Raw genomic sequence first — 95,476 nt, forward strand, 5'->3', positions numbered from 1 at the left:
TCGAACTGTTCCTGAAGGACGACGCCAAGGGCGACCCGTTCATCAACGAATCCCACGTCGTGGCGTTCGGTTGGGGCACCGCCGAGCAACTGGTTCGCATGAAAGAACTGTCGCTCAAGGTCAACGAAGTCCTGAGCAAACTGTTCGACGACGCCGGCCTGCTGCTGGTCGACTTCAAACTTGAATTCGGCGTGTTCTCCGACGGCTCCATCGTCCTGGGCGACGAGTTCAGCCCGGACGGCTGCCGTCTGTGGGACAAGGCCACCGGCAAGAAAATGGACAAGGACCGCTTCCGTCAGGGCCTCGGTGACGTCATCGAAGCCTACGAAGAAGTCGCCAATCGTCTGGGCGTACCGCTTTAATCGACGCAAGCATCTGATAGCACGGAAAAAATTTCGCTTTGGGGGTTCGCTTCCGGCAAAAGTGTTGTTATGATGCGCGCCGTTGGAGAGATGCCAGAGTGGCCGAATGGGACGGATTCGAAATCCGTTGTACCTTCACCGGTACCTAGGGTTCGAATCCCTATCTCTCCGCCATTACATAGAAAAAGCCCCGTAGCTGAATAAGCTACGGGGCTTTTTCGTTTCTGTAGATTTTTTAGTGCGTTTTTGGGGGGGGCGTCTAGAAGTAAGTACTAGGCGTCGGTATTCAGCGGTGGCCACCTCGTCAACACCTTGTGTACATCATCCACAACTGCCTTGCTCATGGCAGTCAAGTAATGCGTTACCCAGGCATGAGAGGCCGTCACGGATTATCTGGAGACGTGCGTCAAGCTCGTATTAGCCCGCCAATCTTACGGCTGTGAGTAACCCAGTTTCCTCTTGATCAGCTCGTAGACATCCCTGTGTGTGGAGTTGTGCAAGGTTTTGTCCTTGCAGGCGGATGCCAGTAATGTTTTGACCTCTTCCTTCGCATGAGGGTAAAGGCCTGCGACGTAGTCGGCTTCATGGGCTTGGGTACAGTTGAAGTGTTTGTCGTCTTTTGCTTTATCTCTAGCCATTGCAGAGGCTCCTTTTGAGTTCGCATGATTGTCGATGGTCAGGGCCTTTTCGCCCCGCACGTCGCAGAGCTTAGGGGCCAAGCCTGATGTCGCCAGGGGCTTGGACAAATCAGGAAGGGGCTGTCAGACGATGCCGGAGTCTGCCTTTGCGTTAAACAAAAAAGCCCTGCAGGCGTAAACCTGCAGGACTTCTTGGTCCGACTGGCCATCTCATTCAGCCCCGTAGCTTATTCAGCTACGGGGCTTTTTCGTTTTCGGGGAAGTGAAAGGCTCAAAGTCTAGCCCCGAACCCGATGCTCCGTGAACTCGTAGTCCTCTTGGCAGTCGGCAGTAGGATCTTTGACGGTGTTCTCGTAGTGAACAGTGTTTCCGTCCAGCATTTTGTAGTTATAGATTTCCGGAGTACGAACGCCGTCTGTTTTAAGCTCATTCTTGCCATTGGCCGCAGACCATGACCCGCGCTCGGTTTGAATGGGTCTGGTTTGTTGCGCATCTTTGAAGAACGTAATCGAGAAGCGACCATTGGGTTCGAAATGGGTATTCCACGACAGGAACTGACATTTCCCGCTTTCTTCGCGCATTCCTTGCCATGAGCCGACGAGGGATTGGTCAGTGGCTGGACTCTTCGACGTACATGCACTTAGCGCTGTGGTCAGAAGGATTAGAGAAAAAATGATGCCCCGTTGCATGTACAACTCCATTTGATGTGTTTGTGTAGGATCCAGCAGCCAATCGGCGTAAGAAAGATAAACCCCTTCTTGAGAAAAGTGACTCCCCCGAGTCAGTCTATTTAACCTGCGCCCTATCCATTGGTTGCCCCGTGAACCAAGGCTTCTTCCCCGAAATATCCCCTGACATTGCAAAACCTCACCGCCCAAAATCCTCATCTACTCTGGTTTCGCAGGTCACTGACCTGCCGTTATCAGCAATCGCAAGGAGCGATCAATGTACTTTGAGATTTACAGGCAAACCCGTGTCACCCCGCACACCGGCAAAGGTCAATGGCGGTGGCGTTTACGGGCGGGGAATAATGAAACGATTGCCAGCGGGGAGGCTTACGTCAACAAGGCGGATTGCGTGCACGCCATCAGCCTGATCAAGGGCACTCAGGATCAGACTCCGGTGAAGGAAATCTAGGCTTCAAGTGGTGAAGCTGCTCAATCAGGGCAGCTTCGTTTCAAGCAGCCTTGCAGCCCGATCAAATGCAAACTGCTTGAGTCGCATAGACGCCCGTTGCGACAGCTACCTAAACTGTCAGCAGATTTGGGGATTGGGGGCAGTGGATGAATCGCAACGAACTACGCAAGGCGGATATCAACCTGATGGTGGTATTCGAAACCTTGATGCTCGAACGCAACGTTACCCGTGTGGCGGAGAAGTTGTTTCTCGGGCAGCCAACCATCAGTTCGGCGCTCAACCGCCTGCGCACGATGTTCAACGACCCGCTGTTCATTCGGGTTGGCCATCGAATGGAACCGACCGCCCGGGCCGAGGAGCTGATTCAGTATTTGTCGCCGGCGCTGGACTCGTTGTCGGTGGCGCTAAGCCTGACCCATGATTTCGACCCGACCGTCAGCACCATGACCTTTCGTATCGGGCTGTCGGACGATGTCGAGTTCGGCCTGTTGCCGCCGTTGCTGCGTGCCTTGCGTCAGGAAGCACCGAAGGTGGTGTTTGTGGTGCAGCATGTCGATTACTGGCGAATTCCCGATTTGCTGGCATCCGGCGACATCACGGTGGGTATCAGCCAGACCCGGGGGCTGCCGGCCAATGCCAAGCGCAAATTGTTGCGGCACATCCAGCCCAGGATCCTGCGCGCCGATGCGTCCGACACGCCGCTGACCCTCGATGAATATTGCTCGCGCCCGCACGTGCTGGTGTCTCACACCGCCAACATCAGTGGTTACGCTGACGAGTGGCTGGCGGAGATCGGGCGTACACGCCACGTAGTGTTATCCGTGCCGCAATACAGTTCGTTGCCAGCCTTGCTCGCCGGAACCGATCTGATCGCCAGCCTGCCGGATTACACTGCCGAGGCGATGGCGGCATCCGGACAGTTGTTCATGGAGCCTTTTCCGTTCAAGACACCGACGCTTGACCTGTCGATGGTCTGGCTCAGCCATGTCGATACCGACCCCGCCGAGCGCTGGTTGCGCTCGCGACTGGAGGCGTTCATGAGTGAGCGCTTAGCTTCGCCGCCGTCCCGGTGAGCAGGACCACTCTGTGTTATATGTACGACCTTTCCGCCTACTTTCAGGAGCCACGTCATGCCCCACCTGCACATGGAATACACCGCCAACCTGCCTGAATTGAACGCCGACGTGGCGTTGATCCGGCTCAACAATACGCTGGTGGCTTCCGGTCAGTTTGCTGCCGAATACGACATTAAAAGCCGAGCCGTGAAGGTCGAAACCTTCAAGGTCGGTACTGCATTGGCTGAGCGGGCATTTGTGCACGTGAAACTGGCGTTGTTGAGTGGCCGCTCGCCGCAGATCAAAAAGCAGTTATCCGAAAGCCTGCTGGCGGTGGTGCACGACTTGTGTGAATGGCCGGCGGGGGTTGAAGTGCAGTTGGCTGTTGAAATCCTCGACATCGATCGGGAGTCCTACAGCAAAGTCGCCATCAACAACTGAGTCTCAGGCAGTGGCCTGTTCAGTGCAGGCCTTGACCACTTGTTCACGCAGCCAGGTATTGGCGCTGTCCTGATCGGCGCCTTGACTCCATTGCATGTCGAGGGTGAAACCCGGCAAGCCGTTGGGCGCTTCGCAGTGATTGAAAATCGCCTCGCTGGCCAGTAAGTGCTGGATGCGTCTGGGCAGGGTAACGATGAAGTCGGTGCCTGTGATCAATTTCAGCGCTGCGCTGTAGCTGTTGGAGCGTGCGACGATTTGCCGTTTTTGCGCTTGCTGCGCCAGCCAGCCGTCGACCATGTTGGTGGTCGACGTCCAGGGTGTAGGAAACACGTGCCGGCGTTCGGTGAAGGCTTGCAGACTTAAACGCGGTTCCAGCGGCGTGGCGCGTTTATCGAAGACGCAGACCAGATCGTCCTCAAGCAGCATGCGGGATTTGAAGTCGGTGTAACTGCGATGAAAATTCGGGCCGAAGCAAATCACCAGGTCGAGACTGCCGCCGCGAAGTTCTTCGGCCGGGATGTCGGTTTCGAATTTGTGCATGTTGACCATCACCGGTAAGTCGGCGAGATCAAAGCTTTTCAGTAGACGTGGCAGGATTAACTGCTCGAAGTATTCCGGTGCGCAGATGTTGAAGGTGACCGGTTGCAGAGTAGGGTCGAACGCCTGTGCCCCAGCGTGACAGAGGTTGATGCTTTCGAAGATTTTCAGCACGTGGGTGTACATGATGCTGGCTTTGTAAGTAGGGCGCATCCCCGCGCGGGTGTTGATGAACAATTCGTCTTCGAATCCGCTGCGTAGCTTTTTCAGGCAGTAACTGACGGTTGACTGACTGACGCAGAGTGTTTCGGACACTCCGGTGACGCTGCTTTGTTCATACACGGCGATAAACACCATGAGGTCCTGCATGTCGAGTTTTCTAAGCAAGTTACTGTTCAGCATCCATTCCATCTCGCTGTGATCCTTGCGCTGACTGAGCGCAAACTCGTGCGAATGATCCTAGCGGAACGATGGTCCCAGGAGAATGCCTTGTGGGAAGTTTCCCTTTTAGTTGTGAGGCAGTGCCAAATGCGCAGTGCGACGACTGGACATCAATAACGCCAGCATGCCGACGCCTACGAGTACCGCACCGACGATTTCCAGCGGCAGCGGAGATTGACGCCACCAGAACCAATGGAACAGCGTAATGAACAACGTGCTCAGGTAAATGTACGAAATGACCGAGGAGGGGGCGATGACACCGATGGCCCGGTGCAGCAACCAGAAGGTCGCCAGGGTGGCGAACAGCGCCAGGTAAATCAGCCAGTAAAAATCGTTCAGGGTCAGCAACGATGCCGATCGCCAGCCTCCACTGACCCCACAGAACACCAGCAGGAACAACGCACCGAACAGCATGTTCCAGAAGGTCATGCCCACCGGGCCACGACCCTTGAGGCTGCTGGTTTTCAGCCGCTGACTCAGGGGCGAATAGAGCGCCATCGCCAGGCAACCGAACCCGTACACCGACACCGCATAGAACGACGGCAACTCCCCCGGCCCCGCGCCTTTCAGCACCAGCATCACGGCCCCGGCGGCCGCAATCAACATCGGCAATACCCGTTGTTTCAGGCTGCTGTCCGGCATCAATACGGCTTCGAAAAGCAGGGTCAGCAATGGCACCAGCGTGAACATCGTGCCGGTGTTGACTGGGCTGGTGTAACGCAACGCTTCGAACAGCGAGCCAAAATAAACCGCCAGCAGCAGGCCGAGGACGGCATGGCCGAATAGCCCGCGTCGGTTCATGGCGGTGTCGCCCTTGATCAGCAACAGCGGCAAAAACACCAGGGCGCAAAACAGCAGGCGCAAGCCGGTCAGCAGGACCGGATCAATGGCCTGACTGACCTGCGCCGCTGCGGAAAATGAAGCAGCGATCAACAGTGCCCAGAGCAGCATGCCGACGTGGGCGGCGGCGAAACCGGTGTATTTCATGAGGGCGCTTCCGGGTCAGTGAATGTGGCGGGCGTAGTGCCGCGGGTTGAAGCGCAGGACCATCAACATCATCAGCGCCATGACGCCGGTGAGCGACCACCAGGCCCATTCGAAACTGCCGAGTTGATCGCGGATGATCCCGGCAATCAGCGGCGAGAGGCCGGCGATCAGGTAGCCGATGCCTTGGACGAAAGCCGTCAGCCCGCCCGCACGTTGCGGGTTGTCCAGATGATCCAGCGACACGATCAGGCTCATCGGGAACAGTCCGCCGATGCCCAGCCCCAGCAGGCACGGCCACAACAGACTCAGGTGTTGCGGGCTCACTATCAGCCCACAGAAACCGGCCATGATCAGCGCCAGCAACACCACCAGCACCAGGCGACGGTCACGGCTGCGGTTGGCGATCGCAGGCGTCACCAGGCCGGACAGTACTTCCATGGCCGTGAGGAAACCTAACAACAAACCGGCGTTTTGTTCGCTCCAGCCTTTTTCCACGTAGTACGGCGCCAGCCAGGCAAGCACACAGGTGTAGGACGCTGTGCCCAGACCAAAGAAGATGGCGAGTAACCAGGCACGGGAATTGGCGAAGAACGACCTGTTTCGTTGTGCTTGAGCGGGCATCACCGCACGTTGGCCGAGCCAGAAGAGTAGCGCCACCAATGCCAGGATCGACCAGATCGCCAGGCCTCCCCGCCAACTGCCGGTGCGCATCATCACCAGCGGCGCGAAGGACGCGGCGAGGGCGGCGCCACCCATGATCGATGTGACGTAGAGGCCCATGCACACGGAAACGTTGTCGCTGAAACGCGACTTGATCAGCGCCGGCATCAACGCCTGAATCAGCGCGATACCGACACCTGCCAGAACGGCGCTGAGGATCAGTTCGGCCGCGGAGTCGAGGAACAGGCGCGACACCGTCGCCAGGCCGATGATCAGCAACGACACCACCACCGTGCGCTGTTCGCCAAGCCATTGGCTGACGCTGAGGCCGAAGAACATCGCCAATCCCATGGCCATCACCGGCAGCATGGTCAGCAGCGACGCCAGGCTGAAACTCAGCGGGATGTCGCCGCGAATCGCCGAGAGCAAAGGGCCGACCGCGGCCATGGACGGGCGCAGGTTCAGGGCGACGAGCATGATGCTGACCATCAACCAGAAGGCAGGGCGAGAAGTGGCGCGGACGTTTTCCATCGATTGGACCTTGAATGACAGGGCCCGATTAGGCGCGAGAGGCCTGGAAGCCGCAAATCAGAAAGTCCGTCGCATTATTTAAAAATCAAATACCACTGCTGCAACACAGACTCCTGTGGGAGCGGGCTTATGGATTGTTTAGCCAACCCACAACCAAAGTTCTTCAAATCCCGATTTAACGACTTAACCAGCCATGTGACGCTGCTGCTCATCTGTCTACTGCGGTCTTCTTTATGGACGATTGTCCAGTCGCACTTCCTTCCGAACTCGCCTTCTGGGCGTTGTGGCATTGCCGTCACGCGCGCCCACCGGATTCCTGCCTTTCCCGTTGATTTTTCCTACAGGTCCTGCGCTGTGCGCCGGGATCAAACCGGCAGCGCCTGCGCGTTTGCCTGACGCGGAAACAAGAGAATTCCTATGAGTTGTGCCACGACCTCCTTCGCCACGAAACAAGAAGCCCTGACTTTTCTGGAACAGAATCCGGATATCGAGATGTTCGAGTTGTTCATCCTCGACAACAACGGTGTGCCACGGGGCAAGTTGTTGCATCGCGATGAACTGTTGGCGGTCTACGAAAGCGGTCGCCCCCTGCCAAGCACTATCCTGGGCCTGACCATCAACGGCGATGACGTGGAAAACTCCGGTCTGGTCTGGGACGTGGGGGATATCGATTGCCGGGCCTACCCGATCAGCGGCAGCCTGACGCGCATGCCATGGCGATTGATTCCGACGGCGGCGGTGCAAGTCAGCATGCACCCGAAGGAGGGCATGCCGGCAACTATCGCCGACCCGCGGCACCTGTTGGCGAAGGTGATCGAAGGCTTGCAGGCGGACGGCTATTACCCGGTGATGGCCGCGGAGCTGGAGTTTTATCTGCTGGATCAGCAGCGCGACAGCAATGGTCGGCCGCAACCGGCGCGGGATGTCGATGGCGGGCGCCCGCGCGCAACTCAAGTCTACGGCTTGCGTGAACTGGAGCAGATCGAGCCGTTTCTGGCGGATCTCTACAACGCCTGCAAACTCCAGGGCATTCCGGCGCGCACGGCGATTTCCGAATACGCGCCGGGGCAGGTGGAAATCACTCTTGAGCATCGCACCGACGCCTTGCAGGCGATGGACGAAGCCGTGCGCTACAAGCGGCTGGTCAAGGGTGTGGCGCACAAGCACGGGATGGCTGCGTGCTTCATGGCCAAACCGTTCGATGACCTGGCCGGCACGGGCATGCATATGCACGTCAGCCTCGCGGACAAGGACGGCAACAACCTGTTCGCCAGCGAAGCCGCAGACGGTACACCGCTGCTCAAACAGGCGGTTGGCGGGATGCTCAGCACTTTGCTCGATTCGTTGTTACTGTTCTGCCCGAACGCCAACTCCTACCGTCGCTTCCAGACCAACAGCTACGCGCCGCTGGCGGCCACCTGGGGCGTGGACAATCGCACCGTGAGCCTACGCGTGCCAGGCGGGCCGGCATTCTCGCGGCACATCGAACATCGCATTTGCGGCGCCGACGCCAACCCGTACCTGGCGGCTGCGGCGATTCTGGCGGGTATCCATCGCGGCATTCGCGAACAACTGGACCCGGGGGCGCCCGTGGAGGGCAATGGTTACGCCCAGGCCACGGAACTGCTGCCCACCGACTGGCTGACCACCTTGCGCGCACTGGAAGGTTCGGGCTGGGCGCGAGAGGCCTTTGGCAGAGAATTTCTGGGTGTTTACCTCGCGGTGAAGCGTGCCGAGTATCGTCAATTCATGGGCGAGGTCGGTGAGCAGGATTGGCGTTGGTACCTGAACCAGGCCTGAACCATTCTCAAATACATCTCAAGATGTAGTTAAACGCCTTAAGCCAACTAATCGTTGGCTTCTTTTTCACAAAAAATTGATGGTTGGCTACTTAAAATTAGTGCTGTCGCGGTCAATGAAATTTTCACATTGACCGACGGCACTTCTTTTCAGGAACAGCCGATTATCATGTGGAAACTCAAAGCCGTTCGCCCCGAGTGGGTGACGTTGATTGCCAGTGCCTTTTTATTGACAGGCTTTAATTTGGTGCTCTGGCAACATTTGTTTGAAATCACCGCGTTCGACGGTCAAGGCATCGTCATGCGTGTGGCTTTTGGCTTGATGATTCTGGCTGCTTTCAACATCGTATTGACCCTGCTGGCGTTCCGCCCGCTGCTGAAACCGGTCCTGACTCTACTTTTCATGATCAGCGCCGGAGTGGCGTATTTCATGGGGCAATACGGTGCACTTATCGACACCGGCATGTTGCGTAACTTTGCGCAAACCAATGCCACGGAAGTGCGCGACTTACTCTCGATAAAGTTACTTGTTTATATTGTTCTGCTCGGGGTTTTACCCTCGTGGCTGTTGTGGAAGACGCCAATTAATTACCGTCGCTGGCACCGTGAGTTGCTCAGTAAAGTATTGGTGAGTGTTGCGTCGGTGGCGGTGGTCGGTGGCGTCGCACTGGTCAACTATCAGGGCCTGTCCTCACTGTTTCGCAATCACCATGAATTGCGTTTGATGGTGGTCCCGAGCAACTACATCGGCGCCTCGTTCAGCTACCTGCGTGAGCAAGTCGCTTCGGCCCATCAGCCTTTCGTTAAAATCGGTGAGGACGCCGAGAGAAATCCGACCTGGCAAGCGCACAGCCGCAAATCCCTGACCGTGCTGGTGGTCGGTGAAAGTGCCCGGGCCGAGAACTTCGGTGTGCTGGGTTATAACCGTGACACCACGCCGAAACTGGATAAAGAAGCCGGCCTGATTGCGTTCACCGATGTGCATTCCTGCGGTACTGAAACGGCCGTGTCGGTGCCCTGCATGTTTTCCAACATGGGCCGCAAGGACTACAACGCGAGCAAGGCCAAGAATGAAGAAGGCCTGCTGGATGTGCTCAAGCGTGCAGGCCTGGAGGTGATATGGCGCGATAACCAGTCAGGCTGCAAAGGCACGTGCGACCGCGTCACCCTCGACGATGTCAGCAACCTGAAAGATCCGGTGCTCTGCGCCAATAGTGAATGTCGCGATGAAATTCTCCTGCAAGGTTTGCAGCACTTCATCGACACCCTGGATAAAGACACGGTATTGGTGTTGCACCAGATGGGCAGTCATGGCCCGGAGTACTTCAAGCGCTACCCGAAAGAGTACGAACGCTTTACCCCGGTTTGCGAAAGTAATGCCCTGAATAATTGCAGTCGCGAAAGTATCGTAAATGGTTACGACAACACCCTCGTTTACACCGATCACGTGCTGTCGACCCTGATCGATCTGTTGCGCAGCAACCAGGACAAAGTTGATACCGCGATGCTCTACCTGTCGGACCACGGCGAATCCCTGGGCGAATACAACCTGTTCCTCCACGGCACGCCTTACATGCTGGCACCGGAGCAACAGAAGCATGTTGCGATGCTGGCATGGTTCTCTGACAGCTATCAAAAGTCGTTCTCGGTGGACACCCACTGCCTGCAATTGAGCCGTGAGAAGCCGCTGAGCCAGGACAATCTGTTCCATTCGATGCTCGGTCTGCTGGAGGTCAACAGTAAGGTCTACAACCAGGATCTGGACCTGTTTGCCGGCTGCCGTGGTGCGGTGATCGACGGCGTCTTGGCCAAAGAGTGAGGGTGACAACCTTTTTTTCACGTATCGGCCGCTAACCTGCGGCCGGTAGATTTTCCTACAAGAGCAATCACACATGTCCCCTCAACCACCATCCGCCTTCGAGCTTGAGTTCGCCCGGCGCTATGACCAGGAACACGCCCGCGTCTGCATGCAGCCGCGTCCGCGTGGTCTGGCCGGGCGCCTGGCGTTCTGGCGGGACGAGCAGTTGGTGCGCAACGCGCTCAAAGTGGCCGGCGAGCCGGGGTTGATTCTTGACGTCGCTTGCGGGGCCGGACGTTTCTGGCCGGTGCTGGCCGAACACGCGAATCGGGTGATCCTGGCGTCCGATCCGTCGCAGGACATGCTCGATCACGCCCCGATCCATCATCCGCAAGAGCTGTTGAAACGGGTCAAGACCTTTCAGAGTTCGGCATTCGCCATCGGCTTGTCGGCGAATGCGGTGGACTGCATTTTTTGCATGCAACTGTTTCAGCACATCGCCTGTGCCGAGCATCGCTCGGCCATGCTCGGTGAGTTCCACCGGGTCAGCCGCGACACCGTGATTGTCGCGGTGCGGGTCGAAGCTCATTTCAAACGCCGGCAACCCGATGCACAAGGTACTCATGCCCGGCATCTGGCCAGTAAGGCCGAGGTGGAAGCCGAGTTCAAACAGGCCGGGTTCCGTTTACTCAGCCATCAGGATTTCCTGCCCGGTTGCACGCGGATGCGCGTCTACGTGCTGCGTAAGGCCAGATAACCTCCCTCCGTCAGACAATTCTTGCAAACAAGCAGGTGTTTTCGCTAAAGCTCTTGTTCAGTGGAGGCGCGGAAATCGCCGGGGGCGATATATACTGCGCGCCATTCTTCAAGGGAGAGCCGTGTGGCCATCGATATTCACTGGATTCGCGACAACGATAGCCTCGACCGGTTTTGCGCCGAGTGGCAGCAGCTGCCCTACGTTGCCCTCGACACCGAATTCATGCGGGTCGACACCTTTTATCCGATCGCGGGTTTGCTGCAGATCGGCGATGGCGTACGCGCTTACCTGATTGACCCGTTGACCATCGACAACTGGCAACCCCTGGCCGCGTTGCTGGAAAACCCGGCGGTGGTCAAAGTCGTCCATGCGTGCAGCGAAGACCTCGAAGTGTTGCTGCGCCTGACCGGCAGTCTGCCGGCGCCGCTGTTCGACACGCAATTGGCCGCCGCCTACCTGAACCTCGGTTTCTCCATGGGGTATTCGCGGTTGGTGCAGGAAGTGCTCGGCATCGACCTGCCCAAGGGCGAGACCCGTTCCGATTGGCTGCAACGCCCACTGTCCGACACCCAGATCAGCTACGCCGCCGAAGACGCCTTGCACCTGGCGGAAGTTTTCGTACAGCTTCGTCCGAAGCTGTCTGACGACAAGTACGCCTGGGTCCTGGAAGACGGCGCCGAGCTGGTGGCCAACCTGCGTCGTGAAGTCGACCCGTACGAGGTTTACCGCGAAGCGAAATTGGCCTGGAAGTTGTCTCGCGCTCAGCTCGCCGTTTTGCGTGAACTCTGCGCCTGGCGTGAACACGAGGCCCGTGCCCGTGATCTGCCGCGCAATCGCATCATCCGTGAACATTCCCTGTGGCCGCTGGCGCGCACGCAACCGGACAATCTCGGGGCGTTGGCGAAAATCGAAGACATGCACCCGCGTACCGTGCGTCAGGACGGCGAATTTCTGCTTGATCTGATCAAGCGCTCTGGCAGTGTGTCGCCAGATCAATGGCCGCCTGCCGTGCCGGAACCGTTGCCGGTGGATGCTGCCGCACTGATCAAACAGTTGCGTGCGCTCGGCCAGGCCGAAGCCGAGCGACTGAACGTGGCGCCGGAACTGATGCTGCGCAAGAAAACCCTGGAAGCGCTGCTCAAGAGCGGCTTCCCCAATGGTCCTTACCAATTGCCTGATTCGCTGCGTGGCTGGCGCCGCGAATTGATGGGCCAGGCGCTGCTCGACAGCCTGGCCACCGCCGGAGAACAGCCTTGAAACGTATTTGCTCCATCTACCGCAGCTCGAAAAGAAACGAAATGTACCTCTATGTGCTCAAGAGCGATGCACTGGAGCGCGTGCCTGAAACACTGATGGCGGCCTTCGGCAAAGCCATCCACGCCTTCGATCTGGTGCTGACCCCCGAGCGCAAGCTGTCGCGCGAGGACATCGCCGTGGTCCTGGAAAACCTCGACAAGCAGGGCTATCACCTGCAAATGCCACCGGCCGAAGACGAATACATCGAACACTTGCCGGAAGAGTTGTTGCGACGCAACGACCCGATGTAGTCGGCAGACAGGCTCTGTTCAGAGCCTTTATGAAAAACTGGAATGATTTTGGCGATGGCCGCAACGAGGGAGCGATACTCCCTCGGCGGCCGTCTGCACTGCTTTTGAAAGGTTTGAACCATGCGCGTTCTGATTGCTGAACACGACCACCCTGTGTATGCCCAACTGTTGCGTCAGGCAGCACCTGATCTGGAAGTGCTGACCAGCGGTGACTCCGCCGAACTGGCCAGTCAGGCTGCCGATTGCCCGATCTGGCTGGGTCAGCCGGACCTCCTGGCCACTCTGTTGCGTCAGGGCCACCAGCCACAATGGTTGCAGTCGACGTGGGCCGGGATCACGCCGCTGCTGGCCGACGGTTTGCCGCGCCACTATCGCCTGACTCGCGCTGTCGGGATTTTCGGTCAGGTCATGGCTGAATACGTGTTGACCTACATGCTCGGCCACGAACGCGAAGTGCTGCCGCGCCTGGTCAGTCAGGTCGAGCGCAAATGGGACAGTCGTCAGGGTCAAAGCCTGGCGGGGCGCAAGGTCTTGATCGTCGGCACCGGCGATATCGGCCAGACCGTCGCGCAGTTCCTGCTGCCGTTTGGCGTCGAGTTGTATGGCATCGCCAGCGAAGCCCGCGAGCAGGCACCGTTTGTCGAAGTGGGAGCGTTGGCGGACTTGCCGCGCCTGGTCGGTGAAGTGGATTACGTGATCAACCTGCTGCCGAACACCCCGAGCACCCACGACCTGTACAACGCGGCGCTGTTCAAGCAATTCAAGCCGACCGGGTTGTTCATCAACGTCGGGCGCGGCGTGGCGGTGGTCGATGCGGATCTGGTGGAAGCCTTGAAGGAAGGGCATCTGGCGGGCGCTGTGATCGACGTTTGCCGTCAGGAACCTCTGCCGCAACGTCATCCGTTCTGGACGGCCTGGGGCCTGCTGCTGACCGGCCACAGCTCCGCACCAACGTCGCCGACGATGATGGTGAAGTTGTTTGTCGAGAATTTGCGGGCGTATCAGGCGGGCGAAGCGTTGCGCGGCGAAGTGGATTTCAATCGCGGGTATTGAACCCATCGCTGGACTTGAATGGTGTGCAAATAACTGTGGGAGCGAGACCGGCTTGCCGGCGATAGCGGTGTGACAGTCTCCGTAAATATTGACTGACACACCGCTATCGCCGGCAAGCCGGTCTCGCTCCCACATTTGGTTCTATGTTGTGGCTTAGAGGGTGAAGTCGCCTTCAGCCGCCAACTCGCTCAACGGACGACGCGGGCTTGGCTCTTCACGGGCTTGCAGGTAATCCGCCAGCGTCGCCTTGTCCCCCAGCTTGCCCACCGCCACTGCCGCGTGCAGTGCGTAACCTTCAGGAATGTTCAGCTCCTTGCGGGTCAGTTCCTGATCGAAACCGGCCATGCCGTGGGTGTGCCAGCCGCTGATGCTCGCTTGCAGCGCCAGATGGCCCCAGGCAGAACCGGTGTCGAAGGTGTGCCACAGCGCCGGGGTTTCTTCAGTGGCGCCGGGCGCCGTGAAGGTGGTTTTCGAGATCACGATCACCAGCGCCGAGGCGTGTTGCGCCCAGCTGCGGTTGAACTCGTTCAGCAGGCCCAGGTAACGCTCCCAGTTCGGCGTATCGCGGCACGCGTAGAGAAACCGCCAAGGCTGCGAGTTGTAGGCCGATGGCGCCCAGCGTGCGGCTTCGAAGAAGCTCAGCAGGGTTTCCTCGGAGATGGCCTCGCCGGTGAAGGCGCGGGGCGACCAGCGATCGGTGAATTGAGGGTGGATGGCATAATCGGCAACGCGTGGATTGGCACTCATCAATAGATTCCTTGCTACGTTTGAAAGTGAGGGGCGACGCGAAACCCTACTGGGCAGCGCAAAAACTGACAAGCGCGTTCTACCGGCAGTCGCCAATGCTTGGCCCGCAACGGCCTTGGCACTAGACTGGCGGCCTTTTCACCACCTGATGTTGATGCTTGAGCCATGGCCGCCAAAGTCGAACCGTTCTGGATACGCAAAACCCTCGATCAACTCGATCAAGAGGAATGGGAATCGCTGTGCGACGGTTGTGGCCTGTGCTGCCTGCAAAAGCTTGAGGATGAAGACGACAACAGCGTTTATTACACGCGCATCGCCTGCAAACTGCTGGATCTGAAAACCTGCCAGTGCAGCGATTACCCCAACCGTCGTGAGTTCGTGCCGGACTGCATTCAACTCACACCGGGCAAGGCCGATGAGTTCAAATGGCTGCCGCCGACCTGCGGTTATCGCCTGGTCAGCGAGGGCAAGGATTTGCCACTCTGGCACCACCTGGTGTGCGGTGATCGCGATGCCGTGCATCACGAACGTATTTCCCAGTCCGGGCGCATGCTCGCCGAAGGCAGCGTGCCCGAGGACGATTGGGAAGACCATCTGATTTTCCGCGCAGGTTAGTTTTACAAGGGAGTGTGTATGGCTGTGGGATTGCGGCTGGCGTTGGCCGTTGGGCTGCTGGCCCTGAGTTCGTCGGTGTGGGCGGCGAAGAAAGTCGATCTGGATTACCACGTGCGCCTGTTGCCGCAAAGCGATCAGGCTGAAGTGCGCCTGACGCTGGCCCAGGGTTCGGCGGTACGCAGTCTGGATTTCGACCTCGGCGACGGCAGCCATTACAGCGACTTCAAGGCCGACGGCCAATGGCAACTCACGCCGGGCAAAGAGGCCCGGGGTGTCTGGCGCCCGACGGCCGACAAGGCCAGCCTGACCTACCGCGTGCGCATCAGCCACGGCCGCAAGAGCGGCAGCTTCGACACGCGCATGACCCCGACCTGGGCGCTGATGCGTGGCGACGACCTGGTACCGGCCGCCAGACTCGATCAGCAGGACGGCGTCGAGTTGGTGTCACGCCTTGAATTCGAATTGCCCAGCGGATGGAAAAGCGTCGAAACCGCCTGGCCGCGGATCGGCAAGAACAAATTCCGCATCGACAACGTCTCGCGCCTGTTCGACCGGCCAACCGGCTGGATGCTCGCCGGTCACCTCGGCAGTCGTCGCACCCGGCTTGGGGAAACCGAAGTCACCGTCGCCTCGCCTCAGGGCCAAGGCATGCGCCGCATGGACGTGCTGACGCTGCTGACGTTCGTCTGGCCGCAAGTGCAGGCCGTGTTTCCGCGTCATCCCGCCAAATTGCTGATCGTCGGCGCCAACGACCCAATGTGGCGCGGCAGTCTGGCGGCGCGAGAGTCGATCTATCTGAATTCGCGTCTGCCACTGGTCAGCGAAAGTGGCAGCAGCGCGCTGGTGCGTGAGCTGGCCCAAGTGTTCGGGCGCATCAACGACAAGCAGCGCAGCGACTGGATCAGCGAAGGCTTTGCCGAGTATTACGCCATCGAACTGGTGCGCCGCGCCGGTGGCATAAGTGATGAGCGGTATGAGAGTTTGCACAAGAAGTTGGCCAAGGATAGCCAGAAGGTCACGACGTTGCGGGGCGAGCAGATCAGCCCGGCACAGATTGGCAAAGCGGTTCTATTGCTGAGTGAACTGGATCAGGAAATTCGCATTAAAACCCGCAACAAGCGCTCGCTCGATGATGTGTTGCGTGGGGCGATGCATCTGGAGAGTGTGGATACCAAGGAATTCGTTCAACTGGCCGAGAGCGTGATTGGCGAGTCCTCGAAAGTCCTCGATAATGATTTGATTCAGTGACACCGCTATCGCTAGCAGGCTAGCTCCCACACTGGGGCTTCGTCGTACACGGGACCAATGTGGGAGCTAGCCTGCTAGCGAAGAGGCCACAAGCCTCAACGGATATTTCGGATCAAACCCCGGCTTTCGGCGACTTCAACGAATCATTCCCGGTCACGGTGGCGGTTTTGGTCGCTGCCTCGGCATTCGCCTTCAACCGAGCCAGGTCTTCCCCGGCACGCTCGATCTTCGCCCGCACGTTGTTCATGTCCTGACGGCTCTTCTCCAGCAGGCTCTTGGCCGAGCTGTGGCCAGTAATGCCACGGGCCAGCGCCACGCCACCGATCGCCACCTGGATCAATCCGAAAATACCGCCGCGACGCAGGCCTTTGCCCACCATCACCAGGCCGCCGGCGACGGAGCCGGCGCGTTCCCAACCGTGGACGTTATGCTCGGAAGGACTCTGGAACGGGGTGGATTCGATGCGCTCGACGCGTTTGAGTTCGCTCATGATCTGTCTCCTGCTGGAAGGACTGCTTCAAGAATAGATAATTAAGCTGACTGCCGAGGCGGGCGGCTTGTTCCATCGGATGTGCGTCGGTTCAGCGGAATTTCGGCCCGGAGCGGGTGTTGAGGCCCTTGGCCATGCGGTCGTACAGCACGACGTTGACGGTGGCCGCAAGATTCATGCAACCGGTGGTCGGGATGTAGACCACGTCTTCACACCAGTCGCGAATCTCTTTATCCAGCGAGCCGTCTTCCGGGCCAAAGATGTACAGCGCGCGATCCGGGTGGGTGTATTCCGGCAGCGAACGGGCGCCGTCGACCAGTTCCACGGCCACCGGCACGCAGCCCAGCGGCAGGATTTTTTTCAGGTCGTCGATGCCGATCAGCGGAATGTCGTAGTGAACGCGTTTGGTGTCGGTGACGAAGTCGGCGGCGCGGTCATAGCGCTTGCCGGTGTAGAACACGGACGCCACGTTGTAGCAGCCGGCGGCGCGCATGACCGAGCCGACGTTTTCCGGTGATTTTGGGTTGAACAAACCAATGCAGCTGTACCGTTTGTCTGCCACGAGCGGGGTGCCTTCGGGGAAAAAACGGCGATTATACGGGGATTGGGGGAGGGGGTGTCTGGTTTGAGATTGGTGGTGCCTGAACAATTGCTATCGCTAGCAGGCTAGCTCCCACATTGGATCTCGGGTGTTCACAAACACTTATGTGCACAGAAGATCCCTGTGGGAGCTAGCCTGCTAGCGATGGGGCCGGGTCAGGCAATAAAGATATTCAGTCTTCTTTCTTCATCAACCCGGCCAACGCCGCAAACGGGTTATGCGTCGCCTTGGCAATCTTCGGCGTGCTCAACGAGCCCTCACCGAAATACTGCTGGTCGGTATACCGCGAGTGTTCGTTGTCGTGGCAATACAGGCACAACAATTCCCAGTTCGAACCATCCTGCGGGTTGTTGTCGTGGTTGTGGTCGCGGTGGTGCACGGTCAGTTCGCTCAGGCGCTTGCCGGAAAACTCACGGGCGCAGCGGCCGCACACGTGCGGGTACATCTTCAGGGCTTTGTCGCGGTAACCCATTTCCTTGTCGCGCTGGTTGTCGGCGAGGATGCGGTCCAGCTTCGAGGTGTTGGTCGGTGTTGACGAACTCATGGGTTCACCTTTGTAAAAGACTAATGACGGTTATGACGTAAGTTTAGCCTAGCCCTTGAGCTTCTCGGCAATCCAGATGGTGTGGCGGGTGCCCTTGTTGCCGTGGGCGAAGACCTGGACTTCCTCGGCCTTGAAGCCCGCTTTCTTCAGTTTGTCGGAAAACTGCTTGTCGGCGCTGGCGGACCAGACGGCCAGCACCCCTTTTGGGCGCAGGGCTTTGGCGCAGGCACTCAGGCCGCCCGCGGAATAGAGCCAGCTGTTGGCCCTCTGGGTCAGGCCTTCCGGGCCGTTATCGACGTCGAGCATGATCGCGTCGAAACCTTGCGGTTCGGCCTGCAGCACGTTCGCCACGTCTTCCATGCGAATCACCGTGCGTTTATCCAGCAGCGGGTTGCCGGCTTTCTCGCCCAGCGGCCCGCGATTCCACTCGACCACGCCCGGTACCAGTTCGGCGACCACCACTTCAGCGGTCTTGCCCAGATGCTTGAGGGCCGAGGCGAGGGTAAAGCCCATGCCCAGGCCACCAATCAATACCCGAGAATTCGGCCGTCCGGCGACCTTGCGGCAGGGGATCTCGGCCAGCGCATCTTCGGAACCGTGCATGCGCGTATTCATCAATTGTCCGCCGTCGCCGCCCTGGATCTTGATGACGAAATCCTCACCGTATTCGAACAGGCACAGGGCACCGCCGTTTTCAGGGATAGGCGCGGTGTCGAGCAGAACGAAACGTTTCATGGGGTTCTCTTGAGGAGGAAGGGCATGGGGGAGGCAAACGAACGCAGTTGGGAGTAGCCTGCAAACAGACAACAAGGCTAACGGAGCCATTGATGAAGCGCACCATTCTAACGGTCATTGCCTTGGCCGCGCTCTCGATAACTGCAGTGCAGGCCCAAGAGCTGCAAACCATTCCGACCAGCCCGTCGCCGCTGCCCGGTTCGCCCGGCACGGCAACGCCGACGCCGTACCCGCAGATCACCCCCAACAGTGTGCCCAAAGCCGGGCCTGGCAGTGGCGGGCCGCCGCTGTTGCCGCCGATCGAAGTGCCCAGCCCGCCCAAGGACCAGCCCTTGCCGGGGCTTGAGCAGAACCGCACGAAGATCAAGTCGCCCGGTGGTTAAACCTGCTGTGAAAGCAGTTGGCCATCGGCCATGCGCAGGCGTTTGGACAGGGAGACGGCGAGGGCGCGGATGATCTTGGCGGCGATTTTCGGCGCGTCGTTGAGCATCTTTTCCAGGGAATCCTTGCCCAGGTTCAGCAGCTGGCAATTGCTCGCGGCCACACAACTGGCGGAACGCCGTTCGCCATCGAGCACAGCCATTTCGCCGAACGCCCGACCGCTGCGCAGCGTGGCCATGGTCACCCGTTGTCCGTCGCTGTTGGTTTTTTGTACCGCGACCTGGCCGGTATGGATGATGCACATGAAACTGCCGGCATCGCCTTCGCGGAAGATCTCTTCACCCTCGGCCACCGTGCTGATGCTGAAGTAGCCCGAGGCGGCTGCGAAGTCGGCGGGCAGCAGTTGATCGAACAGGCCACAGTCCATCAGCCAGTCGCGGATTTCGTTGTTCAGTAAGGTCGGTTCTGACATGTCGTCACGGTCTTTTTCTTGTCTGTTGCTGTTCCGGAAATTTGGGTAAGTCACGCATTTCTTGTAGGAGCAAGCTTGCTCGCGATGGGGGCATCACATTCAGCATCAATGTCGAATGTCACACCGCCATCGCGAGCAAGCTTGCTCCTACAGGGGGTATGGGTTGTCCCGGACCCCGGCGTTCTGGTGTTAAGACCGAATCACCGAGCCAAGTTCCTCAGGCAATGCCCAAAACTCCGAAAACAAATGCGTATTCGAGTGCTACGTCACGCAATCCCTGATAACGGCCACTCATTCCGCCATGCCCGGCACCCAATTCGGTCTTGAGCAGCAGTTGATGGGTATCGGTTTTGGTCGCGCGCAATTTCGCTACCCACTTCGCCGCTTCCCAGTACTGCACGCGACTGTCGTTGTAGCCGGCGATCACCAGCGTCGCCGGATACGCCTGCGCGGTGACGTTTTCGTACGGGGCGTAGGCCTTGATCCGATCATAAACGTCCGGCTCTTCTGGATTGCCCCACTCGTCGTATTCCGTGACGGTCAGCGGCAGATCCGGGTCGAGCATCGTGTTCAACACATCGACGAACGGCACTTCGGCAATCGCCGCGCCGAACAGCTCCGGCCGCATGTTAAGCACCGCACCGATCAACAACCCGCCAGCACTGCCACCGCTGATCGCCAATTGTTGTGAGGTGGTGAAGCCGTTGGCGATCAGGTGCTCGGCGCAGGCGATGAAGTCGCTGAAGGTGTTGTGCTTGTGTTCCTGTTTGCCGGCGCGATACCAGGCTTCACCCAACTCGCCGCCGCCGCGCACGTGGGCGATGGCAAACGCCACGCCGCGGTCCAGCAGGCTCAGGCGCGCGTGGGAGAACCACGGGTCGAGGCTTTCGCCGTAGGCGCCGTAGCCGTACAGATAAAGGGGTGTCGGCTTGCCGAGGGCTTCGCGCTTGACCACCAGGCTGATCGGCACTTGCGTACCGTCCGGTGCGGTCGCCCAAAGACGCTGGCTGACATAGGTGTCGGCGTCGAACGGGCCGAGCACCGGGGTTTCCTTGAGCACTTTCTGTTCGCCGCTGACCAGGTCCAGTTGGCGGATTTGTGCCGGACGGTTCAATGCTTCATAGCGCAAGCGGATCCGCTCGCTGACGAACTCCAGGCTGTTTTGCACGTGCAGGCTGTAGGCCGCATCCGGCAATTGCACGCGGTAGCTCGGCAGGTCTTGCGGGTGAACCTCTATGATCGGCAAGCCGCCGACCCGCAGGCTCAGCGTCAGGGCGCCGGCATTGAGGCTCATGCCGTCGATCATCGTGCTGTCGCTGTGGGGAATCAGGTTCTGCCAGTCAGCTTCGGTCGGTGCGACGCCGGTATCGACGGCCGTGTACAGGGCGAAGTTGATGCCGTCGCGGTTGGTGCGAATGAACCAGGTCCACTCGCCGTCGAGGGCGCCGTGGTCGACGTCGTACTCGTGGTCTTCGACCCGTGGCGCCACGCAGGTAAACGCCTGTTGTGGCTGGAACGCGTCGAGCACCCAGACTTCGCTGGTGGTCTTGCTGCCCAGCGCCAGCAGCAATTGCTGCTCCGAGCTTGAACGATAGCAATGCATGAAGAAGCGGCCGTCCGGTTCATGGAACACTTCTTCGGCCGCCGTGCCGTCCAGTCGATAGCGGAACAGTTTGTGCGGGCGATGGGTGTCGTCCAGTTCGCCGAAAAACAGCGTCAGGCTGTCGTTGGCCCAGGTCATGCTGCCGTCGCAGTCGGCAAACTCCAGTTCGCTGACGCGGCCGCTGGATAATTCCTTCACGAACAGCGTGTAAATCTCATCGCCCGTGGTGTCGAGGCTGTAGGCCAGGCGCTGGTGGTCCGGGCTGATGCTGAACGCGCCGAGGGAAAAGAAACCGCCGTTGGCCAGTTCGTTCGGGTCCAGCAGCAGCTGTTCCTGGCTTTCGTCGAGTTGCAGGCTGTCATCCGCCGGGCGCGGGCAGCGGTAGTGACGGGCGTATTCGTCGCCGGCGGTGGTACGCGTGTAATACAGATACGGGCCCCACGGGGAGGGCAGCGACAGGTCGGTTTCGAGAATCCGGCCCTTGATCTCTTCGAAGAGGGTTTCGCGCAGACCGGCCTGATCGGCGGTTTGCGCCTCTAGATAGCGGTTTTCAGCCTTGAGGTAATCGAGCACCACGTCGGTGTCGCGTTCCTGCAGCCAGGCATACGGGTCAGAACCTTCAGCCTTGTGGGCAATCGGGGCGCTGGTGATGTTGGCGGATTGGGGCATGAAGGGCTCTCGGGCGATATTCGGAATAAAGGGCTTCGCAGGCTACAGGCAAATGACGCAAATCCCTGTGGGAGCGAGCCTGCTCGCGAAAGCGGTGTGTCAGTCGCCATCAATGTTGCCTGACAGGACGCTTCGCGAGCAGGCTCGCTCCCACAGTGTTTGTGTATAGCCGGCCGGCATTGGGGCAAGCCTGATGTGCGAAAAGTCGTTACTATAAGCGCCTCTTTGCCTGCCTTGCCATGGACACCATGACCGAGAACGACTATCTGATCGCTTGGGGCCTTTACGCCTTCGCCGCTTTAGGCTGCCTGTTGGTGTGGATGCGCATGACCCGCTGGATGTGGCGCTGGTTGCGCGAGCCCCTGCGGCTGCTGGTCGCTGTGTTGCTGTTCAGCCCGACGATCATCGATCCGGTGAAGGAAAAAGTCGCACCGGCCATCGCCATTACCGCCCTCGATCTCGCGTTCAAGGTTGGCAACAATGCCTGGCGGGCGGTCTCCGACCTGTTCATGTACGGCATGATCGCCTTCGGCATCTACCTGGTGTTCGTGGCGATCCGTTTCCCGATCGAACGCGCTTCCAACGCTCGCAAGGAACGCACGGCGGCCGCCAAGGCTGCGGCCCGGGCCGACGACCCTGACGACGACCATCCTTTCGGCGGTGCCGGTGATGACCGTTACGGTCGTCCGCCGGTCCCGAGCAACCCTCAGCGTATGCGCGTCGAACCGCGTTTGTAACCTTGCCCCTGCCTTACAGAGAGTCCGAGCATGTGTGAGTTATTGGGCATGAGCGCCAATGTGCCGACCGATATCGTGTTCAGCTTTACCGGGCTGATGCAGCGCGGCGGCCGCACGGGCCCGCACCGTGACGGTTGGGGCATCGCCTTTTATGAAGGCCGCGGCCTGCGCCTGTTCCAGGACCCGGCGGCGAGCAGCGAATCGGAAGTCGCCAACCTGGTGCAACGTTATCCGATCAAGAGCGAAGTGGTCATCGGCCATATCCGCCAGGCCAACGTCGGCAAGGTCTGCCTGTCCAATACCCATCCGTTCGTGCGCGAACTGTGGGGGCGCAACTGGTGTTTCGCCCACAATGGCCAACTGGCGGACTTTCAGCCGATCACCAGCTTTTATCGCCCGGTCGGCGATACCGACAGTGAAGCGGCGTTCTGTGATCTGCTCAACCGCGTACGCGCGGCGTTCCCGGAACCGGTAGAGATCGAACAGCTGCTGCCGGATCTGGTAGCCGCCTGCGCCGAATACCGTAGCAAAGGCGTGTTCAACTGCCTGCTCAGCGACGGCGACTGGCTGTTCTGCTATTGCTCGACCAAGCTGGCGCAGATTACCCGTCGCGCACCGTTTGGCCCGGCGCGCTTGAAGGATGTCGACGTGATCGTCGATTTCCAGGCCGAAACCACGCCCAACGACGTGGTCACGGTCATCGCCACCGAACCCCTGACCGAAAACGAAACCTGGACCCGCTACGAACCGGGCCAATGGAGCCTCTGGCGACGCGGTGAATGCGTCAGCCAGGGCAAGACCGAATAAGGATTCTCCCCCATGTTGCTCAGTTATCTACGGCTGGTGTTGTTCGCGGCGGGCCTGTTGATCGGCGTCCAGGTGCCGGGGTTCATCAACGACTACGCCAAGCGGGTCGAAGCGCACCTGATTGAGGCGCAGACCGGCTTGAGCGGTTTCCAGGGCACCGCCATTCAATTTTTCAAGGGTGACATGCAGGCCCTGGTCGCCCACTACCGCGCCAGCGAAGACCCGGTTTTCCGCAGCGATGCCGACAGCCTGAGCAACCTGCTGACCCGTCAACTGGCCCTCGATAAACAATTCCAGGCCATGCAAGGCCCGTGGTACATCCGCTTCCTGCAGGTTGTACTGGCCGCCGACCCGGATATCCGCAAGGAAACCTGGAACGGCTACAGCTACCAGATCCTGCTGACGCCGGAAGCGATGATCTGGGGCATGAGCGGCGCGTTGCTGCTGTCGTTCGGGATTGAATGCCTGTTCCGGCTGATCGACTGGGTGGTGCTGGGCGGCAAGCGCCTGCGCCAGAGCCGGCCGATTGAAGAGCGGGATTTGCGCGGGTTGTAAGTGATCAGCGCGCAAGGACGATGTAGTTTTCGCCGACCTTGCGCGCATACCCCGCCAGCACCTGCTGACACAGCGCGACAATCTCCTCGACCCATTCCGCCCCTGTCCGCCAGGACACCACCACTTGTAGATCCGGTGGCCGTTGATCGATGGCCAGCAAGGTCAATTCGCCGCGCGCCAGCTCCTCGGCCACCAGCACCGGTGGCAACGCGCCAATGCCGAAACCGTCCCGCAGCAGCCGGGTAATCGCCGACACCGAATTCACGCAGTTCAGCCGTGGCGTCATGACGCCATTGGCCTGCATCAGCGCGAGCACCTCTTGATGCGGGTGTGAGTTTTTCGAGTAGGTAATGATCCGCTCCCGCGCCAGATCGGCCACGCTGGAATACTCGCGGTTGTAGATCGAATTGCTGGCAGCGATCCAACCCATCGGGTGACTGGCCAGCTCCAGGCTGCGCACGCTTTCCTGACGCAGCAGGTCGGTTTGCAGGATCAAGTCGAGGAAGCCTTTTTGCAGCTGATCGCAGAGGTTGAGCGAGGTATCGGCCACCAGCTCGATTTCCACCAGCGGATAGTGATCCGTCATCTGTGCCACCAACGGGCTCAGCCAGGTATGAATCACCGTGTCCATCACGCCGATGCGCACCCGTCCGACCTTGCTGGAGCGGGTCTCGATCGACTGCTTGAGCGCCTGCATGGTGTCCATCATCTGCTCGGCATGTTCGAGCACTTTCAAGCCTTCGGGCGTCAGGCTCACGCCGCGTGAATCGCGCAGGAACAGCTTCACCCCGAGTTCGCCTTCGAGCACGGCGATGCGGCTGGAAATCGACGCCTGGGTGGTGAAGAGCTTGTCGGCGGTCAGGCGAAAACTTTTGAGTCGGGCGACCCAGACGAAGGTCTCGAGAAACTTCAGGTTCATGGGGTCAGCTCGTGGATAAAGTTTTCTTATGTCTAAGGCGGGTTTTTATTAGTTGGACGCAACAGGGCCCAGCGCCCAAAAATCAGGCCATCCGGTTCCCACGATAGGCGTCGTCGGGGCTCAGAACAATACCAATAAAATTTGCACGGAGAGTTGCCATGAGTGCGCCCGACACCACCGTCATCCCGAAAGCCACGGCTCGCCCGGGGCCTTTCGACTGGTACCGCAACATCAATCAGCAAGAACGCCGCACATTCTGGAGCTGTAAGATCGGCTACGGCCTGGACGGCATGGACACCCAGATGCTCAGCTTCGTGGTGCCGACCCTCATCGCGATGTGGGGCATCACCACCGGCGAGGCCGGGCTGATTCACACCAGTACGCTGATTGCCTCGGCCATCGGCGGCTGGGTGGCGGGGATTCTCTCCGACCGCATCGGCCGCGTGCGCACCTTGCAACTGACGGTGCTGTGGTTCGCCTTCTTCACCTTCCTCTGCGGCTTCGCGCAAAACTACGAACAACTGCTGATCAGCCGCACCTTGATGGGTTTCGGTTTTGGCGGCGAGTGGACCGCCGGCGCGGTACTGATGGGTGAAGTGATTCGCGCCAAGGACCGTGGCAAAGCGGTGGGCATGGTGCAATCGGGCTGGGCGCTGGGTTGGGGGCTGACGGCGATCCTGTATGCGCTGCTGTTCTCGGTGTTGCCACCGGAAGACGCGTGGCGTGCACTGTTTATCCTTGGCATCGTCCCGGCAATTTTCGTGATCTTCGTCCGTCGCCTGGTCAAGGACCCGGAAATCTACCGCGAAGCCAAAGCCAAACAGGAACCGAGCAACCCGGCGAAGTTCTACGAGATTTTCGCCCCGGGCATCCTCTTCACCACGCTTCGCGCTTCGATACTGACCACCGGCGCACTGGGCGGTTACTACGCAATCACTTCCTGGCTGCCGACGTTCCTGAAAAACGAGCGCGGTTTGAGCGTACTCGGCACAGGCGGTTATCTGGCGATGGTGATCGTCGGTTCCTACGTCGGTTACGTCATCAGCGCGTATTTGACTGACATCCTTGGCCGTAAGAAAAACTTCATTCTGTTCGCGGTGGGCTCGTTCACCATCGTGTTGCTTTACACCCAATTGCCGGTCAGCAACGGCGTGATGCTGTGGCTGGGCTTTCCGTTGGGCTTCTTTGCCTCGGGGATTTTCAGCGGCATGGGTGCCTTCCTGACCGAGTTGTTTCCGACGCGGATTCGCGGTTCGGGCCAGGGCTTTTGCTACAACATAGGCCGGGCGCTGGCGGCGTTGTTTCCGCTGTTGATCGGCTTGCTCAGCCAGAAGGTGCCATTGAGCGTAGGCATCGGGGCGTTCGCGGCGGTTTCCTACGGGGTGGTGATCCTTGCGGCGTTGAGCCTGCCGGAAACCCGTGGCAAACAACTGGATGCGCAGTAATCTGCCCACATCTGAAAAGAACAGAACCTACAGGAGTGTTCACCGTGAGCCGCCTGCTATTGAACTGCGACATCGGCGAGAGCTACGGCAACTGGACCATGGGTCTGGACGCCGAGATCATGCCCTTCATTGATTGCGCCAACATCGCCTGCGGCTTTCACGCCGGCGACCCGAGCATCATGCGCAAGACCGTCAGCCTGGCCCTGAGCAACGGCGTGCAGATCGGCGCCCATCCGGCCTATCAGGATCTGGTCGGGTTCGGCCGTCGCTCCATGGCGTATACCGCCCAGGAACTTCAGGACATTCTGCACTACCAGATCGGCGCCCTCGACGGCCTCTGCCGGGCGCAGGGCGGGCGTGTCAGCTACGTCAAACCCCACGGTGCGATGTACAACGACATGATGGCCAACCCGGCGCAATTGCGCGCCGTCCTGCAGGCCGTGGCGTCTTATGACAAGACGTTGCCGCTGATGCTGATGGCCACCCGCGACAACAGCGCCGCACAGCGATTGGGTGATGAGTACGGCGTGACGCTGTGGTTCGAAGCGTTCGCCGATCGTGCCTACGACAGCGCCGGCATGCTGGTTTCGCGGCAACTGCCGGGTGCAGTGCATCACGACCCGGAAAAAATCATCGAACAGGCACTGACCATCGCCCGTGGCGACAACCTGACCGCCAGCGATGGCAGCGCCTTGCATTTGCAAGCCAACACTCTGTGCGTGCATGGCGACAACGCCAGTTCGGTGGCGGCCGTGCGGCGCATTCGCGAAGCCCTCGATCAGCAGAGTGCGCCATGAAACTTCGGGTGGAAGTGGTGGCGCTGGATTGCCTGATGGTGCGGCTGTTCGATGAGATCGCCGAAGCCAACATGCCGTGGATGCTCGCTGCCAGCGAAAACCTGCGTGCGGCGTTTGGTGCGCATCTGATCGATCTGGTGCCGTCGTATACGACGTTGATGGTGCATTACGATCTGACCGCATTGAGCCCGGCGCAGGCGCGGGAATTGATCGCCGAAGCACTGATCGATTTGTCGCCCAACACCCGCACCGGGGGCAAATGTCATGTGCTGCCGGTCTGGTATGACGTGAGCGTCGGTCCGGAATTGCGTCTGTTGTCTCAGCGCAGCGGGCTGGCCGTGGAGGAGGTGATCCGCCGCCACAGTGACCGTGAGTATCAGGTGTTCGCCTTGGGCTTCGCGCCGGGTTTTGCCTTTATGGGGTTGGTGGAAGAAGTCCTCGCCGCACCGCGCCTGAATACGCCGCGCAAAAAAGTCGCGGCCGGCAGTGTCGGGATCGCCGAACGGCAAACCGCTGCCTACCCGGTGGTGTCCCCCGGCGGCTGGAACCTGATCGGCCGCACCCCGGCCAAACTGTTCGACCGCGAACGCGATGGCTACAGCCTGATGCAACCGGGCGACACCGTGCGTTTTCAAGCGGTCAGCCACGCCGAGTTCATCAATCTGGGCGGTGACGACACGCCACTGGAGGCGCAGGCATGAGCCGGCTATCGATTGAAGCGAGCACACCGTTGTGCCTGTTGCAGGATTCCGGCCGTTTTGGCGTGCGGCATCTGGGCGTGACCCAGGGCGGCGGGCTGGATTGGCGCTCGATGTCCTGGGCCAACTGGCTGCTGGGCAATGCGCTGGATGCATCGGTGATCGAAATCACCCTCGGCGGATTTATCGTGGTGGCCGAGGACGATTGCTTGCTCGCGCTGGCCGGGGCGGACCTTGGCGCACAGTTGGACGGTCAGGCGCTGGCGCCGTGGCGCAGTTTCAAGCTGCGCAAAGGTCAGCGCCTGCAGTTCACTCAACCACTCCTGGGAGCGCGGGCTTATCTCGCGGCGCCGGGCGGCTTTGATGCGCCGAAGGTGTTGGGCAGCAGCGCGACGGTGGTGCGTGAGGAGCTGGGTGGGCTGGACGGCATGGGGCGGGCGTTAGCCAAAGGTGCGTCGCTGAGCTACTCGGCTGAAGCGCCATTGCTGATGCGCGAGTTGCCTCGCGAACAAGTACCGGACTTCAAATCCGATTTGCCACTGGACGTGGTACTCGGCGCGCAGATCGGCGAATTCAGCGGCCAGAGCTTGTTCGATGCGTTCAACAGCGCCTGGACCCTCGACAGTCGCGCCGACCGCATGGGTATTCGCTTGCTGGGAACGGCGTTGCAATGCCAGGGCAAACCGATGATTTCCGAGGGCATTCCGCTGGGCGCGGTGCAGGTGCCGCCGGACGGGCAGCCGATTGTGCTGCTCAATGATCGGCAGACCATTGGCGGTTATCCGCGACTGGGGGCGTTGACGCCGTTGGCCCTGGCGCGGTTGGCGCAGTGTCTGCCGGGGGCGACGGTGCGGTTGCGGCCGGTGGTGCAGGATGTCGCGCATCGTGAACAGGTCGAGTATTTGCGGCGGTTTTCAGGCCGCTAAAAGCATCGCGAGCAGGCTCACTCCCACAGTTGAACTTCTGCGAACACATAATTTGTGTACGCTCAAAATCCAGTGTGGGAGCGAGCCTGCTCGCGATGGGGCCCTGGCGGGCTGCAAAGATTACTTGGAAAGAAACCGCATCCCTTCTTCAAGCCCCCGCAACGTCAGCGGGTACATCTGGTCATCAATCAAATCCCGAACGATATTGGTCGAGGACGTATAGCCCCACGTATCTTTCGGATACGGGTTGATCCAGATGAGCTTCTTGTACTTCTCCTTGAACCGCTGCATCCACACGTAACCGGCTTCTTCGTTCCAGTGCTCGACGCTGCCGCCGGCCTGGGTGATCTCATAAGGCGCCATCGCCGCGTCACCGATGAAGATCACTTTGTAGTCGGCGCCGTACTTGTGCAGCAGGTCCTGGGTCGACGTGCGCTCGGAGGTGCGGCGCATGTTGTTCTTCCACACCGATTCATAAATGAAGTTGTGGAAGTAGAAGTACTCCAGGTGTTTGAACTCGGTCTTGCAGGCCGAGAACAACTCCTCGCAGATCTTCACGTGCGCATCCATCGAACCGCCGATGTCGAACAGCAGCAACAACTTGACGGTGTTACGCCGCTCCGGCCGCATCTGGATACTCAGCAACCCGGCATCTTTGGCGGTGTGGTCGATGGTGCCATCGATGTCCAGCTCTTCGGCCGCTCCCTGACGGGCGAATTTTCGCAGCCGACGCAGGGCGACCTTGATGTTGCGCGTGCCCAGTTCCACCGAATCGTCGAGGTTCTTGTACTCGCGCTGATCCCAGACCTTGACCGCCTTGCCCTGGCGCTTGCCGGCATCGCCGACCCGAATGCCTTCCGGGTTGAAGCCGCCGGAACCGAACGGGCTGGTGCCTCCGGTGCCGATCCACTTGTTGCCACCGGCGTGGCGTTCTTTCTGTTCTTCCAGGCGTTTCTTGAATTCTTCGATCAGCTTGTCCAGGCCGCCAAGAGATTGGATCGCCGCCCGCTCTTCGTCGGTCAGCGAACGCTCGAATTCCTTGCGCAACCAGTCTTCAGGAATCAGGGCCTGAAGGTGATCGTCGAGTTTCTCCAGGCCATTGAAGTACGCACCGAAAGCCCGGTCGAACTTGTCGAAATGCTTTTCGTCCTTCACCAGAATCGCCCGGGACAAGTAGTAGAACTCGTCCATGTCGGCGAAGGTCACGCGCTGTTTCAGCGCGTTGATCAGGTCCAGCAGCTCGCGCACCGAGACGGGCACCTTGGCTGCGCGCATTTCATTGAACAGGTTGAGCAGCATGGCGTTAGCCCCTACTTAATCAGAGCTTAGCGAGTACCGCGACGACTCATGAACGCCAGGCGCTCAAGCAATTGCACGTCCTGTTCGTTCTTCACCAAGGCACCGGCCAGCGGCGGAATGGCCTTGGTCGGATCGCGTTCGCGCAGCACCGCTTCGCCGATGTTGTCGGCCATCAGCAGCTTCAGCCAGTCCACCAGTTCGGAGGTTGATGGCTTCTTCTTCAGGCCCGGCACCTTGCGCACGTCGAAGAACACGTCCAGCGCTTCGCTGACCAGATCCTTCTTGATGTTCGGGTAGTGCACGTCGACGATTTTCTGCAGCGTGACGCGATCCGGGAAGGCGATGTAGTGGAAGAAGCAGCGGCGCAGGAACGCGTCCGGCAGCTCCTTTTCGTTGTTGGAGGTAATGATGATGATCGGGCGCTTCTTGGCCTTGATGGTCTCGTCGATCTCGTAAACGTAGAACTCCATCTTGTCGAGTTCTTGCAGCAGGTCGTTCGGGAACTCGATGTCGGCCTTGTCGATTTCGTCGATCAGCAGAATCACCCGCTCTTCAGACTCGAAAGCCTCCCAGAGCTTGCCCTTTTTCAGGTAGTTGCGAACGTCATGGACCTTTTCCGTGCCCAGCTGCGAATCGCGCAGGCGGCTGACCGCGTCGTACTCGTACAGGCCCTGATGCGCCTTGGTCGTGGATTTGATGTGCCAGGTGATCAGCTTGGCGCCGAAGGACTCCGCCAACTGCTCGGCCAGCATGGTCTTGCCGGTGCCCGGCTCGCCCTTGACCAGCAGCGGACGCTCCAGGGTGATGGCGGCGTTGACCGCCAGCTTCAAGTCATCGGTGGCGACGTAGGCCTGGGTGCCTTCGAACTTCATCTGCTAATCCTCGAACGGTAACGCCGACCTGACAGGGCAGGGCGGGGCGCAATAATTGTAGTACCCGACTATAACGCGCTGCCCGGTCGACTGTGAACGCAGACGGCTTATTCAGTCTCTGAATGGGGCGTCACATCTTGACTCAGCCCGCCTCCGGCTTTGGCCGTTCATACTGGGCATTGAAGGCCTGGACAAAACCGTTACGTAAAATCTGCAAAAACGCGTGGAACGCGCTGATATCTTGCCGGTGAACGCTGCCACTCAATTCAACGCGTGTTGCAAACTGGTTCTTGCCCTGGTTTTTCAGCACGGTTTCGGAGCCACCGACAATGGCCTCCCAAATGGAGCGGAACAGCCCTTTGTCCTTGTTCTCGACGTCCTGTTGCCAGTTGAAGACATCGACGTCTTTCAGCAGTGGCTTGATGTAGCCAGTCAATTGGGCTTTTTTCGCTTGCGCTTCAATCACTACATCACCATGCCCGGCATTGAAATCGAACTTGCCGTAGGCCGAGGCGAAGTCGTTCATGCGTTTGAGTTCGATGCCCGTGGCGCGTAGTCGGAACTGGAAATCCTCGAAATTGCTCAGCGGATCGAAGGTCGCGCTGGTTTCCAGTGGGGCGTGCCCCAGCAGTAGCGCTTTGCCATCGAACCGTGCGTCGCGCTTGCCTTTCTTGTCGACGACGTTGGTCAGGTTGTAAATGCTCGCGTTCACCTGGGTAGCGTTCATGTTCACGGGGGGCCTGGAATTGAAGTTCCGGAAGCTGATCTTGCCGTCGCTGATCCGCACTTCGTTCAGGGTGATCGGCAGCAATTTCTCCAATTGTGCCCGCCAATCGGTGCCTTCACCGGTCTGGGAGTTTTTCTTGTTGGCGCCGCCGTCGACGAAGTTCACTTCGGGTTTGACGAACTGCGCCTCGGCCACCACGGCGTGGTCATACCAGAGCGAGTGCCAACTGACGGAAAGATCGATCAGCGGCGCATTGACGAAAGGCACCGGGACCTTGCCTTCGACCTTGACGACTTTCAGCCCGTTGATTTTGTAGGCGCCGCGCCACAGGGCCAGGTCCACGTCGGTGATCTGTCCGCGATAGTCACCCATATTCGCCAATCGTTCGTTCAGGTAGTCACGTACCAGATAGGGCAGGGCGATGTGCAGGGCAACCATTAACATGAGGAGGCCGGCGAGGGTCCACAGAGGCCAACTGTATCGACGCTTCATGGCGGCAAATCTCTGGCAGTGTAAAGCGATTGACTGCTGCGCTGGCCGGACGTTCGACTGACTGGACGACCACGGGCAACAGGCATACCGTGGAGGGCTAATTCAACGCTGCATAAGGACCCAGCCATGAGCCGTATCTTTGCTGACAACGCCCATTCCATCGGCAATACGCCGCTGGTGCAGATCAACCGCATTGCGCCGCGTGGCGTGACCATCCTGGCCAAGATCGAGGGGCGCAACCCTGGTTACTCGGTGAAGTGCCGGATTGGCGCGAACATGATCTGGGACGCCGAAAGCACCGGCAAACTCAAGCCTGGCATGACCATTGTCGAACCGACCTCCGGCAACACCGGCATTGGCCTGGCGTTTGTCGCCGCCGCACGGGGCTACAAGTTGGTGCTGACCATGCCAGCGTCCATGAGCATCGAACGGCGCAAGGTGCTCAAGGCGTTGGGCGCCGAACTGGTGCTGACCGAGCCGGCCAAAGGCATGAAAGGTGCGATCGAAAAGGCCACTGAAATGGTTGCCAGCGACCCGTCCCTCTACTTCATGCCGGCGCAATTCGAAAACCCGGCCAACCCGGCCATTCACGAGAAAACCACTGGTCCGGAAATCTGGAACGACACCGACGGTGCCGTTGATGTGCTGGTGGCCGGCGTCGGAACGGGCGGAACCATTACCGGGGTTTCGCGGTATATCAAGAATACCCAGGGCAAACCGATTCTGTCGGTGGCGGTGGAGCCCGTGGTGTCTCCGGTGATCACGCAAGCGCTGGCCGGTGAAGAGATCAAGCCTAGCCCTCACAAGATCCAGGGCATCGGTGCCGGCTTCGTGCCGAAGAACCTCGATCTGTCGATGGTGGACCGGGTCGAGTTGGTCACCGATGACGAATCCAAGGCGATGGCTTTGCGCTTGATGCAGGAGGAAGGGATTTTGTGCGGTATCTCTTGCGGTGCGGCCATGGCTGTGGCCGTGCGCCTGGCCGAAACGCCGGAAATGCAGGGCAAGACCATCGTGGTGATTCTGCCGGACTCCGGTGAACGTTACCTGTCGAGCATGCTGTTCAGCGATCTGTTTACCGAGCAGGAGAATCAGCAGTAATCGTGAACAGATCAAAGCAGTGATGTTTCGATTTTGATCCCGACAAGTGGGCTGATCCAGGTCAGCCCCCGTTCAGGAGACATATGTTAAGAAGTGCGTTGTTGCACAATCTTTAACAGTGAATGTTCAGAAAAGCGGGTTTTGCCCGAGGCCGGTAGTGTTTATCATGGCCGACTGCCACGTCGGGTAAATGGCGTAGTGCAGCGTTGCTAATTCTCAAGGAGTTGTAGATGACCTTTACCATTGCCGCGAAGGCATCGCTGTTGCTGCTGTTCCTCGGCAGTACCCTCTATGTGCACTTGCGCGGCAAGGCGCGATTGCCGGTCTTGCGTCAGTTCGTCAACCACTCCGCTTTGTTCGCACCGTACAACGCCTTGATGTACCTGTTCTCCAGCGTGCCGTCCAAACCCTATCTGGATCGCAGCAAGTTCCCGGAACTTGATGTGCTCAAGGACAATTGGGAAGTCATCCGCGACGAAGCGATGCACCTGTTTGATGAGGGTTACATTCGCGCCGCCGAGAAAAACAACGACGCCGGTTTTGGCTCGTTCTTCAAGAAAGGCTGGAAGCGTTTCTACCTCAAGTGGTACGACAAACCCCTGCCATCGGCCGAAACGCTGTGCCCGAAAACCGTGGCCCTGGTCAGCAGCATTCCCAACGTCAAAGGCGCCATGTTCGCCTTGCTGCCGGGTGGAAGCCATCTCAACCCGCACCGCGATCCGTTTGCCGGTTCCCTGCGTTATCACCTGGGGTTGTCGACGCCGAATTCCGATGATTGCCGCATCTTCGTTGACGGCCAGGTTTACGCCTGGCGTGATGGCGAAGACGTGATGTTCGACGAAACCTATGTGCACTGGGTCAAGAACGAAACCGAGAAGACCCGGGTCATTCTGTTCTGCGACATCGAACGTCCGTTGAGCAACCGCGTCATGACCCGCATCAACCGCTGGATCAGCAGCCTCCTCGGTCGCGCCACTGCGCCGCAGAACCTTGATGACGAGCGTGTCGGCGGGATTAACCGGGCCTACGCCTGGAGCAAGAACTCCAGCGACAAAGTCAGCGGCGTGGTCAAGCAGTGGAAGCGGCGCAATCCTAAAGCCTACCGTGTGCTGCGGCCGGTGCTCGCGGTGGTGGTGTTGACGTTGTTGGGGTATTGGTTGTTTGGGTGAAACCGCACTTTGAATAAAGAACCGCTCCTTGTGAGCGGTTTTTTTATGAGGAAAAGGTAAACGAGGCTCCCGCGAGAACGCCCATCGGCTCTTCTGCTACCGGGTTTGCCAGTGTATCTCTGATGCGACGCAAAACACTTTCTGGCAACTCTGTGGGAGGTCGCCTCGGTGTTGTCTTGATGGGTTGTCTATCTGCAATATTTTTTTCAGCGAGAGCTTTCATTGAATCTCCAGCGTTGATCATTAAATGAGCAGTTGGCCCGATATTAGTCGCACTCCATAAGCATCACAAGCCGACCCTCTGTGTCGAATTCAAAACCAAGCTGCTGATAGATGGCGATGGCACCCTTTACAGGTTCCTGTATTTCGATCTGTCTGCAGCCAATGATTTGTGCAAAGTGAGTAACAGCAGTCAGTGCGAGCGAAGCAATCAGACTTTTCAGGGGATGACCTCTTTCTGGATTACCCTCCAATCGCACGATCTTTACTCGTTGACGACTCTGGTTTGGATTCGCAAAACACAGCCCGCATAACTCCAGATCAAACCAGATCGCCAGATCAAAACACATCGGCTCTTTTGCCTTCCATCCAACGACCTCATTCCATGAATAGTGCGGATCATTCCAGTGCTGGAACGCATTCAATGCCTGTGCGTTGATTGGTTCGAAACGAATCCTGGAAAAATCGAAGCCGACTTGCCCTCCATGCTCCAGATCTTGATGAAGTCGGGATAGGGTGGCAATTGCCAGTTTTCGAGCATTTGATCTGTACAGCTGATACCGAAGTTGAGTCCGTTCCCTTGGCATTGAATCTTTGTCATTCCATATTCCCACTATCGGGCGTTTGCTTTCCTCTCCAAGGTAGAACGCGGAGAACAACCTGTATCTACTGGCCCTTTGTCCAAGTCATTGCAATCCATGTCGAGCGCTGGTTATAGTCAGCGCTCGGTGATTTCCATTCACCGTCCATCCCATCAAAAAAGATCAGCCCATGCCTGCTTCCCTCATCAACGCGGTAGTCGATTCAGCGGTCCACGCTGGCGTCGTGCCGTGCGGGGATCAGCAGCCTGCGCAGATCAGTCATTACCCCCCACCTGTCCGTAGCACGCCGGTGTACGCAGTCGTATCACCGCCGGGCGTTGGCGTTTCGGGCTGATCAGCTTTCCCTGCTGTTCCCATGCCCTTCTAAAAGCGTTCGCCTGAAAAACTACTGGATTTCAGCTTCGGCTGAGTTGGCTTTTTATGCCTGACTACAGGTGGTATTCATGTTTGTCCTTTCGAAAAAATCCGCGCTCGCGGCGGCGTCCACGAGCCTGTTCGTTTTGCTGTGGAGCAGCGGGGCGATCTTCTCCAAATGGGGCCTGGCCCACGCGTCGCCCTTCGCTTTTTTGCTGATTCGTTTCGCCATCGCGCTTTGTGGATTGGTGCTGCTGGTGCCATTGCTCAAGCTGAAACTGCCCAAGGGTGGCAAGCCGATGCTGTATGCGATGGCCACTGGTGTGGTGTTGCTGGGCGCTTATCAGATTTTCTATCTGCTGGCCCTGGACCTGAAGGTCACGCCGGGCGTGATGGCCACGATCATGGGCGTGCAGCCCATCCTCACGGTGGTGATCATGGAGCGCCAGCGCTCAGCGAACCGGGTGTTCGGTTTGATGCTGGGTTTGGCCGGATTGATCATGGTGGTGTATCAGGGCATTGGTCTGGCTGGCATGTCGCTGGCCGGGATGTTTTTCGGTTTGCTGGCGTTGGCGAGCATGACGTTCGGTTCGATCATGCAGAAACGCATCACCGATAATCCCCTCGGTACGCTGCCGGTGCAGTATCTGGCGGGGCTGTTGTTGTGCGGGATTTTCGTGCCGTTCCAGCCCTTTTACTTTGAACGCAGCAGCGGTTTCATCGTGCCGGTGTTGTGGATGGGGCTGGTGGTGTCGGTGTTGGCGACGTTGTTGCTGTATCGGCTGATCGCCCGGGGCAATCTGGTGAATGTCACCAGTCTGTTCTATCTGGTGCCGGCGGTGACGGCGGTGATGGATTATCTGTTTTTCGGCAACCAACTTGCGGTGTTGAGCATGGTGGGGATGGTGCTGATTATTGTTGGTCTGGGGGTTGTGTTTCGTCAGGCGGGGTAGAGCGGTTGGGGGCATATCCGTTTTTTTTTGAGGGCTGATATTGGTTCCGCCCTTACGGCGGGTCACTTGGAAAAGCGCCAAGTAACCAAGCGCTCTTGCCCCTTTCGTTCGGTGCCTCGCCTAGGCTCGGCATGCCCTCGCTCCGGTCCTGCTCCGTGGGCCCGCCGCCATCGGCCATCCCTGGCCGGGGGCGGCTAACCCGGCATCCATGCCGGGTTGCCCACTGCGCAGAACCTGCACTCGGCCTCTCGAGGGGGCGCTCAGATCAAAAGCTGAAGGCGAGCTAACGCTCGGCCTGATGAGTGGTGAAAATCAAAAGCAAACGCGATTTCCTGTAGGAGCCGGCTTGCCGGCGAAAAGCGTCTGGGCGACGCGTTCATTCAGACAGCCCGCGTTATTGTTGACGTCCATCGCTGGCAAGCCAGCTCCTACAATTTTGAATCGTGTGAACCCAATCCCGTGTAGGAGCCGGCTTGCTGGCGAAAAGCGTCTGAGCAACGCGTTCATTCAGACAGTACGCGTTATCGTTGACGTCCATCGCCAGCAAGCCGGCTCCTACAGGGGGTGGTGTACAGATTCGGAATGGGTGAGCGCAGCAGAGAAGGACAACGCGTACCCCCAAAGAGCCAGGTCGGCTTTCAGGCCGCCTCGGCGGCTGTGGCGGTAGTCGCCCCCTCGAGAGGCTGAGTGGAGGTTCTGCGCAGTGGGCAACCCGGCATGGATGCCGGGTTAGCCGCCCCCGGCCATGGATGGCCGATGGCGGCGGGCCCACGGAGCAGGACCGGAGCGAGGGCATGCCGAGCATTAGCGAGGCACCGAACGAAAGGGGCAAGAGCCCTTTGGTTACTTTGGGGCTTTTCCAAAGTGACTCGCCGTAAGGGCGAAACCAATAGCCGCCGTTACAAAAACAACGGATATGTACTCCGACCAAAAAAACCAATCAAAGCCCGCCTACTTACTCAAAGCATGCTCAGCCCGCACCGAATTCATAAACGCCTGCATCGCCGAAGACTGAATACGATGACGCCGGGTAATCAACCCATACGGCGGCAACCGCGCTTCAAACTTGATCGGCAACACCGCCAGCAAATCACGCCCCGGATAATCCTCGACCACCGACACCGGCGTGACGCCGAGCATGTCGGTCTGCTGGATCAACGACAGCAAGGTCATGATCGACGTGGTCTCGACGATGCTGCTGGGAATGTCGACCCGCGCATTGTGGAACACCTGATTGATGATCGCGCGCATCGGGCTCGGTTGCTGTTGCAACACCCAGGTCATGTTCTGCAATTCCGCCCAGCTCAGGTTCTTCTCCCGCGCCAATGGATTCTGCGCACCGGCAATCACGCACAGCTCCTCTTCACCCAAGCTGTCGAACAGCAATTCTTCGGCCCGCGCACCCGCCGGAATCCGCCCCAACACAATGTCGAGCTGATCCTGCAACAGTGCCTGCACCAGTACATCACTGGTATCGACCTGAATACTCATCGACAACCGTGGATGGCTTTTCTTCAAGGTGGCGATGGTGCGAGTCAGCAACCCCGAGGCCAATGCCGGAATCGCCCCGACGGCGACCCGCCCGAGGTTGCCGGATTCCAGGGCGACCAGTTCTTCTCGCATGCCGCTGAGTTCGGCAAACACCATGCGCGCGTAGTAGATGACGGTCTCACCGAACGGGGTAGAGCGCATGCCCCGAGGCAGACGCTCGAAGAGTTCGACGCCGAGCAAGTCCTCGGCCTCGTGCAACATCTTGGTCGCCGCCGGTTGGGTCATGCCGATGTGGTCGGCGGCGCGGCGCAGCGAGCCTAATTCCTGCAACGCCAGCATCAGCCGCAATTGGCGCAGACGCAGTCGACTGTGGATCACATTGGCATCAGGAATTCGGGTCATGGGCCGCGCTCGCGAAAAAGACTGCGGCAAGCCTGACAACAAATGTCAGGCGTTGCCAGCATTGCCGTGTCACAGCACCGATTTGGTCTTGGCGACGTGGGGTTTGCGCAGGCCCATCAGGCTGCTCAACCCTTTGGAAATCAGCGGCCAGAACAGCATCAGCAGCGCCGCCGTGGTCAGGCTGCCCACCAGCGGGTTGGACCAGAAAATCCCCAAGTGGCCGTCAGAAAACAGCATCGATTGACGGAACGCATCTTCAGCCTTGTCGCCCAGCACTGCCGCCAACACCAGCGGCGCAATCGGGTAACCGAGTTTCTTGAACAAGTAACCCAGCGCGCCGAAGCCCAGCATCAGCACCACGTCGAAGAACGAGTTGTGCACCGAGTAGGCACCGATGGCGCAGACCATGATGATGATCGGCGCAATGATCGAGAACGGAATGCGCAGGATCGAGGCGAACAGCGGCACGGTAGCCAGCACCACGATCAGGCTCACCACATTGCCCAGGTACATGCTCGCAATCAGGCCCCAGACAAAATCGTGCTGCTCGACGAACAACGTCGGGCCAGGGTGCAAGCCCCAGATCATCAAGCCACCGAGCATCACCGCTGCCGTAGCAGAACCGGGAATGCCCAAGGTCAGCATTGGCAGCAGGGCGCTGGTGCCGGCGGCATGGTCGGCGGTTTCCGGAGCGATCACGCCTTCGAGTTCACCCTTGCCGAAGTTCTCGCGATTCTTCGAAAAACGCCGCGCCAGGCTGTAGCTCATGAACGAGGCCGCCGTCGGCCCGCCCGGCGTGATGCCCATCCAGCAACCGACCAGCGTGCTGCGCACAATCGTCCACCAGTAACGCGGCAACTTGGCCCAGGTACGCAGTATCACCATCGGCGTAATGCGCGCATGCTCGCCGCGAAACACCAGGCCTTCCTCGACCGTGCAAAGGATTTCGCCGATGCCGAACAGGCCGATCACCGCCACTTCGAAGCTGATGCCGGTCATCAGGATCGGCTGGTCGAAGGTCAGGCGCAGGTTGCCGGACACGGTGTCCATGCCGACCGCCGCCATGGCGAAACCGATCATCATCGCCACCACGGTTTTCAGCGGCGGGTTCTTGCTCATGCCGATGAAGGTGCAGAACGCCAACAGGTACACCGCGAAGAACTCTGGTGAACTGAACGACATGGCGAATGCGGCGATCTTGGTCGATAGAAAGGTCAGCAACAACACCCCGGCCAGCGCACCGATCAGTGCCGAACTGAAGGCGGCGGTGAGGGCTTCGGCGGCGCGGCCTTCGCGGGCCATCGGGTAGCCGTCGAAGGTCGTCGCCACCGATGAGGGCTCGCCGGGGATGTTGAACAGGATCGAGGTGATCGAGCCGCCGAACAGCGCACCCCAATACATGCACGACAGCAGAATGATCGCCGACACCGGCGACATGGTGAACGTCAGCGGCAGCAACAACGCCACGCCGTTGGGGGCACCGAGGCCGGGCAGTACGCCGACCAGAATGCCCAGCAGCACGCCGATCACCATCAGGCCGATGTGGCCCGGGGTCAGGATCAGGTTCATGCCTTGCAGCAGGGAATCGAACTCGCTCATTTGAAATGTCTCCCGGCCAGGGCAATCCAGTCGCCCATCGGGCCGGCATCCAGCGGGACCTTGAACCACAGCGCGAAAATCAGGTAGCTGGCCAGCACCGCGCCGAGGGAAACGCTGCCGATCATCAGTTTGCCGTAAGGCTTGGCGCGGACCTTGTCACGCCACATGAACCAGGCGATGAAGCAGGCCGACGCCACGTAGATGCCGGTGAATGGCATGGCGCCCACGAACAGCGCAATCGGGATGAACACCGACAACACTTGCTTGAACGCACTGCGGCTGACGAATGCAATGCTCAGGGCGTGCCAGCGCACCAGGGTCAACACGCCGTTGGCCACGCTTGCGGCGCTGAGCATCAGGCCGATGTAGAAGGGGAAGTAACCCGGCTCGGGGCCGGAATCGCCCCAGCCGATACCTTGTTCGACACTGCCGAACATCACCACCACGCCGATCAGCGCAGTGAAGACAGCCAAGCCGAGTTCGACCCAGCGGGTACCGACCAGCGCCGGTGAATCCGAAGAATGGGACATGAGGACACCTCCAGAGGTGACGGCCGTGCGCAGGCGGACGGCCGTCGGCAACTCAGTTTTTCAGCCAGCCGGCTTCTTTGAACACCGGGGTGACGCGGGCGGTGTCTTTCTCAATGTAGGCGGTCAGCGGCTCGCCTTCGAGGAAGGTGGGCACCAGTGCGTTCTGTTTGACGTAGGCCTTGAACTCCGGGGTTTCGGTGACTTTGCGCATCAGCTCGACATAGAACGCCCGCTGTTCGGCGGTGACTTCGCCGGGCATGAATACGGTACGCGGGAAGCGGTACTGATCGATGCCCAGGCCCTGCTCGTGACAGGTCGGCACGTCGGCCCAGGATTTGTCGCCGGCGACTTTCTCGGTGTAGCTCATGCGCTCTTTACTGAACACGCACAGTGGCTCGACCTGATCACCGCGCCATTGGCTGATGCTTTCGCTGGGGTTGTTGACGTTGGCGGCGATGTGTTTGCCGGCCAGTTGGGTCGCGGCTTCGCTGCCGCTCTTGAACGGGATGTACACCAGTTTGCTGTGAGTGGTCTGGTTCAACAGCAGGGTGAGGGTCTGGTCCACGTCCTTGGACTGGCTGCCGCCCATGCGCAGGTTCGACGGGTCAGCCTTGACCGCTTCGTAGAAGCCCTTGGCGTCCTTCCACGGTGCGTCTTTGTAGCTCCAGAGAATGAAATCGTCCTCGGCCACTGCGGCGATGGGGGTCAGTTCCTGCCATTGGTAGCCGAGCTTGGACACCAGCGGCAACAGGTAGATGTTGTTGGTGCCGATCACCAGTTTTTCCGGATCGCCCTTGTTCATTTTCAGGTCGAGGAACGCTTCGGCGCCATTCCCGCCGCCCTTGTTGAGGACGATGGTATTCACGTCGAGCAGCTTGTGGGTGGTAATGATCGACTGGATCAAACGGCCGAGCTGGTCGGTGCCGCCACCGGGACCGCCAGCGACGACGATTTCGACGTTCTTGTCCGGTTGCCAGGCGGCGTGGGCCAGGGCGGGTAGGGCGCCGGCGGCGATCAGTGTGCAGCCAAGAAACAGACGGGATGTGCGACGGACGAATGCATTTCGCATGGAAGGGCCTCGTTTTTGTAGTTGTTATGAGTGACTTGTCAGAGCGGTAAAGCTGCAAGCCTGGCCCGAGTGTGGGAAGCCGCAGGCGTCGCGTCTAGTCAAAACAATACATACACCGATAGCCTGGGGTTATAGCTCGGCACGGGAAAAATCGTGATGATCGCCGCAGGCCTTGCGCCAGAGCAGTTTGAGTGGAAAGTGTATGCAGGCCTTATCCATTGAAAGCCCCCTGAAAGCAGGGCATGACATAACCCGAGGCTATCGCCTTATTTCAAGTTTTGATTAGACGGTTATCAGTGAGCCTTCGATAGTGCTCACCAATGCCGTGAAAACGCGGCAAAACGCGAACCCTGTAGGAGCCGGCTTGCCGGCGATAGCGGAATGTCAGGCGCCATCAATATCGATTGATGCACCTCCATCACTGTAGGAGCCGGCTTGCTGGCGATAGCGGTGTATCAGTCAACATTGATAGCGCCTGACCCACCGCAATCGCCAGCAAGCCGGCTCCTACAGGTCAGCGTTTGCAACTTCACAAAAATAATAAATTCGAGGTACGCACCATGGCTCGTTCCAGTGCTTCCCTGCAATTACCCGCCGCAGCGGCCACACCGCTGACCGGCACCACCAAGGCCAGCAATGTGCGCTGGCGGATCTTCGCGATCATCTTCGCGTTGACCATGGTCAACCTCATCGACCGGGTGTCGCTGTCCATTGCGATGCCGACCATCGCCCATGAGTTTTCCCTGTCGCCGAGCATGCAAGGCCTGATCCTCAGCAGCTTCTTCTGGGCCTATGCGCTGTTGCAGATTCCCGGCGGCTGGATGATCGACCGCTTCGGCCCGCACCGGGTCATCAGTTGGTCCACCGGGTTGTGGGGGACGTTTCAAGTGTTGGCGGCATTTGCCACGGGCGGCTTGTCATTGTTGTTCGCACGCGTTGCACTCGGTGCTGCCGAGGCTCCCTTGTTCCCGTCGGGTGGCAAGCTGATTTCCTTGTGGCTGGCGCCAAGCGAGCGCAGTCGCGGCGCGGTGCTGATGGACAGCGGCAGCCCGTTGGGCGTGGCGTTGGGCGGGCTAATCATTGCTTATCTGATCGCGTCGCTGGACTCATGGCGCCTGGCGTTCGTGATCGCCGGTATCGCGACGCTGGTACTGGCCTGGCTGGCGCGTCGGTATTTGCGCGATGACCCGGCCAGCCACCCGCAAGTGAATGCCGAAGAACTCGAGAAGATCAACGCCGGGCGCGCCACGCCGGCAGCCGAAGCGGCGCGGGTGCCGGTCAAAGGCCTGGGCATTGCGGCGCGTTCCCTGAGCGGTTTGCTGATCGGCCGCGCCAGTTGGGCGATGGTGTATTTCGGTTTGCTGACCTGGGGGCCGAGTTATCTGGCGCAGGCTCGCGGCTTCGATATCAAGGGCATTGGCGCGGCGACGTTCGTGATTTTCGTCTGCGGCGCGCTTGGCTCGTTGACCGGTGGTTTCCTCTGCGACGGGCTGATCCGCAAAGGTGTCAGCCGTGGTGTGGCGGTCAAGAGCCTGCTGGCGTTTTCCGGCCTGGTGGCACTCGGCGCGTTCCTGTTGTTGCCGACCCTGACTAACCCTTTTGCCGCCGTGGCGTTGTTGGCCATGACTGCGTTTTTCCTGATGTGGGGCAGCCTCTACTGGAGCTTCCCGGCATTGCTGGCGGCGCCGGCGCGGGTCGGCCTGATCGGCGGTGTGATGAACATGGCCGGCAGTACGGGCGGGATTGCGGTGCCGATCCTGGTCGGCGTGATCCTGCAAATGGCCGGTGGATTCGCGCCGGTGCTGGGGTTCTTTGCGGCGTGTTCGGCGGTCTTCGTTTTCGCCACGTTGTTCATCAGCCTCGACGAGGTGCGCCATGACTGAGTTGTATACGGGCCCGATCATCGACGCCCATCACCACTTCTGGGACCCGACGATCAATCACCATCCGTGGCTCGCGCCTGAAGCCAGGATTCCGTTTCGCTACGGCGACTACAGCGCGATCAAGCGGCGCTATTTTCCCGACGATTACTTCGCCGATGCCGGTCCGCATAACGTCGTGCGAACGGTGTACATCGAGACCGAATGGGACCCGCAAGACCCGATTGGCGAAACCCGATTCATTGAAGGTTTGGCGGCGCGTTATGGCGTACCCAATGCAATCGTCGCGCAGGCCTGGCTCGATCATCCGGACGCCATCGCGGTGCTCACCGAGCAGGCGAGTTTCAAGTGTGTACGCAGCGTGCGCCACAAACCCGGTGGCCCGACTTCGACGGCGCAGGTTGGCCATCTTCGCAGCCTGATGAGCGAAGAACACTGGCGCCGCAGTTACGCCGCGCTGCAAGGGCTGGGGCTGCATTTCGATTTGCAGACACCCTGGTGGAACCTCTACGAAGCCGAACGGCTGGCCCGGGACTTTCCCGGCACCACGCTGATTCTCAACCACGCCGGGTTGCCTAATGACCGCAGCGCCGAAGGCCTGGCGGGATGGCGTCTGGCGATGGCACGACTGGCCGAGTGGCCGAACGTGCAGGTGAAGGTTTCCGGCCTGGGCCTGAAAGGGCAGGCGTGGCGCGCCAAAGACAATGCCTGGATCGTGCGCGAAGTGATCGCCATGTTCGGCACCGACCGCGTGATGTTCGCCAGCAATTTTCCGGTGGACAGCCTGTGCGGCTCGTTCGACGACATCTACAGCGGTTTCAAATCCATCGTTGCTGACCTGCCATGGGCGGATCAGGAGCGCCTGTTCTACAGCAACGCGCAGCGGGTTTATCGCTGCGAGCCTAGCGCCATTGACCGTACATGGCCCGAACCCTTGAGGAGTGAAGCATGAGCAAGACAACCATCGCCATGGTCCTGGGCGACCCGGCGGGCATCGGCCCGGAACTGATCGCACGCCTGCTCGCCGAGCCTCAGGTTCGCAGCCAGGCCAACGTGATCCTGATTGCCGACGAGGCGGAAATGCGGCGCGGCATGCGTATCGCCGGGGTGGAGTTTCCGTACCGTCGCGTCGAGTCGCTGGATCAGCTGTCATTTGTCGATGACACGCCGTTGTTCTTTGACTTTCGCGGCGACACCATCGGCGAGTTTCCACGCAGTGAAGCCAGCGTCATCGGCGGCCGCTACAGTCTCGACACCCTGGAAAAAGCCCTGCGTCTCACCGAGGCCGGCACCACTGGCGCCGTGCTATTCGGGCCGCTGAACAAGACCTCGCTGCACATGGCCGGCATGGCCCACAACGACGAGTTGCACTGGTTCGCCGAGCTGCTGGATTTTCACGGGCCGTTCTGCGAATTCAATGTGCTCGACAACCTCTGGACATCGCGGGTGACCTCGCATGTGGCGCTGTCGGAGGTGCCGGGCATGCTGTCGCAAGCGCGGGTGGTGGAAGCGATCCAGCTGATCGACACCGCGCTCAAACGCAACGGTCTGGCGAAACCGCGCATCGGCGTTTGTGGCTTGAACCCGCATAACGGCGACAACGGCTCGTTCGGTCGCGAAGAGCTGGACATCATCGGTCCGGCCGTACGTTCGGTGCAGGCGTTGGGGATTGCGGCGGAAGGGCCGTATCCGGGCGACACGATTTTCCTCAAGGTGCAGGGCGATGCGAGCGCCTTTGACGCGGTGGTGACGATGTACCACGACCAAGGACAGATCGCGATCAAGTTGATGGGCTTCTCCCGTGGGGTGACGGTGCAGGGTGGCTTGCCTATCCCGATCACCACACCCGCCCATGGCACCGCGTTTGATATCGCCGGCCAGGGCAAAGCCAACCCCGGCGCGATCCGCCAGGCGTTCGAAATCGCCTGCCGCATGGGCACCAACCACTACTGACACGCCGCCAAACCCACCGACACACCGCAAAACTAACTGACACACCGCAACTCCCTGTAGGAGCCGGCTTGCTGGCGATAGCGATCCGACAGACACCCATAAGGCGACTGTCAGACCTCAATCGTCGGAACGCCGCCCGCAGCAAGCCGGCTCCTACAGTGGATGGTGGTGTTGCCAGTATTTGTGAACCATGCAAAACCCTGTAGGAGCTGGCTTGCTGGCGATGAGGGCCTGACAGACACACATAAAGTGACTGTCAGACCTCAATCGTCGGAACGCCGCCCGCAGCAAGCCGGCTCCTACAGTAATGCGTGGTGCTGCCAGGTTGTTCAATCAACGCAAAACCCCATGTGGGAGCGAGCCTGCTCGCGATAGCGCTCTATCAGTCACTGCAATGTGCCTGTCAGATCGCCTTCGCGAGCAGGCTCGCTCCCACAGTTGTTTTTTGGGGGGGGCGCCTGATAACTCGATCTAGGCAATAACCGCACTTACCTATCACCCCAGGTTATCGATGGATGTGCATAAGTGATTATCCGCCGCCCTGTGCGCTGGCTAAAGTCGCTCCATCGAATGACCAGAGCCGGCCACCCGAGCCGCCTCGATCGCACGATTCAACAACTACAAAAAGCCCGCCTTGTCACTTCCGCAAGGCACATACCGGCAGCAAAGGAACCTTCAAATGACTCGTCCAGATTTAGCCCTGGCTCTGTCCAGTGCCATCTCCAAAAGCCGGCTGCGTCTGCTGCCGTTTCTGATCCTGATGTACATCCTCGCCTTCATCGATCGCTCCAACGTCGGCTTCGCCAAAGCCGCGTTGCAGGCCGACACCGGTTTGGGCGATGCCGCATTCGCGTTCGGCGCGAGCATCTTCTTCATCGGCTACGCGTTCTTCGAAGTGCCGAGCAACTACATGTTGCACCGCCTGGGCGCGAAGGTCTGGCTGTGCCGGATCATGGTCACCTGGGGCCTGGTGTCGGCGGCAATGATGTTCGCCCACAACGCCGAAACCTTTTACGTCCTGCGCTTCCTGCTGGGTGTCGCCGAAGCCGGCTTCTTCCCGGGGATCATCCTTTACCTCACCTACTGGTTCCCGGCACAAAGCCGTGGTCAGGCGCTCGGCCTGTTCTATTTCGGACTGCCGTTGGCGCTGGTGCTGGGCAGCCCGCTGTCGGGCTGGTTGCTGGACTTCCACGGTGTGTTCGGCCTGACCAACTGGCAGTGGCTGTTCGTCGTCGAAGGCCTGATGGCGTCGGTAGTCGGCATCGCCGCGTACTTCTACCTGGTCAACCGTCCGGCCGATGCCCGCTGGTTGAGCGTCGATGAAAAGCAGGCGCTGCAAACCGCGCTCAGCGAAGAAGACGCGAAGAAAAAAGACAGCAGCCCCCATGGTTTTCTCAGTGCGCTGCGCAACCCTCGGGTGCTGCAATTCTGCCTGGCGTATTTCACCATTCAGATGAGCGTGTACGGCGTGGTGTTTTACCTGCCGACGCGCATCGCCGGGCTGCTCGACGGCCACGTCGGCCTCAACGTCGGCCTGATCACCGCGATTCCGTGGATCTGCGCCCTGGTCGTGACCCGTCTCGTCACTCGCTACGCCGACCGCACCGGGCAACATCGTCGCCTCGCCGTGTGCATGCTGACCATGGCCGCGCTCGGCATCGCCGCCTCGGCGCTGGGCACCAGCATGGTTCCGGTGGTCATCGCCTTCTGTTTCGCCGCTGCCGGTTTCGTCTCGGTGCAGCCACTGTTCTGGACCATTCCCACCAGCTACCTCAGCGGTGCCGCCGCAGCCGGCGGGATCGCCCTGATCAACTCCATCGGCAACCTCGGCGGTTTTGTCGCGCCGAACCTGAAAACCGTGATGGAAACCAGCTTCGCCGACCCCCGCGCCGGCATGTTCGCCCTGGCCCTGGTCGGCATTGTCGGCGCCGTCCTGTTGTCCCGACTTCGCAGCACCCACACCCCTAAATCCCCCTCGCAGCTCACACCGGCTCAGGTTGGCTGATCACTACCCAAGCGTTAGCAAGGAATTGAATTCATGAAAATCAAAGCAATCCGTACCCGCGTTTTCGAGTGGAAAGGCAAAGTCGTCCCACCACAAGCGCACTTCTGCACCAACGCCAGCGACATCCTGTTCGAACGTGGCGACGCCATGGGTTCGTTCCGTTTCCACGGCTGGCTGGTGGTGGAAGTCGAGACCGACACCGGTCTCGTCGGCATCGGTAACTGCGCCCTGGCGCCGCGTGTGGCCAAGGAAATCATCGACACCTACCTTGCACCGATTGCAATTGGCGAAGACCCGTTCGACAACGAATACATCTGGCAGAAGATGTACCGCCAGAGCCACGCCTGGGGCCGTAAAGGCATCGGCATGGCGGCGATCTCGGCAATCGACATCGCGATCTGGGACATCATGGGCAAAGCGGTCAACAAACCGGTGTTCAAGTTGCTCGGTGGCCGCACCAAGGAAAAGATCTGGACCTACGCCTCCAAGCTCTACGCCAACGACAACCTCGACCTGTTCCTCGAAGAAGCCCAGGGCTATCTGAACCAGGGTTTCACCGCGCTGAAAATGCGCTTCGGCTACGGCCCGAAAGATGGCCCGGCGGGCATGCGCAAGAACATCGAACAAGTGCGCGCACTGCGTGAACTGGCCGGCCCGGACATCGACATCATGCTCGAGTGCTACATGGGCTGGACCCTGGAATACGCACGGCGCATGTTGCCGAAACTCGCCGAATTCGAACCGCGCTGGCTCGAAGAACCGGTGATCGCCGACGACATCGAAGGCTACATCGAGCTGAAAAAAATGGGGATCATGCCGATCTCCGGTGGCGAGCACGAATTCACCTCCTACGGCTTCAAAGACCTGCTGGAACGCCGCGCCGTCGACGTGATCCAGTACGACACCAACCGTGTGGGCGGCATCACCGCCGCGCGCAAGATCAACGCGATGGCCGAAGCCTGGTCGGTGCCGGTGATTCCGCACGCGGGGCAGATGCACAACTATCACCTGACCATGTCTACCACCGCCTCACCGATGGCCGAGTTCTTCCCGGTCTTCGATGTCGAGGTCGGCAACGAACTCTTCTACTACGTGTTCAAGGGCGAGCCGCAACCGGTCAACGGCTACATCCAGCTCGACGACAACAAGCCGGGCCTGGGCCTGGAAATCTCCGATGAATACCTGAGCGACTTCAACATCATCGAGTGACCTTGAGGCGCCGCTCGTGAGCGGCGCCATTCACGACTTTCTGGAGGGCCGACATGCGCCTGATTCAATTTGAAAACACTGCCGGCGAGCGCCAGGTCGGCGTCGTCGAGGGCTCGCAGGTCCAGGTGCTCAAAGGCACCCGCAGCACTCGTGAACTGGCTCTCGCGGCGATCCGCGCCCAACGCAGCCTGCAAGAAGAAGTGGCCCAACGCGGCACTGAGCCTGGCCCGGATTACGCGCAACTGTTGCAGCAGGGCAAAGTCCTGCCGCCGCTGGATCACGAAGACCCGGCGCACTGCCTGATCAGCGGCACCGGCCTGACTCACCTCGGCAGTGCCTCGGCGCGGGACAAAATGCACCAGCAGGATGGCGCCGTTGAAGCCGGCATGACCGACACCATGCGCATTTTCAAGTGGGGCCTGGAGGGTGGCAAACCCGCAGCCGGACAGGTTGGTGCGCAGCCGGAATGGTTCTACAAGGGCGACGGCAGCATCGTCGTGCGCCCCGGTGCGGATTTCCCGGTGCCACCGTTTGCCGAAGACGCCGGTGAAGAGCCGGAACTGACCGGTCTCTACGTGATTGGCGATGACGGGCAGCCGTACCGCGTCGGTTATGCCTTGGGCAACGAGTTCTCCGATCATGTCATGGAGCGGCGCAATTACCTGTACCTCGCGCACTCGAAACTGCGTTTCTGTGCCTACGGTCCGGAGCTGCGTGTCGGTGAATTGCCTAAACACCTGGCGGGCACCAGCCGCATCATCCGCAACGGTGAAACCCTCTGGGAAAAAGAGTTTCTCAGCGGCGAAGACAACATGTGCCACAGCCTCGCCAACCTCGAATTCCATCACTTCAAATACGCGCAGTTTTTGCGTCCGGGCGATGTCCACGTGCATTACTTCGGCACCGCGACGCTGTCGTTTGCCGACGGCGTGAAAACCCAGCCGGGGGATCGCTTCCAGATCAGCCTCGACGCGTTTGGCGCACCGTTGGAAAACGGCATCGGCGAAAGCGCCCAGCCGTTGGCCATCGGCCAGATTCGCGCCCTCTAAAAACTGGCGGAACGCTTGATCCCTGTAGGAGCCGGCTTGCTGGCGATAGCGATCCGACAGACACACATAAAGTGACTGTCAGACCGCTATCGCCAGCAAGCCGGCTCCTACAGGTCCGTGCTAATTGATCAGGAATTACCTCATGACCACGTTACTTGGACACAACTACATCGGCGGACAGCGCAGCGCCAACGGCACGTTGCAACTGCAAAGCCTCGACGCCACCACCGGCGAGCCGCTGCCCGGCACTTTCTTCCAGGCGACTGAAGCCGAAGTGGATGCCGCCGCCAAGGCCGCCGCTGCGGCTTACCCGATCTACCGCAACCTGAGCGCGGAAAAACGCGCTGCGTTCCTCGATGCCATCGCCGATGAAATCGATGCGCTGGGCGATGATTTCGTCGCCACGGTCTGCCGGGAAACGGCACTGCCGGCCGGGCGTATCCAGGGCGAGCGCGGGCGCACCAGCGGCCAGATGCGCCTGTTTGCCAAGGTCCTGCGGCGCGGTGATTTCTACGGTGCGCGAATTGATCGGGCGTTGCCGGATCGCCAACCGTTGCCACGTCCGGATCTGCGCCAGTACCGCATCGCCATCGGCCCGGTGGCGGTGTTCGGCGCCAGCAACTTTCCGCTCGCTTTTTCCACGGCGGGTGGCGATACGGCTTCGGCACTGGCCGCCGGTTGCCCGGTGGTATTCAAGGCGCACAGCGGACACATGGCGACCGCCGAACGGGTCGCGGACGCCATCATCCGCGCCGCCGAACGCACGGGCATGCCGGCCGGTGTGTTCAACATGATTTATGGTGGTGGCGTCGGTGAGTGGCTGGTCAAGCACCCGGCCATTCAGGCGGTGGGCTTCACCGGTTCGCTCAAGGGCGGCAATGCCCTGAGCCACATGGCCGCGACCCGGCCGCAACCGATCCCGGTGTTCGCCGAAATGTCGAGCATCAACCCGGTGTTCCTGTTGCCCGAAGCCCTCGCCGTGCGGGGCGAGCAAATCGCGGCGCAACTGGCCGGTTCGGTGACCTTGGGTTGCGGGCAGTTCTGCACCAATCCGGGTTTGGTCATCGGTTTGCGTTCGCCACAGTTCAGCGCCTTCCTCCAACAGTTCTGCGCCAACATGAACGAGCAGCCGGCACAAACCATGCTCAATGCCGGCGCGCTGGTCAGCTACAGCCAAGGCCTTGGGGAATTGCACGAACATCCGGGGCTGACCCACCTGGCGGGCAAACCGCAGCAGGGCAATCAGGCGCAGCCGCAGGTGTTCAAGGCCGATGTCAGCCTGCTGCTCAAGGGCGATGAGTTGCTTCAGGAAGAAGTGTTCGGGCCAACCACCATCGTCATCGAAGTCGAAGATCGGGCGCAGCTCGCGGCGGCGCTGCACGGCCTGCGCGGGCAATTGACGGCGACGTTGATCGGCGAGGCCGAAGAGCTGCTGGAATACCGCTGGCTGGCGCAATTGCTACAGGAAAAAGTCGGGCGGATCTTGCTCAACGGCTATCCGACCGGGGTCGAAGTCTGCGAGGCGATGGTGCATGGCGGGCCGTATCCGGCCACGTCGGATTCTCGCGGGACGTCGGTGGGGACGCTGGCGATTGATCGATTCCTGCGGCCGGTGTGCTTCCAGAATTACCCGGATGCGTTGTTGCCCGAGGTGTTGCAGAACGCCAATCCGCTGGGGATTCGGCGGTTGGTGGATGGGGAGGTGAGTCAGTCAGCTTTGTAGTTGCCTGAACCACCGCTATCGCCGGCAAGCCAGCTCCTACAAGGTCTACGCGAACCCTGTAGGAGCTGGCTTGCCGGCGATGGCGTCATCACCAACACCACATGATTATCGGGCCACCACCTCAACCTTCTTCATCACCGAAGGCTTCAACACCAACCACAACGCCGCCGCAATCAACACCCCGCCATACACATGCGCCATCGACAACGGCTCATCCAGCAGCAACGCCCCCCACAACACCCCGAACGGCGGAATCAGGAACGTCGTTGTCATCGATTTCAAAGGCCCGATCGAGCTGAGCAGACGGAAGTAAATAATGTACGCAAACGCCGTGCACCCCAGGCCCAGGCCCAGCAACGACAGCCACACGCTCCAGCCGCCCCAGCTCGCCGGTGGCTGGCTGATCACGCTGTAGCCGAACAGCGGCAGCAGGAACAAGGTCGCCCCGAGCATGCTGCCCAGTGCCGAAAGACGACTGTCGAGCCCGCCGGCCTGATCGAGCCAGCGGCGGGCGAGGAACCCGGCAAAACCGTAACAGGTGGTGGCGAGCAGGCAGGCGAGGGCGCCCATCAACAGTTGCAGGTCGAAGGCCACCGGGCCGGCACGGGTCAGCACGCCAACACCGAACAAACCGAGAAACACCCCACCGAGTTTGGCCGCAGTGAGCCGCTCACTGAAGAACAGGCCGCCGATCAACACGCCCATCAATGGCGTGGTGGCGTTGAAGATTGCCGAGTAACCGGCGGGCAGCACCTGGGCTGCCACTGAATAGAGGGTCGCTGGTATCCCGGAGTTGATCACCCCGAGCAGCATCACGGTTTTGAGCTTGCCCTTGAAATCCCAGCTGATGCGCATCAACCCGACAATCATCAGCAACCCGACTGCCGCAATAGACACGCGGAAAAACGCCGTGGGGATGCTGCCAATCACTGGGGCGATGATGCGCATGAACAGGAAACTCGCGCCCCAGATGGCCGCCAGCGACAGTAAACGAACAATATCGACAGGGCTCACGGTGCACTCCTTCCTTGATGGGGACGAGAGTGTTGCCGAGAGCCTTGCCTATGGCAACCGAAAAACCGGCATCAAATTATGAAACGTGTCACCAGACCGTTGAGGTCGATTGCCAGTCGCGACAGTTCCTGACTGGCGGCTGAAGTCTGGGTGGCGCCGGCGGCGGTCTGGGTCGAGAGATCGCGAATGGTCACCAAGTTCTGATCGACTTCCCGGGCCACCAGCGCTTGCTGTTCGGCGGCGCTGGCGATGACCAGGTTGCGTTCGTTGATCTGCGAGATCGATGCGGTGATTTTCTCCAGGGCGCTGCCGGCACTGTTGGCCCGACGCAAGGTCTGGCCGGCGTGTTCGGCACTGCTTTGCAACGCGCTGACCGTGGCCCCGGTGCCGTGCTGGATGTTGTTGATCATCAGCTCGATTTCTTCGGTGGAGTTCTGGGTGCGTTGCGCCAGCGAGCGCACTTCATCGGCCACCACGGCAAACCCGCGCCCGGCCTCACCGGCGCGTGCGGCTTCGATGGCCGCATTGAGCGCCAACAGGTTGGTCTGCCCGGCGATGCCGCGAATCACTTCCAGCACTTTGCTGATGTCCTGCGCCTGAACCGCCAGGCCCTCGGCCCGCTCCGAGGCGCCGAGCACTTCGCTGACCAGCCCCTGAATCGCGGTGATGGTTTCAGTGACCTGCACGTGGCCGTGCTTGCTGTCCTCGTTCGACGCCTGGGAGGCCTCGGCGCTGGACACGGCATTCGCGGCGACTTCCTCCACCGCGGTGCTCATTTCTGTGACGGCGGTGGCGGCCATCTCGATCTGGTCGTTCTGCTGCTGCAGGCCGCGAGTGCTTTCCTCCATCACCGAACTCATTTCCTCGGCTGCCGACGCCAGTTGGCGCGCCGAGTCGCTGATGCCACGAATGGTCGTGCGCAGGTTGCCTTGCATGTCGGCTAGGGCGTTGAGCAATTGCGCGGCTTCGTCCTTGCCGTGGCTGGCAATCTGTCCGCTGAGGTCGCCCGCGGCAATCCGGCGTGCGACCTGCAGCGCCTGATTGATCGGCGTGGTGATGCTGCGCGTCAGCAACCAGGCCAACAGCAGCGTGGCAAGCAGCGCAATCACGATGATCGTGCCGACGATCCATTGCGCGCGCTGATACATCAACGCGGCGGCGTCCGCAGCGGTATCGGCGCCTTGCTGATTGAAACTGATCATCGACTCCAGGGATTTATCCAGCACGATGCCCTGCGGGGCCAGTTCGCTGTTGAGGCGGGCGTAGGCCTGCTCATCCTGGCCGGCATCGATCTGCGCGAGGATCTGGTCGAGGATGGCCAGGTACTTCGCGACGGCGGCATTCAGGCTGTCGAGCATGACCCGTTCCTGGTCGCTGGACAGGAGCGTCTTGTGGTCGTTGAGGCGTTTTTGCAATTCCTGGCGTTGCACGTTGAGGATGCCTTTGCTCCTTTCCCGCACAGCGCTCTGGCTGTTGGCGATCAACCGCAACGATTCCAAGCGGATGGTGGCGATGTTGGACGCGCTGTCATGGATGCTCTCGATGCTCGGCATCCACGATTCCTCGATGACCGATGCACTCTCGCGCAGGGTCGCCATCTGACCCAGGCCGAACAGCCCGACCAGCACCAGCAGGCTGGCCAACACAGCAAAACTCAAGCTCGCGCGCAAACCTATGCGCATGTTCCTTATAGGCATCTTATGTGCTCCTTGGGCATTTTGAGAGGTAGTCCTCGTGGGCCGAGGATCTTGTTTTTAGGCGGGTGAACGCGGGGTGTATATCAAAGTGCTATTACCTTGGTAAGACCAGTTCGAGAGCACTTTTCAGGCGGGCAGGCTTTCAGGAAAAAGCAGAAAACCCGGCGGCTGACATTTGCCTGACCAAGGAGTGGATTCGAGCGCCTGATAATCAGAGGGCTGTAGATGAATCGATTAAGTGGATGGAGAGTGACTTTTTAGGTTGTTTACTGACCGAACGGTCGATTAAAAAAAGTCTGAAAAAACTGCGCCCATGAGTGATTCATTCGTTTTCGGACCGAAATTAGGCTTCTCCTGCACCCGGTTCACTGGCTAAGCTCAGGCCTTCCGAATTCCCGTAGAGGTCTCACCATGCCGCAGCAATGGCCAGCCGCCGACATCGCCCGAATGATCCTCGATGGCTTTGACGATTACCGCGAGCATTTCCGGCAGATCACCGACGGTGCCCGGGCGCGTTTCGAGCAAGCCCAATGGCAGGAAACGCAAATCGCCTCGGCGGCGCGGATCAACCTCTACGAAGATAAAGTCAGCGAAACGGTGGACCGGCTGCGCATCGCGTTCGACGCCGACACGCTGGATGTCAGCTGCTGGCCACTGGTCAAAAGCGCCTACATCAGCCTGATCGACCTGCGCTTCGACGATGAGCTGTCCGAGACCTGGTACAACTCGATCTTCTGCGGGCTGTTCAGCCACGACCTGATCAGTGACGGCTGCATGTTCATCCACACCACCCGGCCAAGCCTGCGTCGGGCGCGCGCCGCACAAACCCGCACCTACAAACCTCAAGGCCAGTTGTCGGGCATGTTGGCGAGCATTTTTGCCGACTACCGTTTCAGCGAGGATTACGCCGACCTCGCGGGCGATCTGCGTCGCCTCGAAGCACAACTGCGCGAGAACCTGCCGGACTGGGTGTGCAAGGATCCCGAGCTGAGCGTCGAGCTGTTTTCCTCGGTGTTGTACCGCAACAAGGGCGCTTACCTGGTGGGGCGCATCTACACCACCGATGAGCAATGGCCGCTGGCGATTCCGCTGCTGCACCTTGAGGGCCGCGGCATCCAGATCGATGCGTTGATTACCGACGAAGCCGATGTGTCGATCATCTTCTCGTTCACCCGTTCCTACTTCATGGTCGATGTGCCGGTGCCAGCGGAGTTCATCGGTTTCCTACGGCGGATCCTGCCGGGCAAGCACATCGCCGAGCTGTACACCTCGATCGGTTTCTACAAGCACGGCAAGTCGGAGTTCTACCGGGCGCTGATCAACCACCTGGCCAGCACCGACGACCAGTTCATCATGGCCCCCGGCGTGCGCGGCATGGTGATGAGCGTGTTCACGCTGCCGGGCTTCAACACCGTGTTCAAAATCATCAAGGACCGTTTCTCACCGTCGAAAAACGTCGACCGCGCGACGGTGATCGAGAAGTACCGGCTGGTGAAAAGCGTCGACCGCGTCGGGCGCATGGCCGATACCCAGGAGTTCGCCGATTTCCGTTTTCCGTTGAGCAAGTTCGAGCCGGCGTGTCTGGAAGAATTGCTGGACGTGGCGGCGTCTACCGTATCGGTGGAAGGCGACACGGTATTGATCCGCCACTGCTGGACCGAGCGGCGGATGACGCCGTTGAACCTGTACCTGGAAAACGCCAACGAGGCGCAGGTGCACGACGCGCTGGAAGATTACGGCCTGGCGATCAAGCAACTGGCGGCGGCGAACATTTTTCCCGGCGACATGCTGCTGAAAAACTTCGGCGTCACCCGTCACGGTCGCGTGGTGTTTTATGACTACGACGAGATCTGCTTCCTGACCGAAGCCAACTTCCGCCACATCCCGCAACCGCGTACGCCGGAAGACGAAATGGCGTCCGAACCGTGGTATTCGATCGGGCCGCTGGACGTGTTCCCCGAGGAGTTCCCGCCGTTTCTGTTTGCCGATTCCGCGCAGCGGCGCTTGTTCGATCAGTTGCACGGCGAGCTGTACAACGCCGATTACTGGAAAAGCCTGCAAGAGGCGATTCGTGCCGGCAAGGTGATCGACGTGTTCCCGTATCGGCGCAAGGGCATGGATACCGAATGACACCACAACCCTTGTAGGAGCCGGCTTGCTGGCGATGGCGGCCTGACAGACACCCATGAAGTGACTGATACACCGCTATCGCCAGCAAGCCGGCTCCTACAAGGGATCTCGCTTGTCCTCTAAATCTGCGACAATCCGCCCCCTGCGCCACTAGACGACTTATTGCGTACCTGATGACTGACGAATCGCCTTCACTCGACAAACTGCTGAAAAACCTCGATCACGCCATGCTCGCCGACCGCCACCGGCTGCGTCGGCAGTTGCTTGAGCTGCGCAAGAAACCCGACGAAGCCAAGCTGGCCCAGTGGGTGGCGCGCATGCAGGCGTCCTGTGATCAGGTGTTGGCGCGACGTGCCAGCCTGCCGGTGATTCGTTACGACGACAGCCTGCCCATCGCCGCCAAGCGCGATGAAATCAAGGAAGCGCTGCTCAAGCATCAGGTGCTGATCATCGCCGGTGAAACCGGCTCGGGCAAAACCACCCAGTTGCCGAAGATCTGCCTGGAAATCGGTCGCGGCCAGCACGGTCTGATCGGCCACACCCAGCCGCGTCGAATCGCGGCGCGCAGCGTGGCGAGCCGGGTTGCCGAAGAACTGGCGACGCCATTGGGCGCGCTGGTCGGCTATCAGGTGCGGTTTGAGGATCAGAGCGATTCCAATACGCTGATCAAACTGATGACCGACGGCATCCTGCTGGCGGAAACCCAGAACGACCGCTACCTCGAACGCTACGACACGATCATCGTCGACGAAGCCCACGAACGCAGCCTCAACATCGACTTCCTGCTCGGTTACCTGAAAACCCTGCTGCCCCGTCGCCCGGACCTGAAAGTCATCATCACCTCGGCGACCATCGACCTGGAGCGTTTCTCCAAGCACTTCGACGATGCGCCCATCGTTGAGGTCTCCGGTCGCACCTTCCCGGTGGAAACCTGGTATCGCCCGCTGACCCTGGAACAGGATGAAGAGGGCAACCGCGTCGAGGATGACCTGACGGTGGATCAGGCGATCCTCGCCACCCTCGATGAAATCGCCGCGTTCGAACGCAGCGAGCGCAAGAGCCCCGGCGACGTGCTGGTGTTCCTGCCTGGCGAGCGCGAGATTCGCGACGCCGCCGACATGCTGCGCAAGGCGCAACTCAAGCACACTGAAATCCTGCCGTTGTACGCACGCTTGTCGCCGGCCGAACAGCAGCGGATTTTCCAGTCGCACCCGGGTCGTCGCGTGGTGCTGGCGACCAACGTCGCCGAAACGTCGCTGACCGTGCCGGGCATTCGTTACGTAATCGACAGCGGCACCGCGCGCATCAGCCGCTACAGCTACCGCGCCAAGGTCCAGCGCCTGCCCATCGAAGCAATTTCCCAGGCCAGCGCCAACCAGCGTAAAGGTCGATGCGGTCGGGTTGAGCCAGGCATTTGCGTACGGTTGTTCAGCGAAGAAGACTTCATCGGTCGCCCGGAATTTACCGACCCGGAAATCCTGCGGACCAACCTCGCGGCGGTGATTTTGCAGATGCTGCATCTGCGCCTCGGCGAGATCACCGATTTCCCGTTTATCGAGCCACCCGATGGCAAGGCCATCAGCGACGGTTTCAACCTGCTGCAAGAGCTGTCGGCGGTGGACCGCAACAGCCAGTTGACCCCGCTGGGGCGCCAATTGGCGCGCCTGCCGGTGGACCCGCGCATGGGCCGCATGCTGCTGGAAGCGGCGAAACTCGGCAGCTTGCAGGAAGTGCTGATCGTCGCCAGCGCGATGTCGATTCAAGACCCGCGCGAGCGTCCACCGGAGCGCCAGCAAGCGGCGGATCAGGCGCATGCACAATGGAAAGACGTGGACTCGGACTTCGCCGGGCTGGTCAATCTGTGGCGTGGTTTTGAAGAGCAACGCCAGGCGCTGACGGCCAGTCCGCTGCGTAACTGGTGCCGCAAGAATTTCCTCAACTACCTGCGGCTGCGCGAGTGGCGCGACTCGCACCGTCAGTTGAGTCTGATCTGCCGCGACATGCAGCTGAGCCTGAACAAAGAGCCGGCGGATTACCCCAAGCTCCACAAAGCCGTGCTCTCTGGCCTGCTCAGTCAGATCGGGCAGAAAACCGATGAAGGCGATTACCTCGGTGCCCGGCAGCGGCGCTTCTGGATTCACCCGTCATCGGGCCTTGGTAAAAAGCGCCCGCAATGGCTGATGACCGCCGAACTGGTGGAAACCACCAAGCTCTACGCGCGCATGGTTGCCAAGATCGATGCCGACTGGATCGAGCCGCTCGCCGGGCACCTGATCAAGAAAAACCACTTCGAACCCCATTGGGAGAAGAAGCGCGGGCAAGTCGTGGCGTTCGAGCAGATCACCTTGTTCGGGCTGATCGTTGTAGGCCGCCGGCCGGTGCATTACGGGCCGATCGATCCGGTGGTGTCCCGTGAGTTTTTCATTCGCGAAGGCCTGGTGCGCGGCGAGATTCAATCCAAAGCCAAGTGCCTGACCGCCAACCAGCAACTGCTGGAACAGCTCGACGAGCTGGAAGCCAAGGCTCGCCGTCGCGATATCCTGGCCGACGAAGAAACCCTGTTCGCGTTCTACGATGCGCGACTGCCGGCGGAGATTCACCAGACCGCGACCTTCGACAGCTGGTACCGGATTAACAGCCAGAAAGATCCGCAGTTGCTAATCATGCGCGAAGAAGACGTGTTGGCCCGTGAGGCCAGTGAAGTCACCGCGCTGCATTACCCGGACACCTTGCACATCGGCGATCTGGAACTGGCACTCAGTTACCATTTCGAACCGAACCACCCGCGTGACGGCGTGACCCTGCGCGTGCCGGCACCGCTGTTGCCGATGCTGCCGCCGGAACGACTGGAGTGGCTGGTGCCCGGCGTGATCGAGGCCAAGTGCATTGCCTTGGTGCGCAACTTGCCCAAGGCGTTGCGCAAGAATTTCGTACCGGTGCCGGACTTCGTCAAAGCGGCGTTGCAGCGCATGACCTTTGCCGAGGGTTCGTTACCTCAGGCATTGGGGCGCGAGTTGCTGCGCATGACCGGTGCGCGGGTCAGCGATGAAGCCTGGGCCGAAGCGGCGCAGCAGGTCGAAAATCACCTGCGGATGAACCTGGAAATCGTCGATGGCCAGGGCAAGTTCCTCGGCGAGGGACGAGATCTGGCGGAGCTTACCGCGCGATTCGCAGAAGCCAGCCAGGCGGCATTGGCCGTCCCGCAAACGGCAAAAAGTCAGCAACCGGTGGAGGCGAAAGTCTTCGCCGCCGTGGCGGAAAAGACCCAACAGAAGATCGCCGGGTTGTCGATGACGGTGTATCCGGCGCTGGTCGAAGAGGCCGGCACGGTCAAGGAAGGGCGGTTCTCGACACCGGCCGAAGCCGAGTTCCAGCATCGCCGCGCGTTGCAGCGCCTGCTGATGCAACAACTGGCGGAACCGGCGAAGTTCCTGCGCGGCAAGTTGCCGGGCCTGACCGAGCTGGGCCTGATGTACCGCGACATGGGCCGCGTCGACAGTCTGGTGGAAGACATTCTGCTGGCCAGTCTCGACAGCTGCATCCTCGACGGCGAAGACCCGTTGCCGCGTGATGGCGCCGGATTGGCGGCGCTGGCCGAACGCAAACGCGGCGGCTGGACCGAGCATGCCGAGCGTCTGGCGAAGCTGACCCTGGAAATTCTCAAGCTCTGGCACGGCCTGCAAAAACGCTTCAAGGGCAAGATCGATCTGGCGCAAGCCGTGGCGTTGAATGACATCAAGCAGCAGCTCAGTCATCTGGTGTATCCGGGTTTCGTCCGCGAAACGCCGATGCAGTGGCTCAAGGAGCTGCCGCGTTACCTGAAAGCCATCGAGCAACGCTTCGAGAAGCTGGCTGCGCAGGTGCAGAAGGATCGGGTCTGGAGCGGTGAGCTGTCCGGCCTCTGGACTCAATACCAGACCCGCGCCAGCAAACATGCCCAGGAAGGCAAGCGCGATCCGCAGCTTGAGCTCTATCGCTGGTGGCTGGAGGAGTACCGGGTTTCGCTGTTCGCCCAGCAATTGGGGACGAAGGTGCCGATCTCCGACAAACGCCTGAACAAGCAATGGACCCAGGTCGAACCGTAAACCTGTAGGAGCCAGCTTGCTGGCGATGAACGATAACGCGGTCAATCTGAAACACCGCGTCGATCCCATCGCCAGCAAGCCGGCTCCTACAGGTTTGTCATCTCGCAAATAGGGTCAAACCCCAACGTTTATGGCAAACTTCGCGCCTATAAACGCCGGCCCCGCGGTTTTGAGCCTCCACAGGTTCGGGCGGTTCGGAATAAAGCGATGCCAGGTTTGCTTCCTGTGACGGGAGCAGACCCTTTATGTATTGGTACGTCGGTGCCAATGCTTTCTGCCTGAACAGATTAGAGAAACGACCATGCATAACGTCGTCATCAGCGGCACCGGCCTGTACACCCCGGCCAACAGCATTTCCAACGAAGAGCTGGTGCAGTCTTTCAACGCTTACGTCGCGCAGTTCAACGCCGACAACGCCGACGCCATCGCCCTTGGCGAAGTCGAGGCATTGACCGAATCCAGCGCCGCGTTTATCGAAAAAGCCTCCGGTATCAAAAGCCGATTCGTCATGGACAAGGAAGGCATTCTCGACCCGCAACGCATGACGCCACGCCTGCCGGAGCGCTCGAACGACGAGTGGTCGGTGCTTTGCCAGATGGCCATCGGCGCGGCCGAACAAGCCTTGCAGCGTGCCGGCAAAACCGCGGCGGATATTGACGGCGTGATCGTCGCTTGCTCCAACCTGCAACGCGCCTACCCGGCCATCGCCATCGAAGTCCAGGAAGCGCTGGGCATCCAGGGTTTCGGTTTCGACATGAACGTGGCCTGCTCCTCGGCAACCTTCGGCATTCAAGCGGCGGCCAACAGCGTGCAACTGGGCCAGGCCCGGGCAGTGCTGATGGTCAACCCGGAAGTCTGCACCGGTCACCTGAACTTCCGTGACCGTGACAGCCACTTCATCTTCGGCGACGCGGCCACTGCGGTGATCATCGAGCGAGCGGACCTGGCGACGTCCAAGTACCAGTTCGACGTGGTCAGCACCAAGCTGCTGACCAAGTTCTCCAACAACATCCGCAACAACTTCGGCTTCCTCAACCGCGCGGCGGAAGAGGGCATCGGTGCCAAGGACAAACTGTTCGTGCAGGAAGGCCGCAAGGTGTTCAAGGAAGTCTGCCCGATGGTTGCCGAGCTGATCGGTGCGCATCTGGAAGAGAACCAGCTCAACGTCGGCGACGTGAAGCGCTTCTGGTTGCACCAGGCCAACCTCAGCATGAACCACTTGATCGTGAGGAAACTGCTGGGCCGCGAAGCCACCGAAGCAGAAGCCCCGGTGATTCTCGACACCTACGCCAACACCAGCTCTGCGGGCTCGGTGATTGCGTTTCACAAGAACCAGGATGATCTGGCGGCGGGTTCGCTGGCGGTGCTCAGCTCGTTCGGCGCCGGTTATTCGATTGGTAGCGTGATTCTGCGCAAGCGTTGAGTTGTCGCGGTAAATGAAAAGATCGCAGCCTGCGAAGGCTGCGATCTTTTTTTTGCATAAAAAAACTCGCGCTGCGGTATCGGACGGATGATGGGGACCGATACAGCAGCGCGAGTTTGTAAAAGCAGTTTGGGCGTCCTTGCCCGAACCGTGTAGCAGGGATCAGAACTTGGCTTCGGCATCCAGCTGCAGGGTGTTGATTTTCGAGTCCCGCAGGGTGGCGTTGGTGTAGTCGGAATCAGCCATGAAGTACGTCGCGCCCAGGGCGAAGTTCTTGTCGATCTCGTAGTTCACTTTCAACTTGCTGCCGCGCGAACCGGTGAAACCGTTGGCGAAGTCAGAGTCGGTGAAGGCGCCGACCACGGCGTTACGCTGTACGTCACGATAGTTGTAGTCCACGCCGAAGCCGAAGACCTTGGTCTTGGCACCGACCAGCCAGCCCATGTCCTGATCGTTGCTGGCATCGTCGTTGTTGACCACTTGACCGTACAACGACAGCGGCATTGGCAGGCCGCCGATGTCGAGCTGACCAAAGCCTTCGTACAGTTTGAACTGTTCGTTCGCAGTGTTGCCGTTGACGGCCAGTCGGCAGGTTGCCGCGGCACAGGTGTTGTTGATGTCGTTGTCGTTGTCGTAGGCGTAGATACTGCCGCCCAGGGTCATTTTCAGGTTGTCAGTGATCGCGAAACGCGCGCCCAACTGGCCTGCGTACAGACGCAGGTCATGACGGAACTGCTTGCCTTCGCCGTCGACGTTGTCCTTGAGGGTGTAGTGGCCGGCGTTACCGAACAGCTCGGTGCTGCCGCCCAGCGGGTATTTGTAGGTCAGTGCCAGACCTTCCGGGCTGATGTCGCTATCCCAGATGATGTCGCCCATGCTCACCCATTGTTGCGGCATCTTGCCGCCAACGAGGTGCAGGTTCTTGATGGCGTCGGGGTGGTAGTCGACGTAACCCTGGTCCAGCCAGATGTCTTTCTTGGTGAAGTTGTTGTCCAGGCTCTGGTTGGTAGAGCGAGAGTCGTTGTCGCTGCCGGTGGCGATACGGATACCGGTGTCCACTTGCGGGTTGATTTCAGTGTAGGCACCCAGGCGGACGCGAATACGTTGACGATCCTGGTCACCGGTGTTGGAAACACCGTCGTTCTTGACTGTTTCCTGGCGGAAACGCACGTCACCCTTGAACTGGGTCTTGGCAGCCCACGCCAGTTTCTGGTCGAAGGTGCTCAGTGCTTCGGTTTTCTTCGCGGTGGCCGCGATCTGCTCGTTAGTCTCTTGCTGAGCCTGACGGGCGATTTGCTGATCCTTCTGATCCCTGGCCAGCTCGGCTTGCAACTCGCTGTACTGCGCGTTGGTAATCGAACCGTTAGCCTTCAGCATGTCGAGCAGTTTGGCGTCGACTGCGGCGCTGGCCGGAACACTCATGGCCAGCAGCAGACCGCCACACAGGGCCGCCGCAGTTTTCGTGGAAGCAAGACGCATATCAATCTCCGAAGATGAGAGGGGATGACTTAGCCATCCAGGGCACAACCGACCGATGTCGGACGGAAAACAGTGATCGGGATAGAACCCGACGCTCTAAAAACTGGCGCCAGTATCGCGATGGTTTATGACAAGGCAGTGGCAAAGTGATGGCGGCTCGATGACGATACAAAGTGCGAAGGAACTTTCTATTTCGGGCCCTGTCGGCGGATCACGAGTGTGGATTGCGCCTCGATAGGCGATACTCGCGAGGCTTTACGCCAAGAAGTGGAGAGGGAAGTGATGCCGCTGCAACGCCTGGAACGTCTGTCCGAAATAGCCCCGCACACCTGGGATGCCCTGGTGCCGGATGATCAGCCGTTTCTGCGCCATGCCTTTCTCAGTTCACTGGAGGACAGCGGCAGCGTCGGTCCGCATTCCGGGTGGCAGCCCGAGCATTTGTTGCACATGGACGGGGACCGGTTGATCGCCGCGCTGCCCAGTTACCGCAAATGGCATTCCTATGGCGAGTACGTGTTCGATCACGCCTGGGCCGATGCCTGCGAGCGTGCCGGCATCGACTATTACCCCAAACTGTTGACCGCCGTGCCGTTCAGCCCGGTCAGCGGACCGCGCTTGCTGGCGGCCTCGGTCGAGGACGGTTTCGAACTGCTGAAGAGTTTGCCGGGCTACCTCGAAATCGAAGAACTCTCCAGTGCGCACATCAATTTCACCGATCCGTTCACCGACGCGGCGCTGGCCGAACAACCCGGCTGGCTGCAGCGCATCGGCTGTCAGTACCACTGGCAAAATCGCGGCTATCGGGATTTTCAGGACTTCCTCGACGTCCTCAGTTCGCGCAAGCGCAAGCAGATGCGCAAAGAGCGCGAGCAAGTGGCGGGGCAGGGGTTTGATTTCGAGTGGCTGGAAGGCAAGCAACTGGATCAGGCGCAGTGGGATTTCGTTTACGCCTGTTACGCCAACACTTACGCAGTGCGTCGGCAACGGCCCTATCTGACGCGGGAGTTTTTCAGTCTGTTGGCCGAGCGCATGCCGGAATCGATTCGCGTGGTCCTGGCCAAACAGGGCTCACGGCCGGTGGCCATGGCCTTCAGTCTGGTGGGCGGCGACAGTTTTTATGGGCGTTACTGGGGCTGTCTGGCGGAGTTCGATCGTCTGCATTTCGAGACGTGTTTCTATCAAGGGATGGACTACGCAATTGCCAACGGTTTTCAGCGTTTCGATGCCGGTGCTCAGGGTGAGCACAAACTGATTCGCGGGTTTGAACCGGTGATCACCCATTCCTGGCACTACTTGCGCCATCCCGGCTTGAAAGCCGCCGTCAAAGACTTCCTTCATCAGGAGCGTCTCGGCGTCCTGGCCTATGCCGAGGAAGCGAGGACCGCCTTGCCTTACCGACAGGACTGATCCTCTTCCATGGGGTCAAGTGCCTTCCTTGCCCAGCCACCGATACGTCACACCACCGACCACCGCACCCAGCAGCGGTGCGACCCAGAACATCCACAGTTGCGCGATCGCCCAGCCGCCGACAATCAGGGCCGGGCCGGTACTGCGGGCCGGGTTGACCGAGGTGTTGGTGATGGGAATGGAGATCAGGTGGATCAGCGTCAGGGCCAGGCCGATGGCGATCGGTGCCAGCCCGGCGGGTGCGCGTTTGTCGGTGGCTCCGAGGATGATCAGCACAAACATCGCCGTCATCACCAGCTCACAGACAAAGCCTGCGGTCATCGAGTATTTGCCGGGGGAGTGTTCGCCGTAGCCGTTGGAGGCCAGGCCGGCGGAGAGGTCGAAGCCTTCCTTGCCGCTGGCGATGTAGTAGATCAACGCGGCGGCGATGATTCCGCCGATGATCTGGGCGATGATGTAGGCGGGCAGTTCCTTGGCGGGGAATCGGCCACCGACTGACAAACCGACCGATACGGCGGGGTTGAGATGGCAACCGGAGATGTGGCCGATGGCGAAGGCCATGGTCAGTACGGTGAGACCAAACGCGATGGCCACACCGAGCACTCCGATTCCAAGCGGAGAAGACGCGGCCAGAACCGCACTGCCGCAACCCCCCAATACCAGCCAGAACGTACCTAACAACTCAGTGACTGAACGTTTGAACAGAGACATGAGAGTGCCCTTGATAGGTTTCCTATCGAGACTGTATCGAGTTATGCATCCTGCAGATTTACGACAGGCTCATCTCCTGAACCTTGGCTGAGTACAGCAGGGATTTTTTGGAATTCCAGTGGGCTTAGAGCTGTTGGGGGCTGGGGTTGGTGGGGTTTTTGGGGTTGGGGGCATATCCGTTTCTGCGGTAACGGCGGCTATTGGTTTCGCCCTTACGGCGAGTCACTTTGGAAAAGCCCCAAAGTAACCAAAAGGCTCTTGCCCCTTTCGTTCGGTGCCTCGCTGTGGCTCGGCATGCCCTCGCTCCGGTCCTGCTCCGTGGGCCCGCCGCCATCGGCCATCCCTGGCCGGGGGCGGCTAACCCGGCATCCATGCCGGGTTGCCCACTGCGCAGAACCTCCACTCGGCCTCTCGAGGGGGCGACTACCGCCACAGCCGCCGAGGCGGCCTGAAAGCCGACCTGGCTCTTTGGTCGACCGCGTTGTCTTTCTTGGCTGCGTTCACTCATTCCGGACATGAACACCGATCCCCTGTAGGAGCCGGCTTGCTGGCGATTGCGTCTGTCCAGCCAATACATACGTTGACTGACCCTCCGCTATCGCCAGCAAGCCGGCTCCTACAGTTGATCGAGTTTATCCAAACACATCTGCATTTCCCTTGTAGGAACCAGCTTGCTGGCGATGGCGTCCTTTCAGGCGATAAATGCGTCGACTGACCCACCGCTATCGCCGGCAAGCCGGCTCCTACAGGGAATCCCAAACGCTTTTGATTCCCACCGCTCATCAGGCCGAGCGTTAGCTCGCCTTCCGCTTTTGATCTGGCTTTTGAGGTACACGCCCCCTCGAGAGGCCGAGTGGAGGTTCTGCGCAGTGGGCAACCCGGCATGGATGCCGGGTTAGCCGCCCCCGGCCATGGATGGCCGATGGCGGCGGGCCCACGGAGCAGGGCCGGAGCGAGGGCATGCCGAGCCTAGGCGAGGCACCGAACGAAAGGGGCAAGAGCGCTTGGTTACTTGGCGCTTCTCCAAGTGACTCGCTGTAAGAGCGAAACCGCCAGCAGCCGTGACCGCAGCAACGGATATGCCCCCAATCCCCAATCAGTCGATCCCGACAAACCCCCCAGTCTGATGCTGCCACAACCGCGCATACAACCCGCCATGCGCCAGCAGCTCAGCATGGGTCCCCGTCTCGGCAATCTTGCCTTTCTCAAGCACCACCAGCCGGTCCATCCGGGCGATGGTCGAGAGCCGGTGAGCAATGGCAATCACGGTTTTACCCTGCATCAGGGTTTCCAGGCTTTCCTGAATCGCCGCTTCGACCTCCGAATCCAGCGCCGAAGTCGCTTCGTCCATGATCAGAATCGGCGCGTCCTTGAGCAGCACACGGGCGATGGCGATCCTCTGACGCTGACCACCGGAGAGTTTCACCCCACGCTCACCGACATGCGCATCGAAACCGGTGCGCCCCTCGGCGTCCGAGAGCAACGGGATGAACTCGTCGGCCCGGGCCTTGTGCACCGCTTCCCAGAGTTCGGCATCGGTGGCGTCCGGTTTGCCATAGAGCAAATTGTCGCGGATCGAACGGTGCAGCAGCGACGTGTCCTGGGTAATCATGCCGATGCGCTCGCGCAGGCTTTCCTGGCCGACCTCGGCGATGTTCTGGCCATCGATCACGATCCGCCCGCCCTGCACGTCATAGAGACGCAGCAGCAGGTTGACCAGGGTCGATTTGCCGGCGCCGGACGGGCCGATCAAGCCGATTTTTTCACCCGGTTTGATCGTCAGGTTGAGGCCGCCGATGATCCCGCTCTTCTTGCCGTAGTGGAAATCCACGTGCTCGAAACGCACTTCGCCCCGGGCGACGGTCAGCGGTTTGGCCTCTGCGTGATCAGTGACGCTGACCGGTTGCGAAATGGTCTGCAAACCGTCCTGAACCATGCCGATGTTTTCGAAAATGCCGGTCACCACCCACATGATCCAGCCGGACATGTTGACGATCCGGATCACCAGGCCGGTGGCCAGCGCAATGGCGCCCACCGTGATCAGCGACTGTGTCCACAGCCACAACGCCAAGCCCGTGGTACTGACGATCAGCAAGCCGTTCATGCTGGTGATGACCACGTCCATGCTGGTGACCACGCGGCCAGCCAGTTGGGCTTTGACCGTCTGTTCTTCGATGGCTTCCTTGGCGTATTGCTGCTCGAAGTTGGTGTGGGCGAACAGCTTCAGCGTGGTGATGTTGGTGTAGCCGTCGACGATCCGCCCCATGAGTTTGGAACGCGCATCCGAGGACACCACGGAGCGCTCTTTCACCCGTGGCACGAAGTAGCAGAGGGCGCCGATGTAGGCGGCGATCCAGGTCAGCAGCGGGATCATCAGGCGCCAGTCGGCCTCGGCGAACAGCACCAGCGAACTGATCGCGTAGATCAGCACATGCCACAGCGCGTCCACCGCTTGCACGGCGGAATCGCGCAGCGAGTTGCCGGTCTGCATGATGCGTTGGGCGATGCGTCCGGCAAAGTCGTTCTGGAAGAAATTCAGGCTCTGTTTGAGCACGTAACTGTGGTTCTGCCAGCGGATCATGCTGGTCATGCTGGGGCTCAGGGTCTGGTGCACCAGCAAGTCATGCAGGCCCACGAACACCGGGCGCAGGATCAGCGCCACGACGGCCATCCAGGCCAGTTCGATGCCGTGTTCCTTGAAGAAATTGACGTTCGGCGTGCCCTGGGCAAGGTCGATGATGCGGCTCAGGTAGCTGAACAGCGCCACTTCGATCAATGCACCGAACAGGCCGACGGTCAGCAGGGCGGCGAAACTCGGCCAGACCTGCTTCAGGTAATAGGTATAGAAGGGGAGAACACGGTCGGGCGGAGCCGCCGTCGGGGCGTCACGGAACACGTCAATCAATTGTTCAAAACGGCGATAAAGCATCAGTTCTCCGCCCACGTGCGGGCTCTCCTTTAAACATTATGAGCGGCGCCGAATGCCGGCGGCCGCTCAACATCCCTGTGCCTGTGGATCTCAGTCGATGCGCTTGGCCGACTTGATCAGCACCGGGTCGACAGGCACGTTCTGCATGCCTTGTTTGGTGGTGGTTTGTGAATTGACGATGATGTCCACCACGTCCATGCCCTTGACCACTTTGGCGAATACCGCGTAACCGGCGTCACGGCCCGGATCGAGGAACGCGTTGTCAGCGACGTTGATGAAGAACTGGCTGGTGGCCGAATCCGGGTTCGACGTACGCGCCATCGACAAGGTGCCGCGCACGTTATGCAGGCCGTTGCTGGCTTCGTTCTTGATCGGTGCCTTGGTGTCTTTTTGCGCCATCTGCGCAGTGAAACCGCCGCCCTGGGCCATGAAGCCCGGGATCACACGGTGGAAAATCGTGTTGTTGTAGAAGCCGCTGTCGACGTACTCAAGAAAGTTCTTGGTACTGATCGGCGCCTTGACCGGGTCCAGTTCGATTTCGATCTGGCCGTTGGTGGTTTCCAGCAAAACGTGTGGCGCCTTGGCGGGCGTAGCGGCCATCAGGTTGGCGGCAAACAGAACGGTGCCAGCGACGAGGGCGATTTTTTTCAGCATGGGTCAGTGATCCTGAGTGTGGTGGTGTCGACTGCGGTGAGAAACTCGAGCAGGGTTTGGTTGAAGCGTTCGGGTTGATCCAGCGGGGTGGCGTGACGCGAATCGGCGATCACCACCAGCCGCGCATCGGGCAGCAGTTTTACATAGTTCTCTTTCAGCGCTACCGGTGTGTAGTCCCGGTCGGCGCTGACAATGAGGGTTGGACAGGACACCCTGGAAAGTCGTTCCTGAACCCCCCAACCAACAATCGCGTCGAAGCTGGCGAGATAAGCATGTTTGTCGTTTTTTGCCCAGCGTTCGGCCATCTTTTGACGCAATTCAGCCTGTTCCGGCTTGGGGAACAGTTTGCTACCAAGGGCCTTGCCGATGGTGCCCAGGCTGAGTGCGCGCATCAGGCTCCAGCGCTTGAACCACTGCCAGTAATCGTCGCGGCTGCGCAATTTGACCTCGGGCGCGCTGTTGACGATGCACAAGCTCTTGAGCAATTGGGGCTGATCCACCGCCAGTTGGAAGCCGATCATGCCGCCCATCGACAGTCCCACGTAATGTGCGGGGCCGAGGTTCAGATGTTCGATCAGGGCAACCAGGTCGGCGCTGAACCCGGCGATGCTGTAGCGCTCGCGGGGTTTGTCGGAGCGACCGTGGCCGCGCACATCCGGGACGATCACCCGGTAACGGGCCGCCAATGCCGGGATCTGTTTTTCCCAGTCCAGGGTGCTGGAACCGAGCCCGTGAACCAGTAGCAACGGCGTGCCGTGGCCATATTCCTCATAGTGCAGGTTGCAACCTTCGTGTTCGAAATAGGCCATGCGATCACTCCGTGTCAGGCTTGTTCTGGGGCAGCGAAGGGCGCATCCAGCGGCGCGGTGTCGAAGGTGCGCAGCAGTTCGATGAGGATTTGCGTGGCCGGGCCCAAGGGTTTTTCCTTGTTTGAATACAGGTAGAAACTCGGGTTTCGGCTACCGCCCTGATCCAACGGTAGCAGCTTGAGCGTCCCTTCCTTCAGTTCGCGTTCGATCATGTGTCGCGGCAACCAGGCAAATCCCAGGCCGCTGCTGACAAACGTCGCGGCGGTGGCCAGGCTGCCGACGGTCCAGCGCTGTTCGGCGCCGAGCCAGCCGACGTCGCGTGGCTGTTGACGGCCGGAGTCGCGGATCACCACCTGCATCTGGCTTTCCAGGTCCTGGAAATTCAGTTCACGGTTCAATCGATGCAGGGCGTGCTCGGGGTGGGCGACAGCGACGAATTCAACGTCGCTCAATTCCGCACCCAAATAGCCGGGAATGCTGAAACCGGTGATCGCCAGATCGGCCACGCCTTCGAGCAGGACTTCCTCCACGCCCGACAATACTTCTTCGCGCAGACGCACCCGACAGCCACGGCTTTGCGGCATGAATGCGGTCAAGGCGCGGACGAGGCGGGCGCTGGGGTAGGCGGCGTCGACCACCAAACGCACTTCCGCTTCCCAGCCTTGCTCCATGTGATGCGCCAGGTCTTCCAGTTGGCTGGCCTGTTTCACCAGTTGCCGAGAGCGACGCAGCAAGACGCCGCCGGCCTCGGTCAGCACCGCCTTGCGGCCGTCGATGCGCAGCAATGGCACGCCGAGTTGATCCTGCATGCGCGCCACGGTGTAGCTGACCGACGATTGCGAGCGATGCAGCGCTTCGGCGGCCTGGGCGAAACCGCCGTGGTCGACCACGGCCTGTAACGTTCGCCATTGATCAAGGGTCACGCGGGGCGCTTTCATCTTGAGCTCCTCTTGTCCTAAGCTGGCGGTCCTTATTGGAGACTGCCGAATGAAAAAATTCTGTTGTGTGGTGCTGGCGATGTTGCCGTTGACTGCGTTTGCCTACCCGATCGACGTACAAAAACAGCTGAACGGCATGGACATCGACTACAACGCGTATGACACGGATACCGACATCGCCTCCATTCAGGTCAACAACTTCGGCAGCACCGATGCAGTCTGTAAGGTGGTTTTCAATAACGGTCCGGAAGCGCCGCGCACCCGCAATATCGAAGTGGCTGCCGGCAAGCACAAAAATGCCACTGCCAAGTTCAACCGGACCATCATCAAGATGCGCATCAACCTGACCTGCACCCCCAAATAACACTGCAACCCTGTGGGAGTGAGCCTGCTCGCGATAGCGGTATGTCAGTCAAAGTCAATTTTGAATGCGCCACCGCTATCGCGAGCAGGCTCGCTCCCACATGAAGCATGCTCAGCTTATAAACGAATTTATTGATGGGTTATAGCAGTTATTTGCGCTTTTTTATCGATATGACTCTGTTTAACCTTCACTCCATCGACTTACAGCATTCTCAGATGGAGGCTACATCCCATGTCCCGCGTTCTGATCATCGAAAGCAGCGCCCGTCAGCAAGACTCGGTTTCGCGTCAACTGACCCAGACCTTCATCAGCCAGTGGAAAACCGCTCACCCGAACGACCAGATCACCGTCCGTGACCTGGCTGTCAATCCGGTGCCGCACCTGGACATCAACCTGCTGGGCGGCTGGATGAAACCCGCCGAGCAGCGCAACGACATCGAACAGGCTTCCCTGGAGCGCTCCAACCAGTTGACCGATGAATTGCTGGCCGCCGACGTATTGGTCATGGCCGCACCGATGTACAACTTCGCGATCCCCAGCACGCTGAAAGCCTGGCTCGACCACGTGCTGCGAGCCGGTGTGACCTTCAAATACACCGACACCGGCCCGCAAGGCCTGCTCAGCGGCAAACGCGCTTATGTGCTGACCGCTCGCGGCGGGATCTACGCCGGTAGCACCGCGGATCATCAGGAACCGTACCTGCGTCAGGTCATGGGTTTCATCGGAATCCACGATGTGACCTTCATCCACGCTGAAGGCATGAACCTGGGCGGTGACTTCCAGGAGAAGGGCCTGAACCAGGCCAACGCCAAGCTTTCCCAAGTGGCCTGAGGCTTTAATCGCCAGATAATCGCTGGATGGTCTAGTGACCTGGCGCAACCCTTCAAGCCTGTACGCGCATCGACCTCCCTTTGCACTTGTTGCTCCTGAGTGCTGTAGCCCGATTGAACGCTTTAGCGAGATCGGGCTTTTTTTTGCCTGCGATTTGGGGGGGGCACGCATACCTCTGTAGGAGCCGGCTTGCTGGCGATAGCGGTGGATCAGTCAACGTATGTATTGGCAGGACAGACGCCATCGCCAGCAAGCCGGCTCCTACAGGGATCTGTGTGTTCTCGCGATCGCCGGCAAAACCCGCTATCGTCGCCGCCATTCAAAACGAGGCGAGCATGGGCTATCTACTTTTTGTCACGCTGATCCAGGCGTTTTCCTTCAGTCTGATCGGCGAATACCTGGCCGGTCATGTCGACAGTTACTTCGCGGTGCTGGTGCGTGTGCTGCTGGCGGGGCTGGTGTTTATTCCGTTGACGCGCTGGCGCTCGGTGGAGCCTGCGTTCATGCGCGGCATGCTGCTGATCGGTGCGTTGCAGTTCGGCGTGACTTACGTCTGCCTGTACCTGAGCTTCCGGGTGCTGACGGTGCCGGAAGTGTTGCTGTTCACCATCCTCACACCGCTGCATGTGACGCTGATCGAAGACGCGCTGAACCGGCGCTTCAACCCATGGGCCCTGGTCGCTGCGCTGGTGGCGGTGCTCGGCGCGGCGGTGATTCGCTACGACCGGATCAACCCGGATTTCTTCATGGGGTTCCTGCTGCTGCAACTGGCCAACTTCACCTACGCCGCCGGGCAGGTGCTTTATAAGCATCTGGTGGCGCGTCATCCAAGCGATCTGCCGCATTACCGGCGCTTCGGTTATTTCTATCTCGGTGCACTGGCGGTGGCGTTGCCGGCGTTTCTGTTGTTCGGCAAACAGAACTTCCTGCCCGAAGCACCGCTGCAATGGGGCGTGCTGGTGTTCCTCGGCCTGGTCTCGACCGCGCTGGGGTTGTACTGGTGGAACAAGGGCGCGTGCCTGGTGAATGGCGGGACGCTGGCGGTGATGAACAATCTGCATGTGCCGGTGGGGTTGCTGATCAATTTGTTGATCTGGAATCAGCATGAAGAACTGGGACGGTTGTTCTTTGGCGGATCGGTGATTTTGATGGCGGTGTGGATCAGCCGGTTGGGTGTACGAAAGTCGTTGGCAATCACCTGACTCCTGTAGGAGCCGGCTTGCCGGCGATGGCGGTGTCATATGCAACATTGATGTCAGCTGATACACCGCTATCGCCGGCAAGCCGGCTCCTACAAAGGACGTGTTATTTCTCTGCCAGTTGCGCCACCAGAAACTCGATGAACGTCCGGGTCTTCTGCGGCACCCGGCGTGCCGATGGATAGACCGCGTTAATCGTGATCGCAGGCGCCTGCCATTCACACATCACCGGCACCAACCGGCCAGCCGCCAGCGCATCCTCGACAATGAAATTGGGCAACAGCGCGATCCCCATGCCGGCCTCGGCGGCTTGGGCGAGCAAGTCGCCATTGTTGGCGTGCAGAGGGCCCGTGACGTTGACCCGCTGGGTTTCCTTGCCGTTGCACAGCTGCAAACTCACGCCACTTTGCAAATACCCGTAGTTCAAACATTGATGGGCGCGCAGATCCTGCGGCGTCTGCGGAGTGCCTGCGCGTTCGAGATACGCAGGTGAGGCGACCATGATTCGCGGGGCCGGCGCCAGTTGCCGGGCAATCATCGTCGAGTCCGGCATGCTGGCGATGCGGATGGTCACGTCGAAACCACCGCGCACCGGGTCAACCTGCTGATCGCTGAGCACCAGTTGCAGCTCTATGTTCGGGTGTTGTTCATGAAACAGCGGAATCAACGGCCCCAGCCGGCGCAACCCGAAGGACATCGGCGCATTGACCCGCAGCACCCCGCGTAACTCGCCGATGCCGTTGCGCGCACGCTGTTCGGCCTCGTCCAGCGAAGCCAGTACTTCCCGCGCCGCGTCGAAATACTCCGCGCCAGCCTCGGTCAGGTGCAGGCTGCGCGTGGTGCGTTGCAGCAGTTGCACGCCGATGGCTTCCTCCAGCGCCTGAATCTGTTTGCTGACTTTTGATCGCGGCACATCCATTGCCCGTGCAGCGGCGGCAAAGCCGTTCTCGCCGACCGTGACGACGAACGCGCGCATGCATTCAATGCGATCCATGATTGTCCCTATTTTAGAATCAATGATTCTCGATTTTAGGTAATTGTCCCTTTCCTTGCTAGCCCCTAAAGTGACATCCAAGCCGACGACAAAGCCTCTGGAAGCCGCGTCGACTAACCCATTACTGATTTGAACTATCGACATCAAAAGGAACGCGCCATGTCTATTCGTGAACTGCTCAACCCAACCAACTCCGCTCTGATCCTGATTGACCACCAGCCGCAAATGGCTTTCGGCGTGCAGTCGATCGACCGTCAGACCCTGAAGAACAACACCGTCGGCCTGGCCAAGGCCGCCAAGATCTTCAACGTGCCGACGATCTACACCTCGGTGGAAACCGAAAGCTTCAGCGGTTTTATCTGGCCGGAGTTGCTGGCTGTTCACCCAGAGCAGAAGCCAATCGAGCGCACCTCGATGAACTCCTGGGAAGACAAGGCGCTGGTTGACGCGGTGAAAGCCACCGGCCGCAAGAAGCTGATCATTGCCGCACTCTGGACTGAAGTCTGCCTGACCTTCCCGGCGCTGGAAGCCCTGGCTGAAGGCTACGAGGTGTACATCGTGACCGACGCGTCTGGCGGCACCACCAAAGAAGCTCACGACATGTCGGTGCAACGGATGATTCAGGCAGGCGCGGTGCCGGTCACCTGGCAACAAGTGCTGCTGGAATACCAGCGTGACTGGGCACACAAAGACACTTACGAGGCGGTAATGGAACTGGTGCTGGAACACAGCGGCGCGTATGGCATGGGTGTGGATTACGCCTACACCATGGTGCACAAGGCGCCGCAGCGGCAGGTCAAGTAAGCAGTGATCATCTGAACGATGCGGTCCATGTGGGAGCGGGCTTGCCCGCTCCCACAAGTTTTTGTGGGGTTACATGATGTGTTTTTCAGGTTCGGGGATGTGGCTTGCACCAAGCATCGCCGGGAGCAATCCGGCCCGCAGATCCCCGCCACTCGGCTGCTGATAAAGGCTCAAGCCAAACTCCGGCAGCACCGCCAGCAGATAATCGAAAATATCCCCCTGAATCCGCTCGTAATCCGCCCACGCCGTGGTGCGGGTGAAGCAGTAGATTTCCAGCGGAATCCCCTGCGCCGTGGTCTGCATCTGCCGCACCATGCAGGTCATGTTCGGCTGGACCTCCGGATGGCTTTTCAAATACGCCAGCGCATAGGCGCGGAAGGTCCCGATGTTGGTCATCCGCCGACGGTTGGCCGACATTGCCGCGACGTTGCCCTGAGCTTCGTTCCAGGCCTTGAGTTCAGCCTGTTTGCGGCTGATGTAGTCGGTCAGCAGGTGCACCTGGGACAGTTTTTGCTCTTCGTCATCACGAATGAATCGCACGCCGCTGGCGTCGATGAACAGGCTGCGTTTGATCCGTCGTCCACCGGACTGCTGCATGCCGCGCCAGTTCTTGAACGACTCGGACATCAGGCGCCAGGTCGGAATCGAAACGATGGTCTTGTCGAAGTTCTGCACCTTGACCGTGTGCAGCGTGATGTCCACCACATCGCCATCGGCACCGACTTGCGGCATCTCGATCCAGTCGCCGACCCGCAGCATATCGTTGCTGGTCAACTGCACGCTGGCGACAAACGACAACAATGTGTCCTTGTAGACCAACAGAATCACCGCCGACATGGCGCCCAGACCCGACAGCAGCAACAGCGGCGAACGGTCGATCAACGTGGCGACGATGATGATCGCGCCAAATACGTACAACACCATTTTCGCCAGTTGCACGTAGCCTTTGATCGAGCGGGTGCGGGCGTGTTCGGTGCGGGCGTAGATGTCCAGCAACGCATTGAGCAGGGCGCTGATCGCCAGCACCAGGAACAGAATGGTGAAGGCCAGTGCGACGTTGCCGAGGAAAATCAGGCTGGTTTTGCCCAGCTCCGGCACCAGGTGCAAGCCGAACTGGATCACCAGCGACGGCGTCATCTGCGCCAGGCGATGAAACACCTTGTTCTGGCGAAAGTCGTTGACCCAGTGCAACGCCGGTTGGCGGCCGAGCATTTTGGTCGCGTGCAGGATCAGGTAACGCGCCACTCGTCCGAGGGTCAGCGCCACCACCAGCAACAGAAGCAGCCCGAGGCCGGAATGCAGGAGCGGATGCTGATCGAGAGCACCCCAGATGTCTTGGACGTTGAGCCAGAGCTGTTTGATATCCATGGGTAAAACCGTTTCTTCTATTGTCCGTGTCGGAGCGATTAGAGCATTTAAGACGCTTTGCATGACGTTTAAGGACAAAAGAGGCAACAAAAAAGCCACTGTTTACGGTCGATTGCATAAAGAAACTCGGCCTTCGCGCTCGAAACCGTTACCCTATGCAGCTGTTTTTTTGTATTTCTTCGAGGTAGCACCCGTGTTTTCCCAATTCGCCCTGCACGAACGCCTGCTCAAAGCCGTGGCCGAGCTTAAATTTGTCGAGCCAACGCCTGTGCAAGCAGCGGCTATTCCGCTGGCGCTCCAAGGGCGTGACCTGCGGGTGACAGCGCAAACCGGTAGCGGCAAAACCGCTGCTTTCGTTTTGCCGATCCTCAACCGTCTGATCGGCCCGGCGAAAATCCGCGTCAGCATCAAGACCCTGATCCTGCTGCCGACCCGCGAGCTGGCCCAGCAGACCATCAAGGAAGTCGAGCGCTTTGCGCAATTCACCTTCATCAAGTCCGGCCTGATCACCGGCGGTGAAGACTTCAAGGTCCAGGCCGCCATGCTGCGCAAGGTGCCGGACATCCTGATCGGTACGCCGGGCCGGATGATCGAGCAACTGAACGCCGGCAACCTCGACCTGAAAGAAGTCGAAGTGCTGGTGCTCGACGAAGCCGACCGCATGCTCGACATGGGCTTTGCCGAAGACGTGCAGCGTCTGGTGGACGAGTGCACCAATCGCCAGCAGACCATGCTGTTCTCCGCCACCACTGGCGGTTCGGGCCTGCGCGAGATGGTTGCCAAGGTTCTGAACAACCCGGAACACCTGCAGCTGAACAACGTCAGCGACCTGAATGCGACCACTCGTCAGCAGATCATCACCGCTGACCACAACCAGCACAAAGAGCAGATCGTGAACTGGCTGCTGGCCAACGAGACCTATCAGAAGGCCATCGTGTTCACCAACACCCGGGCCATGGCCGACCGTATCTACGGCCGCCTGGTGGCGCAGGAATACAAAGCGTTCGTCCTGCACGGTGACAAGGACCAGAAAGACCGCAAGCTGGCGATCGATCGCCTGAAGCAAGGCGGCGTGAAAATCCTCGTGGCCACCGACGTTGCCGCTCGCGGCCTGGACGTCGACGGCCTCGACCTGGTGATCAACTTCGACATGCCGCGCAGCGGCGACGAATACGTTCACCGCATCGGTCGCACCGGCCGTGCCGGCAATGATGGCCTGGCCATCTCGCTGATCTGCCACGGCGACTGGAACCTGATGTCGAGCATCGAGCGCTACCTCAAGCAGAGCTTCGAGCGCCGCACCATCAAGGAAGTCAAAGGCACCTACGGCGGACCGAAAAAGGTCAAGGCCTCGGGCAAAGCGGTTGGCGTGAAGAAGAAAAAGGTCGACGCCAAGGGCGAGAAGAAGAAAACCGGCGCCAAGGCACCGACCAAGCGCAAAATCGCCAACCGCCCGAAGACCGACGCCCTGTCGCTGGTCAGCAAGGACGGCATGGCCCCGCTCAAGCGCCGCAAGCCGGAAGCCCCGGCTGCTGAATAAAGCGCCGTAGCGATCCCATAAAAAAACCGGACCCAGGTCCGGTTTTTTTTTCGCCCGCAAATTGCACGCACCCCCTGTAGGAGCCGGCTTGCCGGCGATGCGATCTAACCGATACACCGCGGTGCAGCCATCGCCAGCAAGCTGGCTCCTACAGAACGATTACCGGATGACGGAAATCGACCCCAACGCCAGCGCCGCCAACAACATCACCCCCACCGTGCCGATCGTCCATTTCAACGTCATGCGCTGGTTATCGCCGTAGTCCAGATCCAGCAACCCACACAGCAGATACGTGGACGCCACCAGCGGACTGAGTAAATGCACCGGTTGGCCGATCAACCCGGCGATTGCCATCTCCTTGCCGCTGATGCCGTAGTGGCTGGCGGTTTCGGCGAGGATCGGCAGCACGCCAAAGTAGAACGCATCGTTGGTCAGCACGTAGGTGAACGGCATGCTGATGAACGCGGTGATGATCGACATCGAACTGCCAGCCCATTGCGGGATGACATGGATCAGGCTTTCGGAAATGGCCTTGGTCATGCCGGTGCCGCCCATGATGCCGACGAAAATCCCAGCCGCGAAGATCAGCAAGGTCACCGCCATGACGTTATCGGCGTGGCGCGCGATCACCGCTTTCTGCTCTTTGAGGTTGGGGAAATTCACCACCAGGCCGATACCGAACGCGAGCATGAACAACACCGCAGGTGGCATCACCGCGAGCATCATCATCGCGATCAGGGCGATGGTCAGCGCGGCATTGAACAGAAAGCGCCAGTCGTTCAAGCGAAATTCGGTGAAGTGCTCCAGCCCTTCATTGGCGTCGAGTTGCACCACGCCCAAGCGGCGTCGTTCCAGCCGTCCGAGGTACAGCGCCACAAAAATCACCCACACAAGTCCAATGGCCATCAATGGCAGCATCGCCACGAACAGCTCGGTAATGTCGACTTTCATGGCGCTGGCCGCCCGGGAAAACGGCCCGGCCCACGGCAGAATGTTCATCACGCCAATGGCCAGCAACAGCACCGTGGCCATGACTTGCAGGCGCACGCCGGTGCGGCGATACAACGGTAGCAGCGCCGCGCAGGTGATGATGTAAGTGGTGGCGCCATCGCCGTCGAGGCCGACGCAAATCCCGAGAATCGCCGTGCCCAGCACGATTTTCTGCGGATCGCCTTTCACCGCTTTGAGGATCAGTTTGACCAGCGGGTTGAACAATCCGGCGTCGGTCATCATGCAGAAATACAGGATCGCAAAGGTCAGCATCACCCCGGTCGGGGCCAGCATTTTCAGGCCATCGAACATCATCGGCCCCAGCGTCGTGGTGTAGCCGGCCAGGCAGGCAAAGGCGACCGGGACCAGCAACAGCGCAACCAGCGGCGACAGGCGTTTGCTCATGACCAGGTACATGAAGCACGTGATCATCGAATAGCTGAGTAGGGTCAGCATGATTTCCCTCGTTTTTTATAGGTTTTGTCCGGGTATGACGGCGGGCGAAAGCAACGCTTTGTCATTGATGGTGTTCTGCTGAACAGAACATCATTCCTTTTGGTGGAACAACTTTCCGGCCAAATTTTTACGCTGTCAAGTTTTTGTCCATTCGTTGACAAGCCACCGAAACCCGGCAGATACTAAAAATAGAACAATATTCTGTCAGATAGAACGCTGATCGAGGTGCCCTGAAACAAGGGCTTTCGTGGCGTCTCAGGAGGGCTGGTGATGGGTCATTCGAACGAAATCGATATTCTGGTCAGCGAAGTCGGGCCCCGTGACGGGTTGCAAAGCGTCGCGGCGACCATGCCGACCGAACTGAAACTGAAATGGATCGCCGCGTTGGCGAGCGCCGGGTTACGAGAGATCGAAGTGGGCTCCTTTGTGTCGCCCAAACTGCTGCCGCAGATGGCCGATACCGCTGCAGTGGTGGCTTTTGCGCGGACCTTGCCCAACCTGTTCGTGACCGCGCTGGTGCCCAACCTCAAGGGCGCCGAAGCGGCCTTCAAGGCCGGCGTGCAGAAAATCACGATGCCGATTTCGGTGAGCAAACCCCATTCCCTGGCCAACATCCGCAAAACCCACGCCGAGGTTTATCAGGAGGTGCGCAACGTCGTTGCCTTGCGCAACGAGCAGTACCCGCACGTCGAAATCGAGGCCGGTTTGTCGACGGTGTTTGGCTGCACGATCCAGGGCGAAGTACCGGACGACGACACCGTGCGCATGGCCCTGATCATGGCCGAGCTGGGCGTCAACGAAGTGGGGCTGGCCGACACCGTCGGTTACGCCAACCCGACACAAGTACGGCGCTTGTTCACCCGGCTGCGTCAGGAATTGCCGGGCATTGCCGGCAGTGCCCATTTTCACAATACCCGCGGCCAGGGCCTGGCCAATGTGCTCGCGGCGCTGGATGTCGGCGTGACCACCATCGACGCGTCTCAGGGCGGCATCGGCGGGTGCCCTTATGCGCCCGGCGCGTCCGGAAACATCGTCACCGAGGACCTGGTGTACCTGCTCGAATCCATGGGCCTGCGCACTGGCATCGACATCGATCGGCTGGTGCAGGCCCGCGAATGGTTGCGCCAGGGCCTGCCGGGAGAAGCGCTGTACGGCTTCATCCCGGACGCCGGAGTCGGCAAGAATTTTCACTATGCACAGAAGGCGCTATGAACATGAGCCCCAGCCAACAACAAAAGCCTCTGCCGCTGGCCGGCATTCGGGTCATCGAGTTTGTCCACATGGTCATGGGGCCGACCTGCGGCCTGGTGCTGGCTGACCTCGGGGCCGAGGTGATCAAGGTCGAACCTGTTCCTGCGGGCGACAACACCCGGCGCTTGATGGGCTCCGGCGCGGGGTACTGGACCACCTACAACCGCAACAAGAAAAGCTTCGCCGTCGACCTGAAATCCGCCGAAGGCATTGCTGCAGTCAAAAAGCTGATTGCCACCGCCGATGTGGTCACCGAGAACTTTCGCCCCGGCACCATGGAAAAACTCGGCCTGGGTTACGCCGACGTGAAAGCCATCAAGCCGGACATTATTTACAGCTCCATGAAAGGTTTCCTGCCCGGCCCCTACGAACATCGTACGGCGCTGGACGAAGTGGTGCAGATGATGACGGGGTTGGCCTACATGACCGGCCCGGTCGGCCAGCCTTTGCGCGCCGGGGCGTCGGTCAACGATATCATGGGCGGGATGTTCAGCGCGATTTCGATTCTGGCGGCGCTGTTGCAGCGTAACCAAGGCGCTCAGGGGCAGTTCGTGCAGACCGGCCTGTTCGAGAATTCGGCGTTCCTGGTGGCCCAGCACATGATGCAAAACGTGGTCACTGGTACACCGGCGGCACCGATGCCGAGTCGGGTTTCGGCGTGGGCGATTTATGACGTGTTCAGTTGCGCCGGTGAAGAGCAGGTCTTCCTCGGCGTGGTCAGCGACAGTCAGTGGAAAAGCTTTTGTGAGGTGTTCGGCTTCGATGCCTTCGGCAGTGATCCGCAGTTGGCCGGCAACAACCAGCGAGTCGCCGCGCGCAAGGTGATCCTGCCGCAAGTCCGCGAATGCCTGGCGGGCATGAGCAAGGAACAGGTGATGGCGCTGTGTGAAAAGGCCGGTCTGCCGTTTTCTCCGATCCAGCGACCTCAGGACCTGTTCGACGACAAACACCTGAACGAGTCGGGTGGCATGGCTGAGGTGACGTTGCCTGACGGTCAATCGGTCAAGGTGCCGATGCTGCCGTTTGAAATGGACGGCCAGCGCTTTGGTACGCGCTTGAATGTGCCTGAGTTGGGCAGCCATAGCGATGAGTTGCTGGCCGAGTTGGGCTATTCGGATAGCGATATCAGCGCACTGCATCGCGCAGGCGTGATCAAGTCCGAGGGGTGAAGGGTGGTCGCCCGTTCGCTCAACGGTTAAGGTAGCCGCTGCGCAGCCCGGTGCTGGCGCCGTCCTGAAGTTTTGTCACGAGCGAACATGAGCAAACAAACCCCATCGGAAGACGAACCTTCCGCGCCCACTGCCGAAGGCGGCGTGGCGGCCGTGGATCGCGCCTTTGCGATCCTTGCGGCGTTCGACGTCGGAAGCAACAGCCTGCCACTGGCGGAAATCGCCCGGCGCACCGGCCTGTATAAAAGCACCATCCTGCGTTTGATGAGTTCGCTGGAACGCGCCGGTTTCATCCGCCGCCTCGGCGATGGGCAATACGCCGTCGGCCCCGAACCGTTGCGGTTGGCGCAGGTCTACCAGACCTCGTTCCGCCTGCGGGACGTGATCTACCCGCTGCTGGAATCCTTGTCCGACACGAGCGGCGAAACCTCCTCTTTTTACGTACGGGAAAACGACAGCCGCGTGGTGTTGTTTCGCGTCGAGCCGAAGCGCGCAGTCAGGGTTTCCCTGCATGAAGGTGCACGATTCCCACTGAATGCCGGGGCGTCGGGCAAAGTCCTGCGAGCCTTTGGCGCGCTGTCCGAGCCGACCCTCGGTGCGATTCGCGAGCAATTCTGGGCAAGTTCCTTTGGGGAACGGGATCCGGAGACGGCTTCGGTGTCGGTGCCTGTATTCAATGCCGCGTATGAATTGACCGGTGCGTTGACCTTGTCCGGCCCGGCGGAGCGATTCAGCCAGGAGAAAGTTGCCAGGGCGTGCGGGTTGTTGCTCGACGCAGCGGCCAGGGCGACCGTCGCGTTAGGCGGGGACAATCGCGAATTGCTCAAGGCGGCCGAGCGCATCACTTAAATAATGCACAATCTATTGTAGGAGCCGGCTTGCTGGCGATTCTTCCTGGCACACCGCGTTGAGGCGATCGCCAGCAAGCCGGCTCCTACAGGTTAGTTTTCGGCTTTTTTATCCGCCGTTTCCAACTCCTTCATTCGCTGATCGATCAACTGGCACTTGTCCGGCAGATCCGCGCTGGCCGTGCCCAAATCCATTTTCTGCAATTCATCGTTGATCTCCTTGGCCTTCTTCGGATTCTGCTCGGTGAGCTTGGCCACTTCCTTGGCCAGTTGTTCGCGTTTGGCGGTGGCTTCCTCGGGTGTGCAAGCCCAAGCGGGGAGGGCGCAAGCGAGGGTGGCGGCGAGGGTGAGTTTCAGCAAGGTTTTCATGGAATGGGCCTCGGTTCCGTTTTGGGCGGTTAATCGGTTGAGGCTGCTTGGTACCTTAAAGTTCCGCTTGCTGCACACGGTGGAAACAGCGCCTGGGAATCGTCCTGTTGCCCTTGGTTTTTCTTCCGGCATGCGTTCAGAGGTTTCCTGCCGTTTCCCGGATTGGTCTGCTTCAGGCGATAGCGCTCATCGGTTAGCGTTTCCTGGCAGGATGAAAAATTGACGTCAGGATAGTGGCCATCTAACATCGCGCCACTATTTTGCTATTACGCCCTAATTCGAGGGATCGAACATGTCTCTGCCCGCCCTCGTGGCGAGGTTGTGCCTGGCTTTGCTGTGCCTTTCTCCACTGAATCTCGCTCATGCCGCGCCCACTCCCGGTGAAACCGACCTCATCCGTGAACGCCAGGATCGTCTGCTCGAAGAGCAGCGTCGGCGCCTCGAAGAGCTTAAAGAGTTGCCCGGCAAGGAAGCGAAACCGGTCCAGCCCTCGGCACCTGCCGACAGCCGTTGCTTCCCTATCCAGGACATCGCACTCAAAGGCGCCGACAGCCTTTCTGCCGGTGAACGCGAACGCTTGCTCAAGCCCTACATCGGCCAATGCCTGGGCGTCTCTCAGCTCAACGAATTGCTCAAGGTCATCACCACTCTCTACATCGAAAAAGGCCTGGTGACCAGCCGCGCTTACTTGCCGCAGCAGGATTTGTCCGGTGGGCATTTAAAAGTATTGGTCGTTGAAGGGCGGCTTGAAGGTCTGAAAGGTGCGCAGGGCAGCCAACTCTCGGACCGCGAACTGGCCATGGCTTTTCCGGGCCAGAGTGGCGGATTGCTCAATCTGCGTGAAATTGAACAGATGGTTGATCAGCTCAACCGCTTGCCGTCGAATCAGGCGCAGATGGAATTGACCCCGGGCCAGAACGTCGGCAGCAGCGAAATCCTGGTCAAGAACACACCGCAAAAGCCTTGGCGCGTCGGGTTGTCGCGTAGCAACGACGGTCAGCGTAGCACCGGCGAGCAGCAGTGGCGCACGACGCTGGACTGGGACAGTCCGCTGGGGCTGGCCGATCAGTTGATGCTGCGCGGCGGTGGCGATGTGATGACCGATCACCAGCACACATCCAACAACGCAACGCTGTATTACAGCCTGCCGTGGGGCTGGTGGGACTTCAGTTACACCTACACCCAGAACGAGTACCGCACGCAGCTTGTCGCCAACGATTACCCCTTCAAGCTGACCGGCGACACCGAAAACCATCAGCTGCGGGCCGAGCGGGTGATCCACCGCGATGCCCTGAGCAGGACCTCGCTCAGCCTTGGCGTCTCTTATCTGCGCAGCAACAACTTCATCGAAGACAGCAAGCTCAAGTTCAACAGTAACCGCCTCAGCGAAATGCAGTACGGCGTCAACCACGGGCGACGAATTGGCAGCGCGTACGTCAACTTCGACCTGGGCATGCAGGACGGCATCGGTGCATTCGACGCCCAAGGCAATGACCATCCCGCCCCCGGCGAGCCGGATGCGCGTTACCGCAAATACATGGCCGTCGCGTCCTACCTGCAACCGTTCAAGGTGTGGGGCGAGTCGTTCAGTTTCACCAGCCTGATGACCGGCCAGCGCAGTGAAGACGTGTTGTTCAGTCCGCAACGCACCAGCCTCGGCGGGCAATCGTCGATTCGTGGCTACAAGGACCAATCCTTGTCGGGCGACAGTGGCGGTTACTGGCGCAACGATCTGCGCTGGACCCGTCCAGTGAGCGCCGAATGGCTGCGCCCGGTGTTCGCTGAATACGGCACTAGCCTCGGTTACGACCAGGGCGTGATCCGCGGCAATCGTTTCAATGACGATCAGCACGGGCGCATGTCCAGCAACTCGGTGGAGCTGTTTGCACGCGGTCAGCATGTCGCCGCCAGCGTGACCTTCGCCCACTCCCTGGAACGCCCGGACACCCTGACCGAGCGTGAAGCGCCGATCTATTTCCGCGTGGATTTCTTCCTTTAATTTCGCTGCATCGAGACCTTCCACATGGACGTTCGCCAGTACGCTTTCCTCGCTCGCCAGTCTTCTGCCGTGGTGAAACCCCGCGAGCACTTCTGGGGCATGCCCAAGCGCGGATTGGCGTTCCTGCTGGCCAACGTCATGTTCTGGCAACCGATGTGGGCACAGGCCGACGGCATTGTGGTCGCTACACCGGGTACTACGCTGGACAATGCCGGCAACGGCGTGCAACTCGTCAACATCGCCACACCGAATGGCAGCGGCCTGTCGCATAACCAGTTTTACGATTACAACGTCAGCGCCCAGGGGCTGATCCTCAACAACGGCTCGGCGCAGACTTCGCTCTCGCAACTGGGCGGCATCATCATCGGTAACCCGAACCTGAAAAACAGCGGTTCGGCGCAGACGATCCTCAACGAAGTCATCGGCGGCAGCCCCAGCCAGTTGCGCGGTTACACCGAAGTGGCGGGGCAGTCGGCACACGTCATTGTCGCCAACCCCTATGGCATCACCTGCAACGGCTGCGGTTTCATCAACACCCCGCGCGTGACCTTGACCACCGGCAAACCGGTGCTTGATGGCGCGGGTCGCGTCGATCACTTCCAGGTCGATCAAGGCAGCATTGCCATCGAAGGTGCCGGGCTCAACGCGAGCAACATCGATCAGTTCGACCTCATCACCCGCTCGGCGACGATCAACGCCAACCTCTACGCAAAAAAACTCAACGTCATTACCGGGCGCAACAACGTTGACGCCACCAGCCTGTCGGCCAAGGCCCTGGCGCCGGATGGTTCCACAGCGCCAATGCTGGCAATCGACAGCAGCGCGCTCGGCGGCATGTACGCCGGTGCGATCAAACTGGTGGGCACCGAGCGGGGCGTGGGCGTCAAGCTCGGCGGGGAGATGGCGACCAGTGCCGGTGATCTCAACCTCGACGTCAATGGCAAGCTGACACTGGCGACCACCGGCGCCAGCGGCGCGCTCACGGTCAAGGCGCAAAGTGTGCAAGCGGATGGCCCGCTGTACGCCGGCGGCAACCTGAACGTCACGGCCAGTGAAGACCTGTTCAATCAGAAGAGCATCGCTGCAGGCGGCAACGTGATGCTGGCCAGTAACGGCCAACTGACCAACCTCGGCATCATCGAAGCCGGGATCAATGCCGACAACACCCACAACCTGACGGGCGACGTGCAGATCGACGCCAAAAACCTGCGCAACGCGGGCCAGGTCATTGCTGCGCGCAAGCTCACCGCCAACGTCGAAAAAGACTTCGATAATCGCAAGGGGCTGATGAGCGCGAACGCGGCGCTCGCAAAAGTGACGGTCGGCGGACGGCTCGACAACACCGAAGGCACCCTTCAGGCAAAGACTGATCTGGTGGTCAGCGGCGCAACGGTCATCAACCAGAACGGTGCGATGCTCGGCAAGGCGGTCACCGTTACCGCCACCCACCTCGACAACAGCCAGCAGGGCCGCGTCGTGGCGGACAGCGGCGCGCTGACCGTGACGGTGGATCAAGCCGTCAACAACCAGCAGGGACGGCTGCAAGCCACCGATGGTGATGTTGCACTCAAGGCCGGCAGCGTCGACAACCGCGCAGGTGTCGTAGTCGGGAAAAAAGTGGCAGTGACCACCACGTCAGGCAATCTGGACAACCGCGCCGGGCAAGTGCTTGGCAACCGTCTGGAGGTCGACGCCAAAACCGCCGTTGATAACCGTGACAGCGGCCAACTGCTCGCGGGCAGCGACGGCTTGAAACTGAAAGCCAAAGGGCTACAGAACCAACAAGGCAACATCACCGCCGGTGGCAGCCACGCTGAACTCGATTTGGGTCAGGGCCGTCTGGACAACCAGTCGGGCACCCTCAGCGCGAGCAGCGTCAGCCTGACCGCGGGTGACGTCGATAACAGTGGCGGCAGCCTTGTCAGCCTGGCAGGCAACCTGCAATTGACGGTGGATCGTCTGATCAACCAGGGTGGCTTGATCGAAGCCAGCCAGAAAGTGCAGCTCGATGGGCAGAGCCTGGACAACAGTGCCGGGGGGCGACTGCTTGCGCACTTCGGTGATTTGAGTCGAATCGCCCTGCAAAACGAACTGGATAACCGTGGCGGACACATCGCCATCGGCAGCGACAACTTCGTCCTGCAGGCCGGCACCTTGCGCAACGGCGCCGGGCAGATCGAACACGCGGCCACCGGTCAGTTCAGCGTGAACTCCGCCCGCCTGTTCAGCGCCCAGGGCCGCTTGGTCGGTCTCGGCAGTGGCGACTGGAACATCACGAACGTCGACGGTATCGGCCTTTGGCATGTCAACGGTGCGCTGGATATCAGCGGCCTGCAAAGCATCGCCCTGCAAGCCGGTGACCGCATTGCCAGCGCCAGCAGCCTGAGCCTGGATGCGGTCAGCCTGAGCAATGCCGGCGAGTTGCTCAGCGACGGCGACCTCACCCTCAAGCTGTCCGGCAACCTGACGAACCAAGGGCTGATTTCGACCCAGCAGGCGTTGAAAATCAAAGCGGCCAACGTGACCCAGAACGGCGGCCGAATCGCCAGTGCCGGTAACGGCGAACTGGCCCTGAGCGGCACGCTCGACAACCTCGGCCGGTTGACCTCCAGCGCCAATCTGAGCGTCGTCGCCGACCGCATCGACAACGGCGGCACCCTTGGCGCCCAACAGCTACTCACCCTCAGCGCTAACCGAGACATCAACAACCGGGCGGACAGCCTGATCTTCAGCGGCGCCGACATGACCTTGCGCGCCGACAGCCTGCTCAACCGCTACGCCGATTTCTACAGCAAAGGAAAACTCAGCTTCGCGGCCCGTGATGGCGGCAAGGCCAGCCTGTTGATCAACCGCTCCGGCAGCATCGAAAGCGGCAGTGACATCGACATCAAGGTGCGCGAGCTGATCAACGAAAAGGCCGAATTCGAAGCCACCCAAAGCATCGCCAGCCGCCGCATCGTGATCAACTGCACCGATTGCAGCGGCGGTACTCACTCCGGCTATTACATCGTCCGCACCCTTTACGAAGGCAGCATTCTCAAGGACTCCCCGGCGTCGCGACTGCTGGCTAACCAGGACCTGCTGCTAGACGCGGTCACCGTCACCAACGGCCAGAGCCTGCTGGCCGCCAACCGCCACACGACCATCACGGCCAGCAACTTTTATAACCGTGGCTTCACCCTCGACAATCGCGAAGAGAACATCAACTACTTCCTCGACGGCGTCAGCAAGAGTGCTTACCGGGTCACCGAGGCCGCGACCAACGCCTGGAACGACAGCTACGCCGGGCAGCCACTCGCCAGTCAGGCGCCGATTCCGATCGAGGTGACGAAATACCCGATCGAGAACATCACCAACACCATCATGCCCGGCAACAACACGACCCATGTCGGCACCGTGCAGGCCGGTGGGGCGCTGAAACTGAACGTCAGCGGTGAGCTGGTCAACGGCAGCCTCACCAACCAGGGGAACGCCCAACTCATCGGCGCCACCCTCGACAGCCAGGCCTTTGGCGCCGGTGGCCAGCAAATAATTCTCGCCAGCCCGGTGGGCAGCCCGGGCCCGTTGAAGGACGTCAAACGCATTGAAACCGTCGCTGTCGACGGCAGCGTAAAAGTCAGCTTTGTCCCGGTCGATTTTACCGGCGCAGCCTTCGTCGGCATCGACCCGACCTCGCTCCCGAGTTTCCGCCTGCCTCAAGGCAGTTACGGCCTGTTCACCCAGAGCCGCAACCCGGCCAACAAATACCTGATCGAAACCAACCCCTCGTTCGTCGACCTCTCGAAGTTCATGAGCTCGGACTACTTGATCGGCAAGCTGGGCTACGACCCCGACCAGGCCGCGCGCCGACTGGGCGACGGCCGCTACGAAACCCGACTGATTGCCGACGCCGTGCGCGCCCAGACCGGCCAGCGCTTCCTCGCCGATGGCCTGAGCAGCGACTACGAGCAATTCCAGTACCTGATGGACAACGCCATCAGCAGCAAAAACGCCCTGAACCTGAGCGTCGGCGTCATGCTGACCTCGCAGCAGGTGGCCGCCCTGACCCACGACATCGTCTGGATGGAAGAACGGGTCATCAACGGCGAAACCGTGCTGGTGCCGGTGCTGTACCTGGCCAAAGTCGACTCGCGAAATCTGCGCGGCGGCAGCCTGATTCAAGGGCGCAACGTAGAGATAATCACCGGCGGCGATCTGAAAAACGTCGGGACATTGCGCGCCAGTGAAGACCTCAGCGCCTTGAGCGGCGGCAGCATCTTGCAGGGCGGCCTGGCACAGGCCAACGCCAACCTGACCCTGCTGGCGCAAGACAGCATCCGCAACGCCATGGCCGGGGAAATCCGCGCCGACAAGGTCAACCTCACCAGCCTCAAAGGCGACATCGTCAACGACCGTACCGCCACGACATTCAACATCGGCGCCGGCAGCGCCACGCAACTCGATGCCGGCAGCAGCATCAGCGCCGGTTCAAAACTGACCATCAACGCCGCGAACAACCTGACCAGCAAAGGCCAGATCAGCAGCGGCGGCGATGCCACGTTGACCGCCGGCAACGACATCAACCTGCTCGCAGTGGAAGACCGCACCGTCACCCGCGACGCCCTGCGTCGCGGCCTGCGCACCGAAGAAACCCTCACCCAGTTGGGCTCCAGCGTAACCGCCGCGGGCAACCTGACCCTGCACGCCGGCCGCGACCTCAACGCCGTCGCCAGCAAGGCCAGTGCCGGAAAGGACTTGAACGCCAGCGCCGACGGCGACATCAACCTGATCTCGGCCGAGGACGAACACAACCTTGAGAGCCGCTACAAGAAGGGCAACAAAAAGGTTCATGAGATCGATGACCAGACTCGTCAGGTGGCCAGCGAGTTTAGTGCGGGGGGGAATCTGTCGGTCAAAGCCGCAGGGGATGTAACGCTGTTGGCCAGTAACTTGAGTGCCGGGAATGAGGCCTATCTGGCCGCCGGGAAGGATTTGCTGATTAGGGCAGCACAGGACGAAGACTACCGCTTCTTCAACCAGACCAAGAAAACCTCGTCGAGCAAAAAGAGCCTGCTTGAAGAGATTTTCAGCACGACCAGCGTCGGGAGTTCGGTGACGGCTCAGGGCAAAACCGTGTTACTCGCCGGCAACAACCTGCTGGTCGAAGGCAGCAATGTCATCTCCGAGAAAAGTGGCGTCAGCCTGGTTGCCGGCAATGATGTGAAGATTGTGGCTGCCACTGATTCAACCAGCATGCGTCATGAAAGCAGCTCAAGCAAAAGCAGTTGGGGCGGTTTTAAGTCGAGCAAGGTCAAGGATCAGGTTTCCGAGACGCAAACCAATGCTGTCGGCAGCATGATCTCGGGTAATACCGTGGATGTTGCCGCCAAGCGCGACGCCATAATTACCGGCTCATCCCTGGTCAGTACCCAGGATCTGACCGTACACGCCGGGCGCGACCTGACAATCAATGCAGCAGAAAACACCTTTACCCGTGATGAACGCCATAAGGAAAAGAATCGCGATCTGACCGGTGTACTGACGGGCAATAAGCTCGGCGTCGATGACATTACCGGCAACCAGCACCTGTCGGTCAGCAGTCAGAATCACACCGGTAAGTCTGCGCAAACCACGCTGACGGGGAGCACCATCGGCTCCAGCGAGGGCAATGTCAGCCTCACCAGTGGTCGCGAATTGAGCGTGATTGCCAGCGACCTCATCAGCACCAAGAACATGAGCCTGATCGGGTCCAAGGTGACCATCGCTGCCGGCATGGAAAGCGCGAGTCAGAGCAGTACCGACAAGTCGAGCAGTTTGGCGGTAGGCCGGGTCATAGGCGGCATGGTCCTCGATACGGTCAATACGATTCGCAGTTCAGTAAAAGCGGCCAACAGCGCAGACGATCCGCGACTCAAAGCGGTGAAGCTGGCTCAGGCGGTAATGGCGCTCAACGATCTGGGAAGCATGGCCGGTGATACCGAAAATGCGGGTTCGGACTATGCAAACAAACAGGGGAGTGCCAGTAACGGATCTCTGATCAAGATCGGTACCGAACTGGCAAACACCCACAGCAAAAGCACCAGCGAGTACGCCAGTCGGACTGCCAAGCAAAGCACGATCAATGCTGGCAAAAGCTTGTTGATCATCGCCGATGGCGGCGTGCCGGGAACGGCAGGTGATATTCATGTTATAGGCAGCAGCTTGAAGGCCGCCGATACCGTATTGCTGGCGAAAGACAACATCATTCTGGAGAGCGCACAGAACACCGCCGACTGGGCTAACAACAACAGCAACAACAAAACCGCCATCGGTGCCAGCTTCAACCTGGGTGAGCAGAATGGATTTACCCTCGACCTGGGCGCTTCCATCGCCAAGAGCATGGGCACCGGCAGCTCGGTCACCCAAGTCAACACCACGCTGGAGACCGGCACTCTTTCACTGCACAGCGGGCAGGACACCACCCTGGCTGGCGCGCAAGTCCGTGCCGACAGCATAAAAGCGTTAGTTGACGGCAACCTCAACATTACCTCGCGCCAGGACACCGAGAGCCAGAAAAACAAACAAGGCAGTGCCGGTTTCGGCGCCAGTATTTGTATTCCACCCTTCTGTTATGGCTCAACGGTAGCGGCGTCTGTAAACCTCGCTGCGAGCAACATGAACAGCGACTACAAGGCTGTGACAGACCAGAGCGGTTTGTTCGCCGGCAAGGGCGGTTACGACATCACCGTCGGTAAAAACACCGCCCTCCAAGGTGCGGTGATTGCCAGTGAGGCCTCGGCAGACAAGAACCTGCTCAGTACCGATCGCTTGATCGTCAGCGACATCAAAAACACCAGCGAGATAAGCGCCCAATCGGCAGGCCTTACGGTGTCCTATGGCAGCTATGCCGGTTCGAGCCTGGGCGGTAGTGTTCCGCTGTCACTGAAAGATTCGGAGCACAGCAGCACCCGCAGCGCGGTCAGCGAAGGCACCATCATCGTGCGCAACGCTGAAGGTGCGAATGATCTGGTTGGATTGAATCGCGATACCGCAAACGCCAATCAGGCGCTGGACAAGCCTGATGAAAAAGCCATGCAGGAGCGCATAGAACTTGTCCAGAGCACGGTTAAGCTCGCGCAAAACATCATCGACAAAATGGCCAACGCCCAGCAGCAAGCGGCGTTGGACAAAGCCAATTCGGCGCCGACCGAAAAGGAGCGCGATGCCGCGCGTGATGATTACGATAGCTGGGGTGTGGGAGGCGATAAACGCTTTATGGCGGACATCGCTGCGGGCTTGATTGCGGCAGGCATGGGGAGTGTGGGGGGGGCGACGGCGGTAGGTTTGGTCGCTAATACCACGGCGGCAGATACCTACAAAAAGATAGGCGACTATGCCGATCAACAATTAGCGGATGCGATACACAGAGAAGACAAAAACCTACAAGCGGCATGGGTCGAAGGTGGCTCAGCACGTGTCTTGTTGCACAGCTTGGCGGGCGCAGTACAAGGCTTGTCCAGTGGCACGGTCGCGAATGGAGCCCTGAGCGCGGGCGCGTCGGCGGCAATTATGCCTGCGTTGGACAAGGTGCTGAAAAGTTACGACATTGGACTGGCAAGCCGAGATGCGTTTGGCACTTTGATCGCCGCAGGATTGGGGGCGGCAGCCGGAGGTGGTGGTTCGATTGCGCAGATGAGCGGTGCTGCAATTGCTTCCAATGTTGAGCGGTACAACCGTCAGATACACCCTATAGAAATTCAGTGGATTAAGGCGCAAGCGGAAGCATTGGCCAAGGACGCTGGTATCACAGAAGCCGAGGCTGAGAAACGATTGGCCAGAGCGTTGGTGTACTACACCGATGCCGGCTGGCGTAAGGTCATTGACTCCAAATCGTCGGTACCCGATGACATCACCCTCAAGCATTTAGGCGCTGCATTAGCGCCGTTGGCGGATAGTTATGATGTCATTGCAACGGTCAACGGTTTTCCCGTGCCCGGAGACAAAAAGAGCTACACGCCAGAAGAAACCGTTCGTCTGCTTCAAAATTACGCCGTTACTCATCCAGAGGCGTATGCGAATAACCGTCTTAACGGCGAGTATCTGAATCCAAACTTCAATTTCTTTCCGACAACTGAGGACTATCGTAACCAGGATTTTTATAACAAAAATCTGAATTTCCGTGACGGTATCGGCGGTTTCCTTGCCGGTTCAATCACAGGGTTGCCGAAAGGGTATTGGGATGCCGCTGCGGGAGCTGCCTCCAATTTCTGGGCGCTGGGCGGTAGCCTTTTTAACCAGCCCGCGGACACGATGAGTCAGGTCGCCAACGGTCTATTGTTCTCGATGGCAAGCCCCGATAGGCTGTTCAACAGCTACCGTGATAACAAGAATGACGTAGAAATACTGTCCTATCTGTATCAGTTGCAGGGCGACACTTCTGCTAGCGCGGCGGTTCGAGCTAAATATGATGCGGAAATGGCAATTAATTTTTTACCAGCAGGGCGGATTGGGAAGCTGGGGAGTGCGTCAACTGAATGGGGTTTTATTGGTCCATTGCCAAAATCTCCCTCGGAAATAGCTTCTAGTTGGCAAGGGAGTGCTCCTTACTTTGGAGTGGATAAGTATATAGATACTACAATTCGTGAAGGGACGTTAGTTGTTGGGGCCGCTCCGGGACAGTCTCCGTATTATACAACGATTAAAGGGTTTGAAAGCACTGGTGGTACCGCGGTTGGGTATTATGAAGGGCTGCAAATTATGCCAAATATAGCTAATATTAATTACCCTAAATATCGAAGTGGTGTGACTATTTATAAGGTTAGTAGCGATGTGAAAGCGGGAGTTGGAAGCGCTCTGGCAAATCCGAAGTTCGGAGTTGGTGGGGTTGAACAAATGTTTATTCCAAATTTTGAGAATGTCTTGGTGCCCATATATTCAATTCCATTTAAGAGGTAGCTCTATGACAGAATTACAAGATCTCAAAAATGGATGTATTTGTCTCGACAAATGCATCTCGATTAAGCAGGGTTTGTCGGTGCTTGCCCTCATTGGTCAAGGGCTGAGGTTTAATGATGAGGTTGACTTTGGTAATGGTTGGGTTCTCCGGTCCAGTTGGAATCATTTTGTTTTTGGGTGTGAAGTTAATGTGACTTTTAACTTTTTGAACGATTATCTGAAAATTTTCGGTTTCGCATTGGCTAATGAAGGTGGGTTTGACCTCGAAGACCTCAAGAAAAAACACGACGATTTATTAAGGAACCTGCTTGGTGAACCGCAGAAAAAGAATGAGGTCATGGTGTCTTATGAATTTTTATGGGGGGGGATTACATCTCAAAAAGATCCAAGAGGAGGGTCATGCAGCATAGAGGTTAATTGGCTGTAGGATACTTGGGAGGGACGTATTGCCGCGAAATATGGCTTTGTCAGTATTCAGGCACCTGAAAAAGGTAGAGATAACGGGGGGCAGACCACATTTTTGAGAGGTGAAGGGGGCAGGCGACATGTCCTGAGGCATATTTTGATTATGCTGAAATGATAGGGGATGAAATTACGCTCAGTCCCAAGGCGCAGGAATAGTTACTTTAAAAGGTCGCTATGCATCTCCGGAAGGGTCTTTGCTAGGAACTGGCCGCGTTAATAATATAAATCAAAGTTTTTTCTTTTAGATTTTTAGCAGCTAGGGATGGGTTGAAGGAGTTTTTAAAGGGGGGTAATAAAGATTCGATGATCTCTTTTAAAAAGGATGAAAAGTATAGAGGGTTTAGGTAGGGGGGGAGTTTATGAGGCTGCTAAAGAGGGGCAAGTCCTATTTTAGACTAACCTGCAATGTGGACGGTTAGATGTATGTGTAGAAGGTTTCTCCTTTGTGGAGAATGACGTTGAGTGCAAAATATTGTTTGCTGACATTTCTAGTATTCATAGTCAGTTGGATGTGGAGCTTTTTTCGAATGCAAGTCGTTCAGGAGACTTGGATTTTTACGTTTAGTTAGATGTACAGTATGGGTTGTTTCACCTGTCGCTATCTATACCATTCTTGACGTATTCTAATGTTATGAATATTTTTGGTTGGACTTAGGGAGGGCTGGATGAAACAAGTCTCTTCTAGTGGTTAGTTGCGTTGGCTGAGTGGTATATGAGGGGCTGCGCCGTAGGTGGATCATTCAAACTCAAAAAACGACGTGGGTTTTGTGCGTTATCTCGTTCTTCCATTTGGTCGTGAAATGATGCTTGTTTAAAAGTGCTCAGTGTTACGTCCTGAAAGCTACAAGACCTTGCGCCGTTGCCTACGGGTACGCCAGAATCCGCCGGCTTGTGCGCCTTGACCCTGAACTCTATTGTTTCCCTGCCACTGCCCATCAGTGGTCGGGTTTAGCAGCTCGCGATAACTTGGCTGTGCGTGCATCTGTCTGCAGGTATTTCATTACCTGTACTTGATGGTAGCTGTACGCAGGGCGCCCTCGGGCGCGCCGGATTGCTGAGTTTCCCGGTCTGCTAACCTGCGTGCAGCTGCCACCCTAATGAGATGGTCAGCCCAGTACGGGAACCCCGCTAAATCTAAACTTACCGGGGTTCTCACTTACTTGAGGAGACCTCTCATGGACATCCTGGACTTGCTCGGCCTGGATATTGG

Annotated in this window: 78 protein-coding genes, 1 tRNA gene and 2 pseudogenes (1 of these 81 only partly in view); 47 read left to right on the forward strand and 34 right to left on the reverse strand. The window is 59.5% G+C overall.

Features of this window, described 5'->3' with window-relative positions; genetic code table 11:
* Positions 1-362, forward strand: partial view of a phosphoribosylaminoimidazolesuccinocarboxamide synthase gene (gene purC / locus IB254_RS22295; protein WP_008034929.1) — the 3' portion only. It extends 352 nt beyond the left edge of the window; 362 of the gene's 714 nt are visible here — the last part of the coding sequence; the start codon falls outside the window, past its left edge; its stop codon occupies positions 360-362.
* Between the two features lie 84 nt (positions 363-446).
* Positions 447-536, forward strand: a tRNA-Ser gene (locus tag IB254_RS22300).
* Between the two features lie 98 nt (positions 537-634).
* On the opposite strand, the pseudogene IB254_RS22305 reads toward IB254_RS22300, so the two are convergent.
* The 3 genes and pseudogenes from IB254_RS22305 to IB254_RS22315 form a co-directional block, all read right to left on the reverse strand.
* Positions 635-745, reverse strand: a pseudogene (locus tag IB254_RS22305) (DUF3077 domain-containing protein); the annotation flags it as partial.
* A 48-nt stretch (positions 746-793) separates the two neighbouring features.
* Positions 794-1,000, reverse strand: coding sequence for a hypothetical protein (locus tag IB254_RS22310; protein WP_008036137.1), 207 nt, complete (start codon positions 998-1,000; stop codon positions 794-796).
* Positions 1,001-1,278: 278 nt separating this feature from the next.
* Complete coding sequence (locus IB254_RS22315) at positions 1,279-1,689, reverse strand: hypothetical protein (protein WP_192419473.1); 411 nt, start codon at positions 1,687-1,689, stop codon at positions 1,279-1,281.
* 256 nt (positions 1,690-1,945) lie between these two features.
* On the opposite strand from IB254_RS22315, the gene IB254_RS22320 reads away from it, so the two are divergent.
* From IB254_RS22320 to IB254_RS22330, 3 genes are all read left to right on the forward strand, one after another.
* Entirely contained in the window at positions 1,946-2,137 is a 192-nt protein-coding gene (locus IB254_RS22320; RefSeq protein ID WP_192419475.1) for a YegP family protein, read from the forward strand.
* Positions 2,138-2,283: 146 nt separating this feature from the next.
* Entirely contained in the window at positions 2,284-3,210 is a 927-nt protein-coding gene (locus IB254_RS22325; protein WP_008034933.1) for a LysR family transcriptional regulator, read from the forward strand.
* Between the two features lie 57 nt (positions 3,211-3,267).
* Positions 3,268-3,633, forward strand: coding sequence for a 5-carboxymethyl-2-hydroxymuconate Delta-isomerase (locus tag IB254_RS22330; RefSeq protein WP_192419476.1), 366 nt, complete (start codon positions 3,268-3,270; stop codon positions 3,631-3,633).
* Positions 3,634-3,636: 3 nt separating this feature from the next.
* Here the strand turns inward: IB254_RS22330 and IB254_RS22335 are convergent, their stop codons facing one another.
* The 3 genes from IB254_RS22335 to IB254_RS22345 all read right to left on the reverse strand — a co-directional run bounded on the left by IB254_RS22335 (position 3,637) and on the right by IB254_RS22345 (position 6,789).
* Positions 3,637-4,572, reverse strand: a complete 936-nt coding sequence (locus tag IB254_RS22335; RefSeq protein ID WP_192419540.1) for a LysR family transcriptional regulator — start codon at positions 4,570-4,572, stop codon at positions 3,637-3,639.
* A 105-nt stretch (positions 4,573-4,677) separates the two neighbouring features.
* Complete coding sequence (locus tag IB254_RS22340) at positions 4,678-5,598, reverse strand: DMT family transporter (protein ID WP_192419477.1); 921 nt, start codon at positions 5,596-5,598, stop codon at positions 4,678-4,680.
* A 15-nt stretch (positions 5,599-5,613) separates the two neighbouring features.
* Positions 5,614-6,789, reverse strand: a complete 1,176-nt coding sequence (locus tag IB254_RS22345; RefSeq protein WP_192419478.1) for a cyanate transporter — start codon at positions 6,787-6,789, stop codon at positions 5,614-5,616.
* Positions 6,790-7,206: 417 nt separating this feature from the next.
* Here IB254_RS22345 and IB254_RS22350 point away from each other — a divergent pair, with 417 nt between their 5' ends.
* From IB254_RS22350 to IB254_RS22375, 6 genes are all read left to right on the forward strand, one after another.
* Positions 7,207-8,589, forward strand: coding sequence for a glutamine synthetase family protein (locus tag IB254_RS22350; protein WP_192419479.1), 1,383 nt, complete (start codon positions 7,207-7,209; stop codon positions 8,587-8,589).
* A 168-nt stretch (positions 8,590-8,757) separates the two neighbouring features.
* The gene (locus IB254_RS22355) at positions 8,758-10,407 is read left to right on the forward strand and encodes a phosphoethanolamine transferase (protein WP_192419480.1); all 1,650 of its coding nucleotides are present in this window, start codon (positions 8,758-8,760) and stop codon (positions 10,405-10,407) included.
* A 73-nt stretch (positions 10,408-10,480) separates the two neighbouring features.
* Positions 10,481-11,143: a class I SAM-dependent methyltransferase gene (locus IB254_RS22360; RefSeq protein WP_192228704.1), complete on the forward strand. Its 663-nt coding sequence runs from the start codon at positions 10,481-10,483 to the stop codon at positions 11,141-11,143.
* A 123-nt stretch (positions 11,144-11,266) separates the two neighbouring features.
* Entirely contained in the window at positions 11,267-12,400 is a 1,134-nt protein-coding gene (rnd, locus tag IB254_RS22365) for a ribonuclease D (RefSeq protein ID WP_192419481.1), read from the forward strand.
* Positions 12,397-12,690 carry a YcgL domain-containing protein gene (locus IB254_RS22370; protein ID WP_192419483.1) on the forward strand — a complete coding sequence of 98 codons (294 nt, stop codon included), beginning with the start codon at positions 12,397-12,399 and terminating at the stop codon, positions 12,688-12,690. Before rnd ends, IB254_RS22370 begins: the two co-directional genes overlap by 4 nt.
* A 120-nt stretch (positions 12,691-12,810) precedes the next feature.
* On the forward strand, positions 12,811-13,743 hold the full coding sequence (locus IB254_RS22375; protein ID WP_008034968.1) for a D-2-hydroxyacid dehydrogenase: 933 nt from the start codon (positions 12,811-12,813) through the stop codon (positions 13,741-13,743).
* A 153-nt stretch (positions 13,744-13,896) separates the two neighbouring features.
* Here IB254_RS22375 and IB254_RS22380 read toward each other — a convergent pair whose 3' ends face one another.
* Positions 13,897-14,490 carry a nitroreductase family protein gene (locus IB254_RS22380; protein ID WP_192419485.1) on the reverse strand — a complete coding sequence of 198 codons (594 nt, stop codon included), beginning with the start codon at positions 14,488-14,490 and terminating at the stop codon, positions 13,897-13,899.
* A gap of 165 nt (positions 14,491-14,655) precedes the next feature.
* Here IB254_RS22380 and IB254_RS22385 point away from each other — a divergent pair, with 165 nt between their 5' ends.
* Both IB254_RS22385 and IB254_RS22390 read left to right on the forward strand, forming a co-directional pair.
* Positions 14,656-15,105: a YcgN family cysteine cluster protein gene (locus IB254_RS22385; RefSeq protein ID WP_008034970.1), complete on the forward strand. Its 450-nt coding sequence runs from the start codon at positions 14,656-14,658 to the stop codon at positions 15,103-15,105.
* Between the two features lie 18 nt (positions 15,106-15,123).
* Positions 15,124-16,353 carry a hypothetical protein gene (locus tag IB254_RS22390; RefSeq protein WP_192419487.1) on the forward strand — a complete coding sequence of 410 codons (1,230 nt, stop codon included), beginning with the start codon at positions 15,124-15,126 and terminating at the stop codon, positions 16,351-16,353.
* Between the two features lie 112 nt (positions 16,354-16,465).
* Here IB254_RS22390 and IB254_RS22395 read toward each other — a convergent pair whose 3' ends face one another.
* The 4 genes from IB254_RS22395 to IB254_RS22410 all read right to left on the reverse strand — a co-directional run bounded on the left by IB254_RS22395 (position 16,466) and on the right by IB254_RS22410 (position 18,723).
* Positions 16,466-16,843 carry a DUF2892 domain-containing protein gene (locus IB254_RS22395; RefSeq protein ID WP_192228707.1) on the reverse strand — a complete coding sequence of 126 codons (378 nt, stop codon included), beginning with the start codon at positions 16,841-16,843 and terminating at the stop codon, positions 16,466-16,468.
* A gap of 91 nt (positions 16,844-16,934) precedes the next feature.
* Positions 16,935-17,405: an RNA methyltransferase gene (locus IB254_RS22400; RefSeq protein ID WP_008034973.1), complete on the reverse strand. Its 471-nt coding sequence runs from the start codon at positions 17,403-17,405 to the stop codon at positions 16,935-16,937.
* A 211-nt stretch (positions 17,406-17,616) separates the two neighbouring features.
* Positions 17,617-17,988, reverse strand: a complete 372-nt coding sequence (locus tag IB254_RS22405; RefSeq protein ID WP_007944009.1) for a YajD family HNH nuclease — start codon at positions 17,986-17,988, stop codon at positions 17,617-17,619.
* A gap of 48 nt (positions 17,989-18,036) precedes the next feature.
* A complete protein-coding gene (locus IB254_RS22410) occupies positions 18,037-18,723 on the reverse strand; it encodes a spermidine synthase (protein ID WP_150634630.1) in 687 nt (228 codons plus the stop codon).
* Between the two features lie 92 nt (positions 18,724-18,815).
* Between IB254_RS22410 and IB254_RS22415 the strand changes: the two genes are divergently transcribed.
* Positions 18,816-19,106 (forward strand): hypothetical protein, encoded by a 291-nt coding sequence (locus IB254_RS22415; protein ID WP_150634631.1) that lies wholly within the window; start codon positions 18,816-18,818, stop codon positions 19,104-19,106.
* On the opposite strand, the gene IB254_RS22420 is transcribed toward IB254_RS22415, so the two are convergent.
* Positions 19,103-19,576, reverse strand: coding sequence for a cyclic nucleotide-binding domain-containing protein (locus IB254_RS22420; RefSeq protein ID WP_008035048.1), 474 nt, complete (start codon positions 19,574-19,576; stop codon positions 19,103-19,105). The two genes, IB254_RS22415 and IB254_RS22420, sit on opposite strands and share 4 nt — an antisense overlap.
* A gap of 217 nt (positions 19,577-19,793) precedes the next feature.
* Positions 19,794-21,848 (reverse strand): S9 family peptidase, encoded by a 2,055-nt coding sequence (locus tag IB254_RS22425; protein ID WP_192419489.1) that lies wholly within the window; start codon positions 21,846-21,848, stop codon positions 19,794-19,796.
* Positions 21,849-22,087: 239 nt separating this feature from the next.
* On the opposite strand from IB254_RS22425, the gene IB254_RS22430 reads away from it, so the two are divergent.
* From IB254_RS22430 to IB254_RS22440, 3 genes are read left to right on the forward strand one after another with little or no spacing between them, the layout of a single operon-like run.
* Positions 22,088-22,585 carry an MFS transporter gene (locus IB254_RS22430; RefSeq protein ID WP_192228710.1) on the forward strand — a complete coding sequence of 166 codons (498 nt, stop codon included), beginning with the start codon at positions 22,088-22,090 and terminating at the stop codon, positions 22,583-22,585.
* Between the two features lie 30 nt (positions 22,586-22,615).
* Complete coding sequence (locus IB254_RS22435; RefSeq protein ID WP_192419491.1) at positions 22,616-23,392, forward strand: class II glutamine amidotransferase; 777 nt, start codon at positions 22,616-22,618, stop codon at positions 23,390-23,392.
* A gap of 12 nt (positions 23,393-23,404) precedes the next feature.
* The gene (locus IB254_RS22440) at positions 23,405-23,947 is read left to right on the forward strand and encodes a DUF2937 family protein (protein ID WP_008035055.1); all 543 of its coding nucleotides are present in this window, start codon (positions 23,405-23,407) and stop codon (positions 23,945-23,947) included.
* Positions 23,948-23,951: 4 nt separating this feature from the next.
* Here IB254_RS22440 and IB254_RS22445 read toward each other — a convergent pair whose 3' ends face one another.
* The gene (locus tag IB254_RS22445) at positions 23,952-24,866 is read right to left on the reverse strand and encodes a LysR family transcriptional regulator (protein WP_008035056.1); all 915 of its coding nucleotides are present in this window, start codon (positions 24,864-24,866) and stop codon (positions 23,952-23,954) included.
* A gap of 158 nt (positions 24,867-25,024) precedes the next feature.
* Here IB254_RS22445 and IB254_RS22450 point away from each other — a divergent pair, with 158 nt between their 5' ends.
* The 4 genes from IB254_RS22450 to IB254_RS22465 are packed head-to-tail and all read left to right on the forward strand — an operon-like array spanning position 25,025 to position 28,732.
* Entirely contained in the window at positions 25,025-26,311 is a 1,287-nt protein-coding gene (locus IB254_RS22450) for an MFS transporter (RefSeq protein WP_192419493.1), read from the forward strand.
* A 44-nt stretch (positions 26,312-26,355) separates the two neighbouring features.
* Positions 26,356-27,108: a 5-oxoprolinase subunit PxpA gene (locus IB254_RS22455; protein ID WP_192419495.1), complete on the forward strand. Its 753-nt coding sequence runs from the start codon at positions 26,356-26,358 to the stop codon at positions 27,106-27,108.
* Positions 27,105-27,809, forward strand: coding sequence for a 5-oxoprolinase subunit B family protein (locus tag IB254_RS22460; RefSeq protein ID WP_008035061.1), 705 nt, complete (start codon positions 27,105-27,107; stop codon positions 27,807-27,809). The genes IB254_RS22455 and IB254_RS22460 overlap by 4 nt, the downstream gene beginning before the upstream one ends.
* A complete protein-coding gene (locus IB254_RS22465; RefSeq protein WP_192419496.1) occupies positions 27,806-28,732 on the forward strand; it encodes a biotin-dependent carboxyltransferase family protein in 927 nt (308 codons plus the stop codon). The genes IB254_RS22460 and IB254_RS22465 overlap by 4 nt, the downstream gene beginning before the upstream one ends.
* A 120-nt stretch (positions 28,733-28,852) precedes the next feature.
* Here IB254_RS22465 and IB254_RS22470 read toward each other — a convergent pair whose 3' ends face one another.
* The 3 genes from IB254_RS22470 to IB254_RS22480 all read right to left on the reverse strand — a co-directional run bounded on the left by IB254_RS22470 (position 28,853) and on the right by IB254_RS22480 (position 32,122).
* A complete protein-coding gene (locus IB254_RS22470; protein ID WP_008035063.1) occupies positions 28,853-30,031 on the reverse strand; it encodes a vWA domain-containing protein in 1,179 nt (392 codons plus the stop codon).
* 26 nt (positions 30,032-30,057) lie between these two features.
* Positions 30,058-30,903: an AAA family ATPase gene (locus IB254_RS22475; protein ID WP_010462104.1), complete on the reverse strand. Its 846-nt coding sequence runs from the start codon at positions 30,901-30,903 to the stop codon at positions 30,058-30,060.
* Positions 30,904-31,045: 142 nt separating this feature from the next.
* Positions 31,046-32,122 (reverse strand): DUF748 domain-containing protein, encoded by a 1,077-nt coding sequence (locus tag IB254_RS22480; protein ID WP_192419498.1) that lies wholly within the window; start codon positions 32,120-32,122, stop codon positions 31,046-31,048.
* 126 nt (positions 32,123-32,248) lie between these two features.
* Here IB254_RS22480 and cysK point away from each other — a divergent pair, with 126 nt between their 5' ends.
* Both cysK and IB254_RS22490 read left to right on the forward strand, forming a co-directional pair.
* Complete coding sequence (cysK, locus tag IB254_RS22485; RefSeq protein WP_008044885.1) at positions 32,249-33,223, forward strand: cysteine synthase A; 975 nt, start codon at positions 32,249-32,251, stop codon at positions 33,221-33,223.
* Between the two features lie 230 nt (positions 33,224-33,453).
* On the forward strand, positions 33,454-34,392 hold the full coding sequence (locus IB254_RS22490; RefSeq protein WP_192419500.1) for an aspartyl/asparaginyl beta-hydroxylase domain-containing protein: 939 nt from the start codon (positions 33,454-33,456) through the stop codon (positions 34,390-34,392).
* 266 nt (positions 34,393-34,658) lie between these two features.
* Here IB254_RS22490 and IB254_RS22495 read toward each other — a convergent pair whose 3' ends face one another.
* Positions 34,659-35,198, reverse strand: a complete 540-nt coding sequence (locus IB254_RS22495) for a hypothetical protein (protein WP_192419542.1) — start codon at positions 35,196-35,198, stop codon at positions 34,659-34,661.
* A gap of 184 nt (positions 35,199-35,382) precedes the next feature.
* On the opposite strand from IB254_RS22495, the gene IB254_RS22500 reads away from it, so the two are divergent.
* Positions 35,383-35,547, forward strand: coding sequence for a hypothetical protein (locus tag IB254_RS22500; RefSeq protein WP_177318199.1), 165 nt, complete (start codon positions 35,383-35,385; stop codon positions 35,545-35,547).
* A 109-nt stretch (positions 35,548-35,656) separates the two neighbouring features.
* Positions 35,657-36,520 (forward strand): DMT family transporter, encoded by an 864-nt coding sequence (locus IB254_RS22505; RefSeq protein WP_192419503.1) that lies wholly within the window; start codon positions 35,657-35,659, stop codon positions 36,518-36,520.
* A gap of 951 nt (positions 36,521-37,471) precedes the next feature.
* Here IB254_RS22505 and IB254_RS22510 read toward each other — a convergent pair.
* The 4 genes from IB254_RS22510 to IB254_RS22525 all read right to left on the reverse strand — a co-directional run bounded on the left by IB254_RS22510 (position 37,472) and on the right by IB254_RS22525 (position 41,611).
* Positions 37,472-38,413 (reverse strand): LysR family transcriptional regulator, encoded by a 942-nt coding sequence (locus IB254_RS22510; protein WP_008029067.1) that lies wholly within the window; start codon positions 38,411-38,413, stop codon positions 37,472-37,474.
* Positions 38,414-38,482: 69 nt separating this feature from the next.
* The gene (locus tag IB254_RS22515; RefSeq protein WP_192225918.1) at positions 38,483-40,012 is read right to left on the reverse strand and encodes a tripartite tricarboxylate transporter permease; all 1,530 of its coding nucleotides are present in this window, start codon (positions 40,010-40,012) and stop codon (positions 38,483-38,485) included.
* Positions 40,009-40,542 carry a tripartite tricarboxylate transporter TctB family protein gene (locus IB254_RS22520; protein WP_192419505.1) on the reverse strand — a complete coding sequence of 178 codons (534 nt, stop codon included), beginning with the start codon at positions 40,540-40,542 and terminating at the stop codon, positions 40,009-40,011. Before IB254_RS22520 ends, IB254_RS22515 begins: the two co-directional genes overlap by 4 nt.
* 52 nt (positions 40,543-40,594) lie before the next feature.
* The gene (locus IB254_RS22525; protein WP_192419507.1) at positions 40,595-41,611 is read right to left on the reverse strand and encodes a Bug family tripartite tricarboxylate transporter substrate binding protein; all 1,017 of its coding nucleotides are present in this window, start codon (positions 41,609-41,611) and stop codon (positions 40,595-40,597) included.
* A gap of 560 nt (positions 41,612-42,171) precedes the next feature.
* On the opposite strand from IB254_RS22525, the gene IB254_RS22530 reads away from it, so the two are divergent.
* From IB254_RS22530 to IB254_RS22560, 7 genes are all read left to right on the forward strand, one after another.
* On the forward strand, positions 42,172-43,494 hold the full coding sequence (locus IB254_RS22530) for an MFS transporter (RefSeq protein ID WP_008029058.1): 1,323 nt from the start codon (positions 42,172-42,174) through the stop codon (positions 43,492-43,494).
* A complete protein-coding gene (locus IB254_RS22535) occupies positions 43,487-44,443 on the forward strand; it encodes an amidohydrolase family protein (protein ID WP_192419509.1) in 957 nt (318 codons plus the stop codon). The genes IB254_RS22530 and IB254_RS22535 overlap by 8 nt, the downstream gene beginning before the upstream one ends.
* The gene (locus IB254_RS22540) at positions 44,440-45,444 is read left to right on the forward strand and encodes a 4-hydroxythreonine-4-phosphate dehydrogenase PdxA (protein WP_192419511.1); all 1,005 of its coding nucleotides are present in this window, start codon (positions 44,440-44,442) and stop codon (positions 45,442-45,444) included. The genes IB254_RS22535 and IB254_RS22540 overlap by 4 nt, the downstream gene beginning before the upstream one ends.
* A gap of 679 nt (positions 45,445-46,123) precedes the next feature.
* Positions 46,124-47,449 carry an MFS transporter gene (locus IB254_RS22545; RefSeq protein WP_192419513.1) on the forward strand — a complete coding sequence of 442 codons (1,326 nt, stop codon included), beginning with the start codon at positions 46,124-46,126 and terminating at the stop codon, positions 47,447-47,449.
* Positions 47,450-47,482: 33 nt separating this feature from the next.
* Positions 47,483-48,658, forward strand: a complete 1,176-nt coding sequence (locus IB254_RS22550) for an L-rhamnonate dehydratase (RefSeq protein ID WP_008043480.1) — start codon at positions 47,483-47,485, stop codon at positions 48,656-48,658.
* A 53-nt stretch (positions 48,659-48,711) separates the two neighbouring features.
* Positions 48,712-49,707: an AraD1 family protein gene (araD1, locus tag IB254_RS22555; protein ID WP_192419514.1), complete on the forward strand. Its 996-nt coding sequence runs from the start codon at positions 48,712-48,714 to the stop codon at positions 49,705-49,707.
* Between the two features lie 142 nt (positions 49,708-49,849).
* Complete coding sequence (locus tag IB254_RS22560; RefSeq protein ID WP_192419515.1) at positions 49,850-51,430, forward strand: aldehyde dehydrogenase (NADP(+)); 1,581 nt, start codon at positions 49,850-49,852, stop codon at positions 51,428-51,430.
* A gap of 105 nt (positions 51,431-51,535) precedes the next feature.
* Here the strand turns inward: IB254_RS22560 and IB254_RS22565 are convergent, their stop codons facing one another.
* Positions 51,536-52,444 carry a DMT family transporter gene (locus IB254_RS22565; protein WP_192419516.1) on the reverse strand — a complete coding sequence of 303 codons (909 nt, stop codon included), beginning with the start codon at positions 52,442-52,444 and terminating at the stop codon, positions 51,536-51,538.
* A 71-nt stretch (positions 52,445-52,515) separates the two neighbouring features.
* Positions 52,516-54,141 carry a methyl-accepting chemotaxis protein gene (locus IB254_RS22570; protein ID WP_192419517.1) on the reverse strand — a complete coding sequence of 542 codons (1,626 nt, stop codon included), beginning with the start codon at positions 54,139-54,141 and terminating at the stop codon, positions 52,516-52,518.
* A 411-nt stretch (positions 54,142-54,552) separates the two neighbouring features.
* On the opposite strand from IB254_RS22570, the gene aceK reads away from it, so the two are divergent.
* The 3 genes from aceK (at position 54,553) to IB254_RS22585 (ending at position 61,779) form a co-directional block, all read left to right on the forward strand.
* Positions 54,553-56,271, forward strand: a complete 1,719-nt coding sequence (gene aceK / locus IB254_RS22575) for a bifunctional isocitrate dehydrogenase kinase/phosphatase (protein WP_008029042.1) — start codon at positions 54,553-54,555, stop codon at positions 56,269-56,271.
* Positions 56,272-56,444: 173 nt separating this feature from the next.
* A complete protein-coding gene (gene hrpA / locus IB254_RS22580) occupies positions 56,445-60,356 on the forward strand; it encodes an ATP-dependent RNA helicase HrpA (RefSeq protein ID WP_008043469.1) in 3,912 nt (1,303 codons plus the stop codon).
* A gap of 301 nt (positions 60,357-60,657) precedes the next feature.
* A complete protein-coding gene (locus tag IB254_RS22585) occupies positions 60,658-61,779 on the forward strand; it encodes a beta-ketoacyl-ACP synthase III (RefSeq protein ID WP_192419518.1) in 1,122 nt (373 codons plus the stop codon).
* Positions 61,780-61,941: 162 nt separating this feature from the next.
* On the opposite strand, the gene IB254_RS22590 is transcribed toward IB254_RS22585, so the two are convergent.
* Positions 61,942-63,258, reverse strand: a complete 1,317-nt coding sequence (locus tag IB254_RS22590; RefSeq protein ID WP_192419520.1) for a putative porin — start codon at positions 63,256-63,258, stop codon at positions 61,942-61,944.
* Positions 63,259-63,540: 282 nt separating this feature from the next.
* On the opposite strand from IB254_RS22590, the gene IB254_RS22595 reads away from it, so the two are divergent.
* A complete protein-coding gene (locus tag IB254_RS22595) occupies positions 63,541-64,665 on the forward strand; it encodes a GNAT family N-acetyltransferase (RefSeq protein WP_192419522.1) in 1,125 nt (374 codons plus the stop codon).
* A 15-nt stretch (positions 64,666-64,680) separates the two neighbouring features.
* On the opposite strand, the gene aqpZ is transcribed toward IB254_RS22595, so the two are convergent.
* The 5 genes and pseudogenes from aqpZ to IB254_RS22620 all read right to left on the reverse strand — a co-directional run bounded on the left by aqpZ (position 64,681) and on the right by IB254_RS22620 (position 70,706).
* Positions 64,681-65,376 carry an aquaporin Z gene (gene aqpZ / locus IB254_RS22600; RefSeq protein ID WP_192419524.1) on the reverse strand — a complete coding sequence of 232 codons (696 nt, stop codon included), beginning with the start codon at positions 65,374-65,376 and terminating at the stop codon, positions 64,681-64,683.
* Between the two features lie 1,096 nt (positions 65,377-66,472).
* Positions 66,473-68,305, reverse strand: a complete 1,833-nt coding sequence (locus tag IB254_RS22605; protein WP_192419544.1) for an ABC transporter ATP-binding protein — start codon at positions 68,303-68,305, stop codon at positions 66,473-66,475.
* Between the two features lie 90 nt (positions 68,306-68,395).
* Positions 68,396-68,959 carry a peptidylprolyl isomerase gene (locus tag IB254_RS22610; RefSeq protein ID WP_192419526.1) on the reverse strand — a complete coding sequence of 188 codons (564 nt, stop codon included), beginning with the start codon at positions 68,957-68,959 and terminating at the stop codon, positions 68,396-68,398.
* 3 nt (positions 68,960-68,962) lie between these two features.
* Positions 68,963-69,768 (reverse strand): annotated as a pseudogene (locus IB254_RS22615) (alpha/beta fold hydrolase).
* A gap of 14 nt (positions 69,769-69,782) precedes the next feature.
* Positions 69,783-70,706, reverse strand: a complete 924-nt coding sequence (locus IB254_RS22620; protein WP_008034291.1) for a LysR family transcriptional regulator — start codon at positions 70,704-70,706, stop codon at positions 69,783-69,785.
* 49 nt (positions 70,707-70,755) lie between these two features.
* Here IB254_RS22620 and IB254_RS22625 point away from each other — a divergent pair, with 49 nt between their 5' ends.
* The 3 genes from IB254_RS22625 (at position 70,756) to IB254_RS22635 (ending at position 73,103) form a co-directional block, all read left to right on the forward strand.
* Positions 70,756-71,070 (forward strand): hypothetical protein, encoded by a 315-nt coding sequence (locus IB254_RS22625; protein WP_008034289.1) that lies wholly within the window; start codon positions 70,756-70,758, stop codon positions 71,068-71,070.
* A 231-nt stretch (positions 71,071-71,301) separates the two neighbouring features.
* A complete protein-coding gene (locus tag IB254_RS22630) occupies positions 71,302-71,901 on the forward strand; it encodes an FMN-dependent NADH-azoreductase (protein WP_008034287.1) in 600 nt (199 codons plus the stop codon).
* A 335-nt stretch (positions 71,902-72,236) separates the two neighbouring features.
* Positions 72,237-73,103, forward strand: coding sequence for a carboxylate/amino acid/amine transporter (locus IB254_RS22635; protein WP_008040940.1), 867 nt, complete (start codon positions 72,237-72,239; stop codon positions 73,101-73,103).
* 103 nt (positions 73,104-73,206) lie between these two features.
* On the opposite strand, the gene IB254_RS22640 is transcribed toward IB254_RS22635, so the two are convergent.
* Positions 73,207-74,094 (reverse strand): LysR family transcriptional regulator, encoded by an 888-nt coding sequence (locus IB254_RS22640; RefSeq protein ID WP_008034284.1) that lies wholly within the window; start codon positions 74,092-74,094, stop codon positions 73,207-73,209.
* Positions 74,095-74,253: 159 nt separating this feature from the next.
* Between IB254_RS22640 and IB254_RS22645 the strand changes: the two genes are divergently transcribed.
* Positions 74,254-74,898 carry a hydrolase gene (locus IB254_RS22645; protein WP_008040938.1) on the forward strand — a complete coding sequence of 215 codons (645 nt, stop codon included), beginning with the start codon at positions 74,254-74,256 and terminating at the stop codon, positions 74,896-74,898.
* A 69-nt stretch (positions 74,899-74,967) separates the two neighbouring features.
* Here the strand turns inward: IB254_RS22645 and IB254_RS22650 are convergent, their stop codons facing one another.
* Entirely contained in the window at positions 74,968-76,266 is a 1,299-nt protein-coding gene (locus IB254_RS22650; protein ID WP_008034280.1) for a mechanosensitive ion channel family protein, read from the reverse strand.
* Positions 76,267-76,459: 193 nt separating this feature from the next.
* Here IB254_RS22650 and IB254_RS22655 point away from each other — a divergent pair, with 193 nt between their 5' ends.
* Positions 76,460-77,806, forward strand: a complete 1,347-nt coding sequence (locus IB254_RS22655) for a DEAD/DEAH box helicase (protein ID WP_008034278.1) — start codon at positions 76,460-76,462, stop codon at positions 77,804-77,806.
* 159 nt (positions 77,807-77,965) lie between these two features.
* Here IB254_RS22655 and IB254_RS22660 read toward each other — a convergent pair whose 3' ends face one another.
* Entirely contained in the window at positions 77,966-79,252 is a 1,287-nt protein-coding gene (locus IB254_RS22660; RefSeq protein WP_008044013.1) for a CitMHS family transporter, read from the reverse strand.
* A gap of 270 nt (positions 79,253-79,522) precedes the next feature.
* Between IB254_RS22660 and IB254_RS22665 the strand changes: the two genes are divergently transcribed.
* The 3 genes from IB254_RS22665 to IB254_RS22675 all read left to right on the forward strand — a co-directional run bounded on the left by IB254_RS22665 (position 79,523) and on the right by IB254_RS22675 (position 82,521).
* Positions 79,523-80,464, forward strand: a complete 942-nt coding sequence (locus IB254_RS22665) for a hydroxymethylglutaryl-CoA lyase (protein ID WP_192419529.1) — start codon at positions 79,523-79,525, stop codon at positions 80,462-80,464.
* On the forward strand, positions 80,461-81,672 hold the full coding sequence (locus IB254_RS22670) for a CaiB/BaiF CoA transferase family protein (protein WP_192419530.1): 1,212 nt from the start codon (positions 80,461-80,463) through the stop codon (positions 81,670-81,672). Before IB254_RS22665 ends, IB254_RS22670 begins: the two co-directional genes overlap by 4 nt.
* Before the next feature lie 87 nt (positions 81,673-81,759).
* Positions 81,760-82,521: an IclR family transcriptional regulator gene (locus IB254_RS22675; protein WP_192419531.1), complete on the forward strand. Its 762-nt coding sequence runs from the start codon at positions 81,760-81,762 to the stop codon at positions 82,519-82,521.
* A gap of 92 nt (positions 82,522-82,613) precedes the next feature.
* Here IB254_RS22675 and IB254_RS22680 read toward each other — a convergent pair whose 3' ends face one another.
* A complete protein-coding gene (locus IB254_RS22680; protein ID WP_192225945.1) occupies positions 82,614-82,889 on the reverse strand; it encodes a hypothetical protein in 276 nt (91 codons plus the stop codon).
* Between the two features lie 292 nt (positions 82,890-83,181).
* Here IB254_RS22680 and IB254_RS22685 point away from each other — a divergent pair, with 292 nt between their 5' ends.
* From IB254_RS22685 to IB254_RS22695, 3 genes are read left to right on the forward strand one after another with little or no spacing between them, the layout of a single operon-like run.
* Entirely contained in the window at positions 83,182-84,888 is a 1,707-nt protein-coding gene (locus IB254_RS22685; protein WP_192419532.1) for a ShlB/FhaC/HecB family hemolysin secretion/activation protein, read from the forward strand.
* A gap of 24 nt (positions 84,889-84,912) precedes the next feature.
* Positions 84,913-93,801 carry a hemagglutinin repeat-containing protein gene (locus tag IB254_RS22690; RefSeq protein WP_192419533.1) on the forward strand — a complete coding sequence of 2,963 codons (8,889 nt, stop codon included), beginning with the start codon at positions 84,913-84,915 and terminating at the stop codon, positions 93,799-93,801.
* A gap of 4 nt (positions 93,802-93,805) precedes the next feature.
* Positions 93,806-94,228, forward strand: coding sequence for a hypothetical protein (locus tag IB254_RS22695; protein WP_192419534.1), 423 nt, complete (start codon positions 93,806-93,808; stop codon positions 94,226-94,228).
* Positions 94,229-95,476 lie beyond the last annotated feature (1,248 nt).

This window comes from Pseudomonas sp. PDM03 (assembly GCF_014852385.1).
Classification (GTDB): Bacteria; Pseudomonadota; Gammaproteobacteria; order Pseudomonadales; family Pseudomonadaceae; genus Aquipseudomonas; species Aquipseudomonas migulae.

Excerpts from the sequence above, each read along its gene's own strand:
- IB254_RS22310 (WP_008036137.1), bottom strand. The coding sequence starts at position 1,000 with ATGGCTAGAGATAAAGCAAAAGACGACAAACACTTCAACTGTACCCAA.
- IB254_RS22315 (WP_192419473.1), bottom strand. The coding sequence starts at position 1,689 with ATGCAACGGGGCATCATTTTTTCTCTAATCCTTCTGACCACAGCGCTA.
- IB254_RS22320 (WP_192419475.1), top strand. The coding sequence starts at position 1,946 with ATGTACTTTGAGATTTACAGGCAAACCCGTGTCACCCCGCACACCGGC.
- IB254_RS22325 (WP_008034933.1), top strand. The coding sequence starts at position 2,284 with ATGAATCGCAACGAACTACGCAAGGCGGATATCAACCTGATGGTGGTA.
- IB254_RS22330 (WP_192419476.1), top strand. The coding sequence starts at position 3,268 with ATGCCCCACCTGCACATGGAATACACCGCCAACCTGCCTGAATTGAAC.
- IB254_RS22335 (WP_192419540.1), bottom strand. The coding sequence starts at position 4,572 with ATGCTGAACAGTAACTTGCTTAGAAAACTCGACATGCAGGACCTCATG.
- IB254_RS22340 (WP_192419477.1), bottom strand. The coding sequence starts at position 5,598 with ATGAAATACACCGGTTTCGCCGCCGCCCACGTCGGCATGCTGCTCTGG.
- IB254_RS22345 (WP_192419478.1), bottom strand. The coding sequence starts at position 6,789 with ATGGAAAACGTCCGCGCCACTTCTCGCCCTGCCTTCTGGTTGATGGTC.
- IB254_RS22350 (WP_192419479.1), top strand. The coding sequence starts at position 7,207 with ATGAGTTGTGCCACGACCTCCTTCGCCACGAAACAAGAAGCCCTGACT.
- IB254_RS22355 (WP_192419480.1), top strand. The coding sequence starts at position 8,758 with ATGTGGAAACTCAAAGCCGTTCGCCCCGAGTGGGTGACGTTGATTGCC.
- IB254_RS22360 (WP_192228704.1), top strand. The coding sequence starts at position 10,481 with ATGTCCCCTCAACCACCATCCGCCTTCGAGCTTGAGTTCGCCCGGCGC.
- IB254_RS22375 (WP_008034968.1), top strand. The coding sequence starts at position 12,811 with ATGCGCGTTCTGATTGCTGAACACGACCACCCTGTGTATGCCCAACTG.
- IB254_RS22380 (WP_192419485.1), bottom strand. The coding sequence starts at position 14,490 with ATGAGTGCCAATCCACGCGTTGCCGATTATGCCATCCACCCTCAATTC.
- IB254_RS22385 (WP_008034970.1), top strand. The coding sequence starts at position 14,656 with ATGGCCGCCAAAGTCGAACCGTTCTGGATACGCAAAACCCTCGATCAA.
- IB254_RS22390 (WP_192419487.1), top strand. The coding sequence starts at position 15,124 with ATGGCTGTGGGATTGCGGCTGGCGTTGGCCGTTGGGCTGCTGGCCCTG.
- IB254_RS22395 (WP_192228707.1), bottom strand. The coding sequence starts at position 16,843 with ATGAGCGAACTCAAACGCGTCGAGCGCATCGAATCCACCCCGTTCCAG.
- IB254_RS22405 (WP_007944009.1), bottom strand. The coding sequence starts at position 17,988 with ATGAGTTCGTCAACACCGACCAACACCTCGAAGCTGGACCGCATCCTC.
- IB254_RS22410 (WP_150634630.1), bottom strand. The coding sequence starts at position 18,723 with ATGAAACGTTTCGTTCTGCTCGACACCGCGCCTATCCCTGAAAACGGC.
- IB254_RS22415 (WP_150634631.1), top strand. The coding sequence starts at position 18,816 with ATGAAGCGCACCATTCTAACGGTCATTGCCTTGGCCGCGCTCTCGATA.
- IB254_RS22420 (WP_008035048.1), bottom strand. The coding sequence starts at position 19,576 with ATGTCAGAACCGACCTTACTGAACAACGAAATCCGCGACTGGCTGATG.
- IB254_RS22425 (WP_192419489.1), bottom strand. The coding sequence starts at position 21,848 with ATGCCCCAATCCGCCAACATCACCAGCGCCCCGATTGCCCACAAGGCT.
- IB254_RS22430 (WP_192228710.1), top strand. The coding sequence starts at position 22,088 with ATGGACACCATGACCGAGAACGACTATCTGATCGCTTGGGGCCTTTAC.
- IB254_RS22435 (WP_192419491.1), top strand. The coding sequence starts at position 22,616 with ATGTGTGAGTTATTGGGCATGAGCGCCAATGTGCCGACCGATATCGTG.
- IB254_RS22440 (WP_008035055.1), top strand. The coding sequence starts at position 23,405 with ATGTTGCTCAGTTATCTACGGCTGGTGTTGTTCGCGGCGGGCCTGTTG.
- IB254_RS22445 (WP_008035056.1), bottom strand. The coding sequence starts at position 24,866 with ATGAACCTGAAGTTTCTCGAGACCTTCGTCTGGGTCGCCCGACTCAAA.
- IB254_RS22450 (WP_192419493.1), top strand. The coding sequence starts at position 25,025 with ATGAGTGCGCCCGACACCACCGTCATCCCGAAAGCCACGGCTCGCCCG.
- IB254_RS22460 (WP_008035061.1), top strand. The coding sequence starts at position 27,105 with ATGAAACTTCGGGTGGAAGTGGTGGCGCTGGATTGCCTGATGGTGCGG.
- IB254_RS22465 (WP_192419496.1), top strand. The coding sequence starts at position 27,806 with ATGAGCCGGCTATCGATTGAAGCGAGCACACCGTTGTGCCTGTTGCAG.
- IB254_RS22470 (WP_008035063.1), bottom strand. The coding sequence starts at position 30,031 with ATGCTGCTCAACCTGTTCAATGAAATGCGCGCAGCCAAGGTGCCCGTC.
- IB254_RS22475 (WP_010462104.1), bottom strand. The coding sequence starts at position 30,903 with ATGAAGTTCGAAGGCACCCAGGCCTACGTCGCCACCGATGACTTGAAG.
- IB254_RS22480 (WP_192419498.1), bottom strand. The coding sequence starts at position 32,122 with ATGAAGCGTCGATACAGTTGGCCTCTGTGGACCCTCGCCGGCCTCCTC.
- cysK (WP_008044885.1), top strand. The coding sequence starts at position 32,249 with ATGAGCCGTATCTTTGCTGACAACGCCCATTCCATCGGCAATACGCCG.
- IB254_RS22490 (WP_192419500.1), top strand. The coding sequence starts at position 33,454 with ATGACCTTTACCATTGCCGCGAAGGCATCGCTGTTGCTGCTGTTCCTC.
- IB254_RS22495 (WP_192419542.1), bottom strand. The coding sequence starts at position 35,198 with ATGCCAAGGGAACGGACTCAACTTCGGTATCAGCTGTACAGATCAAAT.
- IB254_RS22500 (WP_177318199.1), top strand. The coding sequence starts at position 35,383 with ATGCCTGCTTCCCTCATCAACGCGGTAGTCGATTCAGCGGTCCACGCT.
- IB254_RS22505 (WP_192419503.1), top strand. The coding sequence starts at position 35,657 with ATGTTTGTCCTTTCGAAAAAATCCGCGCTCGCGGCGGCGTCCACGAGC.
- IB254_RS22510 (WP_008029067.1), bottom strand. The coding sequence starts at position 38,413 with ATGACCCGAATTCCTGATGCCAATGTGATCCACAGTCGACTGCGTCTG.
- IB254_RS22515 (WP_192225918.1), bottom strand. The coding sequence starts at position 40,012 with ATGAGCGAGTTCGATTCCCTGCTGCAAGGCATGAACCTGATCCTGACC.
- IB254_RS22520 (WP_192419505.1), bottom strand. The coding sequence starts at position 40,542 with ATGTCCCATTCTTCGGATTCACCGGCGCTGGTCGGTACCCGCTGGGTC.
- IB254_RS22525 (WP_192419507.1), bottom strand. The coding sequence starts at position 41,611 with ATGCGAAATGCATTCGTCCGTCGCACATCCCGTCTGTTTCTTGGCTGC.
- IB254_RS22530 (WP_008029058.1), top strand. The coding sequence starts at position 42,172 with ATGGCTCGTTCCAGTGCTTCCCTGCAATTACCCGCCGCAGCGGCCACA.
- IB254_RS22535 (WP_192419509.1), top strand. The coding sequence starts at position 43,487 with ATGACTGAGTTGTATACGGGCCCGATCATCGACGCCCATCACCACTTC.
- IB254_RS22540 (WP_192419511.1), top strand. The coding sequence starts at position 44,440 with ATGAGCAAGACAACCATCGCCATGGTCCTGGGCGACCCGGCGGGCATC.
- IB254_RS22545 (WP_192419513.1), top strand. The coding sequence starts at position 46,124 with ATGACTCGTCCAGATTTAGCCCTGGCTCTGTCCAGTGCCATCTCCAAA.
- IB254_RS22550 (WP_008043480.1), top strand. The coding sequence starts at position 47,483 with ATGAAAATCAAAGCAATCCGTACCCGCGTTTTCGAGTGGAAAGGCAAA.
- araD1 (WP_192419514.1), top strand. The coding sequence starts at position 48,712 with ATGCGCCTGATTCAATTTGAAAACACTGCCGGCGAGCGCCAGGTCGGC.
- IB254_RS22560 (WP_192419515.1), top strand. The coding sequence starts at position 49,850 with ATGACCACGTTACTTGGACACAACTACATCGGCGGACAGCGCAGCGCC.
- IB254_RS22570 (WP_192419517.1), bottom strand. The coding sequence starts at position 54,141 with ATGCCTATAAGGAACATGCGCATAGGTTTGCGCGCGAGCTTGAGTTTT.
- aceK (WP_008029042.1), top strand. The coding sequence starts at position 54,553 with ATGCCGCAGCAATGGCCAGCCGCCGACATCGCCCGAATGATCCTCGAT.
- hrpA (WP_008043469.1), top strand. The coding sequence starts at position 56,445 with ATGACTGACGAATCGCCTTCACTCGACAAACTGCTGAAAAACCTCGAT.
- IB254_RS22585 (WP_192419518.1), top strand. The coding sequence starts at position 60,658 with ATGCATAACGTCGTCATCAGCGGCACCGGCCTGTACACCCCGGCCAAC.
- IB254_RS22590 (WP_192419520.1), bottom strand. The coding sequence starts at position 63,258 with ATGCGTCTTGCTTCCACGAAAACTGCGGCGGCCCTGTGTGGCGGTCTG.
- IB254_RS22595 (WP_192419522.1), top strand. The coding sequence starts at position 63,541 with ATGCCGCTGCAACGCCTGGAACGTCTGTCCGAAATAGCCCCGCACACC.
- aqpZ (WP_192419524.1), bottom strand. The coding sequence starts at position 65,376 with ATGTCTCTGTTCAAACGTTCAGTCACTGAGTTGTTAGGTACGTTCTGG.
- IB254_RS22605 (WP_192419544.1), bottom strand. The coding sequence starts at position 68,305 with ATGCTTTATCGCCGTTTTGAACAATTGATTGACGTGTTCCGTGACGCC.
- IB254_RS22610 (WP_192419526.1), bottom strand. The coding sequence starts at position 68,959 with ATGCTGAAAAAAATCGCCCTCGTCGCTGGCACCGTTCTGTTTGCCGCC.
- IB254_RS22620 (WP_008034291.1), bottom strand. The coding sequence starts at position 70,706 with ATGAAAGCGCCCCGCGTGACCCTTGATCAATGGCGAACGTTACAGGCC.
- IB254_RS22625 (WP_008034289.1), top strand. The coding sequence starts at position 70,756 with ATGAAAAAATTCTGTTGTGTGGTGCTGGCGATGTTGCCGTTGACTGCG.
- IB254_RS22630 (WP_008034287.1), top strand. The coding sequence starts at position 71,302 with ATGTCCCGCGTTCTGATCATCGAAAGCAGCGCCCGTCAGCAAGACTCG.
- IB254_RS22635 (WP_008040940.1), top strand. The coding sequence starts at position 72,237 with ATGGGCTATCTACTTTTTGTCACGCTGATCCAGGCGTTTTCCTTCAGT.
- IB254_RS22640 (WP_008034284.1), bottom strand. The coding sequence starts at position 74,094 with ATGGATCGCATTGAATGCATGCGCGCGTTCGTCGTCACGGTCGGCGAG.
- IB254_RS22645 (WP_008040938.1), top strand. The coding sequence starts at position 74,254 with ATGTCTATTCGTGAACTGCTCAACCCAACCAACTCCGCTCTGATCCTG.
- IB254_RS22650 (WP_008034280.1), bottom strand. The coding sequence starts at position 76,266 with ATGGATATCAAACAGCTCTGGCTCAACGTCCAAGACATCTGGGGTGCT.
- IB254_RS22660 (WP_008044013.1), bottom strand. The coding sequence starts at position 79,252 with ATGCTGACCCTACTCAGCTATTCGATGATCACGTGCTTCATGTACCTG.
- IB254_RS22665 (WP_192419529.1), top strand. The coding sequence starts at position 79,523 with ATGGGTCATTCGAACGAAATCGATATTCTGGTCAGCGAAGTCGGGCCC.
- IB254_RS22670 (WP_192419530.1), top strand. The coding sequence starts at position 80,461 with ATGAACATGAGCCCCAGCCAACAACAAAAGCCTCTGCCGCTGGCCGGC.
- IB254_RS22675 (WP_192419531.1), top strand. The coding sequence starts at position 81,760 with ATGAGCAAACAAACCCCATCGGAAGACGAACCTTCCGCGCCCACTGCC.
- IB254_RS22680 (WP_192225945.1), bottom strand. The coding sequence starts at position 82,889 with ATGAAAACCTTGCTGAAACTCACCCTCGCCGCCACCCTCGCTTGCGCC.
- IB254_RS22685 (WP_192419532.1), top strand. The coding sequence starts at position 83,182 with ATGTCTCTGCCCGCCCTCGTGGCGAGGTTGTGCCTGGCTTTGCTGTGC.
- IB254_RS22690 (WP_192419533.1), top strand. The coding sequence starts at position 84,913 with ATGGACGTTCGCCAGTACGCTTTCCTCGCTCGCCAGTCTTCTGCCGTG.
- IB254_RS22695 (WP_192419534.1), top strand. The coding sequence starts at position 93,806 with ATGACAGAATTACAAGATCTCAAAAATGGATGTATTTGTCTCGACAAA.